This window comes from Epilithonimonas hominis (assembly GCF_003730015.1).
Taxonomy (GTDB): domain Bacteria; phylum Bacteroidota; class Bacteroidia; order Flavobacteriales; family Weeksellaceae; genus Epilithonimonas; species Epilithonimonas hominis.
Genome location: NZ_RJTU01000013.1, coordinates 1 through 115,343 on the forward strand (window position 1 = coordinate 1; position 115,343 = coordinate 115,343).

Here is a 115,343-nt window from a genome sequence, read left to right on the forward strand (position 1 = left end):
ATATATCGAGGATTCATAAAATTAAATACTTCCATTTCGCTTGACAATGCTGAATCTGTTGTTGACCCTCAAAACCCAAATGTTCGTGGCGCGCACGGCGAAGAGGAAAAGGATGAATTGGAAAGCATTATCAATGGATTTAACGAAAAATGGTTTCAGGGTTGGGAGGCTACGCCGGAAGATCAAAAGGTGAAATTTATATCTTTGAGTAAATCTGTAAAGGCACATCCGGACTTTAATGCAAAAGTAGCACAGAATTCCGATGACCAAAACAGAGAATTAGCTTTAAAGAAAATTCTTGATGATGTGATGGCTCAACAGAGAAAGCAAGAACTGGAACTTTATAAACTTTACGCTCAGGATTCTTCTTTTTATCAGGCTTTTTTAAATACAATGAAGCAGGTGATTAATGTAAGATAGACTAAACTAAATCTAATGCACCACACCCACCGCATCGCCATTCTAGAAGACAACAGTAAGCAGCTGGAGAAGCTGGAACTGTATCTGGAGCAGATTCCAAATGCGGAGCTAGTGCTGAAGAGCAGGAGTTCCGATCATTTTTTCCAGGAGTTTGACAATGCCCACCCCGATATTCTGATAGCCGATCTGGATCTGGGCAATGACAGTATGACCGGAATGGAAGTGGCGCAGGAAATCAGGATTCCTGTGTTTTTTGCAAGTGTCGACACCCGCGAGTATGTTGAAAATATAGAACATCTGAAACGGGATGCGGAGATCTGTGTGGATCATATTACCAAACCGTTCAGCGAAGCGCAGTTTGTAAAAAGCTTCAGACGCTTTTTGCAGGAGGTATCATACTTTGCGCCACCTGCATATATCTACCTGGATTTCAATAAAACCAAAAAGAACAGAATCTTGATAGATGATATTGTCTATCTATGTGCCGATAAGATGGCAGGCTCAGAATCCAATAATAAACAGATACACTTCATCAATCGAAAAGCGGAAAACCTGATCGATTTTTCTTTCTCCAGGATGGAGGAAAAAGGACTTTTAAAAACAAAGTTTCTGACCATTCACAAATCCTTCCGGGTGAACAAGAAATACATCCGTTGCTACCACAAAAAATCTGAGACCATAGAAATATCAGTATTTGATGACCTTATGAAGATCAGGACTCTGCATCTGCCTGTATCTGAAAACTACCAGAGTAGCATAAAAAAAGAGCTGGGATAGCCGCTCTCATTCTCCAGAAAAAAGCTTTTGTTCCTACGCTTCCGATGTTGTTTCCGGAAGCGTATTTTTTTTGATTTTCGGATGATGTTTTGATAAGTCTATAGTGTCGACAAATTTTAAATGCGGAATCCGAAAAGCAATTAGAGTAGGAATTTAAAAACAAACAATTTAAACATTATTATGAGTCACTCTAAACCAACACCAAAACCAGCTTCAACAAAAAAAGCAGGGTCTTCTAAACAGCCGGCACCAAATCCAAACTGGCCAAGTAAGACAGGAGAACCTTCAGGAAAAAGAAGAGGGAACAATTTTTAAAACAATTAATTGATAACAACTTAAACAAAAATATAATGGCTAAGACAATCAAACCACAGGATAACGCTGCTAATATCAAGAATGCGAACAAAGGTACTAGTGGTACTAATAAGCAATACGAAAAAAACCAAGGCAACAGAGGACAACAGCTGAACCCTAATCGTAAAAAATAATTAAGAGCCTGAGAATAATCTCAGGTTTTTTGATTTTGTAGATCTAAAATAATCGCTGAAGTTTGTCAATTCAAAAACTCAGTCGGTTGTATGCGCACCGCATATTCGCTGCCTAGGAAAAGTGGATTACCGTGCTTCTCCGACCAGAAACCGTCTAATATATGGGCATTAAGACTGCGGTAAACGGCAACGCCTTTGTAAACTTTGCCTTCATCATCCTCATATCGGAAGTTAATCACCAAAATATCATTTTTAAAAAAGCCTGAACCAGACTGGGTATGATCACCAATCGTCCAATTTGCCACTATACGCTGGTTAGCATCCAGACTTAGGCTCAAGACACCATAATAAACAGAACCATTCTCATCCTGATTGCTTCCCTCGATGCTGTAGTGTCCTACAAGTTCCTCTATAGTCATAGCTGTTGAATTATAAGATTGATTCAAAGATAGCCAACCGTTTTTAATCGACAAAGCTATAAAATCATGTCAATCGGAAACTTTTAACAAATTTTAAACTTTCTACAGTAGTGTGCGGCATCATTTTTTCTAATTGACATACATATTAACACTAAAAAATAAAATATTATGTCAAAGAAAGTAGCCATACTGGCAACCGACGGATTCGAAGAAAGTGAATTGAGCTCTCCAAAAGAGCATCTTGAAAAGCAGGGTTGGACTGCCCATATTGTAAGTCCAAAATCAGGAACCATCAAAGCTTGGGCAGAAACAGACTGGGGTAAAGATTATGATGTGGACAAAACTCTGGATGAGGTTTCTGCATCAGATTATGATGCGCTAGTATTGCCGGGTGGTGTTATCAATCCGGATCAGTTAAGGACTAACGAAAAAGCTTTATCTTTTGTGCAAGACTTTTTCCAGCAGCATAAGCCTGTAGCCTCTATTTGCCACGGACCACAAATCCTAATTAATGCAGGTGCGGTAGAAGGCAGAAAAATGACTTCGGTAGAATCAGTCAGTATCGACCTGAAAAATGCAGGAGCGCAATGGGAAGATAGTGAAGTGGTAGTGGATAAAGGCTTGGTGACTAGTCGAACGCCTAAAGATCTACCGGCTTTCAATGCTAAAATGGTAGAAGAAATCAAAGAAGGAAAGCACGAGGAGCAAACATTGTAAAATTATTAAATAATTGAGAAGCCTGAATATCTGACGTATTCAGGCTTTTTTTTAAGTTAGTAAATAAAAAAATCATCAATAAGATTCCAATACGAATTTACTGATGATAGATTTATAAAAGATATTAGTGTATTTCTAGATTCGAACTTCATTGACACTTAACTGATCAATGAGGTTCTGCAGATGTTCGATGTCTTTCATCACTTTCCGGTACGAAGATTTAGCATAATCTGCAAAGCTGTTGCGCTCAGGTTGTAAGCCTTCTTCACATACCGTGTTGAATTGCGGCTTTTCTACGATATCATCTTTATAATCGTTCAGACAAGCATCTATTGCAGATCGTTTTCTTTTGCAAGTGATGCGATTCTTCAGTCTTTTGAGTGAGCTTAGCATATAAGGATTGTCATTGTAAGGATTAACGAAACTGCTTTTTTCTTGCGCTCCCTGAAATATGAAAAAACCGTCTTCCCCGGTCATTTTCAAAAATTTGTTATCAAATATCATAGTGTAAAAAGGTGTTAAGTTATATTCGAATAATTGAATTTATGATATGTTGATAATCAATTATAAGACCACAAACTTCTTTTAGGAGACTGATGAGCATCTTTTTTCAAAAAAATTATAGCCGCTCGTAATGAGTAGTTATAATGATGGGCATTAATATATTGTCTTGACAAAAATGAAATTAATTAATGAATTGTAAAACAAGTTTGTACGTATGCGCTGAAAGGCCTAATGAATTGTTAAGATGATAATTGCGGGGTTTTAAATGCATCATCATCATCATCTAATAAAAATAAAAAAATATGTCTGAATAATCAAGGAAGTGGACGTATAGTTTGATTATGAAAACTAGATTAGCATCGAAATATGGATCATTATTTTCTTTCGTTTTTTTCCAAAATCACAAAATCATATCTTATGTCAATTCATTTCCGTTGAAAAGTCTCTACATTTGGTACTTGAAAATTTACAGTTAAATGAAAATACTAGCATTCGGAGCAAGTAACTCCAAAGAATCCATCAACAAAATATTAGCAGAATATACAGCGAAACAATTCGAAAATGCAGAAGTGGAACTGCTTGATCTTAACGATTACGAAATGCCCATCTTTAGTGTGGATAGAGAAAAGCACGACGGAATCCCAACTTTAGCTTTGAGATTTGCTGAAAAAATAGATGCTTCAGATTTATTGATTATTTCTTTTGCAGAATATAACAGTACTTATACCACAGCTTTCAAAAATATATTTGATTGGATTTCTAGAATCAAAGACAGAAAACATTTCGGCGAAAAACCAGTATTTGTATTAGCAACTGCGCCAGGGCCTGGAGGCGGAAAAAATGTTGTTGCTCATTTCGAGACTAGAGCACCTTTTAGTGGAGCAAATGTTTTGCAGAGCTTCGTATTGCCTAAATTCAAAGAAACTTTTGATATCGAAAAAGGAATTGTGGATGAAGAAAAGAATACTGAGTTTCAGAAGAAATTGTCTGCTGTTAAAAACTTTTTTGAATAACATTTTGGAATGTTGTGTTAAGAATGCTTAACTTTGCTACAAAGAAAAATGAAATTTAATCCGATGGAAATCCCACAACTTCATTTCAAGCAATCTATTAATTCTTGCAAAAAGAATGATACAATTGCCTCCGAACTTGTGAGCTAAAATAACGGCCGACTATCTTAATAAGATTGTCGGCTTTTTTATTGGAATAAAACTGAAAGTAAAGTTTGAAATAAATCTAATGAATTCCAAGATTCTTTCAGGTTTTCAAAAGCCTGAAAGAATCGAAAGAATCGCAATTCTGAAAATCTAAAAATGAGCAATACCTACAAGTCAGCCGGCGTTGACAAAGAAGAAGGTTACAAAACCGTGGATAAAATCAAATCTGCCGTTGCAGAAACCCATAACAAAAATGTTCTGAACAATCTGGGAAGCTTCGGTGCGTTCTATGAGATTGCTGGATATAAGAATCCGGTGTTGGTCTCTGGAACAGACGGTGTAGGAACCAAACTGAAAGTAGCGTTGGATTCTAAAAAGTACGATTCTATCGGTATCGACTGTTTTGCAATGTGTGCTAACGACATCCTTTGTCACGGAGCAAAACCACTGTTTTTCTTAGATTATTTAGCTTGTGGAAAATTGGATTCAGACATCGCTGCAGAAATCGTTCTTGGAATGGTAAATGCTTGCAAGGATAACAATTGCGCTTTGATTGGTGGTGAAACTGCCGAGATGCCAGGGATGTATCAGCCGGGCGATTACGATGTTGCCGGATTCTGCGTAGGAATTGTAGAGAAAGACCAAATCATCGACGGTTCCAAAATCAGAAAAGGAAACAAAATCATTGCAATCCCAAGTTCCGGATTTCATTCCAACGGATTTTCTTTGGTAAGAAAGATTTTCCCAAATTTCGAAGAAGAATTCGAAGGGAAACCATTATACGAGACTTTGCTTGTGCCAACAAGATTGTATTATAAAGACATTCATAAAGTTTTGGAAGAAGTTCCTGTTTGCGGGATTGCGCACATCACAGGAGGCGGATTGTACGAGAATGTTCCGAGAATCATTCCCGATGGACTTTGCGCTGCTATAGATGAATCTAAAATCAAAGTTCCAACCGTGATGTTAGAACTGGAAAAACGAGGAAACATCGATAGAAAAGAGATGCACGGGACTTTCAATATGGGTGTGGGGATGGTTTTGGTAACCGATGAGAATCACGTTGACAAAATCCTTGACCTTTTGGAAGATGCTTATGTTGTAGGCGAAATAACAGAAGGAAGCGAGAAAATTACTTTAAATTTTTAGGAGCTTAATCCCGCTATCCGCTATATCTTTTTTGTTTTTTAGACGTTTTGTCATTCCGAACGAAGTGAGGAATCTAAAAAAACAAAAAAGGATGTCGCTACTATCGGGGCTAAGTAAACATTATGGTTAAAAAACTCTTTGCTAAGTAAAACGCCTTTATCTCAATATGTTTATTGTTTTTAAAGGAATCGATGATTATGCCAAAGGCGAATTGCGAACTTAAAAACATTGAGTATTAAAGAAAAGCTTTGCGGACTTTGCGTTTAAAAAGCATAGCATTAAAATGAAAAACTTAGTCATACTAATTTCAGGTTCAGGAACCAATCTTCAAAGAATCATTGACTGTATCAGCAACGGCGAAATCCGAAATGCAAAAGTGAATCTGGTGATTGCAGACAGAGAATGTTTCGGATTGGAAAGAGCAAAAAAATATAACATCCCGAATTTATTAATCAAACGTGGAAAAGACTTTTCTGAGAACTTAGAAAATGCAATTCCGGAAGATACAGATTTGATTGTCTTGGCTGGTTTTCTATCTATTTTGAAACCTGAGTTCTGCAAAAAATGGGAAGGTAAGATGATTAATATTCATCCGGCGTTGTTGCCAAAATTTGGAGGAAAAGGAATGTGGGGACATCACGTTCACAATGCAGTGATTGAAGCCGGAGAAAAAGAAAGTGGAGCAACCGTTCATTTTGTGACTTCGGGAATCGATGAAGGCGAGATTATTCTCCAAGGGAAATTTGATGTTGAAGAAAATGATACAGCTGAAACATTAGCTCAAAAAGTTCATCAGATTGAATATGATATTTTCCCAAAAGCCATTGATTTGGTTCTTAATAAATAAAATTGATTTAATTAAAGTGAAAATGGTATTTTAATTCGTAAATTACTTTAATATAATGATTTATGACTTTTAATTCAAATTAACTTTAATCTTAAAAATGAAATCTAATAGCTCCGTTGGAGCAATCTAATAATAGAAATCCGGAGGTGAAAGAACCGGTAAATCACAGTTTGAATAAAACTGTAAAAAGTAAAATTTGAAAGAAAAAATGAACAAATCGAAGATTCGTGAATTCATTTGAAAAAGTTAACATTTATGAACAAAAAGAGAGCACTTATCAGCGTATCTGATAAAAGCGGTTTGGTAGATTTTGCCAAATTTTTGGAAGCTAACAATTACGAATTGATTTCCACAGGCGGCACTTTCAAACATCTGAAAGATGCTGGTCTTAATCCAATCCAAATTGATGAAGTAACCGATTTTCCAGAGATGCTGGACGGAAGAGTGAAAACGCTTCACCCAAAAGTTCACGGCGGATTGTTGGCAGTTCGTTCCAACGAAGAACATATGAAAACTGTTCAGGATTATGAAATCGGATTGATTGATATGGTGATTGTGAATCTTTATCCATTTTTTGAAAACGTGAACAAGGATATTTCTCTTGACGAAAAAGTAGAATTCATCGATATTGGTGGGCCTTCTATGTTGCGTTCTGCAGCTAAGAATTTCAATTCTGTGACAGTTTTGACAGATGTTAATGATTATCAAATCGTTAAAATCGAAATGGAGCAAAACGGTAATACTTACATTGAAACCAGAAAAAAACTTGCTGGAAAAGTATTCAACCTGACTTCTGCTTATGATGCGGCGATTTCCAGTATGCTTTTGGATGAAGAATATCCAACTTACTTGAACGCTTCTTATAAAAAGGTTTCTGACCTTAGATATGGCGAAAATCCTCATCAGTCTGCAGCTTATTACACATCGACTTTTGAAAACGGAGCAATGAAAGATTTTGAGATTTTGGGAGGTAAAGAATTGTCTTTCAATAATCTTCATGATATGGATTTGTGCTGGAAAGTGGTTAACGAGTTCAAAGAAGAATTGGCTTGTTGCGCCGTAAAACACTCTACGCCTTGCGGTGTTGCCGTTGGAACTACAGCTTTGGAAACTTATACCAAAACTTTCGAATGTGACCCGGTTTCTATCTTCGGTGGAATCATCGGAATGAATTATAAAGTAGATGCTGCAACAGCTGAGGAATTGAACAAAACTTTCCTTGAAATTGTTATGGCAACAGATTTTGATGAAGATGCTTTGGAAATTCTTAGAAAAAAGAAAAACCTTAGAATCATCAAAATCAAAAATGCAGTTAGCGACAAGCAGGTTTGGGTAAAAATCGATGGAGGAATGCTGGTTCAGAATGCAGATGACCAATTCTCAGAAGATATCAAATTAATGACAGCAACAGCTCCGACAGAAGAACAGAGAAAAGCTTTGCTGTTCTCTCAAAGAGTTGTTAAATATGTAAAATCCAATGCAATCGTGGTTTCAAATGGGGTTCAGGCCATCGGAATTGGTGGTGGACAAGTGAACAGAATCTGGGCAACGCAGCAAGCAATTGAAAGAGCAAAATCGAAATTCGATGGTAAATTGGTTTTGGCTTCGGATGCGTTTTTCCCGTTCAGAGATGTAGTGGATTTCTGCGCTCAGGAAGGTATCAAAGCGATTATTCAGCCGGGTGGAAGTATGAAAGATAATGATTCTATAGAAGCGGCGAATGAGCATCAAATCCCGATGTTATTTACAGGGATGAGACATTTCTTGCATTGATAATTAACCACAAAGTCACAAAGATTTTAACACAAAGAGCACAAAGTTTTTTTATTCTTTGTGTTTTAGGTTCAAAAAAGTTGAATTGTGGAATCCTTCGACTTCGCTCAGGATGACAGCGCTAGTACTGAAATTTTTATTATAAATGTCAGGCTGAGCGGAGTCGAAGCCTTGAGATATAAATTTAACCCTTTCAGAGTTTCAAACTCTGAAAGGGTTTGTTTAATAATTAATAAAAACTATTTGTAAAAATTATCGTTATTTCTAATGATTTGAAGTTATAGGTAAAGAATCAATTTTTTGCTGAATTAATTTTATAATTCTGATAAAATTTAGCTTCAAAAGTAATACAAAAATCGAAATAATATTTACATTTGAGACCAAATTTTGGATATGAGTATTTTCAACGATACAAAGCTCGCATTTGCCGATAAAACGGATGCTCAGCTCAAAAAAGCCTATTGGATGTTCAAGGCGATTGAAAAGCCAGCATTTACCAATATTGGCGTTTCTCTTCTCAATTTTACCGTTAGGAACAATTTTCCGTTTGTGGATGGAATTGTGAAGCAGACTTTGTTCGAACAGTTTTGCGGTGGCGAAACCCGTGAAGAAAGTATGAAGGTTGTGAAGCAGATGTTCAAACGTGGCGTTGGAAGTATCTTCGATTACTCGATTGAAGGGAAAGAAGAAGAAGAGGTTTTTGATGCGGTTTGCAAGGAAATTAAAGATATTGTGAGATTTTCTGTGGGAAATCCTGCGATTCCGTTCATTGTTTTCAAACCAACGGCTTTTGGAAGAATTGATATTTATGAAGAAGTTGGAAAAGGTAAAGAACTCACAACCAGTCAGAAAGAAGAATGGAATAGAATAGTCACTCGTTTTGATGAAGTGTGCAGACTTTGTTATGAAAGTGATAAAAAAGTAATGGTAGATGCCGAGGAAACTTGGATGCAGGATGCGGCCGACCAGCTTTGTGAAGAAATGATGGAGAAATACAACACGGAAAAAGCCATTGTTTGGAACACCATCCAAATGTACAGAACCGGCCGTTTGGAATATATGAATGCTCATCTGGAAAGAGCTAGAGAAAAAGGTTATTTCATTGGTTATAAGATTGTTCGCGGTGCTTATATGGAGAAGGAAAGAAAGAGAGCCGAAGAGCAAAATTATCCAGACCCAATCCAGCCTAATAAACAAGCTACTGATGATAATTACAATGCCGGAATCGATTTTGTTATGGTACACTTGGACAAGGTTTCTGCATTTTTCGGAACACATAATGAGATTTCGTCCGAATTGATAATGGATAAAATGAAAGCCAAAGGTCTGGAACACAACAATCCACACATTTATTTTGGACAGCTTTACGGGATGAGTGATAACATTACTTATTATTTAGCGAATCAACATTATAACGTGGCAAAATACCTTCCATACGGACCTGTAAAAGATGTTGTTCCATATCTTACCAGAAGAGCGCAGGAAAATACTTCTGTTGCAGGACAAACAGGTAGAGAATTAGGATTGATACAGAAAGAATTAAAGAGAAGAAAATATAAATTAGAAAATCCGCTGTGAGGCGGATTTTTTTATAAACTATATAAACCAATCTATTCCTTTTTCTAATTGTTCAAAAAAATCAATAAAAGATTTTCCAATTTCTATGTTAAAGAATTTGTCTAAATCGATAAATGGAGAAAGAACAATTGTCCTCACAAAGCTTTTGCAATATAAAAAATAGGCAAATTTTAACTTAATAATATCTAGAAAACTATCTATCTTTATTTGAATAAATTTTTTCAAACATTGAATCCAATTCTTGACATCGTTATTCGTTCGCTGGCGGTTTACTTTTTTATGGTGATTGCTGTGCGTGTTTTTGGAAAAAATCAATTATCACAGCTTAATGCGGGCGATGTCATTCTTTTGCTTCTGATAAGTAATGCCGTTCAGAACGCGATGGTTGGTTCCAACAGTAGTTTACAAGGTGGAATTGTCGCCGCTTTGGTTTTATTTGTTGCAAATTTTGTCGTGAAGAAATTTATTTTCAAGAATCAGAAAATCAAAGAAGTGATAGAAGATCACCCTTATATTTTGGTCAAAGATGGGGTAGTGTATCCTGAGATTTTAAAGAAAGTCTCCATTTCCGAAGATGAACTGGAAGAAGCTGTTCACGAACACGGCATCGAAAAAGTGTCTGAAGTGAAATTAGCGATTCTGGAAGTAGATGGAAATATCAGTGTGATTTCGACTGATAAAAATACCGAACAAACGCATTATTCCAGACATAAAATTAAGATGAAAAGGAAGTTTAGGAATCAGTAAAAGCATATTATAAAAACACTTCGACTCCGCTCAGTGTGACAAAGTTTAATTAACAATGTCAGTCTGAGCGGAGTCGAAGACTTTAAAAAGTTTGAATTACGCTAAAATAGTAATTCCTTTTTCAGCTAAATCATAAATCGTATTTCTTGCGCTGTCTGGTTTTACATTCACAGCTTTTGTTCCGTTGAAATGTAAACAAGTTATAAAACCTGCATTGAAAGCGTCAATCGCAGTGAATTTCACACAATAATCCAAAGCCAACCCAACAATCTCAACCAACTGAATATCGTGGTATTTTAGGAAATCTTCAAGACCAGTTTTCATAAAGTGATTGTTATCTTGAAATCCGCTGTAGCTGTCAATTTCAACATTTTTTCCTTTTTGGATAATGTGTGTGACTTTATCTCGATTCAAATCTTTATGAAACTCTGCCCCAAAAGTTCCCTGAACACAATGATCTGGCCACATAAACTGAGGAACGCCATTTAGAGAAATTGTTTCGCCAACTTTTTTTCCGTTGTTTGATGCAAAACTTTTATGATTGGAAGGATGCCAGTCTTGGGTTAAGACGATTTGGTCATATTCGTTTTCTTCCATCAGAAGATTGATATAAGGAATGATGCTGTTAGCTTCTGGAACGGCTAATGCGCCACCTTCACAGAAATCATTTTGAACATCAACTATAATAAGTGCTTTTTTCATTTTTTTATTTTTGTAGGAAGTCAGAAGACCGATGTCCGAAGTTTTCATTATTATGTTTTAATGCCTTTATCCGTTTCCGAATTGCAATCTTCTGACTTCGATCGTCCGACCTCTGACTTTTAATCTAAATATGGATATTTGTAATCTTTTGGAGAGACAAAAGTTTCCTTGATACTTCTTACAGAAACCCAACGCAATAGATTCATTTTAGAACCTGCTTTGTCATTGGTTCCGGAAGCTCTTGAACCACCAAAAGGTTGCTGTCCTACGACTGCGCCAGTCGGCTTATCATTAATATAGAAATTTCCTGAAGCATTTTCCAACGCTTTATAAGCCTCTTCTATTGCATATCTGTCCTGTGCGAAAATGGAACCAGTCAAAGAATATTGTGTCGAAGTATCAACTAATTTCAAAGTATCTTCCCAGTTTTCGTCTTCATAAATATAAACTGTAAGGATTGGTCCGAAAATCTCCTCTACAATACTTTCGTAATAAGGATTGATGGTTTCTATAACAGTTGGATGCACAAACCAACCCTTGGAATCATCATATTTTCCACCGATAATTACATTGGCATCATTTGCAGCATTTGCTCTGTCTATATAACCTTTGCATTTCTCGAAAGAGTTTTTGTCGATTACGGCATTCACGAAGTTGGAAGGATCTTCAGGAGAACCAACTTTTATAGTTTTCATCTGAGCTTCCATCACCGCTTTTACGTCATTCCAAAGTGATTTTGGGATATAAGCTCTGGAAGCAGCAGAGCATTTTTGACCTTGATATTCGAAAGCTCCTCTTACCAAACCTGTTGCCACTGCTTCAACATTAGCAGACGGATGAACCATTACGAAGTCTTTTCCGCCAGTTTCTCCAACGATTCTTGGGTAAGATTTATAGTTATGGATATTATCTCCAATCATTTTCCACATTCCTTGGAAAACCTTTGTAGAACCTGTGAAATGTAGTCCTGCAAAATCTGGATGCGCCAAAACTTTCTCAGCCGTTTCTTTCCCGTCTGTGAAAATCATATTGATAACCCCATCCGGAAGTCCAGCTTCTTTGAAAACATCCATAATCACTTTAGCTGAATAAACTTGCTTATCAGACGGTTTCCAAACCACCACATTTCCCATCAAAGCCATACAAGCTGGCAAGTTTCCAGAGATAGCAGTAAAGTTGAAAGGCGTAACTGCAAAACAGAAACCTTCCAGCGGTCTGTATTCTACACGGTTCCATATTCCTTTGTCAGAAACGGGTTGTTCTGCGTACATTTCAGTCATAAACTCTACGTTGAAACGCAAAAAGTCTATGAACTCGCAAGCCGCATCTATTTCTGTCTGATGAACATTTTTAGATTGCCCAATCATAGTAGCAGCGTTTATTACATCTCTGTATGGTCCTGCTAATAATTCGGCAGCTTTAAGAAAAATAGAAGCTCTGTGTTCCCATCCCAAAGCGTTCCACTTAGTTTTTGCAGCAAGCGCTGCTTCAATAGCATTGTCCACGTGAGACATATTACCTTCATAGTAAAAACCAAAGTCGTGCTGGTGATCCTGAGGTGAGCTAAGTTTTACTTTTTTGTCTGTTTTTACTTCTTTTCCACCGATTATCATTGGGATTTCGGTTTTTTCACTCCACATTTTTTTATAGGTGGCAATCAGGCTTTTTACCTCTTCAGAACCTGGTATGTAAGATTTTACAGGTTCGTTAATAACGGCAGGAACCTTAGAAATGGCTTTAGACATAAATTGAATTTTTTAATTTTTACAAATTTACGACTTGCATTTCAATTAAGGAGATGTTCCAATACATAATTTATGAGCAAAATAAAAGGCTACCTTTTTTGTAGGTAGCCAATATCTATCATTTGATTCAGATCAGATCTTCATTTACTTCTTCATGATCATCTTCATTATCACTTGTGCTGTAATAATTATTTTCTTCATCCGGCAGCTGACTGTTAATCTGTTCAAAATTGTCATCATCCACAGCACCGGGAACATCTAGTCCAAAAGGCATCTCATCATTCACCAGACCAGGATTTATGATTGGATTACCATCTCCGTCTATCGGAATATGCTCTTCACGGTTAAAAATATCTTCGCCTGGATTATAATCCATTTCTTGTAACTTTCTCTCTTGCTCGTTGGTGTTATCTTCTGGTATCATAATATTTTGATTTTAGTTATAACAAGCAAGACAAATATGATTCCAAGCTGGAAATTTTAAGAATTAATTATCATAAACTTCGGGATTGCCACAAGTCGGCATTTTTTCATTTTTAGCAAAAGCAACTATATTCTCTGCTGCTAATTTTGCCATTCCGTTTCTGGCTTCAATCGTTGCGGAACCAATGTGCGGAAGCACACAAACATTTGAAAGTTCAATTAGAGGATTGTCTTTGTCTATCGGTTCTGGATTTGTTACATCTAAACCTGCGCCCCAAATTATTCCTGATTTCAAAGCTTGGAGCAAATCTTTTTCGTTATGAAAACCACCTCTAGCTGTATTGATGAAAATCAAATTTGGCTTCATTTTTTCAAAAACCGATTTGTTAAATAAATCAGCTTGTTCCGGCGTATAATTGGCGTGGATGCTGATAATATCTGATTCTTCAATTAATTCATCAAAAGTGACATATTTTGCTCCGAGTTCTTTCTCAGCTTGTTCATTATGGGGTCTGTTGTGATAGATAATTTTCATTCCGAAGGCAGCTTTGCATTTCTCAGCCATTTCAAAACCGATTCTTCCTAAACCAAAGATTCCTAAAGTTTTACCATAAAGCTCCTGCCCCAATTCTTCCAAAGCATCAAAATCTTTCCACTTTCCGGATTTTATTTTTTCGATGTTGTAATTCACTTTTCTGGATACCATCTGCATTAATAAAAATGCTACGTCTGAAGTAGCTTTGCTTAGAACATCTGGTGTATTTCCAATTGGAATTTTTCGTTTTGTAGCTTCGCTAATATCGACTTGGTCAAAACCTACTGAGAATAATGCGATGGCCTTTATATTGGGGCAAGCGTCAAAAAATTCTTTGTCGTATTTATTCTTTCCCACATTCAAAAGAAGATCTGCTTTTTTACAAATTTCCAGTCATTCTCTGTGCGATGAATTTTCTATTTCTGATGTTATAATCTCCAGATTATTTTCTTTTAAAATATCCATTCCAACTTGCGGAATTTTTTTGTTGAGAAATACTTTCATCTTAATACTTAGATTTAAATAAAAAAACCGGAAACTAGATCCGGTTTTATGTGTTGTTCAAGATTTTTTATCAAAAATTATTCCTGGGTTGGTCTTTCTTTGTCTTTAGTGAAAAAGAATTTGATAATAATAGGAAGCGTAGTGACTAAAACGATAACCAAAACAATCAATTCAAGCTTCTTTTTAAGATCAATTCCAAACTGATCCATAAAAAGTTTATCAAGATAATGACCTGCAAAAATCATAGTAAATGACCACAGTATTGCTCCAAAAACATTGTATAAGAAAAATTTCTTTTTCTCCATTTTCACAATTCCTGCAACGATGGGAGAGAAGGTTCTCACAATCGGGAGAAATCTGGATAAAATGACGGCAACTGTTCCGTGCTCTTCAAAGAAATCGTGTGCTTTGAAAAGGTATTTTTTCTTGAAAAGCAAGCTGTCTTTTCTCTCATACAACAATGGTCCGCTTTTGTAACCAAACCAATATCCAATTTCGTTTCCGATGATTGCCGCAATTGCGACAGCTGTTGCTAAAATCGTAGTATCCAGGAAATCTGAACCTGTTGTCCCAAAAGTGGCATCAATGATTTTTACGGCATAAATTCCGGATATGAAAAGTAAACTATCACCTGGCAAGAAAAAACCAATAAAAAGTCCGGTTTCTGCAAAAATGATGAATAAAATAAGCCAAAATCCACCTAAATGGATGTAAAATTCAGGGTTTAATAAGTCTTTCCAGCTTTGGTACTCCATAAAAATTAGTTGTCTTTGGCAAATATATTAAAAGGAATTTGAATTAATCTGTTTAAAAAAAATATTTAGGATTATTTAACGTAAACCACGATGTTTAGTAATATTTGTCTCCCCATTTGTCTTTGAGCTGTTCCTTGATTTTTTTCTCTGTAGAGTTATTAGCTGGATGATAAAATGTGGTGCCTTTGATGTCATCTGGCAAAAATTCCAAATCTACAAAGTTACCTTCGTAAGAATGCGCATATTGATAATCTTTGCCATAATCCAGATTCTTCATCAATTTGGTTGGTGCATTTCTGAGATGGAGTGGAACAGGAAGATTTCCGGTTTTTTTTACAAAAGCCATAGCTTCATTAATGGCGTTATAAGTCGAATTACTTTTTGGGGATACTGCAAGATAAACAGCGGTTTCGCTTAGGATAATTCGGGCTTCCGGATTTCCGATAACATTAATGGCCTGGAAACAATTGTTCGCTATTACCAAAGCATTCGGATTGGCTAAACCAATATCTTCTGCAGCAAGAATCATCATTCTTCGGGCAATGAATTTGATGTCTTCGCCTCCGACCAACATTCTGGCAAGCCAATAAACAGCGCCATTTGGGTCAGAACCTCGCATTGATTTTATGAAAGCTGAAATGATGTCATAATGTTGTTCTCCATTTTTATCATACAAAGCTATATTTTCCTGCAAAACAGAAAGTACATCTTTGTTAGATATTTTGTTTTTCTTAGCTGATTTGAATTGATTCAGAACCAATTCTATGGAATTAATCAACTTCCTCGCATCACCTCCCGAATATTGGATGAATGCTTCTTTTTCTTCGAGATAGAATTTGGTATTGTTGATTTCGTTGTATTTGGAAACGCTTATGTCTGCTAATTCTTCCAACTTTTCAAAAGTCAAGGCTTTTAAAATATAAACCTGTGAACGAGAAAGCAAAGCTGAAACCACTTCAAAACTTGGATTTTCTGTAGTTGCACCAATCAAAACAATCCAGCCTTTTTCAACCGCGTGAAGCAAAGAATCTTGCTGAGACTTGTTGAATCTATGAATTTCATCAATGAATAAAATCGGACTTTTTCCAGAAAAAAGATTCTGCTTTTTAGCTTCATCAATAATATCTCTTACATCTTTTACTCCAGCGGAAACTGCTGATAATTTGTAAAATTTTCTTCCAGATTTTTCAGAAATAATTTCTGCCAAAGTCGTTTTTCCAGTTCCCGGCGGACCCCAAAAAATAAGCGAATTGATGGTGTCATTTTCCAGCATTTTGCGTATCGTTCCATTTTTCCCAGTTAAATGTTCTTGGCCTAAAACATCATCGAGAGTTTTCGGGCGCAGGATTTCGGCAAGTGGCGAATTGTTCATAATTCAAAATTACGGAATTAAAATTTTCGGAGGAATTAAATTATACTAAAAACCCTTTCAAAGTTCTAAATTGACTTACGTCGAATCTTCGATTTCTGAAAGGGTTGATTTTTATTTTAATATAAATATTAAAGTTTTCTGCTAATCACGTAATCCAGCATCAGTTTCAGTGATTCTTTAGCTTCGTTATTAGGAAATTCAGCCAGAATGTCAAGTGCTTTTTGCTGATAATCTTTCATTGTTTTGATAGCATAATCCATTCCGCCGGAAGATTTCACAAATTCTACCAATTCACGCACTTTTTTAGAATCGTTATTATAACGCTTTATCGTTGCGAAATATTTTTTGTAATTCTCGGGACTTGCATTCTTCAAAGTATAGATCAAAGGCAAAGTCATCTTTTGTTCCTTGATGTCGATTCCCAAAGGTTTTCCAATGATGTTACTGGTTTGATAATCAAAAAGGTCATCCTTGATTTGAAAAGCCATTCCTGTATAAGTCCCAAATTCCTGCATTTTCTTCGCAGTTGCTTCGTCCACATTATTAGATAAAACGCCAACCTCACAGCAAGCAGCGATCAAAGTTGCTGTCTTCTGACGGATAATTTCGTAATAAACATCCTCCGTAATATCAAGCTTTCTGGCTTTTTCCAGTTGCAGCAATTCGCCTTCAGACATCTCCCGAATGGTTCTCGCAATCACAGAAAGTAAATCAAAATCCTTATTGTCTGTAGAAAGCAAAACCGATTTCGAAAGCAAATAATCGCCCACCAAAACCGCAATTTTATTCTTCCAAAGTGCATTGATGGAAAAGAAATTCCTGCGCTTAAAACTCTCATCCACAACATCATCGTGCACCAAAGTCGCTGTGTGAATTAGCTCAATCATACTGGCACCGCGGAAAGTTTTTTCGTTCACATTTCCCACCAGTTTTGCGCACAGAAACACAAACATCGGACGCATTTGTTTGCCCTTTGTGGTCACAATAAAACGCGTGACTTTGTCCAAAAGCGCCACATTACTTTTCATCGATTCATAAAACTTTTGTTCAAAAAGTTTCATTTCGTCAGAAATCGGAGCTTTGATTAGTTCTACTGTATTTGCCACTGTTTGCGTTTAAAATTATATTTTTGGAGCAAGACGATTGGATTTCTATTCACCATCCCAACCCGCTTTCCGTTGCAATCTTTTTTTCCAAAAAAGGATTTACACTGCAATCGGGGCTATGTTGAGGATTTGTCTGTCAGTTCACCCAAAAACTATTCAGCAAATATAATTATTCTAAATCTTTATACGAAATAAAATAGAGACTTTGAGGTACTTTTTTGATTTTGATATTAAAACGTTCTCCAGAAATATAAACGCCTTTTTCCGTCGCCGTAATGCCTTCGATTTGACCAATGGTAAAAGCTCTTCCCAAAGAAAACTTCTTCAAAGGCTTGTTGAAAAACAGGTTTTCGGTTTCATCTTTCTCAAAAATCATCATATAAACCGAAGCATTTTTGGTGTAGCCAACAACATAAAGTCTATTACCAAAAAAGGAAGCATCTGTCACCACAAACCCAGTTTCAAAAGTTTCTAGCTTTTTTGCTTGCTGATTTTCCTTTAGATTTTTGTCAATGACGTAATGCGAAACATTATTCGTAATCCATTCTTTCGTGAAAATATGAATACTTCCATCCAAGAAAATCATTGCTTCTGCATCGAAATTATTACTGATATTTTTTGGTGTAAAATCGTTTTGTTCAGGATAAAAGAACGGAATGGTTTTGATAGAATCTGCGATTATAGAATCATTTCTGAAAGGAATCTGATAAACTTTCAAATCTTTCCTCGTTCCCAAATTATTCCCGAATTCTCCAACATAAAAATTCTTGCCGTCATTGGTAATCGCTTCCCAATCAATATTTTTGTGTCCAGTTTGGAAAGTTTTTTTGATATAAGAACTTCCCGCTTTTATTTCAAAAATTTCGCTGGTGTTTCCGCTGTCGTTAAAGGAGAAAAGTCTTCCGTCGAGATTTGTCAGACCAGAAGATTCTTTTAAAGAATCACTGAGAACAGCGATTTTATATTTTTTTAAATTGAGTTTTTCAATTTTCTGTGCGAATCCCAAAAATGACATCAGCAAAAAATGAAGGATGAAAAGTTTTCTCATTTTAGTAAAAATTCAAAATAAAAAGTAAGTCCTAAATTTGAAATTAAGATTAATTTTTTGGCTTGTTTTTTTTCGCCCAATATTCCTTCTGATATTGTTTTACCGTTTTTCCGGTTCCATCGTGTCGCCAGCCGGGAGAATTAAAAAGGTAATTAAATCGATCGCTGATTGTTAGGTTAGGCTGTTTAAGATCTTGCCAGATTTTTCGCCATTCATAGAGTAGAGTAGTCATTGGTCCGTCATCAGGCATTTTGGGGTAGATACCGAATTTCACCGGTACTTTAGGATCTTCCGGCTCAAAAGTTCCGAATAATTTATCCCAAAAAATGAAAACCATTCCCATATTCCGGTCCAGATATTTGATGTTGCAACCGTGGTGAACTCTGTGGTGCGAAGGTGTTACTAAAATATATTCCAAGAATCCCATTTTTTTAATGGTTTGCGTATGAACCCAAGTTCCGTAAACCTGACCAACGGCGTAACAAACCATTACAGTCCAAGGATTGAAACCGAAAAATGCTAACGGTGAAAAGAATATATAGCGATACAATGGTTGGAAAACTGGACTTCTGAACCCTGTGGTCAGATTGAAAAATTCCGAATTGTGATGCGTTATATGAACGGCCCAAAAAACTCTGGAGCGATGGTCCGCCAGATGATGGAAATAATACGCCAAATCTGTTGCCAGAAAACATAAAACCCAATAATACCAGGTGCTAAGATTAAAATCAAAGATACGGTATTGGTAAAAGAAAAACATGACTGCCATCGCAAAAACCTTCATCAGCAGATCCAGCCCAAAGTTCATCAACGCAAGATAAATGTTCGTCGCTAGGTCCTTCTTGCTGTATAATTTGGCCTCCATGATATGGCTGTATATCATCTCTGCAAGGATGACTGTGGCATGAAGCGGAATCGCCCAGAAGTAAACACTTTCCAGTGCATTTTCACCAAAAATGAATTCCATTTTATTAATTTGTTAGGTTATAAAAAAGAGAAAAAAATTCTTATGTCGGTTTTGATAAACAAATTTACAATCTAAATTGCTATAAAATAACTAATAAAAGTTAAGTTAATAATAAAAATTAATTTAACAATTTGTTATTCAGAGGTTTTGTTCGCTAATTGTCCACAAGCCGCATCAATGTCGCCACCTCGGCTTTTTCTTACAACAATTGTTATTCCTGCTTTTTCCAGTTCACGGACATATTTTTGTTCAGCCTCAATACTTCTGTGGTCAAATTTTCCTTCACCAATCGGATTGTATTGAATCAAATTAACTTTGCTTGGAACTTGTCTGCAATATTTAATCAAAGCTTTGATATCTTCGTCTCCGTCGTTGATACCTTTCCAAACACAATATTCAAAAGTAATTGGAGAACCCGTTTTCTGATACCAATATTGAAGTGAATCCATAATATCTGTCAACGGAAATTTCTCAGAAAATGGCATTATTTCGTTTCGTTTGTGCTCGATTGCGGAGTGAAGAGAAAGTGCTAATTTTACTTTCAGTTCCTCATCAGCCAGCATTTTTATCATCTTCGGAATTCCGGATGTTGAAACGGTGATTCTTCTTGGCGACATTCCCAAACCTTCCGGTTTTGTGATTTTATTAATCGCTTCCACCACGTTTTTGTAATTCATCATCGGTTCGCCCATTCCCATAAACACGATGTTTGTGAGCGGTCTGTCAAAATATAATTTACTTTGACGGTCAATCAGCGCCACTTGGTCAACAATTTCTGCAACTTCCAGATTTCGCATCCGTTTGAGTTTGGCGGTTGCACAGAATTCACAATTTAATGAACATCCAACTTGTGAAGAAACGCAGGCTGTACTTCTGGATTCAGTAGGAATCAAAACGGATTCTACCATCAGTCCGTCGTGAAGTTTTACGCCGTTTTTTATCGTTCCGTCAGAAGATTTTTGTAGTAAATCAACAGCAATCGGATTGATGAAAAAATCACGTGAAAGATTATCACGAAGATTTTTAGGAAGATTTGTCATCTCATCAAAAGAATGCAGATTCTTGCTCCAAAGCCAATCATAAACCTGCTTGGCACGAAACGGCTTGTCACCAATTGTGCTGAAGTAATCTTTGAGTTGATCTAGGGAAAGTGTGCGGATATCTTTCAATGTATTCTGAAAATTTTTGCAAAGATACGTTTAATGTAACAATTTTAAAATCTAATAATGAAACGATAGATATATCTAATAATCTTGAAATTATTTTAAATTTAAAAGATAATTTCTAAGCTATGTCTCAGATTGATAATAGATTAAAATTTAATTTTTTTAAATTATGAAATTAAATTAAAGTATTAGGAATCATCATTCGACTTTACTAATATATTCATAATTATTACATTTGCATTGATTTTTACCCGATGAAGTTTCAAACCTTTTACGATAGCCCATTCATACTGAATTTTTCCTTTGAAAAACTGATTCAAAAAATGGAAGCAGAAGCTTCTGATGATCCAGAATATGCACTTTCACATCAGAAGATTTTGGAAAAGACGAAAGAGTTTCCAGAACTTATAAATGGCATCAAGAATCTTGATTTCTTCAAGAAAAATGAAACATTGATGAAAGAACTTTTGAGAGACCTTTTCCCACCAATGTTGACAGGAAACGAAATCAAAGCTATTAGTTTCCCATTTTATAATTTCTTTTTCAATCCTACGCAGCGTTTTCAAAATATTCTTAAAAATGCAGGAGAAAACTTTGATATGTTCATCAAAGGTCTTGACCCGCATCGCTTTTATGTGATGAGTTGTTGCCTTATTCTGAGGGATTTTTATAATGTTCCGCTCAATTTTTCAATGCCTTTTATTTTCGATATTCCGAATGAAGAAGGTGTTGTAAATCATTATCGTTTTCTGAATAATATTGATTTCATCGATGTTAATCCATTGGAAAATTTCAAGAGATTAACAGAAGAGGAGATTGCAGAATTGCTGGATAATTTTGAAGATTACGAATTGTGGAAAGAAAAATTCCCCTCAAAAAGTTGGGAACTGAAAGGTTTTGCTGTGGTTAATTTCTTTGATGCAACAACGGAAATTGCCGTTTCTAATCTCAAAACTAAGCTTATTAATCTTGAAGATGATGAAAACCTAAAACCAGAATTGAACAAAATCTTCCGATCGATTTTTCAGGTTCCTGATTTGGAATTAGGATATACGTCAATCAACCACGAAGAAAATAAATTTGTGAAAACGCCTGTCAATAGTGTGATTGATAGTTTTATTCTCTCAGGATTCAACCATTCTAAAAATGAATTGCTTTGCGAAAAGAATTTCAATGCGTTGGTAGAATCCAGAAAATATTTCAGCATTTCTGATTTTGAAAAGATTTACAAAGAGTTTCCGGACAGTGATTTTGCAAAACAATTCTACGACGCTGGAATCAAAAGTGCGATTTTTGCTCCAATTATAAAGAATAAAAAAGTTCTCGGAATTATCGAACTCGTTTCCAGAAAAAAAATGCTGAACAGCATCAATGCTCAAAAAATGGAAATTGTAATGCCTTATCTGGAAGATACGATGGACAGGCTTTATGACGGCATTGAGACGAGAATCCAAGCGATTATCCAAAGAGAATACACTTCGATACATCCAAGTGTTTATTGGAAATTCCGTCAAGAAGCAGAACGTCATATCGGTTTTTACAGAGAAGAATTTGATTTGCCCTACAGAAAAATCACTTTCGAATATCTGACACCACTTTTTGGACAAACCGATATTAGAAATTCTTCGGTTTCCAGAAATCTGGCGATTAAAAAAGATCTAGAAATCAATCTGATGATGATTTCTGAGGTGTTCAAAAAATTGAGTTCTGATAATGATTTGGAAGAAATTAATCAGAAATTAATTCAGTATCAAAACCTTCTGAATAACGATTTAAAAGCCGATACGGAAAGTCAGGTTCAGAATTTTATTTTGTTCGAGGTTCATCCGTTGTTGGAATCAATCAAACTTCAGAATATCAATTATAATCAAATCATTACAGATTATCACAAACAACTGGATTCTAAAACCGGATTGGTTTACAACTTCCGTAAGAAATTTGATGATAGTTTGTCTTCCATCAATAAAAGTTTGGCTGATATTCTGGACAAAAGACAGGAAGAGCAACAACATAGATTTCCGTTTTATTACGAGCGTTTCAAGACGGACGGTGTTGAACATAATATGTACATTGGTTCTTCAATTGAACCAAATTTGACTTACGATCCGATTTTTCTGAAAAACCTTCGTCTATGGCAATTGCGAGTGCTTTGTGAAACAGAAATCGAATATGCAAAACACAAAGACCGATTGGCTTATCCTTTGGATGTTGCGTCTCTAATTTTGGTTTACAGTACGCCAATCAGTATTCGTTTCAGAATGGATGAAAAACGTTTTGATGTGGACGGAAGTTATAATGCGCGCTACGAAATGATTAAAAAACGTATCGATAAATCTTTGGTTAAAAACTCCGATGAACGCATCACGCAATCTGGAAAAATAAGCATTATCTATTCTCAGGAAAGAGAACGCGAAGAATATCTGAAATTGATAAAAATCCTTCAAAATCAAAATATTCTGGAAGCTAATATTGAAGAACTGGATGTTGAAGATTTACAAGGAATTAATGGACTAAGAGCTCTGCGTGTTGCTGTGAATTATAAAGCTGAGAAAGTGGAGTATGATTTTGTGGAAGTTCTCTAAATTCTAAGCTAAAGTTTTTAAATAAGTTTCTGGAGTCATTATTGATAAACTGCTGGTTTTATAATCTTTGATATTTCTGGTTACGATGATTGTGATGTCTTTTTCCATCTGTGCTGAAAAATTCTGCAGAGCATCTTCAAAATCCTTGAAATCAGAATCTAAAGCATTTTGAACAGCTTGTCTATCTGTGACTGAAATATCTAATATCAATAATAAAGATTTTAAACTCTCAATCACTTTTTCGTGTTTAGCAGATTTTCTTAATAGATAATAAATATTGCTAAGCATTATAGCTGTTACAAATCCTTTTATTTCTCCTTTTTCGCAAAGGCTAAGCAGTTTGGCACTATCGTCAGAAAAAGGTTTTCTATCAAAAAGAAAATCCAAAATAACATCGGTGTCAATGAGTATATGATGCATTATAAATATTTTTCGGACAAACGATTTCCTAATTCTTTTTTGTAATCAAAATCTTTTGGAGCTTTAAAAGAACCTTTCAAAGAGTCCACGATTGGTGTAGTTTCCTTCGGCTCCGAAGGCTCTTCTTTTGTTAAAGCTTTTAAATAATTTTCAATCAAATCAGAAAGGCTTCTTTCTTTTTTGCGAGCATATTTTTTTGCTTTTTCAATAACAGATTGTTCTATGGTAAGTGTTAGTTTTGTGTTCATTATTAATAGATTGGCTAAACAAATATACTGAAAATAATTATAACACGTGTTTTTGCGTTTTTTATTATACGTGTTAGATTTAAGAGGAAGTGGAGTATGATTTTGTGGAAGCTTTGTAAATTATTCTCCGTGTGTTATTTTTATTATTTTACCATTTTTTGAATTCAAAATAATTAGAAAAACACCACCGATTTCTGCTTTCTTTTTTGTTCCATTTATAATCCAATAACTATCTTGGAATACTAAATTATATGGTCGTTGTCTTTTGATATTTTTTCACCATAAGTATTAAAAAGAATATTTTCTGCAATGTCAACGGCATTCTTAGCGTCATTAATAGGTTTTGGAGGATAATTTAATCTTTGTTCTGAAAATGTTTCATTATTCAATATTGTTTTTTTTAATTCAGAATTTGAATATTCACGATTTTGATTCAATATAAATCTTTCATCTGAGCCGATTTTATCAGAACAGGATAAATTTAAAATCGCTATTAATACTAAACAAAATTTTCTAACCACTTATATAGATATAGATAATAACTAAACCGTAACATTCCTAAAAGCCACAACAAAAGCCACCACAGAAGCAATAATTCCGATTGTGAAAACTGTGTAAGTTAGCCTTAATAAAGTATATTTTCTGTTCAGAACCACACCAAGATAATAGAGGTCTTTTATCATCGTATCGTAGAGATATTGGCGGTCTTTCATCATTTCTTTCATTGCCCAAAGATATTCTTCCAAAGGCATTTTGTAGAAGTTTCCAAAGAATAGGAGATTCACTTTTTTTTCTTCGATTTCCTTTCTGGTAAATGTTCCGCTGGAGACTTTTGGTCTTGTGGACATTATTGCGAGAATAATACAAGCCACACTAAACATAATCATCACAAATGAAGGAATTACAAGATGAGCATTTCTCGGCGCGTCTAGTTTTGGAATCAGTGTTGACAAAGCAATAGAAATAATAATAGCATTGACAGAAAGTAGTATATTTGCTTTGCTGTCAGCAATTTGGCTCAGTTTTGTGTGATTATTGAGTGTGATTCTGAACATTGTTTCGATTCCTCTTTCCGGAGACTCCAGTTTTTCCAGTTTCTTTTTGTTCAGAAGTGCTTTATCTTTTTCCAGACTGCTTTTTTCTTTTTTCTCTTCCTTTATATTTTTGATGGACGAAAGTATTTTTTCAACATTTTTTTCCTTTTCAGGCTGCCAATTTTCTTTAGCGAATTTGGTATAGAATTGATGCTTGGCAAAAAAAGTAATATTCAGTTCCGCCCATTGCAGTTTACTGAATTTTTGATGATGAACTTCCTTGATTTCCTGTCTCAGATTCTCACAAATTCTGAAATAATCATCCGAAGCCAAATGATACATATCCGCATCTTTTATGATTTCTTCCAGATGATTTTTTGGTTTGTAGAATTTGTCTGTAGCCAAAATCAATTCTCCGATTTTCGCAATTCTTTCTTCAGGAAACCGATGTTGTTTTAAAAAGTCAGAAGCAATTTTTCTGCTTTCTTCCTCGTGATTATCAGCATCATCTACATAACCCAAATCGTGAAACCAACCTGCCAGAATCAGATTTTCTGTGTCTTCGGGACCAACGTTTTCTTCTTTTGTAAGGATTTTTATTTTATCAACAACCTGAATCGTATGTTCCAGATTGTGATAAGTATAAGCAGAAGATAATCTATCTTTGAATAAATTTTTAATGTAATCTTCCGAGATTTTCAAAATATCCATAAAGGCAATTTACAACAAATTTAAGAAAGTATAATGGCTTTTAAATTTTTAATTTTGTTAAATATTATTAGAGTTTTAGTAATTTTATCAATATTTATTCAAAAACATTAAACTGACTTTGTTTAGAAGTTTGTTTTAAAAATTAAAAACCACATAGACACATAGAAAAAATAATTATTTGTTTTTTTAAAGATAAAATAAAAATAAATGGCTAGCTATTTTATCTTTATAAATAGTAAAAACTATGTGCCTATGTGGTTAATAAATAAATTTAGAAGGCTCTAACTAAGTTTATTTATTTTAATAATAAGTGTGAGGTTTTAAGCACCAAAATATCGGTAGAAAACCAAAAAAAGAATCTAATAAAGGTGCGAAGCGCCGAAATATAAAAATGAAGAACATCTATTATTTCTTTCTAATTTCATTGACTACAATTTCCTGCTCAGTTCAACAAGCTGATTACGGAAAAAATGTCAAGAATTTTGAAAAGATTTCAACCATAAAAGACAGCATCATTCATACATTTTATTTGGTTGGTGATGCTGGGAACCTTGACCAAGACGAAGCTTTCCATAATATGAACATTCTGAAAGATTCATTGTCCAAAGCTTCTGAAAATAGCACACTAATTTTTCTCGGCGATAATATCTATCCAGCAGGAATGCCAAAAAAAGAAGATAAAGAAAGAGGTTTGGCTGAGAAAAAAATGGATAACCAAATTTCATTATCCAATCAATTCAAAGGAAAAACGATTTTCATTCCCGGAAATCACGATTGGTACAACAACGGGATTAAAGGTCTGAAGCGAGAAGAAGATTATGTCATAGAAAAGTTAGGCGACAAATCTGCTTTCGCACCAAGAAACGGTTGTCCCATCGAAACCAGAAAAATCAACAAAAAACTAACTTTGATTCTCGTGGATACAGAATGGGTTTTAGCCAATTGGGACAAAAATCCTGGCATCAATGAAAAATGTGACATCAAAACCCGAGAAGATTTCTACTCAGAATTCGAAGACCAATTGAATAAAAATCAAAACAGAACAATTGTCGTTGCAACGCATCATCCTTTGGTTACAAACGGTTCTCACGGCGGATATTACTCTTGGAAAAAGCAGGTTTTTCCTTTGGAAAATAAAATTCCTCTTCCAATTTTAGGTTCCATCATCAATTTAACAAGAGCAACCGGTGGGATCACGCATCAGGATATCAGTAATCAGAATTATAAAAACTTGTCCGATAGACTCAAAACTTTGATTAGCGGACGAAAAAATGTAGTTGTAGTTTCTGGCCACGACCACAATCTGCAATACATCGAGCAAGGTGATATCAGGCAAATCATCAGCGGAGCAGGCTCCAAAACCGAATCTGCAAAAGCCGTTAAAGAAAATGATTTCTCATTCGGAAAGAATGGTTATGCTGAATTGAAAATTTCAAAATCTGGAAATGCAGAAGTGAGTTTTTATAACCTTAATCCTGAAAAATCAGAATTGTTATTCAGAAAAACGGTTCTTGGAACCGAAGAAAAAACTTCCAAAGATTACCCGAAAAACTTCTCGGAATATACAAAGGCTTCAGTCTATGATTCATCAATGACCAAGAAAAGTAAACTCTACGAATTTCTTTGGGGAAAACATTACAGAGATTATTATTCTAAGAAAGTCGATGTTAAGAACCTAGGTCTGGACACACTTTTCGGAGGTGTGAAAACCGATAGAGCAGGAGGTGGACATCAAACCAAATCACTTCGTTTGGAAACCAAAACAGGAAATGAGTATGTAATCAGAGCACTCAAAAAAAGTGGTGTTAGATTTTTGCAGGCTGTTGCGTTCAAAAATCAATATGTAGTAGATGATTTTGATGGAAGTTATGCAGACAAATTTTTGCTTGATTTTTATACAACTTCTCATCCTTACACACCTTTGGCAATTGGTGAAATGTCAGATAAATTGGGAATTCGTCATACAACACCTGAACTTTTTTACATTCCGAAACAGAAGACTTTGAAAAATTTCAATGAGACTTTTGGTGACGAATTGTATTATCTCGAAGACAGACCAATGGAAACTGAAGAAAATCCAAATAAAGTTATCGGAACTGATGAAGTCATCCTGAATCTTGCCAAAGATGAAAAGTATAAAATGGATGAAAAAGCTTGGATAAAAGCACGTTTGTTCGATATGTTGATTGGCGATTGGGACAGACATCACGACCAATGGAAATTCGAAGCTAAAAAAGAAAACGGAGATGTGATTTACAGCCCGATTCCGAAAGACAGAGACCAAGCATTTTCAAAATATGATGGATTGATTTTGTCTTTGGTAATGAGAATTCCTGATTTGAGACATATGCAAGGATTTGATAATAAAATCAGAGATATTAAATGGTTCAATCGCGAACCTTATCCTTTGGATCTAGCTTTTACAAAAAATTCTAGTGAAAAAGATTGGTTGGAAGTTGCCGATTTTATTCAAAATAATTTAACTGAAAATGATATCAGAAAAGCATTTGAAAATTTGCCGAAAGAAACTCAGGATAAAGTTTCCGAAGATTTGATTCAGAAATTGTTGATTCGTAAAGGTGATTTGAAAAAATATGCTTCGGATTATTTTAGATTCTTGGAAAGAAAAGTGATGCTGACAGGAACGGATAAAAAGGATAAAATTATTGTCACAAGATTGCCAAACAACGAAACCGAAATCAAAATCTATCGTTTGAAAAAATCAGGTGAAGAATTGGAATCTTCCAAAATTTATTCAGGAAAAGAAACCAAAGAAATCTGGATTTATGCGCTTTCTGATGATGACGAATTTGTTGTGGAAGGAAAACCAAAATCGAGTATCAAAGTTAGATTATTAGGCGGTTTGGATGAAGATAAATACACAGTTTCCAATGCTAAAAACTTGAGAATCTATGATTACAAAAGCAAGAAAAATAACTTTGAAAATAAAGGAAAAGCTAATGTAACTTTAACCGACGATTACGATATCAATCAATATAATTACAAAAAACCGAAATATAACAGCACTTTGGTAATGCCAAATTTGGGTTTCAATCCTGATGATGCGCTTTCTTTTGGAGTTGTCGGAACTTATATTGTGAACAATTTTGTGCAAAATCCTTTTTCTCAAAAACATCAGTTAAAAGCCAATTATTTTACAGGAACCAAAGGTTACGAGTTGGCTTACCAAGGCATTTTTCCGCAGTTGACAGGCGGATGGTTTTATGGTTTAGATGCGAGAGTTACGAGTTCGCATTACATCAGAAATTTCTACGGAATAGGGAACGAAACTGTTAATTTGAATGAAGAATTTGGAAATCGATTTACGAATGTTAGAGCGAAAGAATTAGGCGTTTCACCCTCTATAAATTGGGAAAAAAATGCGGTGATGTTTTCAGCAAAGTTGAATTATGAAACGTTGAAAGTTGACAGAACGGATAACCGTTACGTTTCAATTCCTGGTATAGTAAATGCTGATGTTTTTGATACAAAACAGTTTGGAGGTGCGGAATTGAAATTCGTGTTCGAAAATTATGATAGCAAAGCCAACCCAAAGCTGGGAATGAAATTTGACATTACCTCTGGCTGGAAAATTAATCTTGAGGATGGGAAAAGGCAGTTGCCATATCTGGAAACAGGTATTGGATTTATGCATTATGTAACCAGTGATCAAAAGCTTGTATTTTCTTCCTATGCTAAGGCAAAATGGCTGCTAAGTAATGATTATGAATTTTACCAGATGTCTACATTGGGCGGGAATAAAAATCTTCGCGGATTCCGTTTCAACAGATTTTACGGGAAAAACTCTTTTTATAATTCTAGCGATCTTCGTTACGATATAGGTAAATTGAATAATTCATTTTTGCCGGTTGGTTATGGTATTTTCGGAGGTTTTGATATTGGTAGAGTTTGGAATCCTGGTGAGATTTCTGACAAATGGCATAGTGCTTATGGTGGCGGTGTTTGGATTAATATGATGGATATAGTGTCAGTCAATGCATCCTATTTTCAATCTGTAGATGGTGGAAGAGTAATGCTGAGTCTGGGCGGAACATTTTAAAATGATTCTATTTATTTCAACTTCAATTGATAAAGATTTCCAGAAGATTTCTTACTACCTTCATCGGTCATCAAAATTGTATTTTCATCTTTGAAACACAAACCTTCTTTTTGTGTATGATGATTTAATTCAATTTTTTCGACTTTTCCGGATAGGAAATTGTTGCCTTTCCAATTGGTGAAAATCCAAATTTTATCTGAGCTTAAAATCGCCACTTTATCTTTATTTGGGCTGATATCTGCACTTGTCACAGCACAATTATTGAATTGTTCACAAGTCACAAAACTTCCGATTTTCTTGGCGGGTAATTTCTGAGCTGAATTATTTTCAACTTCATATAAAACAGTTGTCCCGTCAAATTTCGAGCTTCTGTTTTTTGTGAAAAGATAAAATTTGTTGTCATGGATAAAGAAAGATTCTACATCAAAAATCCGGTCTTTTTTCTTTGGCGGAAATTCTGTTTGCTCGGGATAATAAAACTGAACAATAGATTCTGCTTTAGTTTCATCTTTATTAAGGTCAGCAGCGTTGATTTTATAAATGGCTAAGTTCTGTCTTTCGTTATCATTATTTCCAAAATCTCCGATATAAATATTGCCTTCATCATCAGAAGTGAGATCTTCCCAATCGTTATTTTCAACATTGGTGATTCTGATTTTCTTTTGCAGTTCGCCTTTTTCATTGACACCAAAAAGAATATTATGATTATGATTGTCTTCAATTGTCCAAATCAAAGGCGAAGCTTTTGAGATTTCACAAGCCGAAGCTTCTTTCAGTTTTTTTGGAAGGTTTGCCAATGTTGAAAAATTTTCCTGAGTCTGGGAACAGGAAAATGTGATGGATAATAATGCTAAAAAAGAAAGTGCTTTCATAGGATGAAATTACAAAAAATTGCAGAATCATAATTGGAATACTGATTAATATTTATTTGCCAGTTTTTTCTTATTTTAATTGAAATTTTAGAAAATGAAACTTACAGATTTTTTTAATCTTCATATTGGAGAAGAAGAACCTAAGAAAGTATTGGAAAATGTCATAGCCAATATCTCTTTCAGAGGCGCTTCTCTTTGGATTTTGGCTTGCGCAATACTGATAGCTTCGGTTGGTCTGAATGTTAATTCAACTGCCGTTATTATTGGTGCGATGCTGATTTCTCCTTTGATGGGACCTATTGTGGGCGCAGGTTTTGCTTTGGCAACTTACGACTTCGTATTGCTTAAAAAATCGGGAAAAAACCTGTTGATTGCTACGGTTGTGAGCTTGTCGGTTTCAGCAGTCTACTTTTATATCAGTCCATTTAAAGAAGTGCAGTCTGAACTTTTGGCGAGAACATCGCCGAATATTTATGATGTTCTTATAGCTTTCTTTGGTGGGATCGTTGGTGCCATTTCGATTACCCGAGTCGAAAAAGGAAATCCAATTCCAGGTGTAGCAATTGCCACGGCACTTATGCCGCCCCTTTGCACAGCGGGATTTGGTCTTGCAACTTTTAATTTTACTTTTTTTGCAGGTGCATTTTATCTTTATATCATCAATTGTTTTTTTATCTGTATTTCTACATTTTTTATCATCAAGTTTCTGAATTATCAACCTGTAAAATGGACCAATAAAATCTATGAAAGACGTATCAAATACGGTATTTCTTTTTTGATATTAGTGATGATAATTCCTAGCTTTTATCTGGCTTATAATCTGTTGAATCAGAAAAAGTTTTCTGAAAATGTAGAAAGATATATTTCTTCTGAGTTTACAGACAAAGGCTACACGATGATTTATAAAAAGTTAAGCTATAACAGTAATCCCAGAAAGATTGAACTCGCTTTCCTTTCTCAGAAATTTGACAGTTTAACGTTAAAAAGATTGAACAAGGATTTGGAAATTTTTGGGTTGAGCAATACTGAATTAATTATCAAGCAAGACGCTTCTGATATCAAATCGGAAATTTTGAAGGAAATCAATTTGCAAAACACTAATATATCCGAAAAGGATTTGAAAATTAATGAGCTTCAGACCGCGCTCAGCGAGTATCAAATCAATAATCCGGAACTGGTATCAGAAATCAATATCTTATTTCCTGAGATCCAGAATGTAGCTTTCGGGAAAATGCAGGATTTTGTAACAAAAGATTCTGTGACTGTAAAGACTTATCTTATTTATAAATCAGATAAAAATATTGATGAAAACAGACTAAGACTTTGGCTGGAAAATAAAATGAAAACCAAAAATTTGATTTTAATTAAAAATGGCAGTGATAAATAAAAAAAATGCACAACTTTGACAGTTGTGCATTTTTTTTTAAGTTTATTTAAATCCTAAAGAATCAGCATTGCGTCTCCGTAAGAATAGAATTTATATTTTTCCTTCACAGCTTCTTCATAAGCTCTCATGATGAAATCTTTATTGGCAAAAGCAGCAATCATCATAATAAGAGTAGACTTCGGCGTGTGGAAGTTGGTAATCATTGCATTCGCAACACCAAAATCGTGTGGCGGATAGATGAATTTGTTTGTCCAGCCTCTGTAAGCCGATATTTTTTTGTTAGAAGAAACAGATGTTTCCAAAGCTCTCATTGTAGTTGTTCCAACGGCGCAAACTCTGCGTCCTTCTTCTACAGCTCTGTTGATGATCTCAGCATTTTTCTCGTCAATGATAGCTTCTTCAGATTCCATTTTGTGCTTGGACAGATCTTCCACTTCAATTGGATTGAAAGTTCCTAAACCAACGTGAAGTGTGATTTCTGCAAAATCAATTCCTTTGATCTCCAGTCTTTTCATCAGATGTTTTGAAAAGTGCAAACCAGCAGTTGGCGCCGCCACAGCACCTTCTACTTTTGCGTAGATTGTCTGATATCTTTCTGCATCTTCTGGCTCTACCTCTCTTTTGATGTATTTTGGAAGTGGTGTTTCTCCAAGTTCTGTCAGTTTTGCACGGAATTCTTCGTAAGAACCATCAAACAAGAATCTCAATGTTCTTCCTCTAGAAGTTGTGTTGTCAATAACTTCTGCAACCAAAGATTCATCTTCTGTAAAGAATAATTTATTCCCGATTCTGATTTTTCTTGCAGGATCTACCAAAACATCCCAAACACGAGTTTCAGCATCTAGTTCTCTCAACAAGAAAACTTCAATCTTAGCTCCTGTTTTTTCCTTGTTGCCGTATAATCTTGCAGGAAAAACTTTTGTATTGTTAAAAATGAAAAGGTCTTTTTCATCAAAATAATCAATAACATCTTTGAATAAACGGTGCTCTATGGTTTCTGTTTTTCTGTCCAGAACCATTAATCTTGCTTCGTCACGGTTTTCTGATGGATGTTCTGCCAATAGTTCAGGTGGCAGATTGAAATTAAAATCAGATGTTTTCATAAAATTTACGGATTTTACTTTTTTGCAGGATAACCTGCAGTTAAAAAATTTGGAAGTGCAAAGATACAACATCACAATGCGATTGTCAAGTAATTATCAATATTTAGAAAAGATATTTGGAATGGGAATCATTTAGATAACTTTTTTTATAAATTATTTATCAGATTTGGTTTTATCTACTAAAAACAATTAAATTAGTGCAATAAAAAGTTGTTTTGTCAATTAATTTGCTTTGTTATGAATATCGAAAACGAAAATCCTGAGAATGAAAATGCAAACCCAGAAATCAATTCTACTGAAAATCAGACTGTAAAAGCGACGGCTGAACCATTGCATTCAGATTCAGAATCAGAAACCGAAAAGCCTGAAACCGAAATTACAGAAGAAGATTTTTCTCATCTTTCTATCAGTGAAACGTTGGATGAAATGGAAAAAATTGTTAATAAAGATGATACTTCATCATTTTCCAAACAATTCAGCAGTCTTCGGGATCACGCCAATCATAAAATTGCAGATGAAACTGAAGATAAAAAACACGATTATCTGGAACAGGGTAATCCCGAAGAACATTTCGAATTCCATCATCCGGAATCGTCAAGACTTTCCGCTTTGGTGAACATATTTAGGGAAAAACAAGATAAATTCCACAAGCAGCAGGAAGCAGAACATCATCAAAATCTCGAAGAACGTTTGGCTATTATCGAAAGGCTGAAGAATCTCTATACATCTTCCGAGCCTGGCGTTAATCTTTTCAAAGCGATCAGGGAAATCAAAGAAGCCTGGGGAAATGCTGGCCAGGTTGCCAAATCAGAATTTAAAAATCTCAACAATAATTATTTCCATCATCTTAAAATGTTTAACGAGATGTTGGATCTCAATAAAGAATACCTGGAGCAGGAGTTTGCTCATAATCTTGAAAAAAGACAGCATATCATCCAGAGAGCAAAGGAACTTCTGGATGAGAATGTGGTTCAGAAAGCACTCAATGAGCTCCAATATCTTCATAAACTCTGGAAGGAAGAAGCGGAACCTGTGGCAGAAGAATTTCGGGAAAAGACTTGGGAAGAGTTCAAAGAGATTTCTAATAAAATCCACGAGAGAAAAGCTGAGCTAATTGCCGTGATGGAATCCGATCAGCAGGAAAATCTAGATAAGAAAAACCGGATAATCGAAGAACTTAAAAAGCTTTCAAACCCGGAAAATATAAATCATACCTACTGGCAGGAAGCTATTAAAAAAGTTGAAGATCTGAGAGCTGATTTCCTTAAAATTGGCGCTGTTCCAAAAAAAATATCGAATCAAAACTGGACAGATTTTAAGCAGGCTTTGCGCGATTTCAACGCTGCGAAAAATGATTTCTATAAAAATTTGAAAGGTTCGCAAATTCATAATTTGGAAGAAAAAATAAAACTTATAAAAACAGCGGAAGATAACATGAACTCCGAAGATTGGGAAATTGTGGTTCCACTGTTCAAAAAACTTCAAGAGGACTGGAAAAAGATTGGACACGTTCCAAGAAGCCAGGCCAACAAAGTCTGGGATGATTTCCGAAATGCTTGCAATCATTTTTTCAAAAACTACCGAGAGAAAAACAATGCTACAGGTGATAACTGGAAAGAAAACTATAAAAATAAAAAAGCACTTCTAGATCAACTGAAAGAACTGATGCAGGAAGAGGGTTCTGTTGAAAAAATAGAGAATATAAAAAATGCCTGGAATGCTATTGGAAAAGTGCCAAAGGATAAATTAGCGATTAATACTGAATTCAATAAAACACTGAGAGAAAAGCTGAAACTCAATAAAATCAATGAGTTCGATCTGAAAGAAGAAAATCTCTCCGAAAGTCAGCTAACTGATAAAGCAAGAAAGATCAAAAATCAGATTGCGGATCTAGAAGCGGAAGTGGTACAGCTGGAAAATAATCTTGCATTCTTCAGTTCACCATCACGAGATAATCCTTTACTGAAAGAAACTTACGAAAATCTAGACAGCAAAAAAGAACAGGTAGAAAGCCTGAAACTATCTCTTCATAACATTATTGCCGGAGAATAATTCTAAAAATATGAATCCCCTCTCAAAAGGGGATTTTTTATTGGAAGAGGTTTGTTAATAATTATTAATATTCAAATTCAAAAAAATAAATAAAATCTTATAAAAAAATGATATTTTTACGACCCGCTATATACAAATATCGATATGCTGAAAAAGTACTTATTCGCGATCTTTGCTTTTCCCACTATTCTGTCTGCACAAGCTCCAGAAGGTTATTATTCTGGAACAGAGAGTCTTTCTGGATATGCTTTGAAAAGTAAACTCCATGATATTATTTCTACAAAAACCTACAATTATCATTATAATGATCTGAAAACCTTGTATGGACAGACAGATATTGATAGATATTATGATTATGATGCGAGTAATTCAACATATTTATTAGATATTTATTCCAATAATCCAATTGGAACTACGGCTTATCATTATACTTTGAGTGACATTGTAGGAAGTGCAAACGCAGAAGGTTTGGGTTGGAACCGTGAACATATGATGCCGCAAAGTTCTTTCAATAGCGCGTACCCAATGTATTCTGATTTGTTTTTTGTAGTGCCTACTGATGCGAGAATCAATCAATTAAGAAGTAATTACCCTTATGGCAACGCAGGTTCTAAAATTTATTATGCGTTTACGAATGGATCCAAACAGGCTTCTAACGGAACGGCGAATGCAACCTATTCAGGAAGAGTTTATGAACCTATAAATGAGTTTAAAGGAGATGTGGCAAGAGCATTGTTATATTTTGCAGTAAGATACGAAGGTAAATTAGGTAGTTTTAATTTCAGTACCAATGCAGATCCTACGAAGGATCAGAATCCTCTAGACGGTACAGAAGAGAGAGCTTACGAAAACTGGTATGTAGCAATGTTATTAAATTGGCACCAGTCAGATCCGGTTTCGCAAAGGGAAATTGACCGGAATAATGCTGTTTATAATCTTCAAAAAAATAGAAATCCTTTTATAGATCATCCAGAATGGGTTGGTTTGATTTGGAATCAAACGCCTGAGCCTGATAATGTTGCTCCTTCTGCGCCTTCACAGCTTTCTTTGGAAAGAAATTCGGCATATTTTGTTAATCTAAAATGGCAGGCAAGTCCGGAAAATGATGTTTTGGGTTATAACGTTTATCAAGATGGTGTTGTAGTAGCTAAATCTAAGACTACAACAATTTCTATTGACCATTTGACGCCAGCCACAACTTATAATTTTACGGTTAAAGCTTACGATAATTTTTATTTGGAAAGTCCACAGAGTAATACAATGAGTGTTACAACTTTAGCATCCGATATCTTTGCGAAAGATTTACAAATTATAAAATATTTGGAAGGAACTGGAAATAATAAGGGGCTTGAAATTGCAAACAAAACTGGACATAAGATAAATCTTCAGGGCTATAAATTATCGATGCAGTCCAAGCGAACTGCTTATTACTTCGAAAATCCTTTTGAACTGGAAGGTGAGATAGAAAACAATCAAAGTTTTGTAGTTGTTAATCCGAGCGCAAACTTTAGTTGTTTCAATAATTTGAATGCGAAGTTTGTAACTGCCGCGCCTTCATTAACCTTTTCCGGAAGTCAGTACGTTGATTTGTCTTACAAATCTGCAACTGTTGATGCAATTGGTGTCAAAGGTCAAGATAATTCTAATGCTAACAAATCGCTTTACAGAAAATCAGAAATCACCAATCCAACAGCGACTTTTGACATCAATGAATGGACGACGTATAATAAAGATTATTGTCAGGGTCTCGGTGTGTTAGCGGTAAATGATATTGTAAATCAAAATGATCAATTTGCTATTTATCCCAATCCTGTCGGAAATCAGTTGAATATCAGTGGAAACTTAAGCAAAGTAAAATCTTTGCAGATATATGATATGACAGGAAAACTGATTAAGGATATTTCAAACACATTAAGTAGTGAGCAGAAAGCAATAGATGTCAGTCAATTAATTCCTAATACTTATATTTTAAGAATCGACGGAAAATCGCTCAAGTTTATCAAAAAATAGAAAAAAACCACTCAATACATTGCGAAAGTCTCTTTATATATAGGAGACTTTTTTGTTTTATTTTTGGGCAGCTTTTCCGCCTTCCACTCCCGCTACCTCGCCAAAGGCGGGTGAGCTCCGTTCAAGTCGGGCTGCGCGAGATTCCTTGTTTCAATATTATTCACACACCATTATTACAAATTTAAATCGAATGTATATTTTTTGTAAATTTGTGACTAAATCTAAAAGTGAAAATTTTAAACGACTGTTGTATAGTTGCAACTGAGTTTAAAAAAATGAAAGTAATTATGAGTCAAAAGAAAGAAATGCTTTACGAAGGTAAGGCTAAACAGGTTTTTGCTACCGAAAACCCAGACGAAGTTGTTGTACGTTATAAAGATGATGCTACAGCTTTCAACGCACAGAAACGCGGTCAGTTCGATCGGAAAGGTGAAATGAATAATGCAATTTCTACCCTGATATTCGGCTATCTTATCGAAAACGGAATTCCAACGCATTTCATCGAAAAACTTGATGACAGAGAACAATTGGTAAAAAAAGTAGATATCATTCCATTGGAAATGGTGGTTCGTAATTATGCTGCCGGAAGTATGGCGCAAAGACTCGGCGTGGAAGAAGGAACTAAATCTCCTGTAACTATTTTCGACATCTGCTACAAAAAGGATGAACTTGGTGACCCGCTGATTAATGATTATCACGCGGTTTTTTTAGGCGCTGCAACTTTTGAAGAGCTGAAAGAGATGTATGCATTGACAGGTAGGATTAATGAGCTTTTGATTGCTTTATTTGATAAAATGAATGTCATTCTTGTAGATTTCAAAATCGAGTTAGGAAAAACTTCGGATGGAAAAATTGTTCTTGCAGATGAGATTTCTCCAGACACTTGCAGACTTTGGGACAAAGACACCATGAAAAAACTCGACAAGGACAGATTCCGAAGAGATTTAGGAGAAATCACTGAAGCTTATGTGGAGATTTACAACAGATTACAAACCGCTTTAGAAAAATAAAATCCGAGAAAAATTTACCAATGGATTTAGAATTTCAGAAATACAGCACATTATCAAAATATGCTTTCCAGAATCGTTATCAGGATTTTGAAGAGACGAGAAATTTTCCAAAAGAAGACTTAGGAGTCTATCCATTTGACAAGATGGAAGAGGAGTGTGGCGTTTTCGGGCTACATTCCACCCAAGAGTTGGACACATTTTCTTTGTCACAATTTGGACTTTTTGCGCTTCAGCATCGTGGTCAGGAAGCCTGTGGAATAGCAGTAGGAAATAAAGGGAAAATATTTTCTGTAAAAGATGAAGGTTTGGTTTTAGACGTTTTCAAGTCGATAGAAGAACCAGAAAAGTTTATGGGAAGTACCGTAATTGGTCACACCAGATATACAACAGCCGGAGATAAAAAGAAATATAATTTCCAACCGTTTTTTGCAAAGAACGAATACGACCAAATTATACTATCTATTGCTCATAATGGAAATCTGACTAATGCAAAACAACTTCGAAAAGAATTAGAAGATGAAGGCGTAGTTTTCCGTGCAACTTCTGACACAGAGGTAATTTTAAGATTAATTCAAAAAAATCTTGACCTTGGACTTCGTGGGGCAATCAAAGCGACGATGGAGAAAATAGAAGGCGCTTATTCTGTGGTTGGGATTACACGAAATAAGTTTTTTGCGTTCAGAGATTTCAACGGTATCCGACCTTTGGTTTTAGGTGCAATTGACGAAAATACTTTTGTTGTGGCGTCCGAAAGTTGTGCTTTGGATGGGGTAGGTGCGCAATACGTTCGTGATATTTTGCCTGGTGAGATTGTTTACACCAGCGATAATGAAAAAGGATTGCAGTCCTATCTTGTAAAAGAAGACTGTGTGAATAGAATCTGTGCTTTCGAATATATATACTTTGCAAGGCCAGATTCTACACTAGAAGGTATCAATGTACACGAAGTTCGGGAAAAATCCGGAATGAAGATCTGGGAACAGGCACCTGTAGATGCAGATATTGTTATAGGCGTTCCAGATTCCGGTGTGCCTGCTGCCATCGGTTTTTCCAAAGCCTCAGGCATACCTTTCAGGCCGGTTCTCATAAAGAACAGATATATAGGGCGTTCGTTCATTATTCCATCTCAGGAAATGAGAGAACATTTTGTAAATCTAAAGCTGAATCCTATCATCTCCGAGATGAAAGACAAAAGAGTAGTCATTATAGATGATTCTATAGTCAGAGGAACAACATCAAAACGTTTGGTCAAGATTCTTAAAAATGCTGGGGTGAAGGAGATTCATTTCAGAAGCGTGTCGCCGCCCATTGTAGCACCTTGCTTTTTAGGCATAGATACGCCTACCAAAGATGATCTTATTTCTGCCAATATGTCGAAAGATGAGCTTAAAGATTACCTCGCTGTAGACAGCCTAGAATTTCTGAGTGTAGAAAATCTGGTAGAAATCCTGGGTTCTCCCAATCATTGTTTCGGATGTTTTACAGAAAAATACCCTGTAAAAAATCCAGATGAGCTGGCTTTTGTAGATCAAGGAGACTAATATTTGGGCAGCTTTATCCGTCTTCCACTCCCGCTTTTTTCTTTTTTAGCAAAAAAAGAAAAAGAGCTCCGTTCAAGCCGGGCTGCTGTAATTCGATAATTTAATATAAAGATTTCCGCCTAACAAAACTTGTTAGGTGGATTTTTTTTGATCAATAGACAAAAAAACCCCAACCGAAGTTGGGGTAAAAACTAATAACCATGAAAACTCAAATTAAACATGAGAATCGAAAATTATGATACAATTACTGTGCCAAAAGCATCCGATTCTTTGAAAAAGAATTTTCTGTTGCAAACATACGTATTAAAATTGTAAGTTTGCAACACTTTAAAAAAAATATTTAAAAAAAATGTCAGGAAAAATCACATTTACCATGATTAAGCCAGATGCAGTTGCAGATGGACATATTGGTGCGATTCTTGGAAAAATCAGCGAAGCTGGTTTCAAAATCAAAGCGATGAAGCTTACGCAACTTACAGTAGCAGACGCAAAAAAATTCTATGAGGTACACGCAGAAAGACCTTTCTATGGAGAATTGGTAGAATTTATGTCTTCTGGACCAATCGTTGCGGCAGTTCTTGAAAAAGACAATGCAGTAGAAGATTTCAGAACTACCATTGGTGCTACTAATCCTGCTGAAGCGGCTGAAGGAACTATTAGAAAACTGTTTGCAAGAAGTATTGGCGAAAATGCAGTTCACGGTTCAGATTCTGATGAAAATGCACTTATAGAAGCTCAATTCCATTTTTCAGGTAGAGAGATTTTCTAATTTCTTTTCTGAAAATTACAGAACAGGAACAGGCTGCCAAAATTGGCAGCCTGTTTTTTGTGCGTTTTATTTGTCACTAGCCCCGATAGGAACGGCATCCTTTTTTTTGCAATGGAATAAGCCTGGGCAAAAAAGATATAGTGGATAGCGGGAATAGCTCCTAAAGAAACTAAATCAGATAACTTGCTAAAATTTTAAATTTTCATAAGTTCTATCGTATGTTCCGGATTTTCTGACGAGAAAACGGCGTTACCCGCAACTAATACATCTGCACCGGCTTCGAAAAGTTTGGAAGCATTGTCCAGATTCACGCCGCCATCTACCTGAATCAGCGCTGTAGAATTGTTACTTAAAATCAAATCTTTCGTTTCTCTAATTTTTTTATAGGTATTCTGTATAAACTTCTGGCCGCCAAAACCAGGATTGACGCTCATCAGTAATACCAAATCTACTTCTGCAATAATGTCTTCCAGCATTAGTACTGGCGTTGCAGGATTGAGAACGACACCAGCTTTTGCACCTTTGTCCTGAATCTGATGAATAACCCTGTGAAGATGCGTGCAGGCTTCGTAATGAACGGAAATGAGATCTGCACCATAGTCTATAAATTCTTCTACATATTTTTCAGGTTCTACAATCATCAGGTGAACATCTACAAATTTTTTAGCATATTGCTGAACGGTTTTCATCACCGGAAATCCGAAAGAGATATTGGGGACAAAACGGCCATCCATCACATCCACGTGAATCCAGTCTGCCTGAGAATTGTTTAGCATTTCTATATCGCGCTGCAGATTGCCGAAATCTGCGGCCAAAAGTGAAGGTGCTATAAGTTTGTTTTTCATTTTATACTTACTTTTTACTTTATTAATGATATTTCAAGTTGATTGTTGGTTGGATTTTCAGAAGTGTTTCATAAATTAACTGAATGACATTCGCAACGTCTTCTTTTGAAACCATTTCTACTGTGGTGTGCATATATCGCAAAGGCAAGGATATCAACGCACTGGGAACGCCACCGTTGGAGTGTGCGAAGGCGTCTGTATCCGTTCCTGTTGCCCGGCTTGCTGCAGCTCTCTGGAAAGGTATTTCTTTTTCTTTGGCTGTGTTGATAATCAATTCTCGAATGGTGTGATGAACGCTGGGCGCGAAGAAAACTACAGGACCATCGCCACATTTCTGGTCACCTTCTTTTTTCTTTTCGATCATTGGCGTCGTGGTATCGTGGGTCACATCGGTTACAATCGCGATGTTTGGTTTTATAGTGTCGGCAATCATATCTGCGCCATAAAGTCCCACCTCTTCTTGTACAGAATTGGTAATGTATAATCCGAACGGTAATTCATTTTTGTTTTCATTCAGCAGTCTTGCCACTTCTGCAATCATAAAGCCTCCAATACGGTTATCCAAAGCACGGCAAACAAAGTATCTGTCGTTTAGTTCAAAAAATTCATCAGGATATGTTATCATGCATCCTACGAATATTCCCAAATCTTCCACTTCTTTTTTGGAAGTTGCGCCACAATCGATGAAAATATTATCAATCTTTGGAGTAGGTTCGTTTTGATTAGCACTTCTGGTATGTATCGCCGGCCATCCGAAAACACCTTTTACGATGCCTTTCTCGCCGTGAATATGAACCACCTTAGAAGGAGCGATGGTTTGGTCCGAACCACCATTTCTAATTACGTAGATTAATCCATCATCTGTAATATAATTAACGTACCAGCTTATTTCGTCTGCGTGTGCTTCTATCACAACTTTGAAATCTGCATGCGGATTGATGATTCCATAAGCGGTTCCGTAATGATCTACCTCAATTTTATCCACATAAGGTCTGATGTAATTCATCCAGATTTTCTGGCCATTATGCTCATAGCCAGTGGGAGATGCTGTATTAAGATATTGTTCTAAAAACTGAATCGATTTTTTTTCGAATTTCATATAATTAAGGAATGATTTTTGATTTGTACTTTTGCTGTTTTTATGAGAGTAAAAGTAATGAATTTAAATAAATTTTTCCCTTTTCTTTTTCTATTCGTTGGAATCATGTGCTATTCCCAGCAGGATACGCTTAAGGTTACTTCGTTTGATGATATTCCGAAAAGTAGATTACAAAAGGATGAATACGGAAACGAGTATTTCTATGACGAAGTTCAGAAAGCAAAGATATACAAGATCAATGGAGAGCAGGTGATTGTTTTAGACGAACTTACGCTGAGAGCAAATCCGCATTTTAATAACCAGTTAGACAGGAATTATTATTTTTTTCTCAATAAGAAATTAAACAGAGTTTACCCACTTTTTTTAGATGCTTTGGAGCAGTATAAAAGTATTCAATCCGAAAGCGCTAATATGAGTAGTGCGGAACGTAACAAGTATATAAAACAAAGACAGAGCGAATTGGCAGCCAGCTATGAAAAGCAACTCCGTGATCTTACTACCACAGAAGGTCAGGTTTTTGCAAAACTGATGAACAGAGCTACTGGAAAAACGGTATATGATATCATTAAGGACCTTAGAGGTGGTTGGAGTGCTTTTTGGTGGAATGTTAAAGGTAATATTGCAGATGTTAGTCTAAAAACGCCTTATGACCCTCACAGGTTTCGTGATGATCTTTTTATAGAATCTCTTTTACAGTCTAATTGGAATCTTGGGTATCTACAGCCTTATCCGGGCGCTAGCAATTTCAAAGTAAATAAATAAAGCACTACAACTAGGTAGTGCTTCTCTATTTTTATATCTCAGTAATCAGATAATTCTGATATTTTGATTTGTCAAATGTAAATAAATTGGGAGATAATTTTTGGTTTTCTTTATAATCACTGATCCCAATTACTGCGACCTCATTACTGGTGGTAATCTGTTCTAATTTTATAAGTTTTTTCTGAGGTGTATTAACATATAAAGTGACATTCTTCAGACCGTTATTTTTTACAGGAACCATTTTAATAACATCAACAGGAATTCCGCTCATTGTTTTTTTACCGGAATAAGTCACATCATATTCTTTTTTATAAGAATCAAGATAGCTCAGCGGTGAGAAATGAATTTGCTCATCATTAGGTTTAGAAATAGTCACCTCTTTATCTTCATCATTGATATTATATAGTTTATTTCCATCAAATATCTGTTCGGTTCCCATTATTTTTAGCTTGTAGCGAGTGTTATCCGAATAGAAAATGCCCGTCTGACTACGAAGATTTTTACCAGATCCGGATGTGTAAGAGAATTTGAAATATGAATTTTTTTTACTCTTATAGTTTCTCGTTACCTCATCCAATATCTTCTGTGATCTATTGTCGATAGTCTGTGAATGAGCCGAAAAGCTGGCTCCTAAAATTGTTAAAGTCAAAAGTGGCCTTAAATAATTTTTCATTTATTAATTGATTGTAATTTTAAACAAAGGTAGTTTTTCAATATTAATGCCAATATTTTTTTACTGATAAAATTATGTTAAGATTTATAAACACTTTAAGTCGGAATCTAAGGCAAAATAAAAAAGAAAACTGCACAAAAATGCATAATGCTGCCACCTAGAACAAACAAATGCCATATTGGATGGTAAAATGGTTTTCTGTCCTTTACATAAAAATAAATCCCTAATGTATAGCATAATCCACCAATAATTATCAACGTTAGTGCGCTGGTGGAAAGATTTTCTATCATTGGTTTAATAGCAATAATGGCTGCCCAACCCATCAAAGCGTAAAGAGAAAGTGAGATTTTTTCATTGTTTCTCATTGGAGAAAATTTAAATATAAAACCAATCAAAGTCATTCCCCAGATGACACCAAACATACTCCAGCCCCAAGCGCCTTTCAGCCCCAGTAAAGCAATAGGTGTGTATGTTCCCGCAATCAAAATATAGATACTAAGATGGTCAATCCTTTGGCAGATTTTTTTCCATTTCAGTTTATAAACCGCGTGATAAACGGTAGATGCAGAATAGAGTAGTATCAAACTAATCCCGAAGACCAAGGAAGAGGCTATCGCAATCCCACTACCGCTAATCGCTGAATAGTAAATCATCAGAATCAATGCAACAACGGGAAGTATAACCCCGAGACCAATTGAATGCAATTGTTTTATCTCATTAAAAAGATTGTCTGTTTCAAGGTTTTGAAAATCATTGGTTTAATGATTTATTATTTTTAAATTTAATAAAAATGAAACTATATTGCAATTAATGATTGATAAAATTTGTTTGACATTTTTACGAGATTTATAATCAGCTTCTTAACTTTGCAGGATATTCAAGACGAATGATAAACTTTGTACTGATAGCTGTTTGCATTATTGCAGGAATGATTTTCAAATCAACCAAAACCATTCATCCAGATGCGCATAAGGGCATCAACACCTGGGTTCTTTATTTGGCCCTGCCAGCAGTTTCTTTTAAATATTTGCCCAAAGTACAGTGGTCTCTAGAAATGCTTTTTCCGATTTTGAGTACCGTATTGATAGCTGTTGGAAGTTCGATATTGGTGCTTTTTTACAGCAGAATAAAAAACTATTCTAGGCGGTCAAGAAGTACTATGGAATTAGCAAGTGGGTATAGCAATACCTCATTCATTGGGTTTCCTCTTATTGCTGCTTTCTATGGCGAACAATATCTAAGTATTGCTATTATTTGTGATCAAACGATGTTTTTGATGCTCTCTACAATGGGCATTATCACCGCTTTGAAAGGTGGTAGCAAGTCTGGAAAAATCAGCTCGATATTTATTTTGAAAAGACTTTTCACATTTCCACCGTTTTTAGGATGTATAAGCGCACTGATTTTATCTCAATTTTTCAATCTGGATTTTGCAGAACCACTATTTGATAAACTGGCAGCAACTGTCGCACCTTTAGCTTTGTTTTCTGTAGGTTTGCAACTGAAATTCAATGGGTGGAGAAAACTGATTCCGCAGATTTCCACATCAATGCTTTACAAACTGATATTAGCGCCATTATGTGTTTTAGTATTAGCACTTGTTTTTGATATAAAAGAAGATATTGCCAAAATCAGCATTTTTGAAGCAGCGATGCCCACCGTTATTACTTCCAGCATTATTGCTGAACAGTTCCGTTTGAATACAAAATTAATCAATCTCATTATTGGAATTAGTATCCTTGTCGGGTTTGTAACAACTGGAATCTGGTTTGAGATTATTGAGTTTTTATTCTAAGGCAATATAAATTAAGAATGAGATTAGTTTTAAAAATGTAATTAACAATTTGATATTCGAAAGAATCCATAATCTTATTATTTAAAACCACAAAAGTCACAAAAGATATACCTACAGATGTTCTTTTGTGGTTTAATACTTCTTGTGTTTTTATGGCAAAATAAAAAAGAAAACTGCACAAAAATGCATAATGCTACCACCTAGAACAAACAAATGCCATATTGGATGGTAAAAAGGTTTTCTGTCCTTTGCATAAAAATAAATCCCTAGTGTATAGCATAATCCGCCGATAATTATCAACGTTAGTGCGCCGGTGGAAAGATTTTCTATCATTGGTTTAATAGCAATAATGGCTGCCCAACCCATCAATGCATAAAGAGAAAGTGATATTTTTTCATTGTTTCTTAATGGAGAAAATTTAAAAATAAAACCAATCAACGCCATTCCCCAGATAACACCAAACATACTCCAGCCCCACGCACCTTTCAGACCAAGAAGAGCGACGGGCGTGTAGGTTCCGGCGATGAGAAGGTAGATACTGAGATGGTCGATTCTTTGGCAAATCTTTTTCCACTTTAGTTTATAAACCGCGTGATAAACGGTAGATGCAGAATAGAGTAGTATCAAACTAATCCCAAAGACCAAGGAAGAGGCTATCGCAATTCCACTACCGCTAATCGCTGAATAGTAAATCATCAGAATCAATGCAACAACGGAAAGTATAACCCCAAGACCGTGTGTGATGACATTGTATAATTCTTCTTTTTTTCGGTTTTTCTTCGGCATCTTTTCAAATTTTATCAAAGTTAATCATTAAACTTTTTTCAAGCTTTGCAAATAATATTTTTAACAAGAATTTAAAATTTATTTACATCATATAAAATCCTTAGTTTTGATAAAAAATTCAGAAATGAAGAATCTTTTTATTGTTCCGTTGTTGCTTTCGCAAGCTGTTTTCTCCCAATCGGTTTCTGCTAATCTGGATAAATCGGTAAAGGAGATGTTGTCTACATCCAATGCTTTGGCAGCTAATCTTTCTTTCTATGTTGCAGATGAGAATGGAAATTTAGTTTATGAATACAATGGGAACAAAGGACTTTCCACAGCCAGCACGCAAAAGATTTTTACATCGGCGGCAGCTTTGGAGACGCTCGGAGAGAATTATCAGTTCAAAACGACCGCTTCCTATTCTGGGAAAATATCAAATGGAAATTTAGACGGAGATTTTTATATCACTTCCAATGGTGATCCGACTTTGGGAAGCTGGCGTTGGGAAAATTATACGCCTGAAAATTTCAAACAACAATTGTTAGATGCCATCAAAAAATCCGGAATCAAGAAAATATCAGGTAATTTGATTATCGATGATTCTTATTTCGATTTCCAAAGTACGCCTGGTGGATGGCCTTGGAATGATTTGGGGAATTATTATGGTGCAGGAACTTTTGGCGTTAATTGGAGAGAGAACCAATTTGATATTAATATTAATGGCAATCAATTCAAGAGTTTTTCCTATGATTTGGAAAATGTCAATTGGATAAATGAGCTGAAAACTGGCGGAAGCTCTGACCAAAGTTTAATCTTCACAGCGCCACATTCCGAAACCGCAATGATTAATGGAACATTACCTGCCGGAAAAGTAACCACAGTTTCCGGTGCAACACCTAATCCGCCAATGCAATTAGCTCTTGAAATCAAAAAATTGCTAACAGAAAACGGAATTTCCCTTTCTGGAAAAACGACAACTTACTACAATGAAAAAATTGCCGGAAAATCTGTTTCAAAAGCTCCAACTCAAAATCAAATCTTTGAATATAAATCGCCAACACTGGACAAAATTGTCTTTTGGTTTTTGAGAAAAAGCATCAATCTTTACGGAGAAACTTTAATCAAAACAATGGCGAAAGAAAAACGTAACAATCCGAGTTTTGATACTGGTGTGGATTTTCTAAAGGATTTCTGGAAGTCAAAAGGCATTAATCCGATGATGATCAACTTTGCTGATGGCAGCGGACTTTCTCCACAGAATTACGTTTCAGCAAAAGCGCAGGTTCAGGCACTTTTATATGTTAAAAAGCAAAACTGGTTTGATGCTTTTTATGAAGGTTTCCCAACGCAGAACGGAATCAAAATGAAAAGTGGAACCATCAAAGACAGCAAATCTTTTGCAGGTTATCAAACTTCTAAAAGTGGCAAAAATTATGTATTTTCTATCATTATAAACAATTATCAAGGTGGAAGTATTAGCAATGCTCTGTTTAAAATTCTAGATAATTTGAAATAATTAGAATAAAAACACTTCGAGAGCTTCAGGGTGACGTCTCTAATGCTAAATGTTTGAATTTAAAAATGTCAGTCTGAGGTTCTCAGAGACATTCTAGAATTTCAACGCAAAGGCACGAAAGGTTTAATTATAACTTATGTTTTCAAGGCACAAAGATTTTAACTTTGTTAAAATGGTAAAATAGAAGATTTTATTTTTGCGACTTTACACTAAATTAATTTTAAATATTTTTGCGACTTTGCGATAAAACAAAATGAACAGAATCAATTCTTTTCCACCGATTGTTGATGAGCAATCAGAAATTCTGATTTTGGGTTCGGTTCCGGGCGTTAAATCTTTGGAAATGCAGCAATATTATGCACATCCACAGAATCAATTTTGGAAATTGATGTTTCATCTTTTTGATAAGTCATTTTCATTGGATTATCAAGAAAGAAAAGATTTATTGAAAGAGAACAAAATTGCGCTTTGGGATGTCATCGAAAGTTGTGAACGAAAAGGAAGTTTGGATACAGAAATCAAAAATGAAATTGATAACAACATTCCTCAACTCATCGAGAATTATCCGAATATCAAAATGATTTTCTGTAACGGACAAAAGTCTTATAAAAACCTCATCAAAATTCTAGGCAAAGATTTCAAAATTCCAATTATAGTTTTGCCTTCCACAAGTCCTCTTCATACGGTTAAGTTTGAGGAGAAATTGGAGAAGTGGAAAGTGATTAAAGATTTTCTATAGAATTAACTATTCCAAATCTCCCAAGCTCTTTCCGCCTGCTGTTCCAGCATATAAAAACCATTCAATGTTGTGGCTCCCTTTTCTGCAGATTTTCTCAGAAAAGCCGTTTCCGAAGGATTATAAATCAAATCGATAACGTAATGTTTATCGGTAATCGCTTCAAAAGGAAATTGAACAGAATCGTCCACGTTTGGGAAGGTTCCAACCGGTGTTGTCTGGATAATCAGTAAAGAATCTTTTACCAAGTCTTCCGAAAGATTTTCAAAAGTGATTTCAGATTTTCTGGAAACAGTTTGATGTTCGATGTTATGTTTGTCCAAGATATATCTCACCGCTTTTGCAGCGCCACCGTCGCCAAGAATCAAAGCTTTTTTGTGATGGTCTTTTTTGTTGATAAGCAAAGTTTTCTCGAATCCAAAAGCATCTGTATTATAGCCGATTTTCTTTCCGTTTTTGAAACTTACGCAGTTCACAGCACCGATTTGTTGAGCTTCATCACTGAGTTCGTCGAGGAAAGGAATAATGGCTTGTTTGTAGGGGATTGTGACATTCATCCCAACTAGATTTTGATTATCTATAACAGAATTTATATGTTCTATGTTTGCAATATCAAAGAAGTTGTATGAATGATTTTTTAAGAATAATTTTTTAAATTTTTCCTCGAAATATTTTTTTGAAAATGAGTAAGAGATATTCTTCCCAAGTAATCCGAATTCCTGTTTTTCCATAGTCCAAATTTAGGAAATATCAATACAAGATTTATCATCAATTTTTGATTCTTCCATCAGCTGAATATTTTAAAATCTCTTTCTGTTGGCGTAATTTTGGATTTCGAAAAAATCAAATTATTTTAAAATGAAGAATGTAATTCTCAATAACGGAACTGAGATTCCTGAGATTGGTTTTGGAACATGGCAAACGACAGAAAGTGTTCAAAAAACTGTAAAGGCAGCTTTAGAAGCTGGTTATAGACATATTGATACAGCTGATATCTATGGAAACGAGGAGGAAATAGGAGAAGCGATTGAAGAATCCGGAATCGAAAGAAAGGATCTGTATCTCACTACCAAAATATGGAACAGCAACAGAAGCGCACAAGGTGTGAAATATTCTGTAGAGCAGTCTCTTAAAAAACTGAAGACCAACTATTTGGATTTGTTATTGATACATTGGCCTGCAAATGAAACACAATTCGAGAATTGGAAGGAAATCAATGCAGAAACTTGGAAAGCGATGGAGGAGTTGTACAAATCTGGCGTTGTGAAAACCATTGGTGTCAGCAATTTTATGTTGCCTCAAATCAAAGCATTGTTGGAAACTGCAGAAGTGATTCCGGCTGTTAATCAGATAGAGTTTCATCCAGGTTACACCCAGCAGGAAGTGGTGGATTTTTGTAAAGAAAAAGGTATTGCGATAGAGGCTTGGAGCCCAATTGGTTCTGGTAGATTATTGAAAGATGAAAATCTGAAAGATATTGCTGAAAAATATGATGTTTCGCCAGCAATCCTTTGTATCCAATTTTGTTTACAATCTGGCGTGATTGTTTTACCAAAATCTGAAAATCCTGTCAACATAAAAAACAACTTACATTTTGAAAGATTCAAAATATCAGAAAGTGATATGAAAGCTTTGAAAACCTTGGAAGAAACCGGCTTTTCCGGCTTGAATCCAGAAACCGTCGATTTTTAAATTCGTAACTATTGAAGAAAAGAAAAGCAGTTTAAAAATTTTTAAACTGCTTTTTTATAGAGTATTATTTTTTTATAAATTTTAAAAGTTGAATTGAACGCAGCCCGACCTGAGTGGAGCTCTTTTTCTTTTTATTTAAAAAGAAAAAAGCGGGAACGGAGGGCGGATTAAGCTGCCGAAATAAAAATTATTCGTTAGCGTGGGAGTAGTATCTGATTTTTTCTACAATCTCTCCAAGATCAAAAGGTTTTGGGATGAAATCTATCGCTCCGCTTTCTATTGCAGAATCGCCCAAACCTCGGCTGGCAGACATTATCACAACAGGAATGTTTTTGAAATCCTGATGTGCTTTTATCATTTTGCAAATATCTCTTCCATCTTCCCCAGAAAGCCACATATCCATCAGGATCACATCTGGCTTAGTCGATGTTTCTAGCAAAGAATTGAACATATCGCTGCCACGCTCGTAATTAGATACTTCAAAACCTTCCATATTGAGCATCAGCTTGACAGAATCCAGAATGGCTGGACTGTCATCCACAACTATTATTTTTTTTGATGTTGACATTTTAAACAAGAATATTAATTTGCTTCGTTCTTTTTCGGAATTAGAAAACAAAACTCCGATCCTTTTCCTTCAATTGAGTTTACAAAAATCTTGCCACCGCTTCTTTTAATGATCTCTGATGATATATAAAGTCCCAAACCTAGTCCTGGAAATGTATGTTCTTTGCTTCCGCTCACACGATAATACTGCTCAAAGACTTTTTCCGTTTTATCGGCAGGAATGCCTATTCCGAAGTCTCTCACGGCAAAAAGCACACAGTCGTCATCTGTTACTTTTGTTGTAATATGAATTCTGTCGGAATCTGGCGAATATTTTATGGCATTGCCAATGAGATTACTCATAACCTGAGAAATCCTGTGGCGGTCACTATAGATATATCCTATTTTTTCAGATTCTACAAGTATTTTGTGACTGGTGATCATCTGCTGTTCAGTGAAAATTTCCTCAACAAGATCATCGAAATCGAAATCTGATTTATTAAGAAGTATTTTTCCATTTTGGATCTTTGTCACATCCAGTAAATCGTTCACAAGACTTGTAAGCTTATTAATCTGCTCATCCATTTTTTTAGCTATATCCGCATTCTTGTCGTCTTCCTGTTTTCTAAGGTTTTTTTCAAGAAATTGAGAGTATAGTTTTAGGCTTGTAAGTGGTGTTTTGAGTTCGTGGCTTGCAATTCCTAAGAAGTTATCTTTCTGCTGTTGAAATTGCTTGAATTCGTTGATGTCGGTACAGGTTCCAATCCATTGGATCACGTCATTGTCTTCATTTTTGATGGGAATAGCACGTCCCAGAAACCAACGGTAGGCATCTTCAGAAGTTCTGTCACGGAACTGGTATTCTATTTCATAATTAGTCTTATTGGCTTTACTGGTCATCCAAATGTCGATAGATCTCTTCTGATCATCAGGATGAATAATTTTTTCGGTGGCACTTTCCCTACTGTCTATGCTTGTAAAACCTGTGTAGTCATACCATTGTTTATTGTAATAATCAATAATACCATCTTTATCCGCAGTCCACACAATGATTGGAAGGCTGTCTGCGAGATTTTTGTATTTTTCCTCGTTTAGCTTCAGTTGCTTCTTGGTAAGAACCATTTCTGTAACATCCGTAGCGAAGTTTAAAATAGCATACACTTCACCCTGTTCATTGAAAAGTGGTTTGTAAGAAAAGTTATAGTAGGAAGTATATAGTTGGCCATTTCTTTCTAGAACAACTTCGTCTTCAGTAGCAGAATACGTTTTGCCTGTTTTAAAAATATCTTTAAGAATATCGAGGAATGGTTGGCCTTCAAGTTCGGGAAGAGCTTCTTCCAGTTTCATGCCTATTACTTTTTCATTTTTACCCCAAGTTCTTAGCATGCTGTTATTGGCAATATCGATGATAAGATCCGGGCCTTTGTACAACGCAATAGAATAATCTGATTCTTTAATAAGTCTTTCAAAAGTATATTCTGTTTCAGCCAATTTTTTTTCGGCGTTAACCTGATCTGTAACTTCTGTTGCAACGACGCTCACGCCGATGATTTCGGTTTCTTCATCATTAAAAATCGGGGCATAGATAAAATCGAAATAGCATTCTTCGCGCTTTCCATTTCGGACCAGATAGCAAAATTCTTGATAACCTTTGTAAGGCTTTCCTGTAGTGCGTACTTGGCTAAGAATATCCATAAAGGGTTGTCCTTCCAGTTCTGGCAAGGCATCTATCAGTTTGCGTCCGATAATTTGCGGCGGTTTTCCCCATAGATGAAGAATTTGAGGATTGGCAACTTTTATAATAAATTCATCACCCATCAACATAGAAAGGGCAACTGGAGCCTGCGTGAGCAATAATGCAAGTGATTCTTGCGAAATATTTGATTTGATGAAATTCTTCATGGTTGTAGATTATAAATATATTTCCTCATCATTTATTTGTAAATTTTTGTTTTCCGAAAAGCAGTTCGAAAAAAAGTCTAAAATCTGAAATAATTGACCACAATGGATATCTGAAGGTCGCTGGCTTGTTTTTTTCTATCACAGCGTGACTGAACCACGCCAACCCATAACCAAAAATAGGGCAATACCACAGAAACCGTTCTTTCCCCGATTTAAGTACATAAAAAATAACCACAAAAACCAATAAGATACCAACAAAATGGAAAATACGGGTTAGCGGTTTTTTATGTTCGGTAAGATAAAATTGATAAAATTCTTTATAATTAGTAATTCTTTTATTGATTGCCATTGATCGTTTGGTTTAGTCTACTGTTTTTATATCCGTATAGGAAATAAATTACCAAACCTACAGCAAACCATAGTCCAAACCAGAACCAATTTTCGTGGCTCATTCCGGTTAGTAAATAAAGACAAGAACTAAGGCCAATTAAAGGAATTAAGGAAAGATTTTTAACGATGGCCAATCCACATAAAACCAAATTAGCAATAATGAAAATAATAATTGCCAGACGGAATTCGCCTTCATTTGGGTCGTTGATATTGGTTAAATTGTGGAAGAATTCGGGTTGATAGAAATAGAAGAATACCAAACCACCAATGAAAATTAATGGAAAAAGGAACTTCCCATTAATATACGGTAAGTGGAATCTTCCTTTGATTTTTTCTTTTGGAGGCAACATCAAAACGCCACCACAAACAAGCACGAAAGCGAAAATAGTTCCGATACTTGTAAAATCAAGAATGAAAGATTTATCCGTGAAGATGATCGGAATGCCCACCACAATCCCTGTCACGATTGTTGCAAAAGACGGTACTTTGTTTTTACTGTGTACTTCCTGAAATTTCTTGGGTAAAAGCCCATCTCTGGACATGGCCATCCAGATTCTCGGCTGTCCCATTTGGAAAACCAAAAGTACCGTTGTAATTGCAACAATCGCAATCAATGAGACAATAAATTCCATCCAGGGAAGGTTGAGATTGGTTTTGTCAAATACAAATGACAGCGGATCTCCAATGCCGTCAAATTTCCTATAATCTACCAATCCTGTTAATGTTAAAGTTAAAATAATATAGATTACAGTACAAAGTCCCAAAGAAATCAACATACCTTTTGGAAGGTCTTTTTGAGGATTTTTGGTTTCTTCGGATAAAACAGAAATCGCATCAAAACCAATATAAGCGAAGAAAACACCTGAAACAGCAGACATTACACCCGCAAATCCATTTGGCATAAAAGAAGGTTCTGAAGTTACAGAACTTGTTGGAAACCAGTTCCCAGTATTAACATAAGCGACACCGACTGCGATGACGAGGAGAATCACGAATAACTTCAGAATAACAAAAAAGTTATTAAAATTCTTACTTTCCTTGATGCCTTGATAGCAAAGCCAAGTGATTAATCCATTAATCACCAAAGCAGGAATATCAACGATAATTTTCAATCCGCCAATAATTGGGGCAGATTTCCAAGCGTTGATGAGTTCTCCGTTGGTTGAATTATTGAGAAAAGCTTTTTTGGCTTCGGTATAACTACAGGTAAAATAATCAGGAATATGAACCCCGATTCTTTCCATAAAACTGGTGAAATAATCGGACCAAGAGAAGGCGACATAGATATTCCCGAAAGAATATTCCATAATCAGCGCCCAGCCGATAACCCAGGCAATCAATTCTCCAAAACTGGCGTAGGCATAAGTGTAAGCACTTCCTGCTGTAGGGATTCTGCTTGCAAATTCTGCATAACAAAGTGCGGTGAAAGCGCAGGCAAAACCACAAATCAGATATAAAACAATAACGCCGGGTCCTCCACGGAAAATAGCTTCTCCCAAACTGCTGAAACTTCCGGCTCCAATGATGGCGGCAATCCCAAAAAATACAATATCCCAAGTCCCAAGAACTCTGTTTAACTGTCCGGAATCTGCATTTTCTGCGTAGTGTTTTCTTCTGAAAAGTGAACTCATCTAAGTTGATAATTTTTGTGAAAGAAACAAATTTAATAAAAATTTGATGGTTTTAACATTTACTAAATGAAATAAGATGTTTTAAAGTCAAAATCAATCAGCAAATTATTTAAGGATTCTTTCAGTTTTCTCCCACAATCCTTCGGAAGCGCTTCGGAAGAAGATCCGAAGAAACCCCGGTGATGTCCCGTACATACTCCGATGATACCCGTTCAAAACCGGTCACGGGTGTACAAGTTGCTATTATCTTTTTTAACTTCCTGTCATTAACCTACTGTCTCGGCAAAACGATGAAGTTTTATGCATCCCTGAATAATGCGAAGAATACGTAAGCCTTCACTCGTTTCTACCTCGGGCAGCATCTGGTGAATTGACCATAGCATCCATTCCGAAAACGTGGATTTTTTTTGGGATAATGAGGATTGTGCTAGTGGTAGCGTTGGGTTTTTTGGTTATATTTGAAATTTATATAAAAAAAAACTATTAATGTTCAACGAAGATTCAAGAGTAAAAATTCCGGCAATTTTACATTTGTGCAGATTAGGATATACTTATATCCCAAAAAGTAAACAAGATAGACTGGAAGACAATAATATTTTTCGTGATATTTTTAAACGTTCTCTATCTAAAATTAATTCTGATATTTCAGAAGACGAAGTACAGCGTTTATTGACTGATGTATCATTGAAACTCAATGATGATGATTTAGGAAGAGAATTTTTCAGAATGTTAATGAATACTTCTGGAACAAGATTAATTGATTTTGAAAACTTCAATAATAATGAATTTCACGTTACCGCTGAATTGACTTGCAAAAAAGGGGACGAAGAATTCAGACCAGATATTACGGTTTTAATCAATGGAATGCCTTTGGTTTTTATTGAGGTGAAAAAACCGAATAATAGGGAAGGTGTTATTGCTGAAAGAAATAGAATCAACAGAAGATTTGCTTTAAAAGACTTCAAAGCTTTTACGAACATTACGCAATTAATGTTGTTTTCTAACAATATGGAGTATGAAGACGGAGTAGTAGAACCTATAATGGGAGCTTATTACGCTACACCTTCTAAAGACGGGGTAATGTTTAACTATTTCCGAGAAGAAGAATTATTAAATTACACGCATCTTCTAAAATCAGAAAATGAAGAGCTGGAAAATCTCATCTTAAAAGACAATAATATTGTTGCCATTAAATACACAGATGAGTTTAAAGTCAATAAAAATTACGAAACGCCTACCAATAAAATTATAACCTCTCTGCTTTCAAAAGAAAGATTGGCTTTCTTTTTACAGTTTGGGATTACCTATGTAGAAAGAACCAATAGAGAAGGGAAAATTGTTATTGAAAAACACATTATGCGTTATCCGCAATTTTTTGCTTCGAAAGCGATTACTCAAAAACTGGATGAAGGCATTAAAAAAGGGATTATTTGGCATACGCAAGGAAGTGGAAAAACGGCTTTGGCGTACTACAATGTAAAATACCTCTCTCAATATTATCAAAAGAAAAACACCATTGCAAAGTTCTATTTCATAGTAGATCGAATAGATTTAGCGATACAAGCACAGACCGAATTTCGTTCGAGAGGTTTGTCTGTAAAAATGGTAAATTCTAGAACTGAATTTATTCAGGATATTAAAAAGGCGAGTGCTATTCTCAACAGTTCAGGAGAACAGGAAATAACAGTCGTAAACATTCAGAAATTTTCTGATGAAAGTATGGTTTTGGAATCTTTTGATTATGATTTGAATATTCAAAGAATTTATTTCATAGACGAAGCTCACAGAAGTTACAATCCTAAAGGTAATTATTTGGTGAATCTTTTGCGTTCGGACAAAGATGCAGTAAAAATAGCCTTAACAGGAACGCCACTTTTGCGAGAAGTAGCCAAAGAATATGATTCTAAAACCCTTTTTGGCGATTATATTCATAAATATTACTATAATCGTTCTATTGCAGATGGTTATACGCTTAGATTGATTAGGGAAGGCATTGCCACTACTTACAAAATGCAAATGCAAGATGTGATGGAGCAAATTAAAATTCTGAAAGGCGAAATTTCTAAAAGCGAAATTTTTGCTCATCCTAAGTTTGCACAACCAATGCTGGAATATATTCTGAATGATTTAAAAGATTTCAGAAAGAAAGATGAAACCATAGGCGGAATGGTGGTTTGTGACACTTCCGAACAAGCCAAAGAACTTTTTGCCCAGTTTGAAAAAATTTATGGAAAGCAAGAGTTTGATTATGCTGTAGTCCGTGAAGAAAGAGCAAAATATGGCAACCAAACCCCATTAAAAGCCAGTCTTATTTTACACGATGTGAATTCTAAAGACATCAGAAAACAAGAAATTGAAGCCTTCAAAAATGGGGATATTGATATTTTGTTTGTCTATAATATGCTCTTAACTGGTTTTGATGCACCTCGTCTTAAAAAACTGTATTTAGCAAGGGTAGTCAAAAATCATAATCTTTTGCAGACTCTAACCCGCGTAAACCGACCGTATAAAAAACACCGTTTCGGTTTTGTGGTCGATTTTGCAGACATTACCAAAGAATTTAAAGAAACCAACGAAAACTATTTCCAAGAGTTGCAACAGGAATTGGGTGATGAAATGCAGAATTACAGCAACCTATTCAAGTCGAAAGAAGAAATAGAACACGATGTTTTAGAAATCAAAGAAAAACTCTTTCAGTATGACCTGAAAAATGCTGAAAACTTCCGTCTGCAAATGGACGATATTAAAGATAAAAAGCAATTAACCGAACTCTTCAATTTGCTGCAAAATGCCAGAGAACTTAAAAATATCATCCGTTTACAGGGAGATGATGAATTGCTGGGTTTATTAGATTTTTACAAGCTCAATCTTATGCTAAAAGAAGTTCAGTCACGATTGAATATTTTGAATTTTGTAGACAGCATCAATAATGAAAACGATAACACCAACCTTATCAACACAGCATTAGAAGATATTTTCTTCCAGTTTACCAAGATTTCGGAAGAAGAAATGATTTTGGCAGACCAACTCAGAAATCAGCTCAGACAAACCCGAGAAGAATTGCAACGCAATATAGACCCTGCCGATCCAGAATTTGTTACCCTGAAAGAAGAGCTAGAACGTATTTTCAAAAATAAAAATCTAGATGAGGTAAACCAAGAAGATATGCGAGACAACATTCATATTCTCAGCAGAATTTATGACGAAGTAAGAGAACTCAATCGTAAAAATGCACTGCTAAGAGCCAAATATGAAAACGACGAAAAATACGCCAGACTTCATAAAAGATTAATTAATAACCCAACCATTAATGCCAAAGAAATACAGATTTACGAAGCACTTTTGGGAACGAAAACCATCATAGACGACATCTGTCTGCACAATGTAGAATTGGTAAAGAATGAAACCTATTTTAACCAAGAAGTAATGAGCATTGTGATACAAAATTTTATAGACCAACAGAAAATAAAATTAGACGCTCAAACCACAGAAAACATCAATAATCTTATTGTAAAAGAATACAAACAACAATATACTTACAACTAATATATAAATGACGGAGATACAGTTTATCACGCAAACTAAAACTTTAATAGACGGACTAAAAAGCGTTTGCGCCAACTACGGACTGGGAAATGATGCCAGTGAATTTAATATTATTTCGCAGGTTTTTTTATACAAATACCTTAACGATAAATTTATCCACGAAGCCAAAAAACACAATGAGGATTTGGCGAATGCAGAAGATTTTCAGAAAGCCTATGAAAATTTAAGCGAGGAAGACAAAAAATTTCTCTTCTTTAGAATAGGAAACAAAGCCGCCAAACTGCAACCCGAACAGTTGATTACTTATTTGTTCAATAATTCTAACCAGCCCAATTTTGGAGATGCCATTTTTGATGGTACATTACGAAGCATCAGTGCAGAGAATATCGATATTTATTCCGTGAGTTCTGCAACGGGGGTAAAAGATAAAATGTTTGATGACATCAGTTTGTTTATTCGAGATGCTTCTCAACGAGATGCTTTTTGCCGTGCTTTGCTCAATAAACTGGTGAATGTAAGTTTCGAGAAAATGTTTACCGAGAAATACGATTTCTTTGCCACCATTTTTGAATATCTGATTAAAGACTACAACAGTGATAGTGGTGGTAAATATGCCGAATATTACACACCTCACGCTGTAGCCAGAATTATGGCAGCTATTCTCGTGAACGAAGAAGTAAAAAGTGCCAAAGTATATGATCCGAGTGCAGGTTCGGGAACTTTATTGATGAATATTGCACACGCGATTGGCGAAAAAAACTGCACCATTTATTCAGAAGATATTTCGCAGAAATCTGCCAATATGCTCAGATTGAATCTCATTCTGAATAACCTGCAACATTCTATCCCGAATATTATTAAGGGAAATACCATTTTGCAACCTGCACATCTCGAAAAAAAGTTCGATTATATTGTATCTAATCCGCCGTTTAAATTAGATTTTTCAGATTATCAGGCAGACCTTACCAAAGACAGTTTTAAAGAACGTTTTTTTGCAGGCGTTCCCAATATCCCGAAAAGCAAAAAAGAATCGATGGCGATTTATTTGTTGTTTATTCAGCATATTATGTACAGTCTTGATGCCAAAGGTAAAGCGGCCATTGTAGTGCCAACAGGTTTTATCACGGCACAAAGCGGGATTGAAAGAAAAATAAGAGAAGCACTGATAGAGCGCAATTGGTTGCGCGGTGTAGTAAGTATGCCGAGCAATATTTTTGCAAGTACAGGAACCAATGTTTCTATTGTGTTTATAGACAAGGAAGCCGACAGCGAAAAGATAGTCTTGGTAGATGCTTCTAAACTGGGACAAACCATCAAAGAAGGCAAAAACCAAAAAACGGTACTTACTGCAACAGAAGAACAGCGCATTATAGATGCGATGAACCAAAAGAAAGCCGAAGAAGATTTTTCTGTAGTGGTAACCAAAGAAGAAGTAATGGCAAAAAATTACAGTTTTTCTGCGGGGCAATATTTTGAGGTGAAAATAGAATATATAGAAATTACCGCAGAAGAATTTGCACAGAAAATGCAAACTTATGAAAGTAATTTGAGTCAATTATTTGCAGAAGGAAATGAATTGGATCAAAAGATTTTGGAGAATTTAAAAACATTAAAATTTTAAATTATGAATTTTGAAGTTTATTGCGACGAAAGCTGTTTGGAAGCTCTGAAAAATAAAAACGAACATTTCTTTATGGGAATAGGCGGGATTTGGATGCCTGCCGAAATGCGAGATAAATTCAAAACAGAACTCAAACAAATAAAAAGCAAATATAATGTACAAGGTGAATTTAAGTGGAACAAAGTAAGTCCTAAATATTTACCGATGTACAAAGAAATAATAGACTTCTTTTTTGATGCTAAATATTTGCGATTTAGAGTGATATTGGTGGAATCTGATAAAGTGAATTTAGTCACTTTTCATAATAGCGATGCAGAATTGAGTTTCTATAAATTTTATTATCAAATGATTAAATCTTGGATTTATGATTTTAATTTATACGATGTGTTTTTAGACCTCAAAAAAAATAGAAACAAGGGAAGGTTAAAAGAACTAGAGAGATTTTTAGATAATGCTAATTTCTTTTCAGATGTGCGTACTGTGCAAGGTTTGCCCTCTAACCAAAGTCTGGGTATACAGTTGGCAGATTTACTTACGGGTATCATTACAGCTAAATTCAACAATAAAACCACCAGTATTGCAAAATCAGAATTGATTCGCTATGTAGAATCACATCTAGGGAATGTAATACAACCTACTTCTAAAAATGAAGAAAAGCTCAATGTTTTTAAAATCAATTTGCAAGGAGGTTGGTAATGGAATACAAAAAAATAAAACCACAAAATTTCACAGTAGAAGAACTGCGTGAAATATGGAATAAAGTGTATTGCAGAGCTTCTATCATTACATTTGATGGTATATTGGTGCAATTCTATTCTTCTATGTTTGATCATTGTTTTTTTGAAAGTGAAAATAGAAAAACAAAAGACAAATCTATATTGTCTTATAACAGATTAGAAAAAATATATTGGATAAAAGACACGCTACAAGACGCAGACGCCACACTAAAAATAGGTTGGGACGGGAAAAATAAAACGTATGATGAAAGCAGAAGAGTGGCTTTGGTAAAAGGAAACTATGTAGTTGTGATTATTTTGTTTTCTACTACAAAAGCAAGATTTGTAACAGCGTATGAGATTACGGATGACGAAAATTTAGAAAAAATAATGCAAAGCCCAGATTTTGAGCACAAAAAAAACGTTGATTAGCTGGTTCAACGTTTAAGACCTTTGTAGGTTCCAGACCAATGGTAAAGAACACCGCAAAGATAATGGGATACTCGCCAATTTGCAAGTATTTTAACAATTAATTTTATAATAGATTGAAAATGAGTGATAACAAAAAGATTTTGGAGAATTTAAATGGGTTGAAGTATGAAAGTTGATAGAGATATTTTGAATAATCTTTGTTTAAATATTACAGATGGAGAGCACGGAACTATACAAAATGATAATGATGGACGATATTTTTTATTAAGCAATAAAAATATAATTAATGGTCAAATTATCATTTCAGATGCTGATAGAAGAATTAACAAAGAGTCATTTTCCAAAATAAATAAAAGAACTAAATTAGAAAATGGAGATTTAGTAATTTCTACTGTCGGAGTTTTAGGGAAATTAGCAATAATTAAAGCTGAAAATTTAAATTATGATTTTCAAAGAAGCGTTGGTATAGTAAAATGTGATGAAAAAAAAATAAATACAAAATATTTATATTACTATTTAAACACACAATTTTTTCAAAATAGATTAAACCATTTATCAAAAGGAGCAGTACAGAAATGTCTCTTTATCTCAGACTTAAAAAATTTAGAAATTGATTTTCCCGATTTACCCACTCAACAAAAAATAGCCTCTGTATTATCTGCATTAGATGATAAAATAGAACTCAACAACCGCATTAATGCAGAACTGGAAGCGATGGCAAAAACGCTGTATGATTATTGGTTTGTACAGTTTGATTTTCCAAATGCAGAAGGAAAACCGTATAAAGCAAGTGACGGAAAAATGGTGTACAACGAAACCTTGAAAAGAGAAATTCCTGAAGGTTGGGAGGTGAAGAGTTTGTATGAAATTGCCAATATTATAATGGGACAATCTCCAAAAGGTGAATCTTACAATGAAAAAAAAGAAGGAACTATTTTTTTTCAAGGTTCTACAGATTTCGGATGGAGATTTCCAAAAAATCGAGTTTATACTAGTACCCCAACAAGATTTGCAAAGGAAAATGATATTCTTTTAAGCGTCCGTGCTCCAATCGGAACAATGAATTTGGCAATGGAAAACTGTTGTATTGGTAGAGGTTTATCTGCATTAAATAGTAAAGATGGTTATTCTTCTTTCCTCATTTACCAAATGCATTATTTTAAAAAAAAGTTTGATTTTTTAAATTCTGTAGGAACAACTTTTGGCTCGCTTACGAAAGATGAATTATATAATTTAGTACTAGTTTATCCCTCAAAAAAAATTCTAGAAAAATTTGAAAATTTGGTTTCCGAATTTGACAAAAAAATAAAAATCAATTCAAAACAAAACCAAGAACTCTCTGCATTGCGAGATTGGCTTTTGCCAATGCTGATGAATGGGCAGGTGAAAGTGGGATAGAGAAGAAATAACGATAAACTATGAAACATTTCTATTTTTTGATTTTCTCAAGAATGCTGCTTTTCGGATAAAGTTAAAAATTTAGATATAATGCTCTCGTTTATTTTTGCGGAAAAATGATAGCTTAAATGAATGAAAATCATTATAAGTGCATCCAATTTAGTGCTGAAAGGAATTAATCAAATATTCTTATCAATAGAAAAAGCAAATTACATTTAATCAATTAAGCTGCCTTCAAATAATATCTTTTCCCTATTTTCGTTGAAAAAGGAACAAACTTTGTTGCAGCTGTGGCTTCGACTATGATTTGTAAGTCTGAGGCGAAGTTTATCCTGAGCTATGTCGAAGGAAAGACTTCAAGAAAATTTAAGAAAATTCAATCATCAATGAATTCAAAAAAGATATTAATAGCTTCGTTGTTATCGCTTTACGGATTTTCCGAAGCACAACAATCTCAATATTTTACTCAAAAAGAAGACTATCACTTTGGTCTGGCAGAGAATCTTTACAACACCAAAGTTTACAACGCTTCTCAATACCAATATTCTCAACAGTATTTTTATAATAAAAGCCTCAGCAGTTCCAGAAAAGAAGCTTCTTTGTTTTTCAGTAATGTGATAGGTGTCATTTTGCAGCAACAATATGCAGAAGAAGGCTTGAATGCTTTTATGAAAGAATATCCTAAGTCGGCTTATTTTGCTCAGGCGAACGGCCCTTTGGCAGATTATTATTTGGCTAAAAAAGACTTCGAAAAAGCATTGGAAACTTTGCAGAAAGTGAATCAATATCAGCTGAGCAAAGAAGAAAATACGCAGCATATTATGAAGCTGGGTTATGCCAAGTTTATGACTGGAGATTCGGCTGGAGCAATTGAAGCGTTGGAAGAATCTTTCAAGAATGCAGACGAAAACAGCAAACCTGCAATTTCATATATGTTAGGTCATCTTTATTATGCAGACAAGCAGAATGATAATGCTTTTGTTTACTTTGACCAAATCAAGAATAATGAAGACTATGCACATCTGGTGAAACCTTATTATGTGCAGATGTATTACAATCAGAAGAATTATGATCTGGCAATCTCCGAAGGAAACGAATTGTTGAATAATGGAAAGATAACGTCTTATGATACGGAAATTCATAAAATAGTAGGAGAGAGCTATTTTATGAAAGGTGATTATCAGTCGGCTTATCCGCACTTGAAATTATTCTTGGATAAAGAACAAACACCGTCTGAAACTGACCTTTATGAAATGGGATTTGTTTCCTCTCAAGTGGGGAAAAATGCCGAAGCAGTTGGTTATTACAATCAATTGATTAACAGTAATTCTCCGTTAGCGCAAAACGCTTATTATCAGCTTGGGAATGCTTATTTGCAAAACAATCAAAAACAAGAAGCGCTTTCGGCTTATCGTAATGCGTCTCAGATGAACTATGATGCAAAAGTTCAGCAATTATCGTTAGAGCAATATGCAAAATTGGGTTACGAATTAGGTAATCCATTTGAGAATTCTTCAAAAGTAATTCAGAGATATTTGGATAAATATCCTAATTCTAAATCTCAAGAAATGAGGTCGCTTTTGGTTAAATCTTATTTGTATTCGGGAGATTATAAAGCAACTTTGGATGCACTTTCAAAATTGGATAAGAAAAACAGTGAGACCAATAAGATAGAGCAGGAGGTTTCTTATCTTTTAGGTTCCGAGGAATTCAACAAAGGAAACTTTGACCAAGCTGAATCCTATTTCCTGAGAAGTCTTAAATTCAATCTAAACAAAGATTATTATAAAAAAGCCAAATATTGGTTAGGTCAGACTTACTATCAAAAAGGCGATTATAAATCTGCAATTGCTGTTTATAAAGAATTGGAAAATGAAACTGCAGAAGGTTTTCCTGAACGTGAACAATTGGATTATGATTTAGGTTACGCCTATTTCAAGTCTAAGGATTTTGCTTCTGCACAGGAGTATTTTAAGGAATACTTGAGATTCCCGAAACAGGAATTCAAAGCAGATGCAGAATTGCGTTTGGCTGATACTTATTACGCCAATAATCAGTTGAATGAAGCTTTAGATATCTATAATAAAACCGAAAATGCCAGCGATTATACTTTGTATCAAAAAGCTTTGGCTTTAGGCTTCAAGGGCGATACAGTGGCGAAGATTTCGGAACTGAAAACGTTGATTTCAAAATATCCAAATTCCGAATATGTGGATGATGCGAGTTATGAAATAGGTTCTGCTTATGCACAGAATGATGATTTCAGTAATTCTAATGCTTACTTTGATAAAGTCATCAAATCAAGTCCAGACAAAGATTTGGTTGCAAATTCTCAGATTTACAGAGCGCAAAATTACATCGACCAAAATCAAGCTGATAAAGCGATTGCTGAATTCAGAGTTTTGGCTAATCAATATAAAAATACGGCGTTTGCAGATAAAATTGTGGTCGCTTCCAAACCTGCATTCGTTAAAAATGGCGATGTTGCAGGTTACGAACAATTTGCGAAAAGCCTGAATGTGAATGTGTCCGGAACAGAAATTAGTGAAATCAATCTGGATCTGGCGCAGGAAAGTTTTGCTAAAAAAGATTATTCAAAAGCTGTTTCTTACTACGAAAAATACCTTGACCAAAATCCAAGTGGAGATAATTTGTTCAAATCTCAATATGAGTTAGGCGAAAGTTATTATCAATTAAAACAAATTGACAAAGCGATGTTGCCTTTGCAAAATGTGGCTGATTTCCAGAATGATAATCAACAAGATGCACAGGTTCGTTTGGCTCAGATTTATATTTTGCAAAACAAAATATCAGATGCGAAAAAATATTTGGAACAAGTTGCGAATTCTACAAACGTGAATGTTAAGAATTTTGCCTCCATTGAATTGATGAAAATCTACGCCGATGAAAAGAACTTTGCGGAAGCTGAAAAATATGCGAATGCAGTAATTTCAAATACGAAAAATTCGGCAGCAACTTTGGAGCAGGCGAAAGTCATCAAAGCGAGAAGTTTGATGAATCAAGGGAAAGACAAAGACGCGCAAACCGCTTATACAGCTCTTGAAAAGTCTTCTAATACAGAAGTTGCAGCAGAAGCACTTTATGCAAAAGCCTTTTACCAAAACAAAGGAAAAGCTTTTAAGTCTTCTAACGAAACTATTTTCAAATTGGCTAATAACTACGCTTCCGAAGAATATTGGGGCGCAAAAGCCTTGGTTGTGATGGCAAAAAATTATTTGGCGTTGAAAGATAATTACCAAGCGAGTTACACTTTGGACGAAATCATCAATAATTATGGTGATTTCCCTGAGATTGTTGCAGAAGCAAAAGAAGTAAAAGCGCAAATCAAAAAGTAATTTGCAAATATGTTAATCTGATAATGTGAAAATCTCTGCTGAGTTTGAAGTTTATACTGAGCTTGCCGAAGTACCTTTGCGGACTTAAAAACGCTGTGTATTAAAAAAAAATCTTTGCGCTCTTTGCGTTTAAAATTAAAGTAAGAAATGAACAAACTAAAATATATCGCCGTTTTGGCATTTTTCGGAACAGTCGGAATCTCGGAATTAGGCGCTCAAATAAAAGAGGAGCAATTGATTCTTAACAGAAAACGTGAGCCGGAAGTTAAGAAAATTGAGAAGAAGAAAACATCTGTTGTTCAGGAAAAAAACTATCCGCCGGATAACAAGAAAAAGGAAGACTCACTCAATCTGAAATATGATATCGTGAATGTTCCGCCAGTTTCGGACTTCAAAACAACGGAAATCCAAGGCGAAGATATTTCTCCAAAATTTTCCAATGATTATCAATCCAATTATTTCAGACTAGGTTATGGGAATTATGGAAAGTTTCTGGCTGATGCCAATGTTTCCGGAAAAGTGCAGGACAATGTCGAAGTAGGGGCGGATGTTCATTATTTGTCAACTTCGGGACTGAAAAAAAAGTACGATTGGTCTTCAAAGCAGAATCAAGCGAAGATAGGCGGTTATGCTAATATCTATACAGAAAAAGGGAAGTTTAATATTGATACCAATTATGCTTTCAATAATTATAATTATTATGGGATTTATGCTTTAACACCGCCAAGTAATGATATTGATTTGGAGCAAAAAGTGAATAAGTTCAGTGTGAATGGTTATTATGATCATTATTCCAATGATATTCTGAATAACGTTCGTGTAAAATCTTATTTCTTAAGTGACCATTTTGGTGCCAGTGAAAATTATGCGAATGTTGATGTGAATTTATCAAAGCACGATTTTGCAGTAAAAGATGGCGTAACAGCTAATGGAGATTTAGGTCTGAGTCTGGAAACAGTTAATTCTAAGTTTGATATTTTAAAAAACAATACCAATAACCAGCTTAATTTTACCTTATCACCAAAGGTAACGTTCTACAAAGGCGATTCTTACTTGTTAATTGGTTCTGATTTTAGTTTTCTTCATTCTAAAAACTCCAACAATGTAACCGACGAATCAAAGAATAATAAATTCTATTGGTTTCCAAAAGCAGAAGTTTTGGTTGCAGCAGCAGATGAATTCAAATTCTACGGAGGAATTGATGGCGGTTTAAAACTGAATACTTATGGTAATCTTTTAGAAGAAAACCCCTTTTTGATTTCGGATTTAGTTTTAAAGCCAACTGAAACTAAATATCATTTCTATTTTGGTTTGAAAGGAGATGTTGATCAGAGTTTCAAATATGATGTAAACGCAGGTTTTAGCAAAATAAATAACGCACAGTTTTTTGTAAGTAATCCATTGTTCTATTTGCCTACTCCGAATCCGCTGGGTGTTGATCTGAATCTAGGTAGAAATGGATATGATTATGCGAATACGTTCAGTTCAATCTATGATAATGGAACATTAATGGAAGTGAAAGGTGATTTGCAGGTCTTTCCAATGGAAAATCTAACTGTGGATGCAGGTTTACATTTTATGAAATATAAATTGGATAATTTAGAAGAAGTATATTATAAACCATTATTTCAATTTAATCTTGGCGCAAAATACACCATGCTAGAGAAAAAACTGAATCTTGGTTTCAAAGCTTATTTCGTAACCGATAGAACATCTAATTCTTATTCTGTCGTAACCACTTTTCCAGCATTCAGCATGCAAGAGAATGTGAATGAGAAAGTTGGCGGTTATGCGGACATTAATCTTTCTGCCGAGTATAAAATTCACAAAAATTTCAGTATTTTCGCACTCGGAAATAATCTTCTAGGTGCCAAATATCAGAATTACTTGGGCTACAAAGTTTTGGGAGCGCAGTTTTTGGGCGGCGTGAAGATTATTTTTTAGAGTAGGTGAGTATGAGAATTGTAGAGTTTGAGATTTGTCATCAACCTCAAAATACTCAAACACTTCAACTCATTAACGCTCTAACACAAAATGGCTTCGTAGTTCAACTGGATAGAATAACGGATTTCGGCTCCGTCGGTTGGGGGTTCGAATCCCTCCGAGGTCACTTGACGGGAAAAATCACTTTTAGGAGTGATTTTTTTCTTTTTTTTATTTTGTAATTGTTTGTTAATTAATAATATAGAATGAGGGTGGGATTTGATTGGAGATGGTCGAAAATTAGTCTTTTGAAATTCGAGTTTTTCGTTAAAAAATCTAACACATAACTTTTTTTAAGTATCAGAATTCCTTGTCGTATAGAGTTGAGAGAGGTTTGGTAGTACTTTTAGCAATTGATCAAGTTTTGTTCTGATATCACTATTTTTACCGTTCAGATTTTGATCTTGCATTTCCATTTCCAATGCATCGATTTTTTTTAACATTAATTTTTAATCGATTAATTATCATCACAACCCAATTGGTCCTCTAAATATTTTTCTCTGGCATAATTTAGATTCATAATTTTGTAGATATTTGTGTTCTCTTCTCGTCCAGACCTTGATGAATATTGTTAAAATTGATTAAAAGTTCTTGCTATAATGGCAGAGCCGGAAGAATTACACAATATTATTGCTATTTTTGACTCATCTGAAGCCCAATATATCACTCGATATAATATTTTTGTAGATGGCGACGCAGCAACAAGCCAAATGAAGAATTTTTGCGGATGATGTATAGGTGAATTTTAATAAATAAAAAGTGATAATTTTAGACAAAATTTATATTCATAATTAATACAAAAAAATGGAACACGACGTAAGACCCTGGGGAGAATATTGGGTATTGGAAGATGCTGAATTTCACAAAGTAAAAAGAATCCAGGTCAATCCGGGAGGAAGACTTTCACTTCAGTATCATCATAAAAGAGCAGAAGTTTGGACAATTGTTTCCGGGGTTGGAACAATCACCATTGACGATGATATCCGTGATTATACTGTGGGGCAGGTGGCTCAAATTCCTTTGGGAGCACATCACAGAATTGAGAACAAAACAGCCGAACCTGTGGTTTTTATCGAAGTTCAGTACGGAACATACTTCGGCGAAGATGACATTGTAAGAATCGAAGACGACTACAACAGGGCTTAATATTGTCTTCAAAATAAGTCCTGTCAGGATTATTGATTATGGCGGGACTTTTTGCATCATCTATTGACGGAAAGTATGCAGGAAGGATGAAAGTAAAAGTGGGCGTTGCAAAAAGCTACATTTTCGATAAGCAGGTTCGGAAGGCAGCCATCATAAGTGCATCACAAAATCGACAGAGGCTTCCAACGGTTCAAATCTCCACTCAAAATTGCTGACGGTGCAAAATATTTTGCCGGATATGGTTTTGTTGTAGCAGGATTAGAACATAATGCTTTTGAGATTCGGAACAGTACCCTGTAAAATCAGATTTTGCACCATTTAAAGCGGCTGTAGATAATTTTTTAAGAACCGTAATTACATTTTTCGATATCATTAATATTATTCCTAAGTCCGGAGACAACTATCTTTTAAGGAAATACTGAAATTTAAGAAGGGATTCTTCGGTTTTATAATTTTGGACTGGACTTCGATAGGTGAAATGAATCCTTTTATAATAACAGTAAACCCTACATCTCGATTTGATATGTAGGGTTGTTTATAAGTGATTTTTTAAATCTTTATTTGAAAAGTTACTCTTTGATAATTTTTTCAATAGATTCGCTGGAAGCTGTTTTAACTTTCAAAAAATAAATACCTTTACCGAGCCCAGAAATATTAATCGTTTTTGAAACTTCACTTTTAATGATTCTTCCTAAGCTATCGTAGATTTCAATAGATTTGATAAGATCGTCAGTTTTTACATTTACTATATCCTTTGCTGGATTTGGATAAATCTGGATTTTGGTTTGTTTCACGTCATCTACACCCAAAAATGATTGATAGGTTTTATAAAGATTCAAAATTCCATAACCCATTTGGTTAGAAGGATTGGGGTATAGGGAAGCATTTTGTTTCAATCTGTTTCTGATTTCTTCCCTTGATATGTTTTGTGGTAAAGCTTGTAGCAAACAAGCAATACCGCCAGCAGCTACAGGATTTGCAAGTGAGGTTCCACTAGCTTGCGTAACCTGCCCATTATAAACAGTATAGGTTTCAGCACCTCTTGCGGCAGCATCTGGCTTGATAATTCCCGAAGAATTTGGACCATAAGATGAAAATGAAGCACTTGCTCCCTGCGCTGTAACTGCTCCAATACTGAAAACTTTTGCATTGTCTGCTGGTGTGATTATATAGTGCCACGCATTATTTCCCTCATTTCCTGCAGCGAATGTTACAAAAATTCCCTTTTCTGCCGCTATCTGTGCACCTCTGGCGATAAAGGTAGTCGTCCCGTTCATATCTTCGTACTTGTAGTCATAACGACTATCATCGAATTCATAATAACCGAGTGAAGTGGAAATCAGATCAACGCCTTTTCGGTCTGCTTCTTCAGCGGCTTCAATCCAATATAACTGTTCTTCCGGAATTTCATTATCACCATCCTCTGTTGCATATAAATAAAAATCTGCGTCTGGAGCAGTTCCCACAAACTGGTTTTCCAGATAGCCGCCTATTGTTCCAAGACAAATAGTTCCGTGGCTATTGAGGTTTTGATTATAAATATCATTACTTTTATTGATAAAATTATAGCCGCCTTTTATTTTATCATTGTCTCTTAATCGTTTAAACGCATTACCTGTATTGACCGTCGGAAAACCAGTATCAATAACTGCAACAGTCATTCCTGTACCTGTAAATCCTGCAAGATGCAAAGCCCTTGCGTTGATTTGATTAATCTGTGCCAGTCCGCTGCCATAATTATAATTGGTTAGTATTTCTCGATTGGAATATTCTTTAAATTTTTCAATCTTGGATGCTTTTTTTCCAGCATTGGGATTTTTCACAAAACTTTCAACGTGATCTACATAAGACTGTTGAGATAAAGTCTGGATTTGAGCAGAAGTAGCATTCACAGCGACACCATTAAGCCACTTTGAGTAATCAGTTACCGTAAAACCAAGATTTCTGATGTTTTGAATGTATGCGGATTCTAGTGGCGCATCCTGATCTGTAAGAGGTATTCCAAGCTTCGTTCTTCTGTCCAGAGATTTCTGTGAAAGTTCTGATAACGGATTGGTGTAGAAGGCAGCTTTATTCGGCTTGTCTTTGAAGAAAACGAAGACCAATTCGGTTTGCGCAGTCGCAACTAACGAAAAGCTAACCGATAAAATTGTAAAGATTTTTCTCACGTTTAGGATAATTAGATTTTTTTAAACTGATAAATAAATGTAAATTTACAGAATAAATTTTTTGCATTTGGAATCCCGTTCAAGAATTAGTAAAACTAATATTGATAATGATTTTCAGATGCTTTTAATAATAAATATTTGATTATGAAGAAAATCCAAATGGTCGATTTACAAAGCCAATATTATAAAATAAAAAGTGAGGTAGATAATGCGGTTTTAAATGTGATGGATTCCGCCGCTTTTATAAATGGTCCGGAAGTTAAATCCTTCCAATCAGATTTGGAAACTTATTTGGATGTAAAACACGTGATTCCTTGTGCCAATGGAACAGATGCACTTCAGATTGCTTTGATGGCTTTGGATTTGAAAGAAGGAGATGAAGTGATTACGGCAGATTTTACTTTCGCTGCAACCGTGGAGGTGATTCATTTGTTGAAACTTAAATCAGTTTTGGTGGATGTCGATTATGATACATTTACAATTGATACAGAAGCAATTAAAAAAGCAATTACACCGAAAACTAAAGCCATAATTCCCGTTCATCTTTTTGGGCAATGCGGGAATATGGAAGAAATTCTAAAAATCGCGAAAGAACATAATTTATATGTCGTTGAAGATAATGCACAGGCGATTGGTTCTGAATTCATCTTTTCTGATGGAACTGAAAAAAAAGCTGGGACAATCGGAACAATTGGAACAACTTCATTTTTCCCTTCTAAAAACTTAGGTTGCTACGGAGACGGAGGTGCAATTTTTACTAATGATGACGAATTGGCTCACAGACTGAGAGGAATTGTAAATCACGGCATGTATGAGCGTTATTATCACGATGAAGTTGGTGTTAACTCCAGATTAGACAGTATTCAGGCAGCGATTTTGAGAAAGAAATTGCCAAACCTTGATTCTTATAACGAAGCGCGTAGAAAAGCTGCTGATTATTATGACGAAGCTTTTGCAGGGCACGACAATATTTTAACGCCAAAAAGAGCAGAAAACTCAACGCACGTTTTTCATCAATATACTTTAAGAATCCTAAACGGTAAGCGTAATGAGTTACAACAATTCTTGGCAGAAAAAGAAATCCCGGCAATGATTTATTATCCGGTAGCGCTTAGAAAACAAAAAGCTTATTTTCAAGATAGTAATCCAGCAGATTTTGTGAATACAGATAAATTATTGGATCAAGTGATTTCTCTTCCTATGCATACCGAATTGGATGAAGAGCAATTGAAGTATATTACAGATTCTGTTTTAGAGTTTTTCAATAAATAATCATTCATAACTTAGAATTAACTAAATGTCCATACTCGTAACAGGCGGTTTAGGTTACATTGGTTCACACACAGTTGTAGAACTTATTAATCATAATTTTGATGTTATCATTGTCGATGACTTATCCAATTCAGAAAAATTCATTCTTGATAATATTGAGGAAATCACAGGAAAAAAACCCATTTTTTATCCTTTCGATTTGAGAAGAAAAGAATTATTACAACAAGTTTTCGAAGCTCACGATATCGAAGGTTGTATCAATTTTGCAGCTTCAAAAGCAGTGGGAGAGAGTATGACTGAGCCTTTGAAATATTATGAGAATAATTTGTTTTCATTAATTAATGTTCTTCAGGAATTTAAAGAAAGAAATATCTCCAACTTCATTTTCAGTTCATCTTGTACAGTTTATGGTCAAGCAGATCAAATGCCTATCGACGAAAATACACCTTTGAAAGAGGCTGAATCGTCCTACGGAAAAACTAAACAAATGGGTGAAGATATTCTTAAAGATTTCTCAAGAGCTTATCAAAAACGTGTTTCGCTATTAAGATATTTTAATCCAATTGGTGCGCATCCAACAGCTTTGCTGGGAGAATTACCAGCAGGAATTCCAAATAATCTTGTTCCTTATGTTACGCAGACTGCGGCAGGAATCAGAGAGAAATTGAGCATTTGGGGTGACGATTATCCGACTGAAGATGGAACAGCAATCCGTGATTACATCTATGTTGTAGATTTGGCGAAAGCACACGTTGCAGCTTTGCAAAAACTAATGCATTCCGATGAGGAAACAGTTTTAGATATTTATAATTTGGGAACAGGAAAAGGGTCTTCAGTTCTAGAAGTTGTTAAGGCTTTTGAATTAGCGAATGATGTTGCCGTTCCTTACCAGATTTGTCCAAGAAGAGAAGGCGATATTACCATTTCTTATGCAAATCCAAGTAAAGCTGAAAAAGAGCTCAAGTGGAAATCTGAAACGTCTCTGGAAGAAGCGCTTAAAACCACTTGGGAATGGCAAAAATATTTGAAAGACAGAAATAATTAAAACATAAAATCCAATCAACTCTGATTGGATTTTTTATTACGTTTTCTTCTCAGCAAAACTAAAAATACTGTGAAGTTTGACTTCTGAAAAACTATTGGATTTTATCTTTGAAGCAACAATCATTGCTTTGGCTAAAACTTCAGTTGGTAAAGGTTTTTGACTTTTGAAAAGCCCCAGTTTATTAAGGAATTTAATTGCTTTCAAACCTGTGATTTCTGCGCTTCTGTCAGAGTTTTTTCTTTCCAGCATTCCTGGTTTGAAGATAGTTGTTTTCTCGAATTTTAGATTTTTCACAGCTTCTTCCAATTCTCCTTTTATTCTGGAATAGAAAATTTTGGAATCAGGATTGGCACCATAAGCAGAAACTAAAATATAATCTTCAACACCATTATCTTTTGCTGCTCTTGCAAAATTGAATTGATAATCGTAATCAATTATTTTTTGATTTTCTTTACTTCCAGCAGATTTCAGAGTTGTTCCGAGACAAGAAAAAGCCACATCGCCTTTCACAAGATGTTTCCATTCTTCAGGATGGTCAAAATCTACAAGATGCGCTTTGACTTTTTCATGATGAAAATCAGAACGACGTCTCACAAAAATATCAATCTCATCAAAATCCGAATCCTGACAAAGTTGTTTCACAAGGTCATTTCCTGTAGCACCAGTTGCACCAATTACCAAAGCTTTCATACACGTAAGATTTGATAATAAAGTTAAGGAATTTTAAATTAGAAAACACTTAAGTCACTTGAGTTTTTATTGTGTAAATTAAGTTCACTTGAGTTGAAAATCTTTGATTTTCAAAACTAATGTGTTCTTATGTGACTTTTTTGGTTTAATCGCTTGAACTTAAGTGTTCAATAATTTTAATTCAATTGATTACGATATTCAGCCCAAATGATTTTGAACCATTCCGTAAAGTTATCCGGATTTTTAGCAATTTCCTGTTGCAAGTCAGCGATAGAAACATAGCGGATTTCCGAAACTTCATCAGGATTCAAATCAAATTCTCCTTCAAAGTTTCCTGTAAAAACATAATCTAATTCGTGTTCCCAAAGCCCTTCTCCAACATCCGCTTTGTAGATGAAATGGAATTTTTCCGTCAACTCACAATCGATTCCCAGCTCTTCCTTTATACGTCTTTTCGCCGCATTCAGATAAGATTCCTCGATTCTTGGGTGTGAACAACAAGCATTGGTCCATTGGTTTGGCGAGTGATATTTTTCGTTGGCGCGCTTCTGCAAAAGCATTTCTCCCTTTTCATTGAACAAAAAAACCGAAAATGCACGATGCAAAAGTCCATTTTCGTGCGCCTGCATTTTTTCCATTTGTCCCAAAACTTCATCCTGAGGATTGACCAAAACCACTTTTTCCATAGCACAAAAATAAGGATTTTAGAATTAATTTTTAGGAGCTGTTTGACTACGTCGAACAGTTAGTTTTTATTTTTAATTTGGAGCTGTTTCCCGCTTTCCGTTGCAATCTTTTTCTTTTCCTTATGTGAAAGAAAAGAAAAAGGATTTCCACTACAAAACGAAGTTTAGACGATTCAAATAAAAACAATAAAAAATATGAGTCAACCGTGGCAAGGGACTTTGTCTGTAAAACGCCATTTCGCCAGTATGATGTTACGGAAAGTGCTTTATTCTGTTATAAATTGTTCGTAACTACCAAGTTTAGCTTTATCAATTTGATAGTTTCCGTTAACATCTTTACAGATTATTACGCTATCAAATCCAAGTTCGTTCATTTTTTCAATAGTTAAAAGTTCTCCTTCTTTGACTTGAAATACTTTTCGTAATAACCAATCTGAAAGAGCTTTATTCGGATTCGTCATCAAAGCTTTTGAGTTGTCTTGACAAACTTTAGCTGAAAATACTTCACCTGTTGGGATTTTTAATTCAAATAATTGATCTCTTTCAGGAAAAAAGTTAGGAAATTTCTTGTGAATTTCGATTGGAATTGGAATGTAAACTTCTCCAAAATCTCTTTTTCGTCCTCCTGCATGCCATTGATTTAGTCCACTTTTTTCAAATACAAATTTTTCTTTATTCTTAATTCCATAAAGTGGTAAAATGACATAATTTTCACCACGAACAAATTTATCTGTTGCTGGTTTTAAAGCTTTATCTTCAAATAATTCTAAAAGTAAAGTATATGGATCTTCTAAAATTTCAATTGGAAGTTTAAAAGCGTTATCAGGAATATAAAACTTTCTGAAAAGTGTACTTTTTGAATAATTAAAACTATAAAAGTTTTTCCCGTCTTCAAATTGTAAACTTGCAGAATTTTGTTTTACAGCGTGAATGTTTTTGATGTCAATTTTGTCGTAATCAGTTTCAAATAAGACAAGTTCACTATTTTTTCTCGCAACAATATGATATAAAGAACTTTCAATATTATACAAACGATTTGCTAAATCAATTCTTTCGTTTCTGAATTCTGCTAATTTATGAGCCAAATCTTTGCCTTTATAATCGGTTAAAACTCTTGAAAGTGAATTGAATTCAGCGACTTTTTCATTACTATTATTTGAATTACAAACGAATGTCTTTAAACCGACACCGATAGAATTATAGTTTGCATCGAATGCCGTATCAGAACGAGATAAATTTCCTGCATCAAAACTTCTACAGAAAATGTTTTCTGCTACACGGTAATTGATAAAAGGAATTGCACTTTCGCTGAAAAGTTTTTAGGAGCTATTTCCCGCTTTACGTTTCAATCTTTTTTGTTCAATTTTCACAAAAAAGGATTTCCACTGCAATCGGAGCTATTGATTTAGTACATAAAAGATAAAATCAGATAATTGTTCTTCATCTTCATTAAATTTCATAACTATTTTTGAAGTTAAATTATCTACAAAAACTTGAATATCTTCTGTTGATTTTAATTCTTCAAGAAATTTGAAATCTGCGGTTTTAATGTCTTCAAATTCATTGAAATATAGAAAAATATCAGTTTTAAAACTGTCAGCATAATTATCTTTAATTTCAGATAAATACTCCTTTAAAATTTCTATTTTTTCTTCAAAATTTAGCATATATCAGATATTAAATGATATTCTCTTGTTACTTTAGATTTAATAATTCTTTCTTCAAATTTTAAGTTTTTCAGTGGATTATCAATTGTAACAAAAGTTGGTAAATCATCCAAATTTAAAACTAAAGTAACTATATAATCATTTTTATATTCTTGTGCTTTAAAGTATTCATTTTCAGTCAATCTAAACTTTCCTTTCTTTGCTCTAATACCTTTAACTTCTGCTAAAAAGGAATTTTCATTTACATTTATTTGAAAATCATATCCATCTCCATACAAACGAGCGTCTTCAATAATACCATTTTTGAAAATGTCAATAGAATTATAATTATTCATAAAATACAATTCTGCTTCTAATCCAGTTTCTTGTAGTTTTTTGAATCTTGATTTTACAATTGGTTTTACATTAACTACAATATCTTTGATTTTAAAATTATCTTTCAAAAATAATTTGACAATGTTTGCGTATTCATATACATTTTCATTTCCAAATAAGCTATCAATCAACAATTTTCTGTGAATATAAGCATCACCTTTTTGCCACCAACCTTTTCTACTATTTTCAAAAAAAGGGTCGAATAAATCCATTCTGTTTTTTACAACACTTCCTGTTTCAACAATACCAATTTCAACAAAATATTCAAAAAATGATGATTTTGTATTGAAACCAAATTGCTTAACAAAATCATTATCAAATTTGGCTAATCCATAGCCTAATAAATTTAGTAATTCATAATTTTCGTGTTTATTCCCTTTATTTTTCATAAACTAAGCAACAAGTAGATTTGGTTCTAAATCAAAAAATAATGTTCCTCTTGTGTCTGAAAAACCTTTTCTAAGTCCTGCAATTGAAAATGCTTGACAAGGAAAACCAGCACATAAAATGTCAAATTCTTTTGGAATATAATTTTTTACAGATTCTTTTGTAATATCACCAAAAGGAACCTCACCAAAATTTTCACGATATGTTTTTTGAGCGTCTTTATTCCATTCGCTTGTATAAACACATTTTCCACCTACATTTTGCATTGCGATTCTAAAACCTCCAATCCCCGCAAATAGGTCGATAAATTTGAACTTATAATTTTCTGGAGTTGGAAATGGAACATTTTCAACCTCGAATAATAATTGTTGCAGAGCTTCTTCCTCTACAACTGAAATTTTATTTTCGCTTTTGTATTCTACATAGTTTTTCAAAATACTTAAAGCTTCGTCTTTATAATATTTTGCAACGCCGTTGTGTATATTATGTAGATAGTGAGTTAGTACGGCTTTTTCTTCTTCTAAAGGTTCAACAAGCTTAATCTGATAACTCTTGTCATCAAATTCCTCGATGCTTATTTTCTCTTTTATCAACATTCTGTTTTAGCTTACTTATTAATGTTGCAATTTACAAATTAAAATCAAGTTTTGTTGAATTGAAAATTTGAAAAACGGGATTTTATTTTATGCACGAACTTTCAAAAAGCATTTCCCATAACGACAAAATTACCGCCGAACTATTATAGAAATTAAGAATAAAATCAGCTTCATTTGTGAGAAAACAAAATTCTACAAACTCGCTTTCCACTCATTCGTAAAAGCAATAAAATCAGCAACAGACAATTCTTCTGCTCTGATGTCGAGGAAAGGATGAGACTTCATATTTTCAGGAATGCCAAGAACTTTCAGCGCATTGCTCATCTTTTTACGTCTTTGTCCAAATCCTGCTTTGACGATTTGTTTAAATAAAACCTCGTTTCCAGCCAATCCTTCTTTCTGATTTCTGGTCATTCGGATAACACCGGATTTTACTTTTGGTGGTGGATTGAAGACATTTTCGTGAACAGTGAAAAGATATTCTACATCGTAATAAGCTTGAACCAAAACTGATAAAATTCCGTAATCTTTTGTTCTTGGTTTTGCAGCGGTTCTTTCAGCCACTTCTTTCTGGAACATTCCGCTCATTTCGGGAACAAACTGGAAATTATCGATGATTTTAAACAAAATCTGAGACGAAATATTATAAGGGAAATTCCCAATCACAGCCAATTCTTCATTGAAAACTTCTGGAATATTGATTTTCAAAAAGTCACCAACAAAATGCTGTTCTTCAAGCTTTGGATAATGTTTTTTGAGATAGACGATAGATTCTTGGTCGATTTCCGCAACATAGATCTCTGAGTCTTTTTCAAGAAGAAATTTTGTAAGAACGCCCATTCCCGGGCCAACTTCCAAAACTTTTTTGTAGCCTTCAAATGACAACGAATCTACAATGTTGCGTGCGATATTCTGGTCTGTAAGAAAATGTTGACCAAGATGTTTTTTTGCTCTAACGTCCAATTCCGATTTTTTGCAAAGATAAGATAATTATATTCCAAATTCTGGAATAGAAAAAAAGAGATAATCAATACTGAAAAAGTCTTCGACTCCGCTCAGACTGACAGTTTTAAAAAAATTAGTATTAGAAATGTCACACTGAGCGGAGTCGAAGTGTTTATAAATTAAAAGATAATTAAGATTAATACATCTTAATTTTCACACAAGTCACATTTTTAATTTTGACAGGTTTTCCGACTTTCTTCAACATTCCAGTTTCTAAATTTCTTTTGAAAACGGTTACATCTTGCGAAATAACATTCGTCACAATAATGAATTTTCCAGTTTCATCGATGGCAAAAGTTCTTGGATGTTTTCCGCCTGTTTTTTGGTAACCGATAGATTCTAATTTCCCGTCATTCAAAACTTTGAAAATCGCAATATTGTTTTCTTTTCCTCTGTTGGTTGCATACAGGAATTTCCCGTCGGGCGAAATATGAACATCGGAACTTTCAAAACCTTCTGTTATTTTGTCAGGATGAGTAGCAATTCTTTGGATTTCTTTTAAGTTACTATCGGAAAAATCATAAACCGAAATCATCCCGGCTAGTTCTTCAATCGAATAAACTAATTTTCCGTTTTTGCTGAATGTGATATGTCTTGGTCCGCTTCCTGGTTTTGTGTTGATGAATGTACTTTTGTTTTTTATCAAAGGCGGATTCTGACTGGCATCAAAAGGATATTGCAAAATTTGGTCTGCTCCCAGATCTGCAAATAAAACAGTTTTAGAATCTGGTGAAAAAACTACTGAATGCGTGTGTGCTTTCTCCTGTCTCTTCGGATTCACACCACTTCCTTCCGTGAATTTGAAGTGTTGTGCTATTGAATCTATTTTACCATTGTCAAGTAGTGGAAATACTGAAATTGTAGCTTGATTGTATGTTGCGTTAATAAGCCATTTTCCACTTTTATCAACATTGACATAAACTGGATTTTCACCACCCGTTTTTTGTTGATTGAGAAAAGTCAATGATTTTTTTTCGGCATCGAAGGCAAAAGAACTTACTGTTCCGTAATTTGGCGTTTTGGCGTCAGAAGAAGCGTAAATATATTTTCCGTCAGACGAAACCGTGATATATCCTGGATTGATAACGTCAGAGGAGGAAGCAACTTTACTTAATTTTCCAGTATCGTTATCTAGTTCGTAAACATAAACAGCTTCAGAACCTTTGTCCCAATTATAGGAACCAAAAAATACAAATTGTTTCTGTGAATATAGACTTGTGCCAATTAAAAAGCTAATGAATAGAACAATTTTTTGGATTCTCATTGATGATTATTTGTTGCAAAAATAGACTTAATTACAAAGAAGGTTTGCTCAACCAATTATCTAAAAGTTCATCTGGAAACCAAACTGAACACCGAATTTTCGGACAGGCGTAGATGTGACATTGTGATTTAGGTAATTGCCACGCCAGTTAAAATCAATTCTTAAAATCCTGAAGTTGCCAAATCCAATATTCTCTATTCCAAAACCATATTCGTAATAAGGTTTATCTGGAGAAATTAATTTCAGACTTCCTGCATTCATATCGATGGTTTCTTGTTTCAAGCTTCCAACTCCGGAGCGGAAAAACGCTACTTCCCTTAATTTTAGTTTTTTAATTAATGGAATCTGAGAAAATATTTTCCCGTTGAAATGATGTTCCAGAAACAAAACAGCATAAGAATCTGCAACAAATTCATAATAATTCATCAGAGAAAATACACCTCTTACCAAACCGTAAGATTGGTTGGCAGGTAAAACATTTTGCAAAGCAAGAGGAAGCGCATCAAAGTTTTTCCCAACTTCTACATTCGCAAATAATCTTCCCCAATTTCCTAAAATCACAGGTTGATAATAGTAAAACTGAAGTTTGTTATAATTAAAATCTGAATTAAAAACGCCTCCAACTCCTTTTGTATATTTAAGAATCAAAGAAGGATTGGTTGCTAACGCGGTCATTTCATAACGATCAACTCCGTAAGTAGAAAATTTGATTCCTGGTCTGAAAATCAAAGTTGTTGTTAGTTTTGTATCATTCAAATCATTCCGAAGAACGCCTTGTCTGTAATAATCAATATTAAATAAATTAGAATCTGCAGATCTTATGTTTTGAGTGGTTGCATCCAATTTGATTTGGAAATTTTTCCAAGGTTCTATACTGGTGAAAAAATTGTATTGTTTAACAGAACTCATAGAAGTCGTTTCACCACTGTTAAGAACAGAAGAAGAAGCGAATGAACGCGTCATAATTCCTTCATCAGTTGTCAATTGAACTCCAAGTTGCAAAACGTCTTGTCTGTAACCGCCACCAATTTGGAAACGATTGGTTTTGTTGAACATATATTTTGCTTCACCACCAAATTTCCATTTTTCATCACGGAAACCGTAAGCAGTATAAGCTTGGATTCTCCACATATCATTCTTTCCAAAGTAAGTTCTGGCACCGGCTCTCAATCTCAAACCTTCGATGTCATTATATCCCCAAGTCTGAAAAATATTTCCAAAATCCAGCCATTTTCCAAAATGGATATAACCTGTATTCCCAATCTCAACAAGTTTTATGATTCGTTTGTATTTCGGAACATTTTCTAATTCGTCATACATTTTGTAGATATTCTGTTCGCCTTCGGTCAGTTTTTCGGTTCTGTTTTCCAACCAATAATTTTCGTCTTTCTCAACTAGGTAGTCCTCAGGAATATAGATTTTATTAAGGAAAGAGTCTTCTATTCCTTTATCGAATTCGTAATCGGAATAATTCGCAACACGTTTTGCAATCACACTTTTTGCACCATCTTTATCATTAAGGACAAGATTAAGTGTAGTCTCATTTCTAGTCGGAATGAAAGTAGAATCATCAGGGTTATCAAATTCCAAATCAGTAGCAATGTTTTTTACGAAATTGATATTGATTCTTTTATTGGTTTCCATCTCGACTTTCATCACATTGTATTTGTCCATTGAGATATAAAGTCGTCCTTTCAGAGCTAATGCTTCAGGATTTTTTGGAGTGAATCTGATTTCGTAGCTTCTAACTGCATTGACTTCAATTGTATCGGTGATATTATAATCAAAAACACCGAATCCATCGGTAGAAACAGGACTTGTAAAACCAAGATTCAGATAATTGATTGTATTATCATAAATGTTGATATCCTTGTACATATTCTGAATCGTTTTCGCAACGATTTGATTGTTCTTAAGTCCGGAATTTCTTATTGCCAGAAGATCTTTTCGTTCTTTTTTAGGATCGTTTTTTCCGTAAGTCTTAGAAATACTTTCTGTAATGAAAAGTGGTAAAACTGCTTTGCCTGCAATCTCGGAAGTGTCATTGTATTTAAAAATAATAGAATCCAGACCTCTGAAAACTTTCTTTTTAGTAAAAGAACTGTCAATATTGTCTAGCCTGAAATCGATTTTCTCGTAAGTTTTGTACTTGTAATCTTTGTGTAAAAGAAGTCCGTTGGATTTTTTCTTTTTCCAAACTTGTTGCATAATCGCGTAAGCTGGATTTTCCTTCTTATTCTTATATTTTTTTACCGATTTTATAACGACACTTTCAATTTCGTTCTCCTTTTCGGTTTGCGAAAAAAGCAAGCCGGAACACCAAATCAGAAAAAATGAAAGAATAAATTTTTTATCAAACATCGAGTCTTCGAACATTAAGCTATTAAAACTAATTTTTTATTAAAATATTATACTTAAAATGAATTATTTTCCTTTTTCATAGAAAACAACATTTACAGGTGCACAAACGGGGATGGATTTCTTTGTAGGAGTCAGTTCTCCCGACTCTATATCTCTATTGAAAATATTAATTCTGTTTGTATCTTGATTTGCTATCAAAACCAGCTTATTATTTGGGCTGATAGCGAAATTTCGTGGGTTTCTACCTGTCGTTTTGATTTGCTGAATTTTTTTCACTTTTCCGTCTTTCAAGATTTTGAAAGTCGAAATATCGTCTGCATCATCACGATTGGTCACATAAAGAAACTTTTCGTTGTTAGATAAATGAATATCCGCCACTCTGAAATTGAATCGAACTTTTCTAGACAACAAAGTCTCTTCCTGAATTAATTCAATTTTTCCTTCATTGAAACTTAAAACTGACAAATCGCCACTTAATTCCTGAACGAGATAAATCAATTTTCCACTTTTATCAAAAGCAATATGTCGCGGACCTGAGCCTTTTTTAGTTTCAAACTCACCGACTTTTTCCAATGGCTGATCTCCGTTTTGATTATATCTGAAAACGTAAATTTTGTCCAGCCCTAAATCTGTTGCAAGGACAAACTGATGATCCGGCGTAAACTGAACCTGATGAATGTGTGATTTTTCTTGTCTCTTCGGATTAAATCCGGCTCCTTCAAATTTTATATTTTGAATAACTTCAGACAGTTTTCCGTTTTCTAGTCTTTTGAAAACATTGATGCTTCCACCAGAATAATTGGCTACAATCACATTATCATCATCTGAAATCAGGAAACAAGGATCTTCACCTTTGGTCTTTTTTTCGTCTTTTTTGATGAGCATACCTGTTTTTTCATCTATCGAAAAAGATGTCACTGTGCTTTTATCACCATTTTCGTTCACGGAAAACAGATAGTTTTTATCTGGACTCAGATTTACAAAACTTGGGTTGATGATATTTTCTGTATGATATTTAAGATTATACTTAAATGTATTTTCATCAAAATCGAAAATGTATATTCCGCCGCTGCTACACTTCTCACTGTTGGTGTAAGTGCCTACGATAATGGTATTCTGCGCAGATAAACTAGCCATAAACAATATTGAAAAAATAAAACTGTTCCAGATTTTCATTCTAAAAATAGCGGTTTTAATAGATAATAATAATCAAAAAATCGCCCGAATTTATTACAATAAAAATTAAGCCAAAGGTCTTTTATGATTTATTAACTTAATTTTTCAATAAAATGTCAATGCATTTGCTTGTGTAGATTGGTAAATATAATTTTGTAAAAATTCTATAAATGACTTGGAAAGAAGTTCTGCAACCCATTAAAGAGAGTGATTATTTTAAAAATCTCTGGGAAAAAGTTAAGCTGCAATATAATTCAACCCAATGTTTTCCGCCCAAAGATGAAATTTTTCGCGCTCTGGAACTAACTGAATTTGATGATGTTGGAGTTGTGATTATTGGTCAGGATCCGTATCATAATGATGGTCAGGCGAATGGACTTTGTTTCTCGGTTTCAGAAAGTGTAACTGCACCACCTTCGCTAAAAAATATTTTTATTGAACTGAAAGAAGATGTTGGTGTAGAAAGAAAAAATAAAGATTTACAAGATTGGGCAAAACAAGGGGTTCTACTTCTGAACGCTACACTAACAGTACAGGCGCATCAGCCGAATTCTCATAAAAATTTGGGTTGGGAAGTTTTCACAGATTTTATCATCAAAGAGATTTCAGATAAAAAGAAAAATGTTGTCTTCGTTCTTTGGGGTGCCTTTGCTCAGAAAAAGGCTTCACTTATTGATTCAAATAAGCATCACATAATCCAGTCGGCACATCCGTCACCATTTTCTGTCTACAGAGGTTTTTTCGGGAGCAAACCTTTTTCAAAAATCAATCAATATCTTAAAGATAAGGGAAAGAAGGAAATTGTTTGGGGATGATTTGGGTTTGAGAGTGGGAGTGTTTTAGAATTTTTCGATTCGGAAATTCTATCAACAAACAACCAAAAGCTATCAGCTAAATTATTATTCTTTCTCATATTTAAAAGTAACAGATTCGCTTTCTTCTTTTCCACCAGGATAAGGTTTCAAATCTGTTAATGTAAATCTGTATCCTGAGAAACTAAAAGATTTATTCGCACTTTTCGGTTGGAAATCTCTTGTTGCAACTTGGAAATCTTCTGTTTGTTTTCCGGAGTTAACATTCACATAAACAATTGCAATGCCTTCCCAAACGCAAGTCACATCAATAGGACAACGGCTGTCTTCAACAATGTTTTTGAATTCCAAATTGATTTTGGAATTAGGAATTTTTGCCGTTTTGTTAATTCCGATTGTGATGGTGTTGTTTCCACTTTCGGAAGTCTGAGCCTGAGATTGTGTTGTACAGTTGCTCATTAATAATATAACAGGAGCGAATAAAAGTGATTTTAAATTCATCATTTTGAAATTTTAAAAGAAAATATAATAACCGACAACCAAAAACATTGCCAGCCCAACCATTAAATTAAATCCTGTTCCGTAAATAAAGCCAATTAGCGCACCTTTTGTCGAGTTAAAAGCTTTCTTTTTATCACTGAAATCGTGCAATAATTCGCCAAGGAAAACACCTAACAACATTCCAATTAAGAATCCTAACGGAATCGGAATGAAAAATAATCCTAAAAGGGTGCCTATGAAAGAACCAATACTTCCGTAGCGCGTTCCGCCATATTTTTTGTTGGTTTTTGCGGGAATCACATAATTCAGAACTGTTGAAATGATGGTCAATAAAACAAAAATCCAAACATAAATCATTGGCATCTCGTTTTCTGTTCCGAATTTGAAAATCAGTAATCCGCAAATACTCAATAATAATCCTGGCAAAATTGGTAAAAATGTTCCTAACATTCCTACAAAAAGTAGAACAAGAGCGATAATGTCGATAAAAACAGAATCCATTATTTTAAATTTATTTTAAAAATACAACATTCAAACTAATGCCAAAAGATTTTTTTTATGCTTAAATTTGTGAAATAATTCTTCTCAATGAAAAATGAACTTATAGATTACAAAGATTTTCTTCAACAAATCAGTGATGAAATTCATTTCTTCTGCAAAGACTTTTTTCCTGATGAATTTGTTTTATCCATGCAGATTACACTTAAGTTTTTTCTTCTCATATTTCTTATTTTTTTGGTTTCTTTTCTTTTGAAAAACGGAATCAATTTAGTTTTCAAATTCTTTTTCGATAAAGAAAAATATCCTGTGATGAAGTCCATTTACAAAGCAAAAGTGACTAATTCTGTGGCTAACATTTTAGCTTTAGGATTTGGGAATTATGCTTTGTTTTCGATTTTTTACAGACATCCGAAAAGTTTTGTTTTTCTGGAAAGATTGATTGGGATTTTGATTGTATTTGTGATTGCAAATATGGCTTTCCGATTCATCAAAGTTTTGCAGAATTATTACCTTATACAGAAAGATTACTACAAGATAATCGCCATTAATTCTATCTCACAGACGGTTAGGATTTTTGGAGGATTTATTTTTGGAGTGATTGCGATTTGTGTGTTATTCGGAATCAGCAGTACAACAGTTTTGGGAAGTCTGGGAGCGATAACTGCGGTTATGGTTTTGGTTTTCCGAGATACAATTTTGGGTTTTGTAACCGGAATTCACGTAGCGACTTCTAAGAATCTGAAAGTAGGAGATTGGGTGGCTATTCCAAAATATTCGATAGAAGGAAATATTGAAGACATTGATTTGCTGACGACAAAAATCAGAAACTTTGATAAAACGCTTTCCACAATCCCGACATACGATTTACTGACGACGGAAATCAAAAATATGCAGGTGATGTCCGAAACCAACACGCGACGAATCAAAAAATCAATTGTTTTCAATATCAAGTCGTTTAAGTTTTTGGATGAAACTCTTTTCAACGAATTACTTAGAATTAATCTAATCGAGGATTATCTCCTTGAAAAGAAAAAAGAAATTGATTTGGAGAAAAGTACTTTGAAAAACTCAGACGAAATCATCAATGGAAAGCAGTTGACCAACATTGGGACTTTCAGAATCTATGCTTATAATTACCTCAAAAATAATCCCAATATAGATCAAACCGGAACTGTAATGGTTCGCCAAATGGAAATCACGCCACAAGGAATGCCTTTGGAAATCTATTGTTTTACCAATGATTCTAACTGGGAGAATTTTGAACAAATCCAAGCCGATATTTTTGACCATCTTTTGGTGGCTTCCAAAGAGTTTGAGTTGGAAATTACTCAAATAAGTTTGAAGGTATAGAATGGATTTTATGATATTTTTAAATTTTATCAAATGAAATCTATAACAATACTTCTGATTTTAAACTGTTTGATTTTAATTGGAGCAGGTCACGGATTTGGGCCATTAATTTTGATTGAATTTTTAGTTTTTTCTCCAAGTTTTACTAAATCCTATGAAATTAATTTTCTTGGAAGTTATGACCAAAAAATTATACCTTTTTCAATATTATCGATTATACCTCAAATTTTATTATTAACATCTTTTTTCATTAAAGCTCATTTTAAATTTAAGCTGATTATTTTTTCTGTGATTTTTATGATTATAAATTTGATTTACTTTACGTTTGATTTTATTGATTCTGGACTATCCAAATTTACTTTGATTAGTTCAATCCCTTTTCTAATATGTGCTACCTTTGTATTAATTAAAATTTTTTCAAATATAAAATTAAGAAATGACTAAACTAAGTGTCAATATCAATAAAATCGCAACGTTGAGAAATGCCAGAGGAGGCGATGTTCCAAGTGTAACCGGAGTTGCTATGGATTTGGAAAGATTCGGAGCGCAGGGAATTACAATCCATCCAAGACAGGACGAAAGACATATCACAAGAAAAGATGTTTACGATTTGAAACCTTTGGTGAAAACCGAATTTAATATCGAAGGAAACCCACACAGACCTTTTATTGATATGGTTTTGGAAGTGAAACCTGAGCAAGTGACTTTGGTTCCTGATGCTGACAATGCGATTACTTCCAACGCAGGCTGGGATTGCGAAAAGAATCTTGATTTCTTGAAATCTGTAATTGCTGAATTCAAAAATGCAGGAATCAGAACCTCAATTTTCCTAGACCCCAATCCTGAAATGGTGAAATTCGCAGCTGAAACTGGAACTGACAGAATCGAACTTTATACAGAAGCTTACGCAACCAATTATCCTAAAAATAAAGAATTAGCTATAGAATCTTATTACGAGACGGCTGTTGAGGCAACAAAATACAACTTGGGAATCAATGCTGGACACGATTTGTCTTTGGAAAATTTAAAATACTTTGCAGACAACATCCCTAATCTTCTGGAAGTTTCCATTGGTCATGCTTTGATTTCCGAAGCGCTTTATCTTGGTTTGGAAAATACGGTGCAGGCTTATCTAAAAAGATTAGCTAAGTGGTAATTATATTTTATTGTTAATGGAAATATTACATTCAAAAATATACGGAGAAGAAAGAACAGAAACGCCACTTCTGGTTTTTCACGGATTGTTCGGAATGCTGGATAATTGGGGAAGTTTTGGAAAAGAATTTGGAGAATTGATGCCGACGCATTTGTTGGATTTGAGAAATCACGGTCGTAGTTTTCATTCAGATTCTATGACACACGACGATTTGGCAAATGATATTCTGAATTATCTTGACGCTCATAACATTCAAAAAGCCAATCTATTAGGACATTCATTAGGTGGAAAAGCGGTGATGCAATTCGCCATTAATTTTCCTGAAAGAGTTGAAAAACTAATTGTTGCAGATATTTCTCCAAAAGCTTATCCGCCACATCATCAGGGAATCATCAAAGCGTTGCAATCTGTGGATTTTAATAAGGTTGAATCAAGACAGGATGTTGAAAACGTTTTAGGCGAATACATTCACGAGAAGTTTGTGATTCAGTTTTTGATGAAGAATTTGTATTGGACAGAGGATAAAAAATTAGCTTGGAGATTCAATCTTGAAACTTTGGCTTCAAAATATACTGAGTTTGTTTCTAATGCAATTAAATTCGGTGTTTTTGGTGGTCCGACTTTGTTCATTGCCGGAGCTAATTCCAATTATATTCTTCCACAAGACGAGTTTCTCATCAGACAACAATTCCCGAATTATAAACTCATCAAAATCAAAAATGCAGAACATTGGGTTCAGGCTAATAATCCTGTCGATTTCAATGCAGCAGTAAAGGATTTTCTTCTGAATTAAGAATATTAACCACATAGAAACATAGATTTAAATTCTAATTAAGCTGAAAAGAATCATCTCTATGTGTCTATGTGGTTTTAAATTATAAAAAACTTTGAAGTATCATTGTAATTCCTAAATGAAAAAATACCAGGAAACCATTTATAAAATCATTTTGATTTTTTCTGTTGTCATCAATCTGTTTTTGATTGTGCTGATGTTTTTCGTTCTCAGAGATTCGTTTTCTGGAAATGGAGAATGGTTTTTGGAAGGTAGGAGTTTTTGGTTTTTCATTGGTGTAATTCTAGCTTATTCTGTTTTGAATTGTTTTCTTTTGCTTCAGATTTTCAAAAGAAAGAAACAGACTTAACTTAATCACTCAGCAAATTTTGTAAATTTTTCAATCAATTTATCCAAGATGAATGATAAATTGATTGAAAATTATTTGTTAAATCTTATTGATATTTAATTTTAGTAAATTTATTATATGATTTAAGTTGTCTTAATATGTTTGGATGAGCGCAATCTTATTTTTGTCCGCAAATAAATCTAAATGAAAAAGCTTATTACAACTGTACTTTTTTGTGCAACAGTTTTTGTGTTTGCGCAAAAAGGTAGTATCTCTGGGATTATTAATGATAGTAACCAAATTCCTTTGCCTGGGGCAAAACTAACTTTAACACCTGGTAATTATTACACAATCTCTGATGCTACAGGCGATTATGTCTTCCTTAATGTTCCAGAAGGAACCTATACGCTAACCGTAGATTATATTGGTTATGGCAGTCAGCAATCAACAGTAGTTGTGAAATCCGAGAATAATACTAGCGTAGATGTTTTGTTTGATAAAAATAAGTCAACTACAATAAAAGAGGTTCGGCTTCTTGGTATTAGCAGACAAAACCAAGCTAGAGCACCAAGCTAGAGCCCTAAATACGCAGAAAAATAATTCTAATATCACCAATATTGTTTCGTCTGATCAGGTAGGGAAATTTCCGGATTCTAATATCGGAGATGCTTTAAAACGAGTACCTGGGATTACGATGCAAAATGACCAAGGTGAAGCTAGAGATATTATTATTAGAGGTTTGGCTCCAGAACTTAACTCAGTTACTCTCAATGGAAACAGAATTCCGTCAGCAGAAGGTGATAATAGACGAGTTCAGATGGATCTAATTCCTTCCGATATGATTCAACTTATCGAAGTTAACAAAACCTTAACGCCAGATATGGATGCAGACGCCATTGGAGGCTCCGTAAATCTCATCACAAGAACTGCACCTAACAAAGAAAGAATATCTCTTACTGCTGCTGGTGGTTATAATCCTATTAGAGATAAAGTATCTAGTAATACAGCTTTTATGTATGGTAACCGTTATTTTGGTAAAAAATTTGGATTTGTTTTCAACGGTTCTTATAATAATCAAGATTATGGGTCTGATAATGTAGAAGGTGTTTGGGCGCAAGATAAATTTGGTAATGCTTACATCAGAGAGATGGATATTCGCAAATATGATGTAAGGAGAGAGCGTAAAAGTTTAGGGGCTAATTTTGATTTTAAAATTAATGATAAAAATATCATCAAAGCTGGTGCTGTTTATAACTGGCGAGACGATTGGGAAAATAGATATAGACTGAGATTTAATAAAGTTACACCTATCTACGACAAAACAGATGAAAGTCTTATTACTGGTTACAAAGCTGATCTTAGAGCACAAACCAAAGGTGGTATAGATACTGATAAAAGTAAAGCGGCAAGGCTAGAACGCCAGATTATGCAAAACTATTTTATCAATGGTGAACATTTGTTGGGTTCTCAGCTACAATTAAATTGGTCTGGAGGTTATTCACGAGCGTCCGAAGACCGCCCTAATGAACGTTATATAGATTATCAGTCAAAGGGAGTAGCACTTTCTGGTTATGATAGTGAGAAAGAACCATTACTAACGCCAACAACAGAACCTACACTCAAATCCTTTAAATTCCGAACACTTACGGAGCAGTTTGGTCATACTTTTGAAGATGAGATTACGGGGAAAGTAGATCTTAGAATTCCGCTTAATATCATATCAGAGCAAAAAGGCAGATTGAGATTTGGAGCAAAAACAAGAATCAAACAAAAGGAAAGAGAGAACAGTTTTAATGACTATACTCCAACCGATGCCAACACTCGCTTAGCCACTATGGATAAAATTAATCCAGTCTATTGGGATGGTAAAAATTGGTCTCCAAATAGCAAGTATATCCCAGGATATTTTGCATCAAAACAATTATTAGGCAATTTGGATTTATACAATACAGGAATGTTTTCTTCAGAAAGTAATCCTGCAAAATATCTCGGGGTAAATTACAAAGCCAAAGAACAAATCTATGCTGGATATATCCGTTGGGACCAAAATATTACGGATAATTTTTCTTTCATAGCAGGTCTTCGTTTAGAAAATACCCACACAGAGTATACTGGTAATATCACCAAAACCGAAGATGATGATGTAATTTTAGAAGGTGAGAGAAAAATCAAAAACGACTATACCAATTATTTACCAAGCATTACCTTCAAGTATACGCCAACAGATGATATGGTTCTTAGGGCTGCTTATACAACTTCTTTGGCAAGACCAGGGTATTACAATTTGTCTCCATTTGTGAATATTACACCAGGAGAAGATGCACAAATAGATGCAGGTAATCCAGATTTGAAAGCTTCTTATGCTCATAACTTCGATGTAATGGGAGAGTACTATTTCAAATCAGTGGGATTAATATCAGTTGGTGGTTTTTACAAAAAGATTAATAAATTTATCTTTAATTACATCGATCAAAATTTTACAAGAGACAAGTTTACACAACAGTTTCCTGATCTCGCTAATGATTTGGGAGCAGATAATACCTACGTATTTTCACAAGCCAGAAACGGACAAAGTGTAGACGTTTATGGTTTTGAAGTTGCTTTGCAGAGACAACTAGATTTTCTACCTGGTTTTCTTAGTCATTTTGGGATTTATGCCAATTATACTTATACACATTCCAAAGCCAAAGGTATTGCAGGAGATGATGTACAAAGAGAAGGTCTTATGTTGCCAGGAACAGCACCACATATGTTTAACTCGTCCTTATCTTGGGAAAACAAAAGATTCTCCGCGCGTGTATCGCTTAACTATACAGCTTCTTATTTAGATGAGATTGGAGGTGTTGTTTTTGATGACCGTTACTATGATAAACAAACCTTCTTAGACGCTAACGTATCTTATGCTATCACAGAAAAAATAAGATTCTTTGTTGAAGCTAATAATCTTACCAACCAACCATTAAGATATTACCAAGGCGAAAAGAACAGAACAATGCAAATGGAATATTATAAACCAAGATACAACGTAGGACTAAAATTCGATTTTTAATGAAAAAGATATTATTGATAGCTTCGGTTTCTTTTTTGATGGTACAATGTACATCTATGAAGGTTAAACCAGTTTATAAAACACAAAAAGTTCAATTTGATACAGATGATCCAGCATTTTGGATTAATCCACAAGATGCCTCCAAAAGTTTAATTTTAGGTACAGACAAAGAAACCAATGGAGGGATTTATGTTTACGATTTAAAAGGTAAGATTGTAAATAAAGTTTTGGGGATACAACGTCCCAACAACATTGATGTAGAATATGGATTAGAAGTAGGTGGTAAAAAAATGGATATCGCTGTATTTACAGAGCGCGAAACTAACAAAATACGTGTTTTTTCGGTGCCAGATCTAAAACCAATAGATAACGGAGGGATTTCTGTTTTCGAAGATAGCGATCAAAAAAGTCCAATGGGTATTGCATTATATAAAAACCCTGCAACACAACAAATTTATGCAGTTGTTGGGAGAAAAACAGGACCTTCTGGCTCGTATTTGTATCAATATCTACTGAAAGATAATGGTAATGGACAAGTAATTGGAGAGCTCGTTCGTAAGTTTGGCGAATACTCAGGTAAAAAAGAAATAGAATCTATTGCAGTAGATGATGCTTTGGGAGTAATATATTATTCTGATGAACAATACGGGATTCATAAATATAATGCAGATCCATCAGCTTCTAATGAACAATTAGCTTTATTTGGTACCAATGATTTCAAATCAGATATCGAAGGAATTTCTATTTATCCAACAGGTGAGAAAACAGGTTATATTTTGGTCTCAGATCAGCAAGCCAATACTTTTAATGTCTATAGACGAGAAGGAGATACTAATGAAAATACGTACCAAAGGATTGCTATCATACCAGTTTCTACTAAAGAAAGTGATGGATCGGATGTTAGTAATGTTAATTTTGGACCAGATTTTCCTAAAGGTATGTTTGTAGCAATGAGCAACGGAAAAGTTTTTCACATCTATGATTGGAGAGATATAGAAGCTCTTATTTTGGCACAACAAAATAAAAAATAAAAACAAGAGGATTATCCGAAATTCTTATACAAAAGCTGCATTGGTAAATAATGCAGCTTTTCTTATTTTATGTGATTAAAAATCATTTCATAAATCTACAATTTCGCTATATTTGCACATATGGTTTTAGTCACCGGCGCTACAGGAATACTCGGAAGAGTGATTGTTCTTGAACTTTTAAAGCAAGGAAAAGAAGTTCGCGCAACAAAAAGACCTTCTAGCAATCTGAAAGAAGTAAGAGCGTCCTATCGTTTTTATACAGATCAGCCGGATTTTTATTTTGATAAAATCCAATGGATTGATACCGATTTTGATTCCATCGAATCTTTAGAAAATGCTTTAGAAGGAATCGAAGAAGTTTACCATTGTGCTGCAATTGTCAGTTTCAATCCTCAGGATGACAAAGCGATGAACAAAACAAATGTTGATGGAACAAGAAATCTTCTCTATGCTGTAGAAAATTCTACTGTTGAAAAATTTCTTTTTGTAAGTTCAATAGCCGTTTTGGATGGTTATAATGAACAGGGAATGATGGATGAAAATTCGGATTTTAATCCAAAACTAAATCATTCTGGTTATGCTATTTCAAAACATCTATCCGAAATGGAAGTCTGGAGAGCATCTGCGGAAGGTCTCAATACGGTGATTATTAATCCGGGCCTGATCATCGGTTCCGGAAATTGGAAAAAAAGTAGTGGAGATCTCATTTCAAAATCTTCCCATTCATACACTTTCCCAGGAGGAACGGCTTATGTGGATGTGCGTGATGTTGCTAGAATTGCAATAGAATTGATGGCAAGAAATGCGTTTGGAGAACGTTTCATCATTATTTCGGAAAATGAGAAGTTCAGGCTGGTTTCGGATAAAGTTCGGAAAGTCCTTGGTAAATCTCCAGCCAAATTGCTTCCGGAGTTTTTATACACAATTTTTCCAATTATTTCATTTCTTTTAGGCTGGCTGTTTCCAATACTTAAAATGCTTAGTAAAACCAATATAGAAACCGTAAGAAGTGATTCCAGGGTTTCTAATAATAAAATTATCAAGTTTCTAGACTATCAATTTATCCCTGTCTCGGAAAGTATAGATTTTCATTTGAAAAACTACCTTTCAGATAGAAAATAGAGGTTTTTAATTATGATTTTATTCATTGCTTAATTCTTTGAAAAGTATTATTTTTACGAACCTTTTAGTAAAAATCTAATTCAAAGTTTATAAATGAATACACAGCAATTTGTAAGTCGCCACATCAGTCTGAACGAAGCTGATAAAGCGGAAATGCTTAGCAAAATCGGAGTTAATAGTATCGATGAATTGATATCTCAGACGATTCCGGAAAGTATCAGGCTAGAGAAAGATCTTGAGCTGTCAGATGCGCTTTCGGAGTATGAGATGTTGCTTCACTCCAAAGAATTGGCAGCAAAAAACGCAGGTTTTGATACCTACATCGGATTTGGTTACAATGATACTATTCTTCCTTCTCCAATCCAGAGAAATATTCTGGAAAATCCAAGCTGGTATACAGCGTACACTCCATATCAGGCAGAGATTGCTCAGGGTAGATTAGAAGCACTTCTAAACTTCCAGACCGTCGTTTGTGACCTAACAGGTTTTCCGATGGCCAATGCTTCACTTCTTGATGAATCAACTGCTGCTGCTGAAGCGATGCATATGTTCTTTAATAACAGAACTAAAGATCAAAAGAAGAACAATTCAACAAAATTTTTTGTTTCAGACTTAGTTCTGCCACAAACCGTTTCTGTTCTTAAAACTAAAGCGGAAGGTCTTGGAATTGACGTCATAGTGGGAAATCATGCAAACCATCAGTTCAATGATTCATATTACGGGGTTTTGCTTCAGTATCCGGGTAAGAACGGAATTGTTCTAGATTATACAGACTTCATAAGTTCAGTAAAAGGATTTAATCTACAAGTGGTAGTAGCTTGTGATCCAATGGCTTTGGTAAAACTTAAGTCGCCTGCTGCAATGGGTGCAGATTGTGCTGTGGGAACTACTCAGAGATTTGGTATTCCGATGGGTTATGGCGGGCCTCACGCCGCATTTTTTGCTTGTAAGGAAGATTATAAAAGAGATATCCCAGGTAGAATCATTGGTGTTTCTCAAGATATGTACGGAAAGCGTGCTTTGAGAATGGCACTTCAGACTAGAGAACAGCACATTAAAAGAGAAAAAGCAACCTCCAACATTTGCACGGCTCAGGTTTTACTGGCAGTAATGGCTGGGATGTACGCTGTTTATCACGGTCCAAAAGGACTTGGATTCATTGCGGATCAGATTCATTATAAAACCAATGCCGTTAATGATGCTTTGAAAGTGTTAGGTTATGATGTTGTGGATGAACCTGTATTCGACACGATAAAATTCAGGCTTCACGAGGAGGAAAAAACGTCATTAAGATTGTTAATGAGAGATCGGAAAATCAATCTTAACTATTTCTCCCAAGGAATTGTAAGTATTTCTCTGAATGAGACCACTACACTTGAAAAGCTCAATAAATTAGTAGATGCTTTTGCACATTTTAAAGGAAAACAAGGCTACAAATTAAGTCTAAAAGAAGATTATTCGATTCCGTCAGATCTGTTAAGAACCGATGAAATCCTGAAGGAAGAAGTGTTTAATAAATACCACACAGAGACAGAGTTGATGCGTTACATCAAACGTCTGGAAAGAAAAGATTTATCTCTGACTCATTCAATGATATCTCTTGGTTCTTGTACAATGAAACTGAATGCAGCAACGCAAATGATACCATTATCTTGGGCAGAATGGGGAAGTGTTCATCCATTTGTGCCGACTGAGCAAGCTGGTGGTTATCAGGAAATGATTAAGCAATTGGAGAAAGACCTAGCGGAAATCACTGGTTTTGCGGGAACATCACTTCAGCCGAACTCAGGTGCTCAAGGCGAATATGCAGGTCTAATGGTCATCAGAGAATATCATAAAAATAGAGGCGAAGGCCATAGAAATATTGTATTGATTCCACAGTCAGCGCACGGAACCAATCCAGCTTCTGCAGCAATGGCTGGGATGAAAATAGTGGTGGTGAAGAATCTTGAAAACGGAGAAATTGATTTTGAGGATTTTAAAGCCAAAACAGAACAGCATTCTGAGAATCTTTCTGCCATAATGATTACTTATCCATCAACTTACGGATTCTTTGATGCCAACATCAAGGAAATCACAAAATTAACACACGAGCACGGCGGCCAGGTTTATATGGACGGTGCTAATATGAATGCGCAGGTAGGATTTACAAGTCCAGGAAACATCGGGGCAGATGTATGTCACCTGAATCTTCACAAAACTTTTGCTATTCCTCACGGTGGCGGTGGTCCTGGCGTTGGTCCCATCTGTGTGGCTGAGCATCTGGTGCCTTTTCTTCCAACCAATGCCAATATTCCTGTGGGAACTAAAGAGGCGATAGAAGGGATTTCCGCTGCGCCATATGGCTCCGGTCTTATTCTGAACATTTCGTATGCTTATATCAAAATGCTCGGAACGGCGGGACTTAAAAAAGCAACTGCATATGCTATTCTGAATGCTAACTATTTAAAAGAATTATTGGCAGAACATTTCCCAATTCTTTATGCCAATGCAAATGGCAGAGTCGCGCACGAATGTATAGTAGATTTCCGCCAGTTCAAAGCTTTGGGAATTGAAGTGGCAGATGTTGCAAAACGATTGATGGATTATGGTTTCCACGCCCCAACGGTAAGTTTTCCGGTAGCTGGCACTTTGATGATAGAACCTACAGAATCTGAAAGCAGAGAAGAAATAGAAAGGTTTGCCGAAGCATTAATCAGTATCAAAAGTGAAATTGAGGAAATTGCAAATGGGGAAGCTGATGCTAGTAACAACGTATTGAAAAATGCACCTCATACAGAACAACTGCTCATTTCTGATAATTGGGACAAGCCCTATGGAAGAGAAAAAGCTGCCTATCCGTTGGAATGGGTGAGAACGCATAAATTCTTCGCTACAGTCGCACGAGTAGATGAAGCATATGGCGACAGAAATCTAATTTGTACCTGTGAGCCTATAGAAGCTTATATTTAACATTAAAACCTCTCATTTGAGAGGTTTTTTTATGTGAATTTTTAATTAAGATAGGTCTCTAAAGATTTCTGGCTTTCCTTATTAAAATTTTACCGAGCAAGAATTAGCATTATTTATAATTTTAAAATGGAAATCAGTATTAGTCTGCCGAATTTCATTTGGATTAAAAAGATTGGAATTTTGGCATGCAAACCTAATTTTTTGATAAGTTGTTATTATAATTATGAATGATCAGCCTAATTTAATACCATTGATATTTAATTTTTAAACATTTATTTAACTTTTTTATTTTCGATCTCAATGGATTGATTTATAATGTTTTAAAATTCTTTTCAACTATTAAATTAAGTTAATTATAAGGTTTTAATTAATCAAAATAATAAGCATTTATTATTGATGGTATGATAATTGAATAAAGAAGAAAAATCCGCTTGAGTACAGTATTATGTGAGCGAGTTGGTATAATTTCAATTATACATTTAACATTTAAAACAATAAAAATTTATTATTTATGAAATCAAGATTAACAGTTTTGTCGATGGCTCTATTGTGCCCGGCAGTGATGTTCTCTCAAGAAATGACGCAGACTACTTCTGCACAATCTGAAACCACATCTGTAGATTCAAACCCAAGGTACAACAGCTGGTCTATCTCTTTTGGTGGCGGTATTCCATTGATGCAGAACGCAGATTTGAGATCCATCCAAAGTGGTAATACGCTTGTAGGATATTCTTCCTATTTCAGTATTGATAAGGCTTTATCTCATACTTTTGGTTTAAAACTTCAATATGACCGTGGTGAGACAAGACAAGGATACTTTAATACTAAAGATGCTGCACCAGCAAATGCGGCAGCTAACCTTCAAGTAGCAGGAAGAACACAGTATGATGCTATTTCTCTTTTAGGGGATATTAATTTATCAAATTTATTAAGAAGAGTGGATAGAAAATCTGACTTCAGATGGGCACTCCATGGTTATGCAGGTGCTGGTGTTTTGGCATATCGTGCTTACCAAAAAGATGAATTCGGACAAAGACTTATGACAGAGAGAAAGGCTTTCAAAATGAATTCGTTGTTTGGACAGGCTGGTGCTGGATTAAAATACAAAATCAGCAATAGAGTAGATATTGAAGGAAGATTTATGTACGTTTATACAGGTGATGATTCTTTCGATGGTGGAGGAGATCAGTATAGCGCTGTGAACAGAATCAGCTCTCATACTTCTGATAATTTCTTCAATACCACCTTGGGGCTTACTGTTAAACTTGGAAAAAATGCTGATCACGTAATGTGGGTAGATCCTTTAAGAAATATCTACAGCAAGATAGACGAGCTTGAAGATAAAGTTGATAATTTTAAAGTTTGTAAAAATGGCGATGCAGATAATGACGGTGTTTGCGATGATTGGGACAAACAACTGGATACGCCTGCTGGTGCAAGAGTAGATGGTGCCGGTGTTGCTTTGGATGTAGACATGGACGGTGTTATTGATCTTAACGACAAATGTGTAACTGTTCCTGGTCCTGTGGAAAATAACGGTTGTCCTATGGGTAATTCAAATAACGGGGGCGTGGCTTCAGCAGATGAAACACTTATGAATGGGATAGAATTCGATCTTAACTCTGATAGAATCTTACCAAGTAATACGCCTATTCTGAACAGTGCAGTTAGCTATATTAATTCTACAAATGGATCATATGTCGTTGTAGGCGCTACAGACTCAAGAGGTAGTGCAAGTTATAACAAGGCTTTGTCTCAGAAAAGAGCTAACAACGTTAAACAATATTTAATTTCGAACGGTGCTAATTCTTCCAAATTAGAAACTATGGGTAATGGTAAGTTTGACCTGAAATACCCTGAATGTGATCCAGCTTCGAAATGTCCGGAATGGAAAAATAAAGCAAATAGAAGAGTGTATTTTAAAGCAAAATAAATTTTAATTTTTTCTATTGAAGAGACTGCCAGAAATGGTAGTCTTTTTTGTTTAATAGATCAACTTTTTTATAGTTACATTTAACTCATTAAATATTAAAAGTTTATTATATTTATTTAAAGTTAATTTTTGATATGTTTTCGAAAAAAATCTGCAATATCTTGTAATGATTGTTTTGGAAATTCGTGACTGGCATCACTACTTTGAATTACAAGTTCAGTATTGTTTTTACCGTTGAAAATTGTTTTATCACCATCTGTTTTTCCTGCCAATGAAATCCCGAGATTTGATTTCACAATAGGAATCGATAATTCTTGATTCTGAGGTGACACAATCTTGTCATTTTTTCCAATGTACATCCAAACTGAAATAGGAACTGCACCGGAAATCATTTCGCCTCCTTGGGCAGAAGCAGAACATATAGCAGTAATTTTTTCGCCTCGTTTCTTCCATAGAACATTCACAAATCTGGCACCGTTAGAATGCCCGATAAGATAAATCCTGCTGTCGTCAATCTTGTAAGCTTTGTGAATATCGGCAAGTACATCATCAAAAAATTTAATGTCTCTACCTCCAAGGTCATCCGTAAAAATCTGCCATCCGTTCATTGTCCCGTTTGGATCTATTCCGGGTACTTTTCTTCCCGGCAATCCCTGCATGAAAATAACCAATGCATCTTTGTAATAGTTTTGGATGTCAATTCTTCTGCTCACAAAATTAGCATTGCCGCCTTGACCGTGGAAAACAAAAATAACAGGCGTTTTATCGGTTTTAGTCGCTGGTTCATAAATGATAGCTTTTCTAACTACACCATCGATGGTGAAATTTTTTGTGATTTGAGCATTCAACGTTGTTATCCAACTTAAAAAGACAAGAAACAGCAGATTCTTCATATTCATAATTTATCAGTTGGATTAATATGTACCGATCAAAGTTAAATGAATCAACCTAAAATAGCTTAATTAACCAAACCTATTGGATTGATAAATCAATTGTATTATTAATAAAATTAAACAAAAAATCCTGCAGTTTAAGCAGGATTTCAATTTATTGTTTGATGAATTTCGAGGTGTATTTTTTATCTTTATCAGTATTGACGTCAATTATATAATTCCCTTTCGGTAAACTTTCAACATTCATTTCTTTTGTTGCTGAGAATGTTTTTACTTTCTGACCTGCAACATTGTAAATACAGATATTAGTAATGGTTTCATTATTCGGAATATCAATTTTCAGTACATCTTTTACAGGATTTGGATAAAGCTTGATGTTAGATTTTTTGACATCATTTACAGCCATTACCTCATCATTAATCTTAATATTGTCGATGTAAGCAAATCCGCTAAAATTATCGTGAAGGAATATAATGCCCAATACATTCGTTTTTGAAAAATTAGTTCCTGTATAAACCAACGTTCCGTCGATATAATATTTAATCTGATTTTCAGAGATTTCAGCTTTTAATTTATACCATTTATCAGCCTGCCAAGTAAATTCAGTAGCTTCATAATCATAGTCTATGCTACTTACAACTTCCAGATTACCAGTGTAATTGAATGAGAATGTAGAGATCGGGACAAACTCATCATTATCCGCACCATAAGTTCCAAATTCAAAAGTAGAACCATCCAGTTCGGATATATAAGCATCGAATTCTATGGTTGTGTTTTTATAATTAAATCCCTGATCCAGAATTTTTGCGGCGCCATAGATCGGAAACCATCCAAAATCTTCGTTAAGATCTACCGCAATTTTTAATGCGTTGCTGCCTGCACTTGCACTTTCACTTGTAATGGTCTGGCCGTTGATAGGAAGTTCATCACTGTTAAGCGTTACTTCCCAGTTGTTTTGACCGTGGATGTTACCCGTTGTGTAGCCTTCGTTACTTTCGAATGAAATGGATTTTTGTGCCATTGCAAAAGAAGAAACTAATGACAGCATTAATAAGTATTTATTTTTCATAACTAAAATTTTATCAATAATAGTTAAAATAATTACCAAATCAAACTCAGATTGATAATAAAATCATTTTGTAAATCATTTTTCACCAGCATCGTCTATTGTTAAAAAAAATTTTGGTCTGTCTCGCAGTAGAAACTTCTCCATTTGTATTTTCCGGTTATTTTTCGGGCAAGAGGTTTACCACACAATGGGCAATTTTTCTTTTGATGAGCTTTCCAATGTTTTTTTAGAGTATTTTCCCGTTTCCATTTCAGAAAATCAAAACTGTAGTTTCGAGCTTCAGATAGAAGATCATTGATCTTATCTTTTGGCATTGTTCCGAGTCTGCTTTCGGGCTGCACGCCAATGCGGAACAGTGTTTCATTTTTGATGATATTGCCAACGCCCGAGAAAATATTCTGATCCATCAAAGCATCACAAACCATCATTTCAGGATTTTCTTTCAGCTTGGCTTTAGCTTTTCTGGGATTCCAGATATCACTCATCACATCGGCTTCCCAATCTATGGTTTTGAGAATTTCATTGGGCAATATTTTTACAGAACAAGAAAAGAATAAAGCTTTTCCATTTTTGAATGTGAGTCCAATGCGTAGATTCCTGTATGGTTTGGTCTGCTCATGGATTTCGTACGAACCAAACATCAAAAGATGGATTCTCACACTGACTTTATCAAAAATAAGATAAGCTTGCTTACCAAAGAGTCTTATTTCATTCAATTTTTTATTAGTAATAAGCTTATAATCAATTTTTACAGTCCCTTCCACAGATATTACTTTCTGTCCAACGAATTTGCTGAGTTTTTCTTTCATCAAAACAATAGTTGGACCTTCTGGCATTTTTAATTTTTTAGGGAAAAATCAAATATTATTCCGCTAAAAAATAAATATCCCTTATTTTTGGAGCTATTATGGATCTGAATTCAATTTTTACAAGTCAGCGCACAGGGAATAATCCCAACACAAAAGTTTCCAGAACGGATTTTCAGAGGGATTTTGACCGCATTATTTTTTCTTCCGCATTCCGAAGATTGCAAAACAAAACGCAGGTTTTCCCGCTTCCGGGAAGTGTTTTTGTGCATAACAGGCTCACGCATTCTCTGGAAGTTTCTTCTGTGGGTAGAAGTCTGGGTAGTGTGATTGGCGAGTTTATTTATGGTCAATTCAAAAATGATCTGAATGAGGAATCCAAAAATTTTTATCTGCACAATCTAAGCAATGTAATTGCAGCAGGCTGCCTTTGTCACGACGTTGGAAATCCTGCATTCGGACATTCTGGTGAAGATGCTATTGCCAGCTATTTTGACAGAAATGAAACTTCGCTTAAATCTAAATTCAACGAAAAAGAATGGGCAGATTTGGTGAATTTCGAAGGAAATGCCAACGCAGTCAGAGTTTTGGCGCAACAACAACAAGGCAAAGATGCTGGTGGAATTCAGTTAACTTTGGCGACTTTGGCAAGTATTGCAAAATACCCTTGTGAGGCGATTGCTAAAAAGAAAGGCGTGATCCATCGTAAAAAGTTTGGCTTCTTTCAAAATGAAAAGGATATTTTTCTGGAAATTGCTAAGAGCACGTCAATGATTCAGGAAAATGAAGATCCTTATATCTTCAAAAGACATCCATTTGTTTGGCTCGTAGAAGCAGCGGATGATATTTGTTACAATATCATTGATATGGAAGATGCGCACAGATTGGGAATTGTTTCTACGGCAGATTGCAAGAACCTCTTTTTTGAACTCGTAAAATCGGAAACAGATGACATCAAAAGAGTAGACCAGAAGCTGGATTCCATCAGCAATGAAAATGAACAGATTTCTTATCTCCGAGCAAAGGTTATCAATGCATTGATTAATAAGTCCATTGAGCTTTATAAAAATAATTTCGACAAAATTTTACAAGGTAATTTAGAAAAAGGACTTTTGGATATTTACAAATCTGAAAATAAAACGCTTCAGGATATCGAAAGTTTTTCAATAGAAAAAATATACAATCACAAAGCTGTTGTGGAAATTGAAAATGCCGGCTACAACGTGATGTACGAATTACTGGATCATTTTATTCCATCGATTTTAAAATCAGCTGATGAAAGAAAATCGTATGACAAAAAGGCGTTGAAACTACTTCCGAAGCAGTTTTTCTATGAAGATGGAACAGATTATCAGAAAGTGCTAGGCGTTATTGATTTTGTGTCCGGAATGACCGATAATTTTGCTACGGATTTATATAGAAAAATCAAAGGAATAGATATCGGGATGACGATGTAGATGTGATAAATTATGAATTATAGATTTTAGATGATTTCAATTTAAATTTTACAATCTAAAATCTATAATTATTTAAATCAATTCGCAACCAAAAACATCTACAAAGTGTTTTTTGATTTTTTGTTTTACTTCCTCATAATCAACTTCTTGCTCTAATTCTCTTTTCAAGGAAGTCACCTGCTTATCGGTAATTCCGCAAGGAATAATGTATTCGAAATAACGCATATCCGTATTGACATTGAGCGCAAATCCGTGAATTGTAACCCAGCGTGACGCTTTTACGCCCATTGCGCAGATTTTTCTTGCGTATGGTTTTCCGACATCCAGCCAAACGCCTGTTTCACCATTAGAGCGTTCGCCTTTCAAACCATATTCTGCAATAGTTCGGATAATGACTTCTTCCAAATCACGCATATAGCGATGGATGTCTGTGTAGAAATTTTCCAGATCCAAAATAGGATAGCCAACTATTTGCCCGAAACCGTGATAAGTAATGTCTCCGCCTCGGTTCACCTTCACATAAGTCGCATTGATTTCTTTTAGCTTGGCTTCATTGGCCAGAAGATTTTCCTCGTGTCCGCTTTTCCCTAAAGTATAAACGTGCGGATGTTCTACAAAAAGAAGAAAGTTTTCTGTAGGTTTCTGATTATCTGGATTTTCTCTATTGTAAATCTTGGTGTCTAGATTTTTTTTCAGTAATTCTTCCTGATAATCCCAGGTTGGCTGATAATCTTTGGTTCCCAGTTCCTGAAATTTTACTTTTTTATTGATGATTGTATTCACTGTTGTTGAATTATTTCTACAAATTTACTCATTATTTAAGCAAATCACAACAAACAAAAAACCACCCGAAGGTGGTCCTTATAGAATAAAAATTGGAAAATATGGCTTATTTTATAACAAGCTTTTTTGTTTCTGTCTGTCCTGATTTAAAAACAAAATGGGACGCTCTGAAAGCAGAAAATCCACATCTTAGAATAAGAAATGCAGCAGAACAATTGGGTGTGAGCGAAGCCGAACTTTTGTTAACCAACGTTGGAAATGGAACCACAGTTTTGAATTCAGACTTTTCAGCACTTCTTCAAGAGATTGAAAAGCTTGGGAAAGTGATGGCTTTGACAAGAAATGACGAATGTGTTCACGAAAGAAAAGGTGTATATTTGAATCCAGATTTCAGTAATCCTCACGGACAGGTTTTCGTAGGAGAGGACATCGATTTGAGAATCTTTATCAACTCTTGGAAATTTGGTTTTTCCGTGGTTGAAGGCGACAGAAAAAGCTTCCAATTCTTCGGAAAAGATGGATTGGCACTTCACAAAATCTATTAGATTTGAAAGACACGCACGATTTCTTTATGATGACTAAGAAATTCGGAGTTAGCAGAACGCAGGCTTTGAGATTAGCTCCAGAAGGATTTGCTCAAAAAATCGATAATTCTAAGGTTGTGAATGTATCGGAAGATGCTTTTGAAAAACACATTCCAATAATGGTTTTTGTGGGAAACAGAGGGATTATCCAAATTCATACAGGAGAAGTTAACAAGACGCTTTGGCATCAGCAGTGGTTCAATGTAATGGATCCGGATTTCAACTTACACCTTGATACAACTAAGATTGGAGAAACTTGGATTACGAAAAAACCAACGGAAGATGGCGAAGTTACGTCAGTAGAAGTATTTAACAAAGACGCCGAATTTATCGTTCAATTCTTTGGAAAAAGAAAGCCGGGAAATCCTGAACTTCAGGAGTGGAAAGATTTGGTTGCCGGTTTATAAATAAGAAATAATTATTATTAATCTTAGGTCGTTTTATCGTTTTAATTTGCTTTAGAACGACTTATTTATTTTATTGTTAATGAAAAAGTTATTACTATTTATTACTATAATAAGTTTAAGTAATTTAAATGCACAAAATTTTGATGCTTTTAAATTCTATAACAAGAAATCAAAAGAAGTTTCTTCCAAAAATTTAATTAAAGAATTGGCGGATTATGATGTTATTTTTATTGGCGAACATCACGATAATTCTATTAATCATTGGTTGGAGAAAAGATTGACGGAAGCTCTTTTTGAGAAGAAAAACGGACAGATTATTTTAGGCGCAGAAATGTTTGAAAGAGATAATCAACAATCATTGAATTCTTACTTAGCTGGAAAAATTGATGCTAAAAATCTAAAAGATTCTGTAAGGCTTTGGAAAAATTACGAAACCGATTACAGGCCTTTGGTTGATTTTGCGAAAGACAAAAAGCTAAATTTCATAGCGACGAATGTTCCAAGAAAATACGCTTCTCAAACTTCCAAAAACGGAATCAACAGTTTGAATGAATTACCAGAAGTTGAAAAGAAGTTCATTGCCAAATTACCAATAGAAGTGACTTTGGAAACGCCAGGCTACAAAGAAATGAAATCTCTGATGGGCGACCACGTTGACGAAATGAAACTCATGAATTTCATCTCAGCCCAAGCTATAAAAGACGCAACAATGGCAGAATCGATTTTCCAAAATCTGCAGTCAGGAAAGACTTTTATCCATTACAACGGCGATTATCACAGCAAGCAATACGGCGGAATCTATTGGTATTTGAAAAAGAAAAACCCAAACCTGAAAATCGCAGTCATTTCTGTGTTTGAATCCGAAAAACCGGAATTGTCTTTACCAGAAAAAGATTTCATCCCGACGGAATTTAATCTTGTGATTTCGAGTGATATGACGAAGACTTATTGATACATCAAAGCATTCTTAAAGAGTGCTTTTTTTATTTAATTGATCAGAAAACATAAAAATTCCCATATTTGTAAATTAAATCATCACAAAATGCAGGCTTTACTTTTAGAAGACGATGCGGTCTTGTCTTCAGAAATTGCACTTTTCCTGGAATCCAAATCCATCAAAACCGATAAAGCGGAAGACGGAGAAAAGTTTCTTGATATATTTTCAACCAAACCGTATGATATTTTTTTGTTGGACATCAATGTTCCGAAAATCAATGGATTGGATATTTGTAAAACCATTCGAGAAACCAATTCGGAAACACCGATTATCATTATTTCTGCCTATGACGGAATCGAGGAAAAGAAAGAAGCTTTCTTGAGAGCGGCAGATGATTATCTGGTGAAACCATTTTTGTTGGAAGAATTGTTGCTCAGAATCAATTCTCAAATGAGAAGGCTGACACCAAAAACTGAAGAAAAAGAAAAAATTGTTGTGGAAGATTTGATTATTTACCCAGAAGACAGCAAGGTTTTCCGTTCTGGTGAAGAAATTAGTTTAACAGTGAAGGAATTTCAGCTGTTGGTTTTATTAGCAAGAGCCAACGGAAGAACACTTTCTAAACAGTATATCTCGGACGAAGTTTGGAAAAATCAATTCCAATCCACCAACAACGCTATCGAAGTTTATATCAACTTTCTAAGAAAAAAAATCGATAAAAACTTCAAAACTAAACTCATCCACACAAGACCCGGTTTCGGATATTATCTAAGTCCACTTTAAGAGTTGGAAAGTTTTAGAATTAGGGGATTGTAACATCAAACAACAATCATTCATCATTTATCACTTATCATTCATCATTCATAATTAATTTATGTCTTTGAAACGTAGAATAGCAATCAGTTTAAGCATCGCATTTTCCTTAATTTTTGGGATTATGATGTTTATTGTGTACGTTTCTTTCAATGATTTTAGAAAAGACGAATTCCGGGAAAGGTTTCAAAAGCGGTTGGTTTTCACAGTCAATTTTATTGAAAAGTCTGGCGATTTTGAAAAGGAAGCGCCTATTTTCTTTGATGAGAATTCTGATAATGTTCTTCTGAATGAGAATATTATGATTTTTGGAAAAGACAAAAGTTTGGTTTATAGTACTTTGAAAGATAAAAAAATTACTTGGGATCAAAGATTATTAGAACGGCTGGACAAAGAAAAAACGATATATCAGGAGAATTCTGTTGCCGAGATTTTTGCAGCTTTAAGAACAATAAAAGGCGAAAATTATTATATTTTAACTAGTGCTCAAGATGTTACAGGACAATCCAAATTGGATTTCTTGAAATATATGCTGATTTTTTCTTACGTCGTAAGTATTCTGTTGATTTGGTTTTTCAGCTATTATCTGGTTTCCAGATTCCTTGAACCTTTGGAAATTCTAAAGTCTGATATTTCCGATATCAGCGTACATAAATTAACAACTCCTGTTGTAGTAAAAAACTCTCAAGATGAAATTGGTGTTTTGGCAAAATTATTTAACCTAATGACAAGCAGATTAAACGATGTTTTCCAATCTCAAAAAGATTTCAATTCCAGTGCGGCTCACGAGATGCGAACCCCTTTGACAAGGATGGCTTTTCAGTTAGAGAATTTGATTCAATTAGAAAATCACTCGGATAAAACTAAAACTACTTTGCAGCAGATGTTGCAGGATGTTTATCAATTGTCAGACCTTACCAAATCCTTACTTTTACTTTCCAAATTCGATAAAGAAGGCATCGCGAGTGTCTATGAAGAAGTAAGGATTGATGAAGTTGTTTTCGATGCTTTCGAAACGGTCCATCGTAATTTTCCCGACTTCAAAATGGATTTTCAGATTGATGAAGAAAGTATAGAAGACTCTATTTTAACAGTGAAAGGTGTAAAATCTTTATTAGAGATTACATTTATTAATTTGTTCAAAAACGCAGCTTTATATTCAGATAATCAGGAAGTTGATATTTCGATTAAGGAAACCGATTTTAGGATTATCGTCAAAGTATTTTCCATCGGTTCAACTATTCCGATTGAAGAAAGAGACAAACTTTTCGAAGCCTTTATGAGAGGAAGTAATTCTGAGAACAAAGCAGGTTCTGGTCTTGGTTTGCGCATCGTAAAACGTATTTTAGAATATCATAAAGCAGACATCACTTATTCTTCACTTTCGGACAGTGAGAATCTTTTTACCGTGGTTTTCAACAAGTAATTTTTTGATTTTTAGTAAATAATATTTGTCATTCCACACGAATCTCAGCGTCGTTTAGATTCCTGCGGAATTACAAACTATGCATAAAAGTCTATCATCTATCCGTCTATTTTCTTTTCTTCCAAACCACAATTAAGTTTTTTTTAAGCCATATTTAAGGCCGTTTTAATCTCAGAAAGCCATTTTTGCAAAACCAAAACGAGATAAGAATGAACAAAATAACAACATTGGTGTTATCCGTTTCGGCATTTGTTGGTCTTTCTGCGCAGCAACAGATGTCTCTTCAGGATTGCGAATTAGCATTTCAAAAAAACAACCTCCAGCTTCTTGCCGCGCAATACAATATCAATATGGCGGATGCCGATATTATTCAGGCAAAGATTTGGGAACTTCCTCAGATAGAAGGTTATGTGAATGCCGTGAATCCTCAAAACAAAAAAGTTTTTGATGTGGGAAAAGCCAAAGGTGTAGAAATCACGCAACTGATTTATTTGGGCGGAAAAAAGAAGAACGAAATCCAATTTGCAAAGTCAAACAAGGAGCTTTCGCAACTGCAGTTCAATCAATTATTGGTTGATCTTCGGTCGCAGTTGAGAAGCACTTTTTACAACTTGATTTATGAGCAAAAAAAGCAAATCAGTATTGATGCTCAGTTGAAATATATGAACGAGCTTTTGTCGGCTTACAAAGTTCAGACAGACAAAGGTAATATTTCTTTAAAAGATTTTGTAAGACTTCAAAGTATTGTGATTCAGTTGAATAATGATAAGACTGAAATCAATAATAATATTCTTGGTTATCAACAAACGATGAAAGTTTTGACGGGGAATCAGGAAAAAACAACTGCTAAAATCTCAAAACCTGAAGAAAACGAAATTCTAATTTCTCAACCTTTCGGAGATTTGGAAATTCTTCAAGAAAAAGCGTTACAAAACAATGCAGATTATCTCTACAATTTAAAATTGATTGATAACAGCAAGCTGTATGCACAATGGCAGAAATCACTCAACGTTCCAGACCTCAATCTAGGAGCAGAATATGACCAAGGTTCCGGAAATTTTAATAATGAAGTTAATCTGAAAATTGGAATTCCTATTCCGCTTTGGAAATCGAACAAAGGTAATGTTGAGAAAGCAAAATATGCGATTCTGCAAAACGAAAAAAACTCAGAATATCAAAAACTGAACCTAGAAACTCAGGTAGAATCGGCTTATCAAACCTGGAAAAACCAATACGACCAATACTTTGAATTAAAACCAATCGATTTAGAAAATCTAGAAACGGTTTATAACGGTATTCTTAAAAACTTCCGAAGCGGTAATGTCAGTCTAATAGAATTCACTGACTTTATGGAGAGTTACAGACAAACCGTTTTGCAGGTTTATGAGATGAAAAAACAGATTATGATTTCCGCAGAACAGCTGAATCAATTAGTACAAACCAAAATCTTTTATTAATGCGAAAAATTATTACACCCATTATCATTTCAGCACTTTTGCTGTCTTGTTCCAAACAAGAAGAAGTAAAACAGGAAGAAACAAAAGGTTTTGAACTGAGCAATACTATGCTGAAAAGCACAACTTTTGCAAAGGTTGAAAAGAAATTTATCGAGGACGAGCTCAGCTTTTACGGTAAAATCTCCGCAGATAAAAATAAATATATCGACATTTTTCCGTTGGTTGGCGGTAACGTTCTCAGCGTGAATGTGGAATTGGGAGATTATGTGACCAAAGGTCAGGTCCTGGCAACGATTAGAAGTACGGAGTTGGCAGAAGTTCAGAAAGATGTCAGCGATTCCAAAACCGATTTGATAGTCGCAGAGAACAATCTTCGTGTTGCAAAAGAACTGTACGCAGGAAAACTAAACACTGAAAAAGACGTTCTAGAAGCCGAAAGCGAAGTGAAAAAAGCAAAAGATGCCTTACGACGTTCCAATGACGTCAGTACGGTTTATAATGTTAAAAAAGGGAACATCTACAGTGTTATTTCCCCGATTAATGGTTATATCGTTCACAAGGACATCAACAAAGGTATGGAACTGAGAAGCGACAGAAGTGAGAATATTTTTGATGTTGCGAATACCAAAAATGTTTGGGCCATTATGAACGTTAACGAAGCGGATATCGATAAAATTACGTTGGGGATGAAAGCTCAGGTTTCCACATTATCATATCCAGACAAGGTTTTTTACGGAAAAATTGATAAAATTTTCAAAATCATAGACCCGGATACCAATGCGATGCAGGCTAGAGTAGTATTGGACAATTCGCAGGGATTGCTGATTCCAGATAGCAAAGCGACGATAAAAGTTTCCAAATCCGAAAATACAACAGCCTTAGCAATCCCTTCCAAAGCCGTGATTTTTGATGACAACAGATATTTTGCCGTGGTTTACAAATCGCAGACCGATATCAAGGTCAAAGAACTTAAGATTTTGAAACAAAACTCGGAGACAACTTATGTTTCAGAAGGACTTTCGGAAGGAGAAAGTATCGTGACCAACAATCAATTATTGATTTATCGCTCTTTGAATAACTAAAATTTGGGCGTGTCCCTTTGTTTTTGCCAATCACATTTAGTCAATCAAAAGAACTTTTCAACAAGGCAAAAACAAGCGGGTCGGTCTACGGGCAGTCGCTCTCGCCTTCGGCGAGGAGCTCCAACAATGCCCTCCGCCCGCACGCATTTGCAATTCTCTGTAAGAAACAAAGTCTTACAACAGAACTTTTATAATCCGCCTTTGGCGGACTTTGTGAGCCTTAAAAACATATAGTTTGTAAAAAAAATCTTTGCGGACTTGGCGATAAAATGCAGTTGCAATTTCAATATAAAATAAAAAGTATGAACAAATTCATCAAAAGCATCATAGGATTTTCACTTAAAAATAAAGCTTTCACATTCATTTGGGTAGCTATTTTGGCGGTTGCAGGATTCATCAGTTTCAAGAATATGCCGATTGAAGCATTTCCTGATGTGACCAATACCCAAATCGTCATCATCACCCAATGGAACGGACGAAGTGCAGAAGAAGTAGAACGATTCGTTACCACACCAATAGAACTGGCAATGAGTCCGGTTCAGAAGAAGACCAGTGTCCGAAGTACCACAATGTTTGGACTTTCCATTGTCAAAATTTTATTCGAAGATGGTGTGGATGACATTTTCGCTCGAAATATGGTAAACAATCAATTGCGAACCGTTAGTTTACCAGAAGGAATCGACCCAGAAGTTCAACCTCCTTACGGACCAACTGGAGAGATTTACCGCTATACATTAGAAAGCAAAAAAAGAAACTCTAGAGATCTATTGACAATTCAGAATTGGGTAGTGGATAGAGCTTTAAGAGGAGTGCCTGGCGTTGCAGATGTTAACGTATTCGGAGGTCAAGATAAAACATTCGAATTAAGTATTGATCCTAGAAAATTAGACAAATATAACCTAACTCCTTTACAAGTTTATGAAGCGGTTACCAAAAGTAATTTGAATGTAGGTGGTGATGTTATCGAGAAAAGCGGACAAGCTTATGTGGTTCGTGGAATTGGTTTGGTAAAATCGATTTCGGATATAGAAAACATAACAGTTCACAGCGACGGAGGAAACCCGATATTGGTAAAATATGTTGCCGATGTTCACGAAGGTTCTATGCCTCGCGTTGGTCAGGCTTCCTTAGATAATGAAGCTGATACGGTTGAAGGAATCGTGGTAATGCGAAAAGGCGAAAATGCCCAAGAAGTAATCAAAGCGGTTAAAGCAAAAGTAGAAGAACTGAATACCCAAATTCTTCCTAAGGATATCAAAATGAAAACCTTCTATGATCGTCAAGATCTAATGGATTTTACAACCAGTACCATCATGCATAATCTAATCGAAGGGATTATACTTGTTATGGTTATCGTTTGGATTTTTATGGCAGATTGGCGCACCACATTGATTGTTTCTCTCATCATCCCATTATCATTGATGTTTGCATTTTTGTGTCTCAGATTATCTGGTATGGGCGCCAACTTACTTTCTTTAGGAGCTATAGATTTTGGCGTTATTATAGACGCTGCTGTTGTTATGGTCGAGGGATTGTTTGTTATGCTCAATCATAAAGGCGAAGAGTTCGGGATGCAACGTTTCAACAAAATGTCAAAAGGAGGTTGGATCAGACAAACAGGAACAGGATTGGGGAAATCTCTATTTTTCTCAAACCTTATTATCATTACCTCTCTAATTCCAATTTTTACATTCCAAAAAGTAGAAGGTAAAATGTTCTCTCCATTAGCCTATACCTTAGGTTTTGCATTGCTAGGAGCCCTAATTTTTACTTTAACATTAGTCCCGGTTCTTGTACACGTTTTACTTAATAAAAATGTCAAAGAAAAGAATAATATATTCGTAAATTTTTGGGACAGAACGGTTTTAAAAGGTCTTCATTTTACTTTTAGAAATAAAAAAATAAGCCTTCTTGTTTCTATTGTTATTTTGGCGGCAACTTTGTTCTCTGCAAAATTTTTGGGAACAGAATTTCTTCCCCAGCTCAATGAAGGTTCGCTTTGGATAACAGCAGAAATGCCAATGAGTACTTCTCTGGAAGAATCATTAAAAACAGCTGATATCATTAAAAAAGACATTATGAGTTTCCCTGAAGTGACAGGAGTTCTAGCACAGACGGGTAGAAGTAATGATGGAACCGACCCGAATGGATTTGGATTTGTGCAATATGCCGTTAATTTGAAACCTCGTGATGAGTGGAAACGGAAAATCACTTATGAAAAATTAATAGAAGAAATCGATGCAAAACTGAAAAACTATCAAGGAGTTACTTTTAATTATTCCCAGCCAATTTCCGACAATGTTGCAGAAGCCGTTGCGGGTTTCAAAGCAGAAAATGGAATCAAAATATATGGAGACAACCTCAATACATTGGATAGACTGGCAGATGAAGTTCTAAGTGCTGTAAAAGATGTAGATGGTGTAAAAGAACCAGGGATTATCAAAAATATTGGCCAACCAGAAATCAGTGTGGTTTTGGATAGGGACAAAATGGCGGCTTATGGTGTAATGCCAGAAGATGCACAATCGGTTTTGGAAATGGCTTTTGGAGGAAAAACAGCGTCAGAAATGTTTGATGGTGAAAGAAAATTTCCAATTCGTCTCCGATATGCTCAAGATTATAGAAAAAATGAAAATGACATAGCTTCACTGATGGTGCCCACTCAAGACGGTACAAAAATACCTTTGAAAGAAATAAGTACTATCGAAAAAGCAAACGGAGCCGCTTTCATCTATAGAGATAACATCAAACGTTATATAGGAGTCAAATTCTCGGTTCGTGATAGAGATTTAGGAGGTACCATTGCAGATGCTCAGAAAAAAGTGGAGAAGATCAAATTACCCGATGGATATAGTATTGGATGGACTGGCCAGTTCGAAAACCAACAGAGAGCAACGCATCGGTTAACCCAAGTTGTTCCAATATGTTTACTAAGTATTTTCTTTTTACTATTCGTATTATTTGGTAATATGAAAGATTCTTTACTAATATTGATGAACGTGCCATTTGCATTAATTGGAGCCATTATAGCTCTTCACATCACAGGTGTTAACTTTTGTATTTCAGCAGGCGTTGGGATGATTGCATTGATGGGGATTTGTATACAGAATGGTGTTATCTTGATTTCAGAATTTCATCATAATGTAAGAAGTGGATTATCGATAGATAATGCTATTATAGAAGGTGTGAAGATCAGAACAAGACCTGTAGTGATGACTGCAATCATCGCTTGTATAGGATTGATGCCAGCAGCATTGTCTACAGGAATCGGTTCCGAATCTCAGAAACCTTTGGCGATTGTCATTATTGGCGGATTGATAACCGCAACCGTTCTAACGCTATTGATTTTCCCTATTATCTTCTGGATTTTTAATAGAAGCAAGAATGAAGTTATAAATTAAGAGTTAAGAATCTCAATATTAATTTGAGTTATAGTTGTTACATTTTTCTCTCTATTATTTGCGTTCCTCTAGGGTTTTTCCGGAGGAACGTTTTTGTTTAATTTGATTGACTCTCAAAAACGTCCTTATGTTTTACTAAAACATTAAGACCTTTTCACTAAAGTGTCCTTTTTATGAAAACATCAAGTTGTTGTTAGTGAACTCTGCAAACCTCATAGTCATAGGTTTTGGCGAAGGGCATTTTTTTGCTTAGAAATAATATCTATTATGTTGAGATTTTTATTAGAAATAATCTGTTTCAACTCTGCGAAGCGCACCCCGAGTTGAGCGGAAATCCTTTTTTGCTTATGCTTAATCTCTATTGATGACCAAGATTTCTGCAAAAAAGATTGGGAGCGGAAGGCGGATTAGGTGCCCAAAATATTTAACTTTGACAAAAAAATAAACGATGCGGAATTTTACTTTTACGTTGATGCTTATCGTAAGTGTTAATGGATTTTCTCAGAAATTTACCAAAGATGAAAAAGCTTTGATTCTGGCAGGAGATACCAAAACAGCTTTGCCTATTTACCAAACCAAAAACGAAAAGCAGTACAGGATTTTACTGGCTCAGTCACAGGAAATCTCGCCTAAAGACAAAACACTTCCAGTTCTTATCGAAAGGATGAGGCTTGCTCTGGCAGCTACGGAAGGCGGTGTTGGAATTGCTGCGCCACAAGTGGGGATTAATAGAAATGTGATATTGGTGCAGCGATTT

99 protein-coding genes, 1 tRNA gene and 3 pseudogenes (1 of these 103 running past the window's edge) are annotated in these 115,343 nt (G+C 34.9%); 57 read left to right on the top strand and 46 right to left on the bottom strand.

Annotated features, from left to right (window positions below; all coding sequences use genetic code 11):
* The 4 genes and pseudogenes from EGH73_RS13950 to EGH73_RS13955 form a co-directional block, all read left to right on the top strand.
* A pseudogene (locus EGH73_RS13950) lies at window positions 1-420 on the top strand (type I restriction endonuclease subunit R); the annotation flags it as partial.
* A gap of 15 nt (window positions 421-435) precedes the next feature.
* On the top strand, window positions 436-1,197 hold the full coding sequence (locus EGH73_RS01265; RefSeq protein ID WP_123280326.1) for a LytR/AlgR family response regulator transcription factor: 762 nt from the start codon (window positions 436-438) through the stop codon (window positions 1,195-1,197).
* 180 nt (window positions 1,198-1,377) lie between these two features.
* Complete coding sequence (locus tag EGH73_RS14265; protein ID WP_262605293.1) at window positions 1,378-1,512, top strand: hypothetical protein; 135 nt, start codon at window positions 1,378-1,380, stop codon at window positions 1,510-1,512.
* Between the two features lie 35 nt (window positions 1,513-1,547).
* A complete protein-coding gene (locus EGH73_RS13955) occupies window positions 1,548-1,685 on the top strand; it encodes a hypothetical protein (protein WP_184808052.1) in 138 nt (45 codons plus the stop codon).
* 65 nt (window positions 1,686-1,750) lie between these two features.
* Here EGH73_RS13955 and EGH73_RS01270 read toward each other — a convergent pair whose 3' ends face one another.
* Window positions 1,751-2,104, bottom strand: coding sequence for a hypothetical protein (locus EGH73_RS01270; RefSeq protein WP_089767870.1), 354 nt, complete (start codon window positions 2,102-2,104; stop codon window positions 1,751-1,753).
* Between the two features lie 168 nt (window positions 2,105-2,272).
* Between EGH73_RS01270 and EGH73_RS01275 the strand changes: the two genes are divergently transcribed.
* Window positions 2,273-2,821, top strand: a complete 549-nt coding sequence (locus EGH73_RS01275; protein WP_123280327.1) for a type 1 glutamine amidotransferase domain-containing protein — start codon at window positions 2,273-2,275, stop codon at window positions 2,819-2,821.
* A 135-nt stretch (window positions 2,822-2,956) separates the two neighbouring features.
* Here EGH73_RS01275 and EGH73_RS01280 read toward each other — a convergent pair whose 3' ends face one another.
* The gene (locus tag EGH73_RS01280) at window positions 2,957-3,298 is read right to left on the bottom strand and encodes a hypothetical protein (protein ID WP_143036745.1); all 342 of its coding nucleotides are present in this window, start codon (window positions 3,296-3,298) and stop codon (window positions 2,957-2,959) included.
* Between the two features lie 503 nt (window positions 3,299-3,801).
* On the opposite strand from EGH73_RS01280, the gene EGH73_RS01285 reads away from it, so the two are divergent.
* The 6 genes from EGH73_RS01285 (at window position 3,802) to EGH73_RS01315 (ending at window position 10,576) form a co-directional block, all read left to right on the top strand.
* Window positions 3,802-4,338: an NADPH-dependent FMN reductase gene (locus EGH73_RS01285; RefSeq protein ID WP_089767864.1), complete on the top strand. Its 537-nt coding sequence runs from the start codon at window positions 3,802-3,804 to the stop codon at window positions 4,336-4,338.
* Window positions 4,339-4,638: 300 nt separating this feature from the next.
* Window positions 4,639-5,631 carry a phosphoribosylformylglycinamidine cyclo-ligase gene (gene purM, locus EGH73_RS01290; RefSeq protein ID WP_089767863.1) on the top strand — a complete coding sequence of 331 codons (993 nt, stop codon included), beginning with the start codon at window positions 4,639-4,641 and terminating at the stop codon, window positions 5,629-5,631.
* A gap of 283 nt (window positions 5,632-5,914) precedes the next feature.
* Window positions 5,915-6,478 (top strand): phosphoribosylglycinamide formyltransferase, encoded by a 564-nt coding sequence (purN, locus tag EGH73_RS01295; RefSeq protein WP_123280328.1) that lies wholly within the window; start codon window positions 5,915-5,917, stop codon window positions 6,476-6,478.
* Between the two features lie 255 nt (window positions 6,479-6,733).
* Complete coding sequence (gene purH, locus EGH73_RS01300) at window positions 6,734-8,251, top strand: bifunctional phosphoribosylaminoimidazolecarboxamide formyltransferase/IMP cyclohydrolase (protein WP_123280329.1); 1,518 nt, start codon at window positions 6,734-6,736, stop codon at window positions 8,249-8,251.
* 393 nt (window positions 8,252-8,644) lie between these two features.
* A complete protein-coding gene (locus EGH73_RS01305; protein ID WP_123280330.1) occupies window positions 8,645-9,829 on the top strand; it encodes a proline dehydrogenase family protein in 1,185 nt (394 codons plus the stop codon).
* Between the two features lie 228 nt (window positions 9,830-10,057).
* Window positions 10,058-10,576, top strand: a complete 519-nt coding sequence (locus EGH73_RS01315; protein WP_123280442.1) for a DUF421 domain-containing protein — start codon at window positions 10,058-10,060, stop codon at window positions 10,574-10,576.
* A gap of 96 nt (window positions 10,577-10,672) precedes the next feature.
* Here the strand turns inward: EGH73_RS01315 and pncA are convergent, their stop codons facing one another.
* The 10 genes from pncA to rlmN form a co-directional block, all read right to left on the bottom strand.
* A complete protein-coding gene (pncA, locus tag EGH73_RS01320; protein WP_123280443.1) occupies window positions 10,673-11,278 on the bottom strand; it encodes a bifunctional nicotinamidase/pyrazinamidase in 606 nt (201 codons plus the stop codon).
* Between the two features lie 119 nt (window positions 11,279-11,397).
* Complete coding sequence (gene pruA / locus EGH73_RS01325) at window positions 11,398-13,023, bottom strand: L-glutamate gamma-semialdehyde dehydrogenase (RefSeq protein WP_123280332.1); 1,626 nt, start codon at window positions 13,021-13,023, stop codon at window positions 11,398-11,400.
* Window positions 13,024-13,150: 127 nt separating this feature from the next.
* On the bottom strand, window positions 13,151-13,447 hold the full coding sequence (locus tag EGH73_RS01330; protein ID WP_089767851.1) for a hypothetical protein: 297 nt from the start codon (window positions 13,445-13,447) through the stop codon (window positions 13,151-13,153).
* Between the two features lie 63 nt (window positions 13,448-13,510).
* Window positions 13,511-14,374, bottom strand: a complete 864-nt coding sequence (locus EGH73_RS01335) for a 2-hydroxyacid dehydrogenase (RefSeq protein ID WP_317124630.1) — start codon at window positions 14,372-14,374, stop codon at window positions 13,511-13,513.
* Window positions 14,375-14,562: 188 nt separating this feature from the next.
* Window positions 14,563-15,240, bottom strand: a complete 678-nt coding sequence (locus tag EGH73_RS01340) for a DedA family protein (protein WP_123280333.1) — start codon at window positions 15,238-15,240, stop codon at window positions 14,563-14,565.
* A 94-nt stretch (window positions 15,241-15,334) separates the two neighbouring features.
* Window positions 15,335-16,615, bottom strand: a complete 1,281-nt coding sequence (locus EGH73_RS01345; protein WP_123280334.1) for a replication-associated recombination protein A — start codon at window positions 16,613-16,615, stop codon at window positions 15,335-15,337.
* Window positions 16,616-16,740: 125 nt separating this feature from the next.
* Window positions 16,741-17,718 carry a polyprenyl synthetase family protein gene (locus EGH73_RS01350; protein ID WP_123280335.1) on the bottom strand — a complete coding sequence of 326 codons (978 nt, stop codon included), beginning with the start codon at window positions 17,716-17,718 and terminating at the stop codon, window positions 16,741-16,743.
* A 169-nt stretch (window positions 17,719-17,887) separates the two neighbouring features.
* A complete protein-coding gene (locus EGH73_RS01355) occupies window positions 17,888-18,766 on the bottom strand; it encodes a hypothetical protein (RefSeq protein ID WP_123280336.1) in 879 nt (292 codons plus the stop codon).
* Between the two features lie 49 nt (window positions 18,767-18,815).
* Window positions 18,816-19,733, bottom strand: coding sequence for a sterol desaturase family protein (locus EGH73_RS01360; RefSeq protein WP_089767843.1), 918 nt, complete (start codon window positions 19,731-19,733; stop codon window positions 18,816-18,818).
* A 134-nt stretch (window positions 19,734-19,867) separates the two neighbouring features.
* Complete coding sequence (rlmN, locus tag EGH73_RS01365; protein WP_123280337.1) at window positions 19,868-20,902, bottom strand: 23S rRNA (adenine(2503)-C(2))-methyltransferase RlmN; 1,035 nt, start codon at window positions 20,900-20,902, stop codon at window positions 19,868-19,870.
* 320 nt (window positions 20,903-21,222) lie between these two features.
* Here rlmN and EGH73_RS01370 point away from each other — a divergent pair, with 320 nt between their 5' ends.
* Window positions 21,223-23,481 (top strand): GAF domain-containing protein, encoded by a 2,259-nt coding sequence (locus tag EGH73_RS01370; RefSeq protein WP_148041668.1) that lies wholly within the window; start codon window positions 21,223-21,225, stop codon window positions 23,479-23,481.
* A 3-nt stretch (window positions 23,482-23,484) separates the two neighbouring features.
* Here EGH73_RS01370 and EGH73_RS01375 read toward each other — a convergent pair whose 3' ends face one another.
* The 5 genes from EGH73_RS01375 to EGH73_RS01395 form a co-directional block, all read right to left on the bottom strand.
* Window positions 23,485-23,901, bottom strand: a complete 417-nt coding sequence (locus EGH73_RS01375; RefSeq protein WP_123280339.1) for a PIN domain-containing protein — start codon at window positions 23,899-23,901, stop codon at window positions 23,485-23,487.
* A complete protein-coding gene (locus tag EGH73_RS01380; protein ID WP_089767836.1) occupies window positions 23,901-24,149 on the bottom strand; it encodes a DUF6364 family protein in 249 nt (82 codons plus the stop codon). Before EGH73_RS01380 ends, EGH73_RS01375 begins: the two co-directional genes overlap by 1 nt.
* A 120-nt stretch (window positions 24,150-24,269) precedes the next feature.
* Window positions 24,270-24,419: an NTF2 fold immunity protein gene (locus EGH73_RS14370; RefSeq protein WP_123280444.1), complete on the bottom strand. Its 150-nt coding sequence runs from the start codon at window positions 24,417-24,419 to the stop codon at window positions 24,270-24,272.
* Window positions 24,392-24,670, bottom strand: coding sequence for a hypothetical protein (locus EGH73_RS01390; RefSeq protein WP_123280340.1), 279 nt, complete (start codon window positions 24,668-24,670; stop codon window positions 24,392-24,394). The genes EGH73_RS14370 and EGH73_RS01390 overlap by 28 nt, the downstream gene beginning before the upstream one ends.
* Window positions 24,671-24,691: 21 nt before the next feature.
* On the bottom strand, window positions 24,692-25,894 hold the full coding sequence (locus EGH73_RS01395) for a Pycsar system effector family protein (RefSeq protein WP_123280341.1): 1,203 nt from the start codon (window positions 25,892-25,894) through the stop codon (window positions 24,692-24,694).
* 391 nt (window positions 25,895-26,285) lie between these two features.
* On the opposite strand from EGH73_RS01395, the gene EGH73_RS01400 reads away from it, so the two are divergent.
* Window positions 26,286-29,954 carry a metallophosphoesterase gene (locus EGH73_RS01400; protein WP_123280342.1) on the top strand — a complete coding sequence of 1,223 codons (3,669 nt, stop codon included), beginning with the start codon at window positions 26,286-26,288 and terminating at the stop codon, window positions 29,952-29,954.
* Window positions 29,955-29,965: 11 nt separating this feature from the next.
* Here the strand turns inward: EGH73_RS01400 and EGH73_RS01405 are convergent, their stop codons facing one another.
* Window positions 29,966-30,826, bottom strand: a complete 861-nt coding sequence (locus EGH73_RS01405) for a hypothetical protein (protein WP_123280343.1) — start codon at window positions 30,824-30,826, stop codon at window positions 29,966-29,968.
* A 94-nt stretch (window positions 30,827-30,920) separates the two neighbouring features.
* Between EGH73_RS01405 and EGH73_RS01410 the strand changes: the two genes are divergently transcribed.
* Window positions 30,921-32,213, top strand: a complete 1,293-nt coding sequence (locus EGH73_RS01410; protein WP_123280344.1) for a DUF389 domain-containing protein — start codon at window positions 30,921-30,923, stop codon at window positions 32,211-32,213.
* Between the two features lie 53 nt (window positions 32,214-32,266).
* On the opposite strand, the gene queA is transcribed toward EGH73_RS01410, so the two are convergent.
* A complete protein-coding gene (gene queA / locus EGH73_RS01415; protein ID WP_089767827.1) occupies window positions 32,267-33,316 on the bottom strand; it encodes a tRNA preQ1(34) S-adenosylmethionine ribosyltransferase-isomerase QueA in 1,050 nt (349 codons plus the stop codon).
* A 237-nt stretch (window positions 33,317-33,553) separates the two neighbouring features.
* Between queA and EGH73_RS01420 the strand changes: the two genes are divergently transcribed.
* The 5 genes from EGH73_RS01420 (at window position 33,554) to EGH73_RS01440 (ending at window position 40,698) form a co-directional block, all read left to right on the top strand.
* On the top strand, window positions 33,554-35,368 hold the full coding sequence (locus EGH73_RS01420; RefSeq protein ID WP_123280345.1) for a DUF349 domain-containing protein: 1,815 nt from the start codon (window positions 33,554-33,556) through the stop codon (window positions 35,366-35,368).
* 144 nt (window positions 35,369-35,512) lie between these two features.
* Entirely contained in the window at window positions 35,513-37,378 is a 1,866-nt protein-coding gene (locus tag EGH73_RS01425; protein ID WP_123280346.1) for an endonuclease, read from the top strand.
* A gap of 287 nt (window positions 37,379-37,665) precedes the next feature.
* Complete coding sequence (purC, locus tag EGH73_RS01430) at window positions 37,666-38,388, top strand: phosphoribosylaminoimidazolesuccinocarboxamide synthase (RefSeq protein WP_123280445.1); 723 nt, start codon at window positions 37,666-37,668, stop codon at window positions 38,386-38,388.
* A gap of 20 nt (window positions 38,389-38,408) precedes the next feature.
* A complete protein-coding gene (purF, locus tag EGH73_RS01435; RefSeq protein WP_123280347.1) occupies window positions 38,409-39,929 on the top strand; it encodes an amidophosphoribosyltransferase in 1,521 nt (506 codons plus the stop codon).
* Between the two features lie 349 nt (window positions 39,930-40,278).
* Window positions 40,279-40,698, top strand: a complete 420-nt coding sequence (locus EGH73_RS01440) for a nucleoside-diphosphate kinase (RefSeq protein WP_089767821.1) — start codon at window positions 40,279-40,281, stop codon at window positions 40,696-40,698.
* 194 nt (window positions 40,699-40,892) lie between these two features.
* Here the strand turns inward: EGH73_RS01440 and rpe are convergent, their stop codons facing one another.
* The gene (gene rpe / locus EGH73_RS01445; protein WP_123280348.1) at window positions 40,893-41,543 is read right to left on the bottom strand and encodes a ribulose-phosphate 3-epimerase; all 651 of its coding nucleotides are present in this window, start codon (window positions 41,541-41,543) and stop codon (window positions 40,893-40,895) included.
* Window positions 41,544-41,565: 22 nt separating this feature from the next.
* Window positions 41,566-42,642, bottom strand: a complete 1,077-nt coding sequence (locus tag EGH73_RS01450; RefSeq protein ID WP_123280349.1) for a zinc-binding metallopeptidase family protein — start codon at window positions 42,640-42,642, stop codon at window positions 41,566-41,568.
* Between the two features lie 57 nt (window positions 42,643-42,699).
* Here EGH73_RS01450 and EGH73_RS01455 point away from each other — a divergent pair, with 57 nt between their 5' ends.
* Window positions 42,700-43,404 (top strand): DUF4294 domain-containing protein, encoded by a 705-nt coding sequence (locus EGH73_RS01455; protein WP_123280446.1) that lies wholly within the window; start codon window positions 42,700-42,702, stop codon window positions 43,402-43,404.
* Between the two features lie 31 nt (window positions 43,405-43,435).
* Here the strand turns inward: EGH73_RS01455 and EGH73_RS01460 are convergent, their stop codons facing one another.
* A complete protein-coding gene (locus EGH73_RS01460; RefSeq protein WP_123280350.1) occupies window positions 43,436-44,077 on the bottom strand; it encodes a LolA family protein in 642 nt (213 codons plus the stop codon).
* A gap of 107 nt (window positions 44,078-44,184) precedes the next feature.
* Window positions 44,185-44,781 carry a PAQR family membrane homeostasis protein TrhA gene (gene trhA / locus EGH73_RS01465; protein WP_184808054.1) on the bottom strand — a complete coding sequence of 199 codons (597 nt, stop codon included), beginning with the start codon at window positions 44,779-44,781 and terminating at the stop codon, window positions 44,185-44,187.
* A 182-nt stretch (window positions 44,782-44,963) separates the two neighbouring features.
* Between trhA (EGH73_RS01465) and EGH73_RS01470 the strand changes: the two genes are divergently transcribed.
* Complete coding sequence (locus tag EGH73_RS01470) at window positions 44,964-45,872, top strand: AEC family transporter (RefSeq protein ID WP_123280352.1); 909 nt, start codon at window positions 44,964-44,966, stop codon at window positions 45,870-45,872.
* Window positions 45,873-46,022: 150 nt separating this feature from the next.
* On the opposite strand, the gene trhA (EGH73_RS01475) is transcribed toward EGH73_RS01470, so the two are convergent.
* The gene (gene trhA / locus EGH73_RS01475) at window positions 46,023-46,658 is read right to left on the bottom strand and encodes a PAQR family membrane homeostasis protein TrhA (protein ID WP_123280353.1); all 636 of its coding nucleotides are present in this window, start codon (window positions 46,656-46,658) and stop codon (window positions 46,023-46,025) included.
* A 124-nt stretch (window positions 46,659-46,782) separates the two neighbouring features.
* On the opposite strand from trhA (EGH73_RS01475), the gene dacB reads away from it, so the two are divergent.
* Window positions 46,783-48,156, top strand: coding sequence for a D-alanyl-D-alanine carboxypeptidase/D-alanyl-D-alanine endopeptidase (gene dacB / locus EGH73_RS01480; RefSeq protein WP_123280354.1), 1,374 nt, complete (start codon window positions 46,783-46,785; stop codon window positions 48,154-48,156).
* 253 nt (window positions 48,157-48,409) lie between these two features.
* Window positions 48,410-48,895, top strand: coding sequence for a DNA-deoxyinosine glycosylase (locus EGH73_RS01485; protein ID WP_123280355.1), 486 nt, complete (start codon window positions 48,410-48,412; stop codon window positions 48,893-48,895).
* A 2-nt stretch (window positions 48,896-48,897) separates the two neighbouring features.
* Here EGH73_RS01485 and EGH73_RS01490 read toward each other — a convergent pair whose 3' ends face one another.
* The gene (locus EGH73_RS01490; protein WP_123280356.1) at window positions 48,898-49,623 is read right to left on the bottom strand and encodes a shikimate dehydrogenase family protein; all 726 of its coding nucleotides are present in this window, start codon (window positions 49,621-49,623) and stop codon (window positions 48,898-48,900) included.
* A gap of 127 nt (window positions 49,624-49,750) precedes the next feature.
* Here EGH73_RS01490 and EGH73_RS01495 point away from each other — a divergent pair, with 127 nt between their 5' ends.
* Window positions 49,751-50,584 carry an aldo/keto reductase gene (locus EGH73_RS01495; RefSeq protein WP_123280357.1) on the top strand — a complete coding sequence of 278 codons (834 nt, stop codon included), beginning with the start codon at window positions 49,751-49,753 and terminating at the stop codon, window positions 50,582-50,584.
* A gap of 187 nt (window positions 50,585-50,771) precedes the next feature.
* On the opposite strand, the gene EGH73_RS01500 is transcribed toward EGH73_RS01495, so the two are convergent.
* From EGH73_RS01500 to EGH73_RS01515, 4 genes are read right to left on the bottom strand one after another with little or no spacing between them, the layout of a single operon-like run.
* Complete coding sequence (locus EGH73_RS01500) at window positions 50,772-51,152, bottom strand: response regulator (protein ID WP_123280447.1); 381 nt, start codon at window positions 51,150-51,152, stop codon at window positions 50,772-50,774.
* A 14-nt stretch (window positions 51,153-51,166) separates the two neighbouring features.
* Window positions 51,167-53,032, bottom strand: coding sequence for a PAS domain-containing sensor histidine kinase (locus EGH73_RS01505; protein ID WP_123280358.1), 1,866 nt, complete (start codon window positions 53,030-53,032; stop codon window positions 51,167-51,169).
* Between the two features lie 28 nt (window positions 53,033-53,060).
* A complete protein-coding gene (locus EGH73_RS01510) occupies window positions 53,061-53,381 on the bottom strand; it encodes a DUF962 domain-containing protein (protein ID WP_245985368.1) in 321 nt (106 codons plus the stop codon).
* On the bottom strand, window positions 53,368-55,053 hold the full coding sequence (locus EGH73_RS01515) for an APC family permease (protein WP_123280359.1): 1,686 nt from the start codon (window positions 55,051-55,053) through the stop codon (window positions 53,368-53,370). The genes EGH73_RS01510 and EGH73_RS01515 overlap by 14 nt, the downstream gene beginning before the upstream one ends.
* A gap of 486 nt (window positions 55,054-55,539) precedes the next feature.
* Here EGH73_RS01515 and EGH73_RS01520 point away from each other — a divergent pair, with 486 nt between their 5' ends.
* The 11 genes from EGH73_RS01520 (at window position 55,540) to EGH73_RS13960 (ending at window position 69,466) form a co-directional block, all read left to right on the top strand.
* Window positions 55,540-58,599 carry a type I restriction endonuclease gene (locus tag EGH73_RS01520; RefSeq protein WP_123280360.1) on the top strand — a complete coding sequence of 1,020 codons (3,060 nt, stop codon included), beginning with the start codon at window positions 55,540-55,542 and terminating at the stop codon, window positions 58,597-58,599.
* A 7-nt stretch (window positions 58,600-58,606) separates the two neighbouring features.
* The gene (locus EGH73_RS01525; protein WP_123280361.1) at window positions 58,607-60,220 is read left to right on the top strand and encodes an HsdM family class I SAM-dependent methyltransferase; all 1,614 of its coding nucleotides are present in this window, start codon (window positions 58,607-58,609) and stop codon (window positions 60,218-60,220) included.
* Window positions 60,221-60,223: 3 nt separating this feature from the next.
* Window positions 60,224-60,916: a DUF3800 domain-containing protein gene (locus EGH73_RS01530; RefSeq protein WP_123280362.1), complete on the top strand. Its 693-nt coding sequence runs from the start codon at window positions 60,224-60,226 to the stop codon at window positions 60,914-60,916.
* Complete coding sequence (locus tag EGH73_RS01535) at window positions 60,916-61,368, top strand: hypothetical protein (RefSeq protein WP_123280363.1); 453 nt, start codon at window positions 60,916-60,918, stop codon at window positions 61,366-61,368. Before EGH73_RS01530 ends, EGH73_RS01535 begins: the two co-directional genes overlap by 1 nt.
* 165 nt (window positions 61,369-61,533) lie before the next feature.
* Window positions 61,534-62,766 (top strand): restriction endonuclease subunit S, encoded by a 1,233-nt coding sequence (locus EGH73_RS01540; protein ID WP_123280364.1) that lies wholly within the window; start codon window positions 61,534-61,536, stop codon window positions 62,764-62,766.
* 386 nt (window positions 62,767-63,152) lie between these two features.
* Window positions 63,153-66,122, top strand: a complete 2,970-nt coding sequence (locus EGH73_RS01545) for a tetratricopeptide repeat protein (protein WP_123280448.1) — start codon at window positions 63,153-63,155, stop codon at window positions 66,120-66,122.
* Window positions 66,123-66,269: 147 nt separating this feature from the next.
* Window positions 66,270-68,066 carry a TonB-dependent receptor gene (locus EGH73_RS01550; protein WP_123280365.1) on the top strand — a complete coding sequence of 599 codons (1,797 nt, stop codon included), beginning with the start codon at window positions 66,270-66,272 and terminating at the stop codon, window positions 68,064-68,066.
* 92 nt (window positions 68,067-68,158) lie between these two features.
* Window positions 68,159-68,232: transfer RNA gene (locus EGH73_RS01555), tRNA-Arg, on the top strand.
* A gap of 472 nt (window positions 68,233-68,704) precedes the next feature.
* Window positions 68,705-68,836, top strand: coding sequence for a hypothetical protein (locus EGH73_RS14270; RefSeq protein WP_260255146.1), 132 nt, complete (start codon window positions 68,705-68,707; stop codon window positions 68,834-68,836).
* Between the two features lie 73 nt (window positions 68,837-68,909).
* A complete protein-coding gene (locus EGH73_RS01560) occupies window positions 68,910-69,251 on the top strand; it encodes a phosphomannose isomerase type II C-terminal cupin domain (protein ID WP_123280366.1) in 342 nt (113 codons plus the stop codon).
* Between the two features lie 38 nt (window positions 69,252-69,289).
* Entirely contained in the window at window positions 69,290-69,466 is a 177-nt protein-coding gene (locus tag EGH73_RS13960) for a hypothetical protein (protein WP_177165149.1), read from the top strand.
* A 354-nt stretch (window positions 69,467-69,820) separates the two neighbouring features.
* Here EGH73_RS13960 and EGH73_RS01565 read toward each other — a convergent pair whose 3' ends face one another.
* Window positions 69,821-71,419, bottom strand: coding sequence for a S8/S53 family peptidase (locus EGH73_RS01565; RefSeq protein WP_123280367.1), 1,599 nt, complete (start codon window positions 71,417-71,419; stop codon window positions 69,821-69,823).
* Window positions 71,420-71,563: 144 nt separating this feature from the next.
* Here EGH73_RS01565 and EGH73_RS01570 point away from each other — a divergent pair, with 144 nt between their 5' ends.
* Together EGH73_RS01570 and galE are read left to right on the top strand one after the other, a co-directional pair.
* Entirely contained in the window at window positions 71,564-72,691 is a 1,128-nt protein-coding gene (locus tag EGH73_RS01570) for a DegT/DnrJ/EryC1/StrS family aminotransferase (RefSeq protein ID WP_089767784.1), read from the top strand.
* Window positions 72,692-72,716: 25 nt separating this feature from the next.
* The gene (gene galE / locus EGH73_RS01575; protein WP_123280368.1) at window positions 72,717-73,736 is read left to right on the top strand and encodes a UDP-glucose 4-epimerase GalE; all 1,020 of its coding nucleotides are present in this window, start codon (window positions 72,717-72,719) and stop codon (window positions 73,734-73,736) included.
* Window positions 73,737-73,772: 36 nt separating this feature from the next.
* Here galE and EGH73_RS01580 read toward each other — a convergent pair whose 3' ends face one another.
* From EGH73_RS01580 to EGH73_RS01625, 10 genes are all read right to left on the bottom strand, one after another.
* Entirely contained in the window at window positions 73,773-74,426 is a 654-nt protein-coding gene (locus tag EGH73_RS01580; protein WP_123280369.1) for an NAD(P)H-binding protein, read from the bottom strand.
* Between the two features lie 176 nt (window positions 74,427-74,602).
* Window positions 74,603-75,112, bottom strand: a complete 510-nt coding sequence (idi, locus tag EGH73_RS01585) for an isopentenyl-diphosphate Delta-isomerase (protein WP_123280370.1) — start codon at window positions 75,110-75,112, stop codon at window positions 74,603-74,605.
* 266 nt (window positions 75,113-75,378) lie between these two features.
* Window positions 75,379-76,197: a phospholipase D-like domain-containing protein gene (locus EGH73_RS01590; protein ID WP_221177731.1), complete on the bottom strand. Its 819-nt coding sequence runs from the start codon at window positions 76,195-76,197 to the stop codon at window positions 75,379-75,381.
* Window positions 76,198-76,509: 312 nt separating this feature from the next.
* The gene (locus EGH73_RS01595; protein ID WP_123280371.1) at window positions 76,510-76,779 is read right to left on the bottom strand and encodes a hypothetical protein; all 270 of its coding nucleotides are present in this window, start codon (window positions 76,777-76,779) and stop codon (window positions 76,510-76,512) included.
* Window positions 76,773-77,543 carry a DUF3883 domain-containing protein gene (locus EGH73_RS01600; RefSeq protein ID WP_123280372.1) on the bottom strand — a complete coding sequence of 257 codons (771 nt, stop codon included), beginning with the start codon at window positions 77,541-77,543 and terminating at the stop codon, window positions 76,773-76,775. The genes EGH73_RS01595 and EGH73_RS01600 overlap by 7 nt, the downstream gene beginning before the upstream one ends.
* 3 nt (window positions 77,544-77,546) lie before the next feature.
* Complete coding sequence (locus EGH73_RS01605) at window positions 77,547-78,134, bottom strand: DNA cytosine methyltransferase (RefSeq protein WP_317124629.1); 588 nt, start codon at window positions 78,132-78,134, stop codon at window positions 77,547-77,549.
* A gap of 195 nt (window positions 78,135-78,329) precedes the next feature.
* The gene (gene rsmA / locus EGH73_RS01610) at window positions 78,330-79,100 is read right to left on the bottom strand and encodes a 16S rRNA (adenine(1518)-N(6)/adenine(1519)-N(6))-dimethyltransferase RsmA (RefSeq protein ID WP_123280374.1); all 771 of its coding nucleotides are present in this window, start codon (window positions 79,098-79,100) and stop codon (window positions 78,330-78,332) included.
* Window positions 79,101-79,278: 178 nt separating this feature from the next.
* The gene (locus EGH73_RS01615; protein WP_123280375.1) at window positions 79,279-80,406 is read right to left on the bottom strand and encodes a lactonase family protein; all 1,128 of its coding nucleotides are present in this window, start codon (window positions 80,404-80,406) and stop codon (window positions 79,279-79,281) included.
* Between the two features lie 60 nt (window positions 80,407-80,466).
* A complete protein-coding gene (locus tag EGH73_RS01620) occupies window positions 80,467-82,782 on the bottom strand; it encodes a DUF5686 family protein (protein ID WP_123280376.1) in 2,316 nt (771 codons plus the stop codon).
* A gap of 48 nt (window positions 82,783-82,830) precedes the next feature.
* Window positions 82,831-83,943 (bottom strand): lactonase family protein, encoded by a 1,113-nt coding sequence (locus EGH73_RS01625; RefSeq protein ID WP_123280377.1) that lies wholly within the window; start codon window positions 83,941-83,943, stop codon window positions 82,831-82,833.
* A 170-nt stretch (window positions 83,944-84,113) separates the two neighbouring features.
* On the opposite strand from EGH73_RS01625, the gene EGH73_RS01630 reads away from it, so the two are divergent.
* Entirely contained in the window at window positions 84,114-84,758 is a 645-nt protein-coding gene (locus EGH73_RS01630) for a uracil-DNA glycosylase (RefSeq protein ID WP_123280378.1), read from the top strand.
* An 84-nt stretch (window positions 84,759-84,842) separates the two neighbouring features.
* Here the strand turns inward: EGH73_RS01630 and EGH73_RS01635 are convergent, their stop codons facing one another.
* Together EGH73_RS01635 and EGH73_RS01640 are read right to left on the bottom strand one after the other, a co-directional pair.
* Complete coding sequence (locus tag EGH73_RS01635; protein WP_148041669.1) at window positions 84,843-85,259, bottom strand: hypothetical protein; 417 nt, start codon at window positions 85,257-85,259, stop codon at window positions 84,843-84,845.
* Window positions 85,260-85,268: 9 nt separating this feature from the next.
* Window positions 85,269-85,757, bottom strand: coding sequence for a DUF456 domain-containing protein (locus tag EGH73_RS01640; protein WP_089767763.1), 489 nt, complete (start codon window positions 85,755-85,757; stop codon window positions 85,269-85,271).
* An 87-nt stretch (window positions 85,758-85,844) separates the two neighbouring features.
* On the opposite strand from EGH73_RS01640, the gene EGH73_RS01645 reads away from it, so the two are divergent.
* The 10 genes and pseudogenes from EGH73_RS01645 to EGH73_RS01690 all read left to right on the top strand — a co-directional run bounded on the left by EGH73_RS01645 (window position 85,845) and on the right by EGH73_RS01690 (window position 99,471).
* On the top strand, window positions 85,845-87,107 hold the full coding sequence (locus EGH73_RS01645; RefSeq protein WP_123280380.1) for a mechanosensitive ion channel family protein: 1,263 nt from the start codon (window positions 85,845-85,847) through the stop codon (window positions 87,105-87,107).
* 33 nt (window positions 87,108-87,140) lie between these two features.
* A complete protein-coding gene (locus EGH73_RS01650) occupies window positions 87,141-87,551 on the top strand; it encodes a hypothetical protein (protein WP_123280381.1) in 411 nt (136 codons plus the stop codon).
* Window positions 87,544-88,263: a pyridoxine 5'-phosphate synthase gene (locus EGH73_RS01655; RefSeq protein ID WP_123280382.1), complete on the top strand. Its 720-nt coding sequence runs from the start codon at window positions 87,544-87,546 to the stop codon at window positions 88,261-88,263. Before EGH73_RS01650 ends, EGH73_RS01655 begins: the two co-directional genes overlap by 8 nt.
* Before the next feature lie 16 nt (window positions 88,264-88,279).
* On the top strand, window positions 88,280-89,056 hold the full coding sequence (locus EGH73_RS01660; RefSeq protein ID WP_123280383.1) for an alpha/beta fold hydrolase: 777 nt from the start codon (window positions 88,280-88,282) through the stop codon (window positions 89,054-89,056).
* Between the two features lie 118 nt (window positions 89,057-89,174).
* Entirely contained in the window at window positions 89,175-89,405 is a 231-nt protein-coding gene (locus tag EGH73_RS01665) for a hypothetical protein (protein WP_123280384.1), read from the top strand.
* 183 nt (window positions 89,406-89,588) lie between these two features.
* Window positions 89,589-92,433 (top strand): annotated as a pseudogene (locus EGH73_RS01670) (TonB-dependent receptor).
* Entirely contained in the window at window positions 92,433-93,464 is a 1,032-nt protein-coding gene (locus EGH73_RS01675; RefSeq protein ID WP_116033639.1) for a phytase, read from the top strand. The pseudogene EGH73_RS01670 and the gene EGH73_RS01675 overlap by 1 nt, the downstream one beginning before the upstream one ends.
* Before the next feature lie 120 nt (window positions 93,465-93,584).
* Window positions 93,585-94,586, top strand: a complete 1,002-nt coding sequence (locus EGH73_RS01680; RefSeq protein ID WP_123280385.1) for an NAD-dependent epimerase/dehydratase family protein — start codon at window positions 93,585-93,587, stop codon at window positions 94,584-94,586.
* Between the two features lie 93 nt (window positions 94,587-94,679).
* Window positions 94,680-97,538, top strand: a complete 2,859-nt coding sequence (gcvP, locus tag EGH73_RS01685) for an aminomethyl-transferring glycine dehydrogenase (protein WP_123280386.1) — start codon at window positions 94,680-94,682, stop codon at window positions 97,536-97,538.
* A 511-nt stretch (window positions 97,539-98,049) separates the two neighbouring features.
* Window positions 98,050-99,471, top strand: coding sequence for an OmpA family protein (locus tag EGH73_RS01690; protein ID WP_123280387.1), 1,422 nt, complete (start codon window positions 98,050-98,052; stop codon window positions 99,469-99,471).
* Between the two features lie 122 nt (window positions 99,472-99,593).
* Here the strand turns inward: EGH73_RS01690 and EGH73_RS01695 are convergent, their stop codons facing one another.
* The 3 genes from EGH73_RS01695 to EGH73_RS01705 form a co-directional block, all read right to left on the bottom strand.
* Window positions 99,594-100,364 carry a hypothetical protein gene (locus tag EGH73_RS01695; RefSeq protein ID WP_148041670.1) on the bottom strand — a complete coding sequence of 257 codons (771 nt, stop codon included), beginning with the start codon at window positions 100,362-100,364 and terminating at the stop codon, window positions 99,594-99,596.
* Window positions 100,365-100,518: 154 nt separating this feature from the next.
* Window positions 100,519-101,433, bottom strand: a complete 915-nt coding sequence (locus EGH73_RS01700; RefSeq protein ID WP_123280389.1) for a T9SS type A sorting domain-containing protein — start codon at window positions 101,431-101,433, stop codon at window positions 100,519-100,521.
* 101 nt (window positions 101,434-101,534) lie between these two features.
* Window positions 101,535-102,269 (bottom strand): DNA-formamidopyrimidine glycosylase family protein, encoded by a 735-nt coding sequence (locus EGH73_RS01705; protein WP_123280390.1) that lies wholly within the window; start codon window positions 102,267-102,269, stop codon window positions 101,535-101,537.
* A gap of 71 nt (window positions 102,270-102,340) precedes the next feature.
* Here EGH73_RS01705 and dgt point away from each other — a divergent pair, with 71 nt between their 5' ends.
* Window positions 102,341-103,696 carry a dGTP triphosphohydrolase gene (gene dgt / locus EGH73_RS01710; RefSeq protein WP_123280391.1) on the top strand — a complete coding sequence of 452 codons (1,356 nt, stop codon included), beginning with the start codon at window positions 102,341-102,343 and terminating at the stop codon, window positions 103,694-103,696.
* A 72-nt stretch (window positions 103,697-103,768) separates the two neighbouring features.
* On the opposite strand, the gene lipB is transcribed toward dgt, so the two are convergent.
* The gene (gene lipB, locus EGH73_RS01715) at window positions 103,769-104,479 is read right to left on the bottom strand and encodes a lipoyl(octanoyl) transferase LipB (protein ID WP_089769066.1); all 711 of its coding nucleotides are present in this window, start codon (window positions 104,477-104,479) and stop codon (window positions 103,769-103,771) included.
* A gap of 101 nt (window positions 104,480-104,580) precedes the next feature.
* On the opposite strand from lipB, the pseudogene EGH73_RS01720 reads away from it, so the two are divergent.
* From EGH73_RS01720 to EGH73_RS01755, 8 genes and pseudogenes are all read left to right on the top strand, one after another.
* Window positions 104,581-105,470, top strand: a pseudogene (locus tag EGH73_RS01720) (hemin-degrading factor).
* Window positions 105,471-105,549: 79 nt separating this feature from the next.
* Entirely contained in the window at window positions 105,550-106,422 is an 873-nt protein-coding gene (locus EGH73_RS01725) for a ChaN family lipoprotein (RefSeq protein ID WP_123280392.1), read from the top strand.
* Window positions 106,423-106,512: 90 nt separating this feature from the next.
* On the top strand, window positions 106,513-107,190 hold the full coding sequence (locus EGH73_RS01730; protein WP_089769070.1) for a response regulator transcription factor: 678 nt from the start codon (window positions 106,513-106,515) through the stop codon (window positions 107,188-107,190).
* Between the two features lie 91 nt (window positions 107,191-107,281).
* A complete protein-coding gene (locus EGH73_RS01735) occupies window positions 107,282-108,646 on the top strand; it encodes an ATP-binding protein (protein WP_123280393.1) in 1,365 nt (454 codons plus the stop codon).
* A 209-nt stretch (window positions 108,647-108,855) separates the two neighbouring features.
* Window positions 108,856-110,103, top strand: coding sequence for a TolC family protein (locus tag EGH73_RS01740; RefSeq protein ID WP_184808055.1), 1,248 nt, complete (start codon window positions 108,856-108,858; stop codon window positions 110,101-110,103).
* A complete protein-coding gene (locus EGH73_RS01745; protein WP_123280394.1) occupies window positions 110,103-111,185 on the top strand; it encodes an efflux RND transporter periplasmic adaptor subunit in 1,083 nt (360 codons plus the stop codon). Before EGH73_RS01740 ends, EGH73_RS01745 begins: the two co-directional genes overlap by 1 nt.
* A 302-nt stretch (window positions 111,186-111,487) precedes the next feature.
* Window positions 111,488-114,586, top strand: coding sequence for an efflux RND transporter permease subunit (locus EGH73_RS01750; RefSeq protein WP_123280450.1), 3,099 nt, complete (start codon window positions 111,488-111,490; stop codon window positions 114,584-114,586).
* A gap of 448 nt (window positions 114,587-115,034) precedes the next feature.
* Window positions 115,035-115,343, top strand: partial view of a peptide deformylase gene (locus tag EGH73_RS01755; protein WP_123280395.1) — the beginning only. Its footprint extends 315 nt past the window's final position; the window shows 309 of its 624 coding nt (coding positions 1-309); it begins with the start codon at window positions 115,035-115,037; its stop codon lies off the right edge, out of view.

Bases quoted from the DNA above. Each gene is read 5' to 3' on its own strand.
- EGH73_RS01265 (WP_123280326.1), top strand. From the start codon at position 436: ATGCACCACACCCACCGCATCGCCATTCTAGAAGACAACAGTAAGCAG.
- EGH73_RS14265 (WP_262605293.1), top strand. From the start codon at position 1,378: ATGAGTCACTCTAAACCAACACCAAAACCAGCTTCAACAAAAAAAGCA.
- EGH73_RS13955 (WP_184808052.1), top strand. From the start codon at position 1,548: ATGGCTAAGACAATCAAACCACAGGATAACGCTGCTAATATCAAGAAT.
- EGH73_RS01270 (WP_089767870.1), bottom strand. From the start codon at position 2,104: ATGACTATAGAGGAACTTGTAGGACACTACAGCATCGAGGGAAGCAAT.
- EGH73_RS01275 (WP_123280327.1), top strand. From the start codon at position 2,273: ATGTCAAAGAAAGTAGCCATACTGGCAACCGACGGATTCGAAGAAAGT.
- EGH73_RS01280 (WP_143036745.1), bottom strand. From the start codon at position 3,298: ATGACCGGGGAAGACGGTTTTTTCATATTTCAGGGAGCGCAAGAAAAA.
- EGH73_RS01285 (WP_089767864.1), top strand. From the start codon at position 3,802: ATGAAAATACTAGCATTCGGAGCAAGTAACTCCAAAGAATCCATCAAC.
- purM (WP_089767863.1), top strand. From the start codon at position 4,639: ATGAGCAATACCTACAAGTCAGCCGGCGTTGACAAAGAAGAAGGTTAC.
- purN (WP_123280328.1), top strand. From the start codon at position 5,915: ATGAAAAACTTAGTCATACTAATTTCAGGTTCAGGAACCAATCTTCAA.
- purH (WP_123280329.1), top strand. From the start codon at position 6,734: ATGAACAAAAAGAGAGCACTTATCAGCGTATCTGATAAAAGCGGTTTG.
- EGH73_RS01305 (WP_123280330.1), top strand. From the start codon at position 8,645: ATGAGTATTTTCAACGATACAAAGCTCGCATTTGCCGATAAAACGGAT.
- pncA (WP_123280443.1), bottom strand. From the start codon at position 11,278: ATGAAAAAAGCACTTATTATAGTTGATGTTCAAAATGATTTCTGTGAA.
- pruA (WP_123280332.1), bottom strand. From the start codon at position 13,023: ATGTCTAAAGCCATTTCTAAGGTTCCTGCCGTTATTAACGAACCTGTA.
- EGH73_RS01330 (WP_089767851.1), bottom strand. From the start codon at position 13,447: ATGATACCAGAAGATAACACCAACGAGCAAGAGAGAAAGTTACAAGAA.
- EGH73_RS01340 (WP_123280333.1), bottom strand. From the start codon at position 15,240: ATGGAGTACCAAAGCTGGAAAGACTTATTAAACCCTGAATTTTACATC.
- EGH73_RS01355 (WP_123280336.1), bottom strand. From the start codon at position 18,766: ATGAGAAAACTTTTCATCCTTCATTTTTTGCTGATGTCATTTTTGGGA.
- EGH73_RS01360 (WP_089767843.1), bottom strand. From the start codon at position 19,733: ATGGAATTCATTTTTGGTGAAAATGCACTGGAAAGTGTTTACTTCTGG.
- EGH73_RS01370 (WP_148041668.1), top strand. From the start codon at position 21,223: ATGGAAGCAGAAGCTTCTGATGATCCAGAATATGCACTTTCACATCAG.
- EGH73_RS01375 (WP_123280339.1), bottom strand. From the start codon at position 23,901: ATGCATCATATACTCATTGACACCGATGTTATTTTGGATTTTCTTTTT.
- EGH73_RS01380 (WP_089767836.1), bottom strand. From the start codon at position 24,149: ATGAACACAAAACTAACACTTACCATAGAACAATCTGTTATTGAAAAA.
- EGH73_RS01395 (WP_123280341.1), bottom strand. From the start codon at position 25,894: ATGGATATTTTGAAAATCTCGGAAGATTACATTAAAAATTTATTCAAA.
- EGH73_RS01400 (WP_123280342.1), top strand. From the start codon at position 26,286: ATGAAGAACATCTATTATTTCTTTCTAATTTCATTGACTACAATTTCC.
- EGH73_RS01405 (WP_123280343.1), bottom strand. From the start codon at position 30,826: ATGAAAGCACTTTCTTTTTTAGCATTATTATCCATCACATTTTCCTGT.
- EGH73_RS01410 (WP_123280344.1), top strand. From the start codon at position 30,921: ATGAAACTTACAGATTTTTTTAATCTTCATATTGGAGAAGAAGAACCT.
- queA (WP_089767827.1), bottom strand. From the start codon at position 33,316: ATGAAAACATCTGATTTTAATTTCAATCTGCCACCTGAACTATTGGCA.
- EGH73_RS01420 (WP_123280345.1), top strand. From the start codon at position 33,554: ATGAATATCGAAAACGAAAATCCTGAGAATGAAAATGCAAACCCAGAA.
- EGH73_RS01425 (WP_123280346.1), top strand. From the start codon at position 35,513: ATGCTGAAAAAGTACTTATTCGCGATCTTTGCTTTTCCCACTATTCTG.
- purC (WP_123280445.1), top strand. From the start codon at position 37,666: ATGAGTCAAAAGAAAGAAATGCTTTACGAAGGTAAGGCTAAACAGGTT.
- purF (WP_123280347.1), top strand. From the start codon at position 38,409: ATGGATTTAGAATTTCAGAAATACAGCACATTATCAAAATATGCTTTC.
- EGH73_RS01440 (WP_089767821.1), top strand. From the start codon at position 40,279: ATGTCAGGAAAAATCACATTTACCATGATTAAGCCAGATGCAGTTGCA.
- rpe (WP_123280348.1), bottom strand. From the start codon at position 41,543: ATGAAAAACAAACTTATAGCACCTTCACTTTTGGCCGCAGATTTCGGC.
- EGH73_RS01450 (WP_123280349.1), bottom strand. From the start codon at position 42,642: ATGAAATTCGAAAAAAAATCGATTCAGTTTTTAGAACAATATCTTAAT.
- EGH73_RS01455 (WP_123280446.1), top strand. From the start codon at position 42,700: ATGAATTTAAATAAATTTTTCCCTTTTCTTTTTCTATTCGTTGGAATC.
- EGH73_RS01460 (WP_123280350.1), bottom strand. From the start codon at position 44,077: ATGAAAAATTATTTAAGGCCACTTTTGACTTTAACAATTTTAGGAGCC.
- EGH73_RS01470 (WP_123280352.1), top strand. From the start codon at position 44,964: ATGATAAACTTTGTACTGATAGCTGTTTGCATTATTGCAGGAATGATT.
- trhA (WP_123280353.1), bottom strand. From the start codon at position 46,658: ATGCCGAAGAAAAACCGAAAAAAAGAAGAATTATACAATGTCATCACA.
- dacB (WP_123280354.1), top strand. From the start codon at position 46,783: ATGAAGAATCTTTTTATTGTTCCGTTGTTGCTTTCGCAAGCTGTTTTC.
- EGH73_RS01485 (WP_123280355.1), top strand. From the start codon at position 48,410: ATGAACAGAATCAATTCTTTTCCACCGATTGTTGATGAGCAATCAGAA.
- EGH73_RS01490 (WP_123280356.1), bottom strand. From the start codon at position 49,623: ATGGAAAAACAGGAATTCGGATTACTTGGGAAGAATATCTCTTACTCA.
- EGH73_RS01495 (WP_123280357.1), top strand. From the start codon at position 49,751: ATGAAGAATGTAATTCTCAATAACGGAACTGAGATTCCTGAGATTGGT.
- EGH73_RS01500 (WP_123280447.1), bottom strand. From the start codon at position 51,152: ATGTCAACATCAAAAAAAATAATAGTTGTGGATGACAGTCCAGCCATT.
- EGH73_RS01505 (WP_123280358.1), bottom strand. From the start codon at position 53,032: ATGAAGAATTTCATCAAATCAAATATTTCGCAAGAATCACTTGCATTA.
- EGH73_RS01510 (WP_245985368.1), bottom strand. From the start codon at position 53,381: ATGGCAATCAATAAAAGAATTACTAATTATAAAGAATTTTATCAATTT.
- EGH73_RS01515 (WP_123280359.1), bottom strand. From the start codon at position 55,053: ATGAGTTCACTTTTCAGAAGAAAACACTACGCAGAAAATGCAGATTCC.
- EGH73_RS01520 (WP_123280360.1), top strand. From the start codon at position 55,540: ATGTTCAACGAAGATTCAAGAGTAAAAATTCCGGCAATTTTACATTTG.
- EGH73_RS01525 (WP_123280361.1), top strand. From the start codon at position 58,607: ATGACGGAGATACAGTTTATCACGCAAACTAAAACTTTAATAGACGGA.
- EGH73_RS01530 (WP_123280362.1), top strand. From the start codon at position 60,224: ATGAATTTTGAAGTTTATTGCGACGAAAGCTGTTTGGAAGCTCTGAAA.
- EGH73_RS01535 (WP_123280363.1), top strand. From the start codon at position 60,916: ATGGAATACAAAAAAATAAAACCACAAAATTTCACAGTAGAAGAACTG.
- EGH73_RS01540 (WP_123280364.1), top strand. From the start codon at position 61,534: ATGAAAGTTGATAGAGATATTTTGAATAATCTTTGTTTAAATATTACA.
- EGH73_RS01545 (WP_123280448.1), top strand. From the start codon at position 63,153: ATGAATTCAAAAAAGATATTAATAGCTTCGTTGTTATCGCTTTACGGA.
- EGH73_RS01550 (WP_123280365.1), top strand. From the start codon at position 66,270: ATGAACAAACTAAAATATATCGCCGTTTTGGCATTTTTCGGAACAGTC.
- EGH73_RS14270 (WP_260255146.1), top strand. From the start codon at position 68,705: ATGGCAGAGCCGGAAGAATTACACAATATTATTGCTATTTTTGACTCA.
- EGH73_RS01560 (WP_123280366.1), top strand. From the start codon at position 68,910: ATGGAACACGACGTAAGACCCTGGGGAGAATATTGGGTATTGGAAGAT.
- EGH73_RS13960 (WP_177165149.1), top strand. From the start codon at position 69,290: ATGGCGGGACTTTTTGCATCATCTATTGACGGAAAGTATGCAGGAAGG.
- EGH73_RS01570 (WP_089767784.1), top strand. From the start codon at position 71,564: ATGAAGAAAATCCAAATGGTCGATTTACAAAGCCAATATTATAAAATA.
- galE (WP_123280368.1), top strand. From the start codon at position 72,717: ATGTCCATACTCGTAACAGGCGGTTTAGGTTACATTGGTTCACACACA.
- EGH73_RS01580 (WP_123280369.1), bottom strand. From the start codon at position 74,426: ATGAAAGCTTTGGTAATTGGTGCAACTGGTGCTACAGGAAATGACCTT.
- idi (WP_123280370.1), bottom strand. From the start codon at position 75,112: ATGGAAAAAGTGGTTTTGGTCAATCCTCAGGATGAAGTTTTGGGACAA.
- EGH73_RS01595 (WP_123280371.1), bottom strand. From the start codon at position 76,779: ATGCTAAATTTTGAAGAAAAAATAGAAATTTTAAAGGAGTATTTATCT.
- EGH73_RS01600 (WP_123280372.1), bottom strand. From the start codon at position 77,543: ATGAAAAATAAAGGGAATAAACACGAAAATTATGAATTACTAAATTTA.
- EGH73_RS01615 (WP_123280375.1), bottom strand. From the start codon at position 80,406: ATGAGAATCCAAAAAATTGTTCTATTCATTAGCTTTTTAATTGGCACA.
- EGH73_RS01620 (WP_123280376.1), bottom strand. From the start codon at position 82,782: ATGTTCGAAGACTCGATGTTTGATAAAAAATTTATTCTTTCATTTTTT.
- EGH73_RS01625 (WP_123280377.1), bottom strand. From the start codon at position 83,943: ATGAAAATCTGGAACAGTTTTATTTTTTCAATATTGTTTATGGCTAGT.
- EGH73_RS01630 (WP_123280378.1), top strand. From the start codon at position 84,114: ATGACTTGGAAAGAAGTTCTGCAACCCATTAAAGAGAGTGATTATTTT.
- EGH73_RS01635 (WP_148041669.1), bottom strand. From the start codon at position 85,259: ATGATGAATTTAAAATCACTTTTATTCGCTCCTGTTATATTATTAATG.
- EGH73_RS01640 (WP_089767763.1), bottom strand. From the start codon at position 85,757: ATGGATTCTGTTTTTATCGACATTATCGCTCTTGTTCTACTTTTTGTA.
- EGH73_RS01645 (WP_123280380.1), top strand. From the start codon at position 85,845: ATGAAAAATGAACTTATAGATTACAAAGATTTTCTTCAACAAATCAGT.
- EGH73_RS01650 (WP_123280381.1), top strand. From the start codon at position 87,141: ATGAAATCTATAACAATACTTCTGATTTTAAACTGTTTGATTTTAATT.
- EGH73_RS01655 (WP_123280382.1), top strand. From the start codon at position 87,544: ATGACTAAACTAAGTGTCAATATCAATAAAATCGCAACGTTGAGAAAT.
- EGH73_RS01660 (WP_123280383.1), top strand. From the start codon at position 88,280: ATGGAAATATTACATTCAAAAATATACGGAGAAGAAAGAACAGAAACG.
- EGH73_RS01665 (WP_123280384.1), top strand. From the start codon at position 89,175: ATGAAAAAATACCAGGAAACCATTTATAAAATCATTTTGATTTTTTCT.
- EGH73_RS01675 (WP_116033639.1), top strand. From the start codon at position 92,433: ATGAAAAAGATATTATTGATAGCTTCGGTTTCTTTTTTGATGGTACAA.
- EGH73_RS01680 (WP_123280385.1), top strand. From the start codon at position 93,585: ATGGTTTTAGTCACCGGCGCTACAGGAATACTCGGAAGAGTGATTGTT.
- gcvP (WP_123280386.1), top strand. From the start codon at position 94,680: ATGAATACACAGCAATTTGTAAGTCGCCACATCAGTCTGAACGAAGCT.
- EGH73_RS01690 (WP_123280387.1), top strand. From the start codon at position 98,050: ATGAAATCAAGATTAACAGTTTTGTCGATGGCTCTATTGTGCCCGGCA.
- EGH73_RS01695 (WP_148041670.1), bottom strand. From the start codon at position 100,364: ATGAAGAATCTGCTGTTTCTTGTCTTTTTAAGTTGGATAACAACGTTG.
- EGH73_RS01700 (WP_123280389.1), bottom strand. From the start codon at position 101,433: ATGAAAAATAAATACTTATTAATGCTGTCATTAGTTTCTTCTTTTGCA.
- EGH73_RS01705 (WP_123280390.1), bottom strand. From the start codon at position 102,269: ATGCCAGAAGGTCCAACTATTGTTTTGATGAAAGAAAAACTCAGCAAA.
- dgt (WP_123280391.1), top strand. From the start codon at position 102,341: ATGGATCTGAATTCAATTTTTACAAGTCAGCGCACAGGGAATAATCCC.
- EGH73_RS01725 (WP_123280392.1), top strand. From the start codon at position 105,550: ATGAAAAAGTTATTACTATTTATTACTATAATAAGTTTAAGTAATTTA.
- EGH73_RS01730 (WP_089769070.1), top strand. From the start codon at position 106,513: ATGCAGGCTTTACTTTTAGAAGACGATGCGGTCTTGTCTTCAGAAATT.
- EGH73_RS01735 (WP_123280393.1), top strand. From the start codon at position 107,282: ATGTCTTTGAAACGTAGAATAGCAATCAGTTTAAGCATCGCATTTTCC.
- EGH73_RS01740 (WP_184808055.1), top strand. From the start codon at position 108,856: ATGAACAAAATAACAACATTGGTGTTATCCGTTTCGGCATTTGTTGGT.
- EGH73_RS01745 (WP_123280394.1), top strand. From the start codon at position 110,103: ATGCGAAAAATTATTACACCCATTATCATTTCAGCACTTTTGCTGTCT.
- EGH73_RS01750 (WP_123280450.1), top strand. From the start codon at position 111,488: ATGAACAAATTCATCAAAAGCATCATAGGATTTTCACTTAAAAATAAA.